The organism is Terriglobus roseus, assembly GCF_900102185.1.
In the GTDB taxonomy this organism is placed as follows: Bacteria; Acidobacteriota; Terriglobia; order Terriglobales; family Acidobacteriaceae; genus Terriglobus; species Terriglobus roseus_A.
The window spans coordinates 4374074-4489416 of sequence record NZ_LT629690.1; the positions used below are offsets into that span (position 1 = coordinate 4374074).

At 57.4% G+C, this 115343-nt stretch carries 89 protein-coding genes (2 of these 89 running past the window's edge); 38 read left to right on the forward strand and 51 right to left on the reverse strand.

What is annotated here, in order from left to right:
• On the forward strand, positions 1-483 hold the final stretch of the coding sequence (locus BLT38_RS18250; protein ID WP_083346466.1) for a carboxypeptidase-like regulatory domain-containing protein. Its footprint begins 2853 nt before the window's first position; 483 of the gene's 3336 nt are visible here — the last part of the coding sequence; its start codon lies beyond the left edge, outside the window; it ends in the stop codon at positions 481-483.
• A gap of 83 nt (positions 484-566) precedes the next feature.
• Here BLT38_RS18250 and BLT38_RS18255 read toward each other — a convergent pair whose 3' ends face one another.
• Positions 567-1763, reverse strand: a complete 1197-nt coding sequence (locus BLT38_RS18255) for a glycoside hydrolase family 27 protein (RefSeq protein ID WP_083346467.1) — start codon at positions 1761-1763, stop codon at positions 567-569.
• 107 nt (positions 1764-1870) lie between these two features.
• On the opposite strand from BLT38_RS18255, the gene galK reads away from it, so the two are divergent.
• From galK to BLT38_RS18270, 3 genes are read left to right on the forward strand one after another with little or no spacing between them, the layout of a single operon-like run.
• Positions 1871-2989: a galactokinase gene (galK, locus tag BLT38_RS18260; protein WP_231966612.1), complete on the forward strand. Its 1119-nt coding sequence runs from the start codon at positions 1871-1873 to the stop codon at positions 2987-2989.
• On the forward strand, positions 2989-4011 hold the full coding sequence (locus BLT38_RS18265; RefSeq protein WP_083346469.1) for a UDP-glucose--hexose-1-phosphate uridylyltransferase: 1023 nt from the start codon (positions 2989-2991) through the stop codon (positions 4009-4011). The genes galK and BLT38_RS18265 overlap by 1 nt, the downstream gene beginning before the upstream one ends.
• Positions 4012-4041: 30 nt before the next feature.
• Positions 4042-5004: a type I phosphomannose isomerase catalytic subunit gene (locus BLT38_RS18270; protein WP_083346470.1), complete on the forward strand. Its 963-nt coding sequence runs from the start codon at positions 4042-4044 to the stop codon at positions 5002-5004.
• A gap of 9 nt (positions 5005-5013) precedes the next feature.
• On the opposite strand, the gene BLT38_RS18275 is transcribed toward BLT38_RS18270, so the two are convergent.
• From BLT38_RS18275 to BLT38_RS18285, 3 genes are all read right to left on the reverse strand, one after another.
• The gene (locus BLT38_RS18275) at positions 5014-5400 is read right to left on the reverse strand and encodes a hypothetical protein (protein ID WP_083346471.1); all 387 of its coding nucleotides are present in this window, start codon (positions 5398-5400) and stop codon (positions 5014-5016) included.
• Positions 5401-5425: 25 nt separating this feature from the next.
• A complete protein-coding gene (locus tag BLT38_RS18280) occupies positions 5426-7417 on the reverse strand; it encodes an alpha-glucuronidase family glycosyl hydrolase (RefSeq protein WP_172838345.1) in 1992 nt (663 codons plus the stop codon).
• A 94-nt stretch (positions 7418-7511) separates the two neighbouring features.
• Complete coding sequence (locus tag BLT38_RS18285; protein WP_172838346.1) at positions 7512-8129, reverse strand: HAD family hydrolase; 618 nt, start codon at positions 8127-8129, stop codon at positions 7512-7514.
• Between the two features lie 226 nt (positions 8130-8355).
• Here BLT38_RS18285 and BLT38_RS18290 point away from each other — a divergent pair, with 226 nt between their 5' ends.
• The 5 genes from BLT38_RS18290 to BLT38_RS18310 all read left to right on the forward strand — a co-directional run bounded on the left by BLT38_RS18290 (position 8356) and on the right by BLT38_RS18310 (position 14038).
• A complete protein-coding gene (locus BLT38_RS18290; protein WP_083346474.1) occupies positions 8356-9588 on the forward strand; it encodes a hypothetical protein in 1233 nt (410 codons plus the stop codon).
• A 78-nt stretch (positions 9589-9666) separates the two neighbouring features.
• Positions 9667-10710, forward strand: a complete 1044-nt coding sequence (locus BLT38_RS18295; RefSeq protein WP_083346475.1) for a TIM barrel protein — start codon at positions 9667-9669, stop codon at positions 10708-10710.
• A 51-nt stretch (positions 10711-10761) separates the two neighbouring features.
• The gene (locus tag BLT38_RS18300; protein WP_083346476.1) at positions 10762-11907 is read left to right on the forward strand and encodes a Gfo/Idh/MocA family protein; all 1146 of its coding nucleotides are present in this window, start codon (positions 10762-10764) and stop codon (positions 11905-11907) included.
• Between the two features lie 107 nt (positions 11908-12014).
• Positions 12015-12920, forward strand: a complete 906-nt coding sequence (locus BLT38_RS18305; protein ID WP_083346477.1) for a 3-keto-disaccharide hydrolase — start codon at positions 12015-12017, stop codon at positions 12918-12920.
• Between the two features lie 80 nt (positions 12921-13000).
• Positions 13001-14038 (forward strand): hypothetical protein, encoded by a 1038-nt coding sequence (locus BLT38_RS18310; RefSeq protein ID WP_156785203.1) that lies wholly within the window; start codon positions 13001-13003, stop codon positions 14036-14038.
• On the opposite strand, the gene BLT38_RS18315 is transcribed toward BLT38_RS18310, so the two are convergent.
• Positions 14028-14618 carry a sugar O-acetyltransferase gene (locus tag BLT38_RS18315; protein ID WP_083346479.1) on the reverse strand — a complete coding sequence of 197 codons (591 nt, stop codon included), beginning with the start codon at positions 14616-14618 and terminating at the stop codon, positions 14028-14030. The two genes, BLT38_RS18310 and BLT38_RS18315, sit on opposite strands and share 11 nt — an antisense overlap.
• Positions 14619-14740: 122 nt before the next feature.
• Complete coding sequence (locus tag BLT38_RS18320; RefSeq protein ID WP_083346480.1) at positions 14741-17938, reverse strand: TonB-dependent receptor; 3198 nt, start codon at positions 17936-17938, stop codon at positions 14741-14743.
• A 351-nt stretch (positions 17939-18289) separates the two neighbouring features.
• On the opposite strand from BLT38_RS18320, the gene BLT38_RS18325 reads away from it, so the two are divergent.
• Positions 18290-19849, forward strand: a complete 1560-nt coding sequence (locus tag BLT38_RS18325; protein ID WP_231966613.1) for a tannase/feruloyl esterase family alpha/beta hydrolase — start codon at positions 18290-18292, stop codon at positions 19847-19849.
• A 4-nt stretch (positions 19850-19853) separates the two neighbouring features.
• Here the strand turns inward: BLT38_RS18325 and BLT38_RS18330 are convergent, their stop codons facing one another.
• Entirely contained in the window at positions 19854-20363 is a 510-nt protein-coding gene (locus BLT38_RS18330; RefSeq protein ID WP_083346481.1) for a GNAT family N-acetyltransferase, read from the reverse strand.
• Positions 20347-21960, reverse strand: coding sequence for a murein biosynthesis integral membrane protein MurJ (gene murJ, locus BLT38_RS18335; protein ID WP_083346482.1), 1614 nt, complete (start codon positions 21958-21960; stop codon positions 20347-20349). Before murJ ends, BLT38_RS18330 begins: the two co-directional genes overlap by 17 nt.
• 119 nt (positions 21961-22079) lie before the next feature.
• On the opposite strand from murJ, the gene BLT38_RS18340 reads away from it, so the two are divergent.
• Complete coding sequence (locus tag BLT38_RS18340) at positions 22080-23642, forward strand: glycoside hydrolase 43 family protein (protein WP_083346483.1); 1563 nt, start codon at positions 22080-22082, stop codon at positions 23640-23642.
• Positions 23643-23647: 5 nt separating this feature from the next.
• On the opposite strand, the gene BLT38_RS18345 is transcribed toward BLT38_RS18340, so the two are convergent.
• Positions 23648-24406, reverse strand: a complete 759-nt coding sequence (locus BLT38_RS18345) for an SDR family NAD(P)-dependent oxidoreductase (protein ID WP_419865722.1) — start codon at positions 24404-24406, stop codon at positions 23648-23650.
• A 125-nt stretch (positions 24407-24531) separates the two neighbouring features.
• Between BLT38_RS18345 and BLT38_RS18350 the strand changes: the two genes are divergently transcribed.
• Positions 24532-25749, forward strand: coding sequence for an SGNH/GDSL hydrolase family protein (locus BLT38_RS18350; RefSeq protein WP_083346484.1), 1218 nt, complete (start codon positions 24532-24534; stop codon positions 25747-25749).
• Between the two features lie 6 nt (positions 25750-25755).
• On the opposite strand, the gene BLT38_RS18355 is transcribed toward BLT38_RS18350, so the two are convergent.
• The 4 genes from BLT38_RS18355 to BLT38_RS18370 all read right to left on the reverse strand — a co-directional run bounded on the left by BLT38_RS18355 (position 25756) and on the right by BLT38_RS18370 (position 32570).
• Positions 25756-26223: a hypothetical protein gene (locus BLT38_RS18355; RefSeq protein WP_083346485.1), complete on the reverse strand. Its 468-nt coding sequence runs from the start codon at positions 26221-26223 to the stop codon at positions 25756-25758.
• Positions 26183-26383, reverse strand: coding sequence for a KTSC domain-containing protein (locus tag BLT38_RS18360; RefSeq protein WP_083346486.1), 201 nt, complete (start codon positions 26381-26383; stop codon positions 26183-26185). Before BLT38_RS18360 ends, BLT38_RS18355 begins: the two co-directional genes overlap by 41 nt.
• 167 nt (positions 26384-26550) lie before the next feature.
• The gene (locus BLT38_RS18365; protein ID WP_083346487.1) at positions 26551-27087 is read right to left on the reverse strand and encodes an outer membrane beta-barrel protein; all 537 of its coding nucleotides are present in this window, start codon (positions 27085-27087) and stop codon (positions 26551-26553) included.
• A gap of 8 nt (positions 27088-27095) precedes the next feature.
• Positions 27096-32570 carry an Ig-like domain repeat protein gene (locus tag BLT38_RS18370; RefSeq protein ID WP_083346488.1) on the reverse strand — a complete coding sequence of 1825 codons (5475 nt, stop codon included), beginning with the start codon at positions 32568-32570 and terminating at the stop codon, positions 27096-27098.
• Positions 32571-32975: 405 nt separating this feature from the next.
• Between BLT38_RS18370 and BLT38_RS18375 the strand changes: the two genes are divergently transcribed.
• Positions 32976-33164 (forward strand): hypothetical protein, encoded by a 189-nt coding sequence (locus BLT38_RS18375; protein WP_083346489.1) that lies wholly within the window; start codon positions 32976-32978, stop codon positions 33162-33164.
• A gap of 180 nt (positions 33165-33344) precedes the next feature.
• Here the strand turns inward: BLT38_RS18375 and mnmE are convergent, their stop codons facing one another.
• From mnmE to yidC, 4 genes are all read right to left on the reverse strand, one after another.
• Entirely contained in the window at positions 33345-34733 is a 1389-nt protein-coding gene (mnmE, locus tag BLT38_RS18380) for a tRNA uridine-5-carboxymethylaminomethyl(34) synthesis GTPase MnmE (RefSeq protein ID WP_083346490.1), read from the reverse strand.
• Positions 34734-34847: 114 nt separating this feature from the next.
• Complete coding sequence (locus BLT38_RS18385; RefSeq protein WP_083346491.1) at positions 34848-36593, reverse strand: DUF885 domain-containing protein; 1746 nt, start codon at positions 36591-36593, stop codon at positions 34848-34850.
• An 88-nt stretch (positions 36594-36681) separates the two neighbouring features.
• Positions 36682-37272 carry a protein jag gene (locus BLT38_RS18390; RefSeq protein ID WP_231966614.1) on the reverse strand — a complete coding sequence of 197 codons (591 nt, stop codon included), beginning with the start codon at positions 37270-37272 and terminating at the stop codon, positions 36682-36684.
• A 99-nt stretch (positions 37273-37371) separates the two neighbouring features.
• A complete protein-coding gene (gene yidC, locus BLT38_RS18395; RefSeq protein ID WP_083347188.1) occupies positions 37372-39159 on the reverse strand; it encodes a membrane protein insertase YidC in 1788 nt (595 codons plus the stop codon).
• Positions 39160-39282: 123 nt separating this feature from the next.
• Between yidC and rbsK the strand changes: the two genes are divergently transcribed.
• Positions 39283-40200, forward strand: a complete 918-nt coding sequence (rbsK, locus tag BLT38_RS18400; RefSeq protein WP_083346493.1) for a ribokinase — start codon at positions 39283-39285, stop codon at positions 40198-40200.
• A gap of 9 nt (positions 40201-40209) precedes the next feature.
• Here rbsK and BLT38_RS18405 read toward each other — a convergent pair whose 3' ends face one another.
• The 7 genes from BLT38_RS18405 to BLT38_RS18435 form a co-directional block, all read right to left on the reverse strand.
• Positions 40210-41460 (reverse strand): MFS transporter, encoded by a 1251-nt coding sequence (locus tag BLT38_RS18405; RefSeq protein ID WP_083346494.1) that lies wholly within the window; start codon positions 41458-41460, stop codon positions 40210-40212.
• Between the two features lie 36 nt (positions 41461-41496).
• The gene (gene larB / locus BLT38_RS18410) at positions 41497-42249 is read right to left on the reverse strand and encodes a nickel pincer cofactor biosynthesis protein LarB (protein WP_083346495.1); all 753 of its coding nucleotides are present in this window, start codon (positions 42247-42249) and stop codon (positions 41497-41499) included.
• The gene (gene larE, locus BLT38_RS18415; RefSeq protein ID WP_083346496.1) at positions 42239-43084 is read right to left on the reverse strand and encodes an ATP-dependent sacrificial sulfur transferase LarE; all 846 of its coding nucleotides are present in this window, start codon (positions 43082-43084) and stop codon (positions 42239-42241) included. The genes larB and larE overlap by 11 nt, the downstream gene beginning before the upstream one ends.
• A 2-nt stretch (positions 43085-43086) precedes the next feature.
• Positions 43087-44412, reverse strand: coding sequence for a lactate racemase domain-containing protein (locus BLT38_RS18420; protein ID WP_083347189.1), 1326 nt, complete (start codon positions 44410-44412; stop codon positions 43087-43089).
• Positions 44413-44499: 87 nt separating this feature from the next.
• Positions 44500-45747, reverse strand: a complete 1248-nt coding sequence (locus tag BLT38_RS18425) for a tagaturonate epimerase family protein (RefSeq protein ID WP_083346497.1) — start codon at positions 45745-45747, stop codon at positions 44500-44502.
• A 95-nt stretch (positions 45748-45842) separates the two neighbouring features.
• The gene (locus tag BLT38_RS18430) at positions 45843-46616 is read right to left on the reverse strand and encodes an SDR family NAD(P)-dependent oxidoreductase (RefSeq protein ID WP_083346498.1); all 774 of its coding nucleotides are present in this window, start codon (positions 46614-46616) and stop codon (positions 45843-45845) included.
• Positions 46613-47938 carry an MFS transporter gene (locus BLT38_RS18435; RefSeq protein ID WP_231966615.1) on the reverse strand — a complete coding sequence of 442 codons (1326 nt, stop codon included), beginning with the start codon at positions 47936-47938 and terminating at the stop codon, positions 46613-46615. Before BLT38_RS18435 ends, BLT38_RS18430 begins: the two co-directional genes overlap by 4 nt.
• Before the next feature lie 218 nt (positions 47939-48156).
• Here BLT38_RS18435 and BLT38_RS18440 point away from each other — a divergent pair, with 218 nt between their 5' ends.
• Positions 48157-48915 carry a FadR/GntR family transcriptional regulator gene (locus BLT38_RS18440; protein ID WP_083346499.1) on the forward strand — a complete coding sequence of 253 codons (759 nt, stop codon included), beginning with the start codon at positions 48157-48159 and terminating at the stop codon, positions 48913-48915.
• A gap of 65 nt (positions 48916-48980) precedes the next feature.
• Here the strand turns inward: BLT38_RS18440 and uxaC are convergent, their stop codons facing one another.
• The gene (gene uxaC / locus BLT38_RS18445) at positions 48981-50375 is read right to left on the reverse strand and encodes a glucuronate isomerase (protein WP_083346500.1); all 1395 of its coding nucleotides are present in this window, start codon (positions 50373-50375) and stop codon (positions 48981-48983) included.
• A 129-nt stretch (positions 50376-50504) separates the two neighbouring features.
• Here uxaC and BLT38_RS18450 point away from each other — a divergent pair, with 129 nt between their 5' ends.
• The 4 genes from BLT38_RS18450 (at position 50505) to BLT38_RS18465 (ending at position 57390) form a co-directional block, all read left to right on the forward strand.
• On the forward strand, positions 50505-51773 hold the full coding sequence (locus tag BLT38_RS18450; RefSeq protein WP_083347191.1) for a glycerate kinase type-2 family protein: 1269 nt from the start codon (positions 50505-50507) through the stop codon (positions 51771-51773).
• A 421-nt stretch (positions 51774-52194) separates the two neighbouring features.
• A complete protein-coding gene (locus BLT38_RS18455) occupies positions 52195-55731 on the forward strand; it encodes a TonB-dependent receptor (protein ID WP_231966616.1) in 3537 nt (1178 codons plus the stop codon).
• 288 nt (positions 55732-56019) lie between these two features.
• Positions 56020-56886, forward strand: a complete 867-nt coding sequence (locus tag BLT38_RS18460; protein ID WP_083346502.1) for a 3-keto-disaccharide hydrolase — start codon at positions 56020-56022, stop codon at positions 56884-56886.
• A gap of 51 nt (positions 56887-56937) precedes the next feature.
• The gene (locus tag BLT38_RS18465; RefSeq protein ID WP_083346503.1) at positions 56938-57390 is read left to right on the forward strand and encodes a cupin domain-containing protein; all 453 of its coding nucleotides are present in this window, start codon (positions 56938-56940) and stop codon (positions 57388-57390) included.
• Positions 57391-57424: 34 nt separating this feature from the next.
• Here BLT38_RS18465 and BLT38_RS18470 read toward each other — a convergent pair whose 3' ends face one another.
• Both BLT38_RS18470 and BLT38_RS18475 read right to left on the reverse strand, forming a co-directional pair.
• Complete coding sequence (locus tag BLT38_RS18470; RefSeq protein ID WP_083346504.1) at positions 57425-58057, reverse strand: DUF2306 domain-containing protein; 633 nt, start codon at positions 58055-58057, stop codon at positions 57425-57427.
• Between the two features lie 100 nt (positions 58058-58157).
• The gene (locus tag BLT38_RS18475) at positions 58158-59246 is read right to left on the reverse strand and encodes a YeiH family protein (RefSeq protein WP_083346505.1); all 1089 of its coding nucleotides are present in this window, start codon (positions 59244-59246) and stop codon (positions 58158-58160) included.
• A 252-nt stretch (positions 59247-59498) separates the two neighbouring features.
• On the opposite strand from BLT38_RS18475, the gene BLT38_RS18480 reads away from it, so the two are divergent.
• Positions 59499-61217: a GH39 family glycosyl hydrolase gene (locus BLT38_RS18480; RefSeq protein ID WP_231966617.1), complete on the forward strand. Its 1719-nt coding sequence runs from the start codon at positions 59499-59501 to the stop codon at positions 61215-61217.
• Here the strand turns inward: BLT38_RS18480 and BLT38_RS18485 are convergent, their stop codons facing one another.
• The 4 genes from BLT38_RS18485 to BLT38_RS18500 are packed head-to-tail and all read right to left on the reverse strand — an operon-like array spanning position 61218 to position 64998.
• Positions 61218-62069 (reverse strand): TIGR03435 family protein, encoded by an 852-nt coding sequence (locus tag BLT38_RS18485; protein ID WP_172838347.1) that lies wholly within the window; start codon positions 62067-62069, stop codon positions 61218-61220.
• Positions 62070-62079: 10 nt separating this feature from the next.
• Positions 62080-62739 carry a LutC/YkgG family protein gene (locus BLT38_RS18490; protein ID WP_172838348.1) on the reverse strand — a complete coding sequence of 220 codons (660 nt, stop codon included), beginning with the start codon at positions 62737-62739 and terminating at the stop codon, positions 62080-62082.
• Entirely contained in the window at positions 62732-64216 is a 1485-nt protein-coding gene (locus BLT38_RS18495) for a LutB/LldF family L-lactate oxidation iron-sulfur protein (RefSeq protein WP_083346509.1), read from the reverse strand. The genes BLT38_RS18490 and BLT38_RS18495 overlap by 8 nt, the downstream gene beginning before the upstream one ends.
• The gene (locus BLT38_RS18500; protein WP_083346510.1) at positions 64213-64998 is read right to left on the reverse strand and encodes a (Fe-S)-binding protein; all 786 of its coding nucleotides are present in this window, start codon (positions 64996-64998) and stop codon (positions 64213-64215) included. The genes BLT38_RS18495 and BLT38_RS18500 overlap by 4 nt, the downstream gene beginning before the upstream one ends.
• A gap of 180 nt (positions 64999-65178) precedes the next feature.
• Here BLT38_RS18500 and BLT38_RS18505 point away from each other — a divergent pair, with 180 nt between their 5' ends.
• A complete protein-coding gene (locus BLT38_RS18505) occupies positions 65179-66681 on the forward strand; it encodes a glycosyl hydrolase family 39 (protein WP_083346511.1) in 1503 nt (500 codons plus the stop codon).
• A gap of 29 nt (positions 66682-66710) precedes the next feature.
• The gene (locus BLT38_RS18510; protein WP_083346512.1) at positions 66711-67484 is read left to right on the forward strand and encodes an SDR family NAD(P)-dependent oxidoreductase; all 774 of its coding nucleotides are present in this window, start codon (positions 66711-66713) and stop codon (positions 67482-67484) included.
• Between the two features lie 37 nt (positions 67485-67521).
• Here the strand turns inward: BLT38_RS18510 and BLT38_RS18515 are convergent, their stop codons facing one another.
• Together BLT38_RS18515 and BLT38_RS18520 are read right to left on the reverse strand one after the other, a co-directional pair.
• On the reverse strand, positions 67522-68571 hold the full coding sequence (locus tag BLT38_RS18515; RefSeq protein WP_231966618.1) for a thioredoxin family protein: 1050 nt from the start codon (positions 68569-68571) through the stop codon (positions 67522-67524).
• 171 nt (positions 68572-68742) lie between these two features.
• Positions 68743-69156, reverse strand: a complete 414-nt coding sequence (locus BLT38_RS18520; protein WP_083346514.1) for a nuclear transport factor 2 family protein — start codon at positions 69154-69156, stop codon at positions 68743-68745.
• A gap of 143 nt (positions 69157-69299) precedes the next feature.
• On the opposite strand from BLT38_RS18520, the gene BLT38_RS18525 reads away from it, so the two are divergent.
• Both BLT38_RS18525 and BLT38_RS18530 read left to right on the forward strand, forming a co-directional pair.
• Positions 69300-69800: an SRPBCC domain-containing protein gene (locus BLT38_RS18525; RefSeq protein WP_083346515.1), complete on the forward strand. Its 501-nt coding sequence runs from the start codon at positions 69300-69302 to the stop codon at positions 69798-69800.
• Positions 69801-70124, forward strand: coding sequence for an ArsR/SmtB family transcription factor (locus tag BLT38_RS18530; RefSeq protein WP_047491052.1), 324 nt, complete (start codon positions 69801-69803; stop codon positions 70122-70124). It begins immediately after the preceding gene.
• Positions 70125-70213: 89 nt separating this feature from the next.
• Here the strand turns inward: BLT38_RS18530 and BLT38_RS18535 are convergent, their stop codons facing one another.
• Positions 70214-71062, reverse strand: a complete 849-nt coding sequence (locus tag BLT38_RS18535; RefSeq protein ID WP_083346516.1) for a fumarylacetoacetate hydrolase family protein — start codon at positions 71060-71062, stop codon at positions 70214-70216.
• Between the two features lie 269 nt (positions 71063-71331).
• Here BLT38_RS18535 and BLT38_RS18545 point away from each other — a divergent pair, with 269 nt between their 5' ends.
• From BLT38_RS18545 to BLT38_RS18560, 4 genes are all read left to right on the forward strand, one after another.
• Positions 71332-73545 (forward strand): bifunctional rhamnulose-1-phosphate aldolase/short-chain dehydrogenase, encoded by a 2214-nt coding sequence (locus BLT38_RS18545; protein ID WP_083346518.1) that lies wholly within the window; start codon positions 71332-71334, stop codon positions 73543-73545.
• 78 nt (positions 73546-73623) lie between these two features.
• Positions 73624-75042: a rhamnulokinase gene (locus tag BLT38_RS18550; protein WP_083346519.1), complete on the forward strand. Its 1419-nt coding sequence runs from the start codon at positions 73624-73626 to the stop codon at positions 75040-75042.
• A gap of 94 nt (positions 75043-75136) precedes the next feature.
• Positions 75137-76201, forward strand: coding sequence for a LacI family DNA-binding transcriptional regulator (locus BLT38_RS18555; protein WP_083346520.1), 1065 nt, complete (start codon positions 75137-75139; stop codon positions 76199-76201).
• A gap of 172 nt (positions 76202-76373) precedes the next feature.
• Positions 76374-76907: a helix-hairpin-helix domain-containing protein gene (locus BLT38_RS18560; RefSeq protein WP_083346521.1), complete on the forward strand. Its 534-nt coding sequence runs from the start codon at positions 76374-76376 to the stop codon at positions 76905-76907.
• A gap of 68 nt (positions 76908-76975) precedes the next feature.
• On the opposite strand, the gene BLT38_RS18565 is transcribed toward BLT38_RS18560, so the two are convergent.
• On the reverse strand, positions 76976-78052 hold the full coding sequence (locus BLT38_RS18565; protein WP_083347192.1) for a SurA N-terminal domain-containing protein: 1077 nt from the start codon (positions 78050-78052) through the stop codon (positions 76976-76978).
• Between the two features lie 71 nt (positions 78053-78123).
• On the reverse strand, positions 78124-79131 hold the full coding sequence (locus tag BLT38_RS18570; RefSeq protein WP_231966619.1) for a DsbA family protein: 1008 nt from the start codon (positions 79129-79131) through the stop codon (positions 78124-78126).
• Between the two features lie 104 nt (positions 79132-79235).
• Between BLT38_RS18570 and BLT38_RS18575 the strand changes: the two genes are divergently transcribed.
• The 3 genes from BLT38_RS18575 to BLT38_RS18585 are packed head-to-tail and all read left to right on the forward strand — an operon-like array spanning position 79236 to position 83274.
• Positions 79236-80276, forward strand: coding sequence for a UbiA prenyltransferase family protein (locus BLT38_RS18575; RefSeq protein WP_083346523.1), 1041 nt, complete (start codon positions 79236-79238; stop codon positions 80274-80276).
• On the forward strand, positions 80273-81811 hold the full coding sequence (locus tag BLT38_RS18580) for a glycosyltransferase family 39 protein (protein WP_083346524.1): 1539 nt from the start codon (positions 80273-80275) through the stop codon (positions 81809-81811). The genes BLT38_RS18575 and BLT38_RS18580 overlap by 4 nt, the downstream gene beginning before the upstream one ends.
• Positions 81808-83274 carry a glycosyltransferase family 39 protein gene (locus tag BLT38_RS18585; RefSeq protein ID WP_172838349.1) on the forward strand — a complete coding sequence of 489 codons (1467 nt, stop codon included), beginning with the start codon at positions 81808-81810 and terminating at the stop codon, positions 83272-83274. The genes BLT38_RS18580 and BLT38_RS18585 overlap by 4 nt, the downstream gene beginning before the upstream one ends.
• 88 nt (positions 83275-83362) lie before the next feature.
• Here the strand turns inward: BLT38_RS18585 and clpB are convergent, their stop codons facing one another.
• The 10 genes from clpB to BLT38_RS18635 all read right to left on the reverse strand — a co-directional run bounded on the left by clpB (position 83363) and on the right by BLT38_RS18635 (position 96944).
• Positions 83363-86008, reverse strand: a complete 2646-nt coding sequence (gene clpB / locus BLT38_RS18590; protein ID WP_083346526.1) for an ATP-dependent chaperone ClpB — start codon at positions 86006-86008, stop codon at positions 83363-83365.
• Positions 86009-86144: 136 nt separating this feature from the next.
• The gene (locus BLT38_RS18595) at positions 86145-86651 is read right to left on the reverse strand and encodes an Hsp20/alpha crystallin family protein (protein WP_083346527.1); all 507 of its coding nucleotides are present in this window, start codon (positions 86649-86651) and stop codon (positions 86145-86147) included.
• 201 nt (positions 86652-86852) lie between these two features.
• The gene (locus BLT38_RS18600; protein WP_083346528.1) at positions 86853-87059 is read right to left on the reverse strand and encodes a hypothetical protein; all 207 of its coding nucleotides are present in this window, start codon (positions 87057-87059) and stop codon (positions 86853-86855) included.
• A gap of 221 nt (positions 87060-87280) precedes the next feature.
• Positions 87281-88837 carry a sialidase family protein gene (locus tag BLT38_RS18605; RefSeq protein ID WP_197674908.1) on the reverse strand — a complete coding sequence of 519 codons (1557 nt, stop codon included), beginning with the start codon at positions 88835-88837 and terminating at the stop codon, positions 87281-87283.
• A gap of 145 nt (positions 88838-88982) precedes the next feature.
• Positions 88983-90572 (reverse strand): ATP-dependent protease ATPase subunit HslU, encoded by a 1590-nt coding sequence (gene hslU / locus BLT38_RS18610; RefSeq protein WP_083346529.1) that lies wholly within the window; start codon positions 90570-90572, stop codon positions 88983-88985.
• Entirely contained in the window at positions 90573-91142 is a 570-nt protein-coding gene (hslV, locus tag BLT38_RS18615; RefSeq protein ID WP_156785314.1) for an ATP-dependent protease subunit HslV, read from the reverse strand.
• Between the two features lie 112 nt (positions 91143-91254).
• Positions 91255-92547 (reverse strand): glycosyltransferase family 87 protein, encoded by a 1293-nt coding sequence (locus BLT38_RS18620; protein ID WP_172838350.1) that lies wholly within the window; start codon positions 92545-92547, stop codon positions 91255-91257.
• A 459-nt stretch (positions 92548-93006) separates the two neighbouring features.
• Positions 93007-94047 (reverse strand): aldo/keto reductase, encoded by a 1041-nt coding sequence (locus BLT38_RS18625; protein ID WP_083347193.1) that lies wholly within the window; start codon positions 94045-94047, stop codon positions 93007-93009.
• Positions 94048-94149: 102 nt separating this feature from the next.
• On the reverse strand, positions 94150-95070 hold the full coding sequence (gene miaA / locus BLT38_RS18630; protein WP_231966620.1) for a tRNA (adenosine(37)-N6)-dimethylallyltransferase MiaA: 921 nt from the start codon (positions 95068-95070) through the stop codon (positions 94150-94152).
• A 164-nt stretch (positions 95071-95234) separates the two neighbouring features.
• Positions 95235-96944 carry a glycoside hydrolase family 28 protein gene (locus BLT38_RS18635; protein WP_083346533.1) on the reverse strand — a complete coding sequence of 570 codons (1710 nt, stop codon included), beginning with the start codon at positions 96942-96944 and terminating at the stop codon, positions 95235-95237.
• Positions 96945-97223: 279 nt separating this feature from the next.
• On the opposite strand from BLT38_RS18635, the gene sthA reads away from it, so the two are divergent.
• Positions 97224-98636 carry a Si-specific NAD(P)(+) transhydrogenase gene (sthA, locus tag BLT38_RS18640; RefSeq protein ID WP_083346534.1) on the forward strand — a complete coding sequence of 471 codons (1413 nt, stop codon included), beginning with the start codon at positions 97224-97226 and terminating at the stop codon, positions 98634-98636.
• A gap of 66 nt (positions 98637-98702) precedes the next feature.
• Here sthA and BLT38_RS18645 read toward each other — a convergent pair whose 3' ends face one another.
• From BLT38_RS18645 to BLT38_RS18655, 3 genes are all read right to left on the reverse strand, one after another.
• Positions 98703-100184 carry a hypothetical protein gene (locus BLT38_RS18645; protein WP_083346535.1) on the reverse strand — a complete coding sequence of 494 codons (1482 nt, stop codon included), beginning with the start codon at positions 100182-100184 and terminating at the stop codon, positions 98703-98705.
• The gene (locus tag BLT38_RS18650) at positions 100185-101393 is read right to left on the reverse strand and encodes a hypothetical protein (protein WP_083346536.1); all 1209 of its coding nucleotides are present in this window, start codon (positions 101391-101393) and stop codon (positions 100185-100187) included.
• 123 nt (positions 101394-101516) lie between these two features.
• Positions 101517-104240, reverse strand: a complete 2724-nt coding sequence (locus BLT38_RS18655; RefSeq protein WP_083346537.1) for a M16 family metallopeptidase — start codon at positions 104238-104240, stop codon at positions 101517-101519.
• Positions 104241-104317: 77 nt separating this feature from the next.
• Between BLT38_RS18655 and rlmN the strand changes: the two genes are divergently transcribed.
• Positions 104318-105487 carry a 23S rRNA (adenine(2503)-C(2))-methyltransferase RlmN gene (gene rlmN, locus BLT38_RS18660; RefSeq protein WP_083346538.1) on the forward strand — a complete coding sequence of 390 codons (1170 nt, stop codon included), beginning with the start codon at positions 104318-104320 and terminating at the stop codon, positions 105485-105487.
• A gap of 52 nt (positions 105488-105539) precedes the next feature.
• Here rlmN and BLT38_RS18665 read toward each other — a convergent pair whose 3' ends face one another.
• Together BLT38_RS18665 and BLT38_RS18670 are read right to left on the reverse strand one after the other, a co-directional pair.
• On the reverse strand, positions 105540-106556 hold the full coding sequence (locus BLT38_RS18665) for an energy transducer TonB (RefSeq protein ID WP_156785205.1): 1017 nt from the start codon (positions 106554-106556) through the stop codon (positions 105540-105542).
• A 49-nt stretch (positions 106557-106605) separates the two neighbouring features.
• Entirely contained in the window at positions 106606-109524 is a 2919-nt protein-coding gene (locus tag BLT38_RS18670) for an FAD-binding and (Fe-S)-binding domain-containing protein (RefSeq protein WP_083346540.1), read from the reverse strand.
• 122 nt (positions 109525-109646) lie between these two features.
• On the opposite strand from BLT38_RS18670, the gene BLT38_RS18675 reads away from it, so the two are divergent.
• The 5 genes in view from BLT38_RS18675 to garD are tightly spaced (at most 27 nt apart) and all read left to right on the forward strand, a layout consistent with a single transcriptional unit that may run on beyond the window.
• Positions 109647-110981, forward strand: coding sequence for an MFS transporter (locus BLT38_RS18675; protein WP_083346541.1), 1335 nt, complete (start codon positions 109647-109649; stop codon positions 110979-110981).
• Complete coding sequence (gene gudD, locus BLT38_RS18680; RefSeq protein ID WP_083346542.1) at positions 110978-112315, forward strand: glucarate dehydratase; 1338 nt, start codon at positions 110978-110980, stop codon at positions 112313-112315. The genes BLT38_RS18675 and gudD overlap by 4 nt, the downstream gene beginning before the upstream one ends.
• 27 nt (positions 112316-112342) lie before the next feature.
• Positions 112343-113254 (forward strand): 5-dehydro-4-deoxyglucarate dehydratase, encoded by a 912-nt coding sequence (gene kdgD / locus BLT38_RS18685; RefSeq protein ID WP_172838351.1) that lies wholly within the window; start codon positions 112343-112345, stop codon positions 113252-113254.
• 20 nt (positions 113255-113274) lie between these two features.
• A complete protein-coding gene (locus BLT38_RS18690) occupies positions 113275-114855 on the forward strand; it encodes an aldehyde dehydrogenase (NADP(+)) (protein WP_083346543.1) in 1581 nt (526 codons plus the stop codon).
• On the forward strand, positions 114852-115343 hold the start of the coding sequence (garD, locus tag BLT38_RS18695) for a galactarate dehydratase (RefSeq protein WP_083346544.1). 1044 nt of this gene lie beyond the right edge of the window; only the first 492 of its 1536 coding nucleotides appear in the window; its start codon is at positions 114852-114854; its stop codon lies off the right edge, out of view. Before BLT38_RS18690 ends, garD begins: the two co-directional genes overlap by 4 nt.

Sequence of the window (115343 nt, forward strand, 5' to 3'; positions counted from 1 at the left end):
GTGTTACGGCATGTTGCGAACGGATGGTCAGTCTCACCTGTGCTTCTGTTCCAGAGCGGACGACCCTACAGTTACAACCTCTCCGGCGGCTCATCGTTGCCAGGCGGTCGTGAGAGTTTGAACAGCTCCGGCGGTGCGAATTACCTGCCCAGTGTGGGCCGTAATACGTTGCGACTACCGTGGACCGAGAATGTCGATCTCAGTCTGTCGCGTGCCTTTGCGATGATGCATGATCGTGCGCACCTGCAACTGATGATGCAGGCGTACAACCTGATGAATCACGTGAACGTGACCACCGTGGAGCAGCGCGCATTCCTTGTCGGATCAGCAGGCGTGGATGGCGTGGTGCCGCTTACATTTCAGGATGCCGCAACGATTGCAGCAGAGGGTGTAACAGGCAAGCCCTTCGGCATGGCGAGCCAGTCAGCAAACTCTCCCACGCGCGAACGTCGCCTGCAGGCCGGTTTGCGATTTGAGTGGTAGAGCGCAATGGTGAAGGCCCGTCATCCAGAGCGAAGCATGTCGCTTCGTTGTGGATGACGGGCCAATATTGAATCAGCTTGAAACTACTTCGAGAAGCGAAGCAGCAACATCTGGTGACGCTTCAGCGAGTACTTGTAGTCGTCCTTGATTGCGCCAAGATCCTTTGCATTCCAGATATCGTGCGCCTTCATGCCCGGCTTCACGCCTGCTTCCTTGAGGTGGAGGCCAATGCCGCGTACAAAGTTTTCATCCTCGCCAAAGTTGATGACCGCCAGCGCCACACCACCGTCTGCCAGCGGCCGCGACCAGATTTCGATTGGTCCTTCCTGGTAAACACGCTCGGCCTGCTTGCCCAGCTTGTCCTGGTTGATTGCAACGACTTCGCGATTGGTCAGGATGCCAGTGACCTCTGGCGTCAGCTGCGTCAGGTTGTTGCCTGCCAACAGAGGTGCAGCCAGCATGGCCCACATACCCATGTGCGCGCGGTTCTCATCTGGCGTCAGCTTGCCATTGCCGACTTCGAGCATGTCGGGGTCGTTCCAGTGGCCGGGGCCAGCGTACTTGCCCAATCCAATCTGCGTCTTTGCAATGAGCGCGATTGAGGCCCAGTTTGCCTGCACATCGCCCGTGGTGCGCCACAGGTTCGCGCCCACGGACGGTCCCCACTGCCACACGGAATCAAATCCGTACTGGCACAGGCTGTAGACGATGGGACGGCCAGTCTTCAGCAGCGCCTGGTGCATTTTCTCGTAGGCTTCCTGCATCATCTGGTTCTGCTTCAGCTTGTCATCCGGAGCCTTGCTTTTCATCTCCTTGCCGAAGCCGCAGAGATCGTACTTGAGGTAATCGATACCCCAAGACGCATAGAGGTCAGCATCCTGCTGCTCATGGCCCAGGCTGCCTTCGTACTTAGCGCAGGTCTGGTCGCCAGGGCTGGAGTAAATGCCCAGCTTCAGGCCCTTGCTGTGCACGTAGTCGGCCAGCGCCTTCATGTCCGGGAACTTCTCGTTGGTGTGTAGAACGCCGCTCGCGTCGCGCTTACCTTCCCACGTATCGTCAATGTTCACGTACACATAGCCCGCATCGCGCATGCCGCTGGAGACGATGAGATCTGCTGCGGCCTTAACGTCATCCTGAGTCACCTTGCCGGCGAACCAGTTCCACGAGTTCCATCCCATAGGCGGTGTGGCCGCCAGCGTGGTCTGTGCTGCGGGTTTGGTCTGCGCCACCGCAGACAGAGAAAGTGCAGAAGCAAGCAAGGCAAAGGCAATACGTCGCATAGAATTTTTTTGAGACCTCAGAATCAGGTGGTCGAGCTGCGCAGAAAAGCATACATCGGTTTGCATTACAGAATCGCCAAGCTATGCTGCGGAGAGAGGTTTAGCGTTTGACATCTGCAATGTTTACGTATGCTCCAGGCCGTGTAAATCTGCTGGGCGAACACACCGATTACACCGGCGGACTGGTGTTGCCCATGGCGATTCCCTTTGCAACGAAGGCCACCGTGACCGCTGCCGCAGACGGCTACGTGTTTACCTCGACAGCGTTTCCCGGAGAGCACGCGAGCTCGCGCGATGAGAAGGCTACCGGCGCATGGAGCGACTATCCCGCAGGCGTGTTGCATGAGCTGTGGGCTCTGGGCATTGATGTACCACCATTCCGCATGGAGCTGGATGGCAACGTGCCGCTGGGTGCGGGGCTAAGCTCGTCCGCGTCGATTGAAGTAGCCACCGCCGTTGCACTGCTGCGCCATGCGGGCACGGTGCTTGAGGCAAAGGAGATTGCGTTGCTGTGCCAGCGCGCGGAGAACCGCTTTGTCGGTTCGCCCTGCGGCATCATGGACCAGTTTGTTGTGACTGCCGCAACGGAAGGGCACGCGTTGCTGCTGAACACGCGCACACTCACCTACGAGCTGCTGCCGATGAATACCGGCTTCCTGGCACAGTGCAGCATTGTGATTGCCAACAGCATGGTGCGGCACTCCGTGGCTACGGGCGATTACGGTGTGCGACGCCGCGAACTGGAGGAAGGTCAGGCTGTTATCCGTGCTCGCTTCCCTGAAGCGGAAGATCTCGGTCGCGCGACGACAGAGCAGTTAGAAGCTGTACGTGCCAGCCTGAGCGACAACGTGTACAAGCGTTGCAAACACGTCATCACCGAGAATGCACGCGTGCGGCAAGCAGAGGTCGCCATGAAAGCAGGCGACGCCGTGAAGCTTGGCGAGTTGATGAACGGTTCCCACGCCAGCCAGCGCGACGACTTTGAAGACAGCGTCCCGGAAATTGATTTCCTTGCAGCCACAGCCGTCACGCTGCCGGGTTGCTATGGCGCACGTCTCACTGGCGGCGGTTTTGGTGGATGCACGGTAAGCCTTGTCGCATCGGAGGACGTTCCGCAATTCACAGCGCAGCTTGCCGTGGCATACAAAGGGCACTTCAATATCGAAGCTGAAATCTACGTCTGCACACCGGCCGATGGCGCGCTGGCGCAACTGGAGCGTGCGTAATGAATCCGCTGTTGCTGACCACCCCGCATCGTCGCTGGAATCCGCTCCGTGGAGAATGGGTTCTCGTATCGCCGCATCGCACGCAGCGCCCATGGCAGGGGCAGACAGAAGACGCTGCTGTCCCGCAATCGCCGCAGTACGATCCGTCGTGCTACCTATGTCCCGGCAATCCGCGCGCTGGTGGCGAGCAGACGCCCCATTACACCGGCACCTACGTTTTCACCAATGATTACGCGGCTCTGAAGCCCGACGCGGAAACCATCACGGAAGACGATGGCCTGCTGCATGCCGAGACGGAGCGTGGCATCTGCCGTGTGTTGTGCTTCAGTCCGCGGCATGACCTGACGCTGGCAACGATGGACGTGCCATCCATCCGCGGCGTGGTGGATGTGTGGGCTGGGCAGGAGGCAGAACTGGCGGCAAACCCCGGCATTCGCTACGTGCAGATCTTTGAAAATCGTGGCGCCATGATGGGTGCAAGCAATCCGCATCCGCACGGCCAGATATGGGCCACAGAACACATCCCCAACGAACCTGCCACCGAGCTGCGCACGCAAAAGGAATACTTCGCGAAGCACGGCGAAACCATGTTGCACGCCTATCTGCAGAAGGAACTGGAGAAGGGCGAACGCGTGGTCGCGCAGAACGACACGTGGGTTGTGGTGATTCCGTTCTGGGCAGTGTGGCCGTTTGAAACCCTGGTGTTGCCGCGCGATCCTGTTGCCTCCATGCGAGCGCTGAGTGAGGCCCAACGCGATGGTCTCGCGGACATCCTCAAGACACTCACCGCTGGCTACAACCGGGTTTTCGATGCGCCGTTCCCATATTCCATGGGCTTTCATCCCGCCCCATGCGATGGCGAAGAGCATCCGGAATGGCAGTTGCATGCGCACTTCTATCCGCCGTTATTGCGGTCGGCCACGGTGCGCAAGTTCATGGTGGGATTTGAACTTCTCGGATGTCCGCAGCGCGACATCACACCAGAAAGCGCCGCAGCCACTCTACGCAATGTAATGCGCTAAACAGCCGCAATGGAGGACAATGGGAGTGCCATGAGCACTCTCAATCCATTTCGCCTGCATCCGTCCTTTTCCGAACGCACATGGGGTCGCCGAGACCTGAAGCCTTGGTATCCCGACTGGGTTGAGCGCGACGCCAAGTACAAGGATCCGATTGGCGAAGCCTGGCTGACCGGGCCGCAGTCCCTAGTGAACGACGGCGATTATGCAGGCGAAACGCTTGCATCACTGGCGGGGAAAGAGCCGGTTCGGCTGCTGGGAATATTGGCAAAAGAGAAAGAGTTCCCGCTTCTGATGAAGCTGTTGTTTCCGGATGACAAGCTTTCCGTGCAGGTTCATCCCAACGACGAAGAAGCCGCCGCGCTGAACATTGGCCGTGGCAAGACAGAGTGCTGGTACATCCTGGATGCTGAACCGGGTGCCACGGTGGCATGCGGTCTCAAGCAGGGCACCACGCTCGACGGTCTGCGTGATGCCATCGCAAACGGCACTGCCGAAAATCTGTTGGAACACATCCCCGTGGTCGCTGGCGACATGGTGTTTGTGGACGCAGGTACGGTCCACGCCATCGGGCCGGGCGTCACAATCCTCGAAACGCAGCAGACCTCTGACACCACCTATCGCTTGTACGACTATGGCCGTCCGCGCGAACTGCATGTCGACAAGGGATTGGCCGTCAGCAAGGTGACCACGCGTGCGGGCAAGGTTGAGGCAAAACCGATCTCCGTGGATGGACGCGAAGGCAAGCGGTTGATCCAGGAAAAGTACTTCACCGTGGACAGCTTCTCGTTGAAGATTGGCGACACCATCGAGTTTGAGAATCCCGGTGACAAGCCCTACTGCCTGACGGCCATCGGTGGCGATGCGCAGGTGATTGTCGTGGGTGAGGCCCTAACAGAGCTTCCGGCCAGCACTTCCGTGATTGTGCCTGCGGATGTAGCTCGCGTGACGGTGCGGGCTGACAGCGCGCTGGAACTGGTGCGCGCGACACCGTAAGTCGTGCGCTCAGGAAGCAGTCTTTGCAGGCGTCGCAGCACGGCCAAGGAACAGCAATACAAGAATGAGCAGCGTCGCCAGCACCAGAATGCCGGCGCTGCTCATCAGCACCAGATGTTCTGTAAGCAGCAGGCATCCCGCCGACCACAGCGTAATGGCCCAGCCAAATGTGCGGAAGTGCGACGAGTGAAACACTCCGGCCAACGGCAGTAGGTGCAGTCCCAGGATGATGCCGAATGCAGCCGGAAAATACGGCAGCAAATGAAGCACGGCAAGGATGCTGAACGCAGTAACCTCCGCCACGCCGCCAATGATGTACACGGCTGCAAGCATTTTGCGGCGGCGCAGGCCGTGGAGGTCAGGTGTTGGCTCGTCAATCATCGCGTTCAAGCTCACACTATCATTTCATTCACGCACGTCATCAGTTCCAGCGCGGATCGCGGGTGATTTCCACGAAGTCCATCGCACCGGTGCTGTGAATTTCAATGCGGTCGCCCGGTTTTAGACGCACACCGTTGCGAACAAATCGTTCGGCAGAAATGCCTCCGGGCTCTGCGCCGCGCACAGCCGATGTCCATGTATCCACCACCGCGCCATTGATGCGCAGCACGAATCGCTGCGGTGCCTGCGGCGCGTCGAAGTAGCCCACCTCAATGCGGTAGACATTCTCTTCGCCACGGAACTCGGTGCTGGCAGAGCAGTCGGATAGCGAGCAGGCAATGTAAGCGCCGCCAGACGAGCCTTCCTTGTCTTCGGTAAAGATCGTGCGGTAACCCTTCAACGTCATCGTTTCGGCTTCGATGCGGCCCGCGTGCTTACCCGCAAAGCCCAGCGTGTCGGGCTGGCCAGTCACGCGCAAGAGCCAGTCGACGACCGCTTCGCGCCATATCTCTGCGCGGCGTGCGTTGTCCTGCAACAGCAGATGCGTGGGTGTCCATCGCTCTGGTTCCACCAGTTCGCGCGTCTCGTCCCACGCGTCGTCCGCATTGGCGGCTGCGGATGCGCCAGTAAAGGCGGCGTCATACACTGCCTGCGTCACAGTCTGGCCGTCGCGTACGCGGAAGCTGAGAGGTACACGGTGCAGCAGCAACAGCCACTCCGGCGGTGTCGACGAAGGGTTCTCATATTCCCTGCGGAAGGCTTCTGGAAATTCTGCAGATTGCAGCCTCGCTGCGCCGATACTCTGGCGGTCCGCCAGCGGATGTCCCGTTTCGGAAGTCATGGGATCGGGTCCATGTTCCGTTCCCAGGCGCGGCAGCCCCAGCGGCGACGTGATGCCGGCGTAACTGGCTTCGCTGTCGAGAACGATCTTCTTCGCCACATCAAAGATGCGCGCGTCATCGCCCCACGTTTGGCGAGCCCACTGGTCAACGATGCTGTCCCGCGATTCTTCCGGATTCCACGCGAACCGGCCAAAGGCATACAGGCTGGCTTGCAGCATGGGCTGCTCCAGCAGCGGCAGTACGGCTTCCTGTGAAAGCACGCCTAGGCCGCCGCTGAGGTTCGCAGCTACCGGAGTCCGCAAAGTCATCTGCCACGCACGCAACGGCGTAACGGGCTGGCGGAGGCCACCGGGAAGCAAAAGAAAACGCGCTGCACGGTGTTCCTTCCCAGCGCTCTCTGGGGCAAGGCCACTCATGGGCGCATCGGCAAAGCTGCTGTCCTGAAGATGAATGTTTCGTTCAGCCTCCATGTCAGCCGCGCTGGACCACACGCGGATGCCAAACGGACGGAAGAGTCGCGCTGCTTCAGCCTTCTGTTGCGCATTGCAGTTCAGGACGACGCCGTTGATACCAACCGAGGCAAGAAGCCGTCCGTACTGACGCAGCACACCGTCTTCCGGAACGGAACCTTCGATCTGAACAGCCCGGAGAGGGAAACGCGGCGATTCGGCAAGTTCGTTCGGCAGTTGGCGGTCTTCCGTGACCATGGCTGCGAAACGGAAGGCTGCATAAAGTTCCGCGCTGGGCGATCCTCCCTCCAGAACCCACCACTGCCGGATACCGTTGCGCAGATGAACGATGCGGAAACCTTCTTCCGGCACCGGCTTGTCCACCCAACCGGGTGCAATGCGGGCTAAACCGGAGCGACGCAGTGCCTCGGGTGTACCAAGAATGATGGCGTCGTTGCGCGGGTCAATGCGATGCAGCAGGATGTCCGTTCCGGCAACCATGTGGCCCAGCCCGCGATCCAGCTCCTCCGCGGCGGCTTCTTCTTCCGGTGCAGGACGCCCGTTGGCGTCGCCTAGAAGCGCAACGGCATGGGGCATGTCGTGGTAGCGCGGCGGGTCTGGCGGAATGACGTAACGCAACCAGCCAACGGCAGAGGGGGCAGGCGTCTGCGCCAGGGAAACGACTGCAAACGACAGGCCTGCAATCGTTCCAAGTGCCAGTCTTTGCAGCGTTCGCAACATTCCCCCATTGGACTCCGCCCAGACCGTTTTGGTGGGTCTGGGGACGGGCATCCGAAGCACAGTTGATGATATCGAGTCTGGGCGGGATTGTGTTCTAGCGTGTCTCGCTGGCCACAGGAACGCGATCCGCACTGGCGTCGATGCGGATCACCCGCATTCCGGCTGCTTCAGCCGCTTCCACGCCTTCACGGGAATCCTCAAAAACCAAGCAGTCCTGCGGTTCCATTTGCATGCGGCGGGCTGCTTCCAGAAACAGATCGGGTGCGGGTTTGCCCTTGGCCACATCCTCACCTGAAACGATCCATCCAAAGACCCCATCCATGCCCACCGCACGGAGTGTGGCCTCAATATTGGCGCGCTGGTTATTTGAGGCTACGGCCATGGGAACTTTGCCCTGAAAGTGGAGAGCAACATCGCAGACCGAGACGATGCGTTGCAGCAGATGCAGGCTTTTTGCGTAATTCATCACCCACTGCTTCAGTACGTCAGCATGCGGCACAGGAATGGGGCCGTAGGTCTTCTCAATGGCCAGCAGAACCTGCGGTGGCGTGGTGCCGTACAGCGTCCGGGCCCACTCTGCCGTGGGCAAAATGCCCATGGGGCCCAACGTGGCCTGTAGCGCGGCAATGTGGGCGGGCAGCGTCTCCACCAGTGTTCCGTCGCAGTCGAAGATCAGGGCGCGAAAGCTGGCGGGGTCAAGGAGGAATTCCATGCACGCCATGCTATCAACCCCGCGTGACACACGAGTGAGCCGAAGAGAACCTGCAATCACCGGGAATCGAACAGCGCACAAGCGATGGAAACACGGTTGACACGGTTGCGTTGTGGGGCTTACGCTCTCGGAACTGAGACGTCTCATATCCGCCGCAACGCCGCAAACGAACGCCGCCTTGCGCACAGGCTGTACCTACAGAACACTTTTTCCTCGAGGATCGACCATGGCAGTGGAACGCAGCACAGTCCAGCAGGCAGTAGAAGCTGGCAAAGGTATTTTGAAGCTTGCCCCTTCGTGGGTTCCCCGCTCGTTCATGATTCCCGGACGGCGGCTGAAGCTCCACCCCGATGACATTTACGCCTTTGGCGGACATCGCGGTGGCATTAACGAGCGTTGGTTCTCTTCCACCACCAAGGCCGCAAACGGCCCGGACACCACGGAGTTTGAAGGACTTTCCTTCGTGGTGACGAAGAACGGCGACAAGTTTCTGTTGAAGGACGCCGTCGAAGTCGCAGGAGAACTGCTGCTGGGTGATGACGTTTTCAAGCGCGAAGGCGGCTGGAACCTGCTGTGCAAGTTCTTCGATAACGAAGGCCCCATTCCGCACCACATGCACCAGAATGAGGAGCATGCCAGCGCCGTCGGTTTCAAGGGCAAGCCTGAGGCGTATTACTTCCCGCCACAGTACAACCAGACCTTCAACAACTTCCCCTTCACTTTCATGGGCCTGGAGCCGGGCACCACGAAGGACCAGATTCGCGAATGCCTGAAGAAGTGGCAGCAGGGCGACAACGGCATCACGTTCCTGTCGCGCGCCTATCGTCTGGAGCCGGGTGCTGGATGGCAGATTGATCCGGGCATCCTGCACGCGCCGGGCTCGCTCTGCACTTATGAGCCGCAGGTGAACTCTGACGTTTTCGGCATGTTCCAGAGCGAAGTGGAAGGCCGCATCGTTCCATGGGATCTGCTGGTGAAGGATGTTCCGGAAGACAAGAAGCAAGACATCGAATACATCATCAGCATGCTGGACTGGGACGCAAACACGGACCCGAACTTCGGCGCGAACAAGAAGGTCTTCCCCAAGGTGCAGCGTGAGGAAGCGGGCAAGTTCGTGGAGAAGTGGGTGGTGTACGGCACCAAGTTCTACTCGGCAAAGGAATTGACCATTCTGCCGGGAGCGACCGTGACGATCACCGATCCAGAGGCGTATGGTCTCATCGTGACGCAGGGCTACGGCGACTTCGGCGGCACGCCCGTCAGCACGCCGTCGCAGATTCGCTTTGGCGATCTGACAGAAGACGAACTCTTCGTCACCGCACCGGCCGCGCGCAAGGGCGTGACCATCACGAACGCAAGCGGCACCGATCCGCTGGTGATCCTGAAGCACTTCGGACCGGGCAATCCCGATGCCGCGGAACTGATCCGCGACTTCGGGCCGTCAAGCTGGAAGAAGTAAGTACATTTCGCGTAGAGTGGGCCGGCTAAATCAAGCGGCCCATCTTTACGCCGCAAAATGCTCGAACGAGGGACTGTCATGTCAGCAACACACAGCAAACCGCGCCTGCACAACGCCATGTGGCCCGGAATCGTTGGTAAGGGACCGGATTCCACCGAGCCGTTTATTGATCTTGACACCATGCTGGACCTGACCGCGCAAGCTGAAGTGAACGGCCAGCAATTTGATGGTGTGGATCTGTTCATGTCCGCACCGCACACGTCGATTGATTCCACCGATGACGACCTGAAGGTACTTGCGCACAAGCTGCAATCTCGCGGTCTTGTCTGCGGATCGTTTGTTGCTCCGGTGTGGGCGCCCACGGGCGGCGGTTCAGCGATGGGTAACGAGATGGAAGTCCGTAAGTTCCTGGAACAGGTCCGCAAGGCATGCGTGATCGGCCGCAAGATGACCGCGCTCGGCGTGCGTCCCAGCGGCGTCATCCGTATTGATTCCGCAACAGGAACCGGCGACTGGTACAAGGACCCGAAGGGTAATACGGACAAGATCGCCAAGACCTTTTGTGAAGCCGCGAACATTGCAGAAGCAGAAGGTCAGCGTCTGGCAGCAGAGGGTGAAATCTGCTGGGCAGGTATGCATGGCTGGGATCACATGCTGCGTCTGCTTGAAAAAGTGAATAAGCCGAAGACCGTGGGCTTCCAGGCAGACATGGCGCACACCATGCTGTACACCCTGGGCTATAACTCGCCAGAGAGCCGCATCGTGGCTGAGGGCTGCGCCACTCCTGAAGAGATCATGACCGCGCTCAAGAAGGTCACCAAGGCTCTGCGTCCGTGGACGTTTGATTTCCACGTTGCACAAAACGACGGCACGGTGAAGGGCCAGGGCTCGCACGATAAGACTGGTCGCCACTGTCCTCCAGATGATCCGAATGGATTGATGGACATCGTGAAGGTGGCAGGACTTTGGATGCGCGATGACAACGGCGTTCCCACGCGTGCGTTTGAGCACATCTGCTGGGACGGCTGCATGTTCCCGAACGATGTCATGACTGATCCGCAGACGTGGAACAAGGTGTTGAAGGTGATGATCGACGTGCGCGATGCGCATGGTTGGAACTAACGATTCAAAGCGCCTCATGTGCATGGGGCGCTTTCATTTTCGGAGAAGACAGTGAGCAAGAAGACACTCAACATTGGTCTGGTGGGCTATGGCTTTATGGGCCGCACGCATTCCAACGCGTTTCGCCAGGCGCCAAAGTTTTTCGATCTGCCGTATGAGCCGGTGCTGAAAGCTGTCTCCGCACGCAACCCGGATCGTGTGAAAAAGTTTGCGGATAACTGGGGATGGCAGTCCGTTGAAAGCGATTGGAAGAAACTCGTCGAGCGCGACGACATTGACCTGATCGACATCGCCAGCCCGAACGACACACATGCAGAGATCGCGATTGCAGCCGCTAAGGCAGGCAAGATCGTAATGTGCGAAAAGCCGCTGGGCCGCACCGCAGAAGAAGCGAAGACCATGGTGAAGGCCGTGGAAGATGCAGGCGTGGCCAACATGGTTTGGTACAACTATCGCCGCGTGCCCGCTGTGGTGATGTTGAAGGACCTGCTGGATGAAGGCCGCTTCGGTCGCATCTTCCATTACCGCACGCAGTTCCTGCAGGACTGGACCATCTCGCAGGACTTGCCGATGGGCGGCGAAGGCCTGTGGCGTCTGGATGCTTCCGTCTCCGGCAGCGGCGTCACTGGCGACTTGCTCGCGCACAACATCGATATGGCCATGTGGCTGAACGGGCCCATCAAAGAAGTCAGCGCCGCGACGGAAACCTTCATCAAGGAACGCAAGAACACGCTCACCGGTGAAGTCGTCCCGGTGAAGATTGATGACGCTTCCGCATTCATCGCGCGTTTCGAAAACGGATCACTCGCACTGTTTGAAGCGACCCGCTATGCACGCGGTCACAAGGCGCTGTTCACGCTTGAAATCAACGGTGAGAAGGCGTCCGCATCGTGGGATCTGCATGACCTTCACCATCTGCAGTACTTCGATTACAAGAACGACGGCAAGCTGCGCGGTTGGACAGACATTCACATCACCGATGGCGATCACCCGTACATGAAGAACTGGTGGGTACCCGGATTGCAGATTGGTTATGAACACACGTTCACTCACCAGGTAGCAGACTTCGTAGCTTCGCTCGACAGTGGCAAGCCCGTGGGCCCAACCTTCCGCGATGGCTTGATGACGGAATATGTGACGGACGCGGTATTAAAGTCCGCACAGACAAAGAAGTGGGAGACGGTGGCGACGGAGTAAGTCGAGCTTACTTCTCATCCACTGTCGCGTTGATATTTCTTCATGCCGCAGGCTGCGGCTAAGTAGGTCCAGAAATTTTGTAACTGAATTACCGGAGGCTGTATCCGATGAAGTATCGCAACTTAATCGCCGCTGCGGGAGCACTTACACTCTCCGCGACACTTGTGGCGCAGGCACCAGCGGGCGCGCCGCCTGCTAATCCGCTGCGCGCCGGATTCCAACGCATTCAGCAGCCGCCGCCGATGGTCGACTTCGCCGACAACACCGGCTTCACATCGCTCTTTGACGGAACGCTGAAGGGCTGGAGCTACGACCCGAACCTGTGGGACATCAAGGATGGTTCGATTCATATCGTTGCCACCTGCGAGAAGCCCACAGGCACGGTGTATGCCGTCTCCACCGCGGGCGAGTTTGGTGACTTCGTGCTGAAGTATGAAATGAAGGGCACGGGCAACATTAACGGCGGCATGCAATTCCGCAGCTACATCACGGGCGATCCGAATTCAACCGGCACAAAGTTCCCGCCGGTAGTACGCCCCACGCCACCGCCGCGTCCCGCAGGATCCAATGCACCGGCACGTCCTCCACGCCCCGCAGCATGCGCTAACCCTGGTACGCCTCCCACGCGTGAGTTTGAGTCCAAGTGGGACCTGGCTGGTCCGCAGGCTGACTTTGATGAAGGTAACAAGTACAGCGGCATGTTCTATGAACAGAGCGGTCGCGCCGTCATCGCCACGCCCGGATTCTCCATGTATGGTGACGCCAGCGGCAGCTATGCCATGGCCAAGATCGTGGACAAGGCACAGCACGACGAATGGTTCCACAAGGACGATTGGAACCAGTTCATCGTCGTGGCGATTGGTCACTCCACGTCGATTTACATGAATGGCCACTTGATTACGCAGTTTGTAGATACCGATCCCACTTACTTCCGCCCCAGCGGCAAGATTGGTGTGGAGTCGGAATCCACTGGCGACCTTTGGGTGCGTAACATTTCCATTAAGAAGCTGTAACTACAGATTAAGAAACCAATGCAGCGGTCGCCGCGAAAATGCAGCGACCGCTGCATTCTGTTTCGGGAGAGAATAACGGCATGCCGAAGACGAACTATCTGGGACGCCGCACAGTTTCGATTGAAAACGAATTTCTTCGCCTCACCGTGACGGAAGAAGGTGGCCATATTGCTGAGGTGTACAGCAAGCGGGCTGATGTGAATCCGATGTGGACACCGCCTTGGCCGACCATGGAGCCAAGCGCGCTGAAGCCGGAGCAGGAAGTGCTTTACGGTGGCGATGCAGAAGCCAAGTTGCTGTCAGGCATTCTAGGGCACAACCTTTGCCTGGATATTTTCGGTGGACCAAGCGAAGCGGAAGCGGCCCTAGGGCTGACTGTGCATGGCGAGAGTTCCATCTTGCCGTACACGATTGAGGAGTCCGGTAACACGCTCACTTGCACAGCACACTTCCCGTTAGCGCAGATTGATTTCGTTCGCACGCTCACGCTTGAGGGTGAAGGCATCCGTATCGAAGAGCGGGTTACGAATAAGGTTGGGTTCGATCGTCCCATTGCATGGACGCAGCATGTAACGCTGTCGCCTCCATTCCTCGATCCAGCAACAACAGAATTCCGCATGAGCGCCGCAGGCCCTGCGATGACGCATCCAGAGAGCTTAGGCGAGGCTGCTTATCTGAAGCAGGGCGCACCTTTTGGCTGGCCCAATGCCCCAACAGTGAATGGCAGCGGTGTAGTGAACGTCACAGACATGAAGCCCGATGCACCAGCCAGCAGCTACATCGCTGTTCTGATGAAGCCGCAGTCGTACTTCAGCGCGTGGTCGCCGAAGTATCGTTTCGCCATTGCGTACGTCTGGGATGGCGCAGACTTCCCCTGGCTTGGCATCTGGGAAGAGAATCGCAGCCGTAGCCACGCTCCGTGGAAAAACGCCGGTGTAACACGCGGCATGGAGTTTGGTGTGAGCCCGTTCCCTGAATCGCGTCAGTCCATGGTGGAGCGCGGACACACGCTGAACACACCGGGTTTCAAGTGGCTGCCTGCGAATGGCACATTGAGCGCAACATATTTCATCCGTACGTTTGTCACGAACGAGCCGCCGGTGGATGTTACGGCTTAGCTGTCTTCGCGCGATCTTCCGATGTGATGGGCCGAAGCACGCGGCATGGATTGCCAACGGCCAACACATCGGAAGGAATGTCGCGTGTGACCACGCTGCCTGCGCCAATGACTGTACGATCACCAATGGTGACGCCGGGAAGAATCAGTGCACCCGCACCAATCCATACGTCGTTGCCAATGGTGACCGGCGCGCCGTATTCCTGTTGACGACGCAGTGATGCCTCCAACGGATGCAGCGGTGTAAGAATCTGCACGCCGCTTCCGATCTGCGTGTAATCACCAATGATGACAGGGCAGACATCCAGCACAATACAGTTGAAGTTGAAGAACACGCGTTCACCCAACTCAATGTTTGCGCCATAGTCACAAAAGAAGGGCGGCTGCATCCACACGGTGTCGCCGCCTTTGCCAAAGAGCTGATGCATCAGTGAGCGGCGCTCATCCGCATCGCGGTCGCGCGTGTTGTTCAACGAGTGGCAAAGGTCGCGTGCACGTTCCCTGCCCTCCATCAGTTCCGGGTCGAAGGGATCGTAGAGCTCGCCTGCGAGCATCTTTTCGCGTTCGGTAAGGTTCGACATCTTTGGTTGGATTGGGTTGTAGGCGATATGCGTTGTTCACGCGTGCAAGAAGAAATTCCCGTTGCCATCCTGGGCAATGCGCAGGACAACAACGGGAAATCAGGCAATAGAACAACGTCCGTTTAGAAGCTCAATTTCAGGCTCAATTGCAATTGCCGTGACGTAGCGGCCGCTGTGATGACACCAGCCGTGGGGCTCGCGACAATTGCTGCGGTTTGATTCGCCGTCGTACCTTGCGATGGGCCGGAAGAATAGATCACTGCATTCGGACTAAGCAGGTTCGTGTGGTTCAACAGATTGAAGCTCTCCACGCGGAACTGCGCCAACACGCGTTCGCCGATGGAAGTGGTCTTCTGCAACGACAGGTCCCAATCCGCATAGCCGGGGGCATTCAACGTATCGCGTCCCAGATTGCCCACCGTGCCATACGCAGGCGCGCTGAACGCCGCAGGATTGAAGTACTGCGCCACACGCTGTGCAGTAGTGCCCTTGTTAATCAGCTTGCCGTTGAAGCTGCTGTTTACATTCGGGCGAACCGGATTACGCGTATCGCCGGAACCCGTGGGGTTGTAACCAAGCTGCGGTGAGAACGGCAGACCACTCTGCAGCGTGAGAATGGTGCTCACCGTCCATCCACTCACCAGTTGATTCGTCAACGCACCGGTGTTCGAAGCAAGAGCATGGCCGTGACCGAACGGCAGATTGTACGTTCCATTGAACGCCGCAAGATGACGAACATCCGTGGCAGCCGGACCATAATCCAACGCAGGGTTCTTCGGATAAGAAACGAATGCAGGCGTATTCGCAGAGACGCTCGTGTTCCACGCCGAGCCGTTATCCAGATTCTTGCTGAAGGTATAAACCGCGCGGAACTGCAGACCGCTGGAGAAGTTTCGTTTCAAGTCCAACAACAGGCCGTTGTAATTGCTGATGCCCTGCGACACCCACGATGTGGTGTTCGCCACGGCAGGATTCGCGCGCGTGGTGTTCGGGTAGTACAGCGTGCCGTTGGGCACACCCGTGGGGCAGTTGTTGTTGCAGGTGATGGATGCCGGTTCGTTCTGATTCTCACTCAAAATCTGGTGATAACCGTGCGATCCAATGTAGCCCGCAGTCAACGAAAGATTCGGTGCAAGCTGACGTTCAATGCGCAGTGTGTACGACGCAACGGTTGGTGTAGCAATATCGGTCTGCACATTCGAAGGCGAGATCAAACCTGCCGCACCGGATGTTGGATTCGCAACAGTAGTACCGCTGTAAGACAGCGTCGTATTAAACGGCGCAGCCTGATCGAAACGATAGTCCAGGTTATCCAGCAGCGAATGATGCAAACCAAAGCTGGCGCGTACTGCAGTCTTGCCATCGCCGCTAACATTCCATGCAAGTCCCACACGCGGCTGCGGCAGGAACTTAGCATGGTTATTCAACAGGCCATTGCTGCCCACGGTGGGATTAGTACTGATGACGCCATTGGTCAGCGTGTACACACCAGCGCGGCCCTGCGCTTCATTGAAGCCATTGCTGCTCTCAAAACGCAGACCATAGCTCAGCTCCAGATTGCGATGTGCTTTCCACGTGTCTTCCACATAGGCGGCACCAAACCAGCTGCGCCATGCCAGTTCCGTTGGCGAAGGCACAACAGTAAAGGTCTTGATGTTGCCCGCGAGAAACGTCGACAGCGATGCAAAGCTGGCCTGACCGTACTGGTTCTGCGCCAGGTTGTCGTTCGATTGCAGACGCTGCAACCACCCGCCCGCTTCAAGCGTGTGATTGCCCAGCGTGATGTACACGTGGTCGTCAAACGTAAACAGGTTGCGCGTAATCGCATTGTTCGATCCAACGTTCGCACCCGCACCGGTGATCTGCGAAGAGCCGTTCGAAGCCGTCGATCCCGCAATCACAATCGCGCCCACAGGCTTACCGGGAACAAACGTTCCAGATACAGCGGCAATATCCGAAGGCACCGAACCCATGAAGTAAAAGCTTGCGCGCGAGAAACCGAAGCGAGCCGTGTTCAACACACGCGGTGAAAACACATGCTGTTCCTGCACGCTGAACACCTGTTCGCGCAGCGCTTCATCAATCAGTGAAAGCGGATTCTGCGTGGGTGTGTGCGCCGTCGAATCGTCCACGGTATACACGCCAAACAACAGATCGTTCGCAGTCAGATTCGCATCGGCACGCGCGGTGCCAAAGTCTTCGCGGATATGCTGCGTCGGTGTCGAATACGCAATGGCAATGCCCGAGCCAAGATCTGGCCCATTGGCGATGGGCCAAAGATTCAACAATGGCTTCACGGATGCAACCGCCGAAGCACGTGATGCCGCATTCGGAACCAGCGTAACGTCGCTCAAGCCAAGGTTCTGGCGATAGCCTTCGTAGTTACCGAACAGGAAGATCTTGTCCGTACGAATAGGGCCACCCAACGCTGCACCAAAGTTATTGCGTTGGAAGTTCGGCTTCTTTGCCTGATCGAAGTAGTTGCGTGCATCCAGTGCGGAGTTCCGCAAAAACTCATACGCCGAACCGTGTACGCGATTCGTTCCTGACGCGGTAACAATGCTGATCTGCGCACCCTGCCGCTTACCGTAGCTCGCGCCATACGTGTCTGAGACCACGTTGAATTCGCGCACAGCCTCCACACCCAGCAACTGACCACTGGTGCCACCGGGAGTTACGTTGATCAGCGATGCACCTGTGTATTCCACACCGTTGAGAAGGTAAAGATTGTCCTGCGGACGCCGCCCAGAAACCGAAAACATATTGCCCACGGACGAGTTCGACGTCCCCACCGAACCAGATCGTTGCGAGGTGTAATTCACCGTCGCAGGATTCAGCGTGATGAGCTGGTCGTAGCTGCGTCCGTTCAGCGGCAGGTCTTTCACCTGGCGTTCATTCACCAGTCCAGAGACCTGCTCGTTCGACAGATTCACAGTAGGGGCGCTGTCAGTCACGCTGACTTGCTGCGCATCGGAAGCCACACGCAGATGCAGATCAAACGCAACAGCCTGCCCGACGGTAAGGCTTATGCCGCTATGCTTCTCCGCTGCGAAGCCTGCTGCCTGCACCGAGATGGTGTATGTACCAACGGCGACAGACGGAGCGGCGTAGCGCCCCGCCGCATCGGTAGTCAGGCGGCGTTCCGTTCCAGTGTCTTCGTCGCGTACAACGACAGCTGCGCCAGAAACAGCAGCGCCAGACGAGTCCGTAACAACGCCATGGATGGTGCTGCCAACAACCTGCGCAACCAGCGACGGTTCAGCAGAGGTAGCAATAAGAGCGAGTGCAATAGATGCAAGACGATAGCGACGCAAAAACATGCGCGAGGGTCCTTTTGTGTGTCGATCTGTATAGGAAGAAATGCGCGGCGATGCGCCGCAATTACGAGCGGGGTGTCAGCGACAACAACAACACGGATTCGCGAAACCGGAATACACGGGTAGCAAGCTCGCTGCCTGAAGGGATCAGGCTGGAAGGAGTTCAGAAAAGAAGGGAAACGTGGAGGGGCGAACGCTCAGAACTTAGCGGCAACAACAGAAACGGGTTGCGAAGGAGCGGAACGCCATAGTGCGATTATCGCTTTGCAGAGGCGAAATTGCAAAGCGTCCGCGGTTTCTCACCCCATAAATTTCACGGGTTTGCTGTCAGAACAGGTATAGAGTGGTCGCGTCATGATTCGCTCATCTCTACTCGCGCTGAGTCTCATTTCCCTCCCCGCCTCCGCCTTCGCTGCGCAGGATTGTGCGTCATTGAAGAAGGTTGCAGTGCCAGATGCCACCATTCTTTCCGCTACCGAAGTCCCTTCACAGCCCTTTGCCGCACCCATATCCACGCCCGGACTGATGCTGCCACCACTGTGCGTCGTGAAAGGCATTCTGCATCCCACGACCGATTCCAAGATCCGCTTTGAAGTATGGCTGCCGCAGACGGGATGGAACGGCAAGATCGTAGACGTGGGCAACGGCGGTTTCGCCGGTTCCATCGGCTACCAGCAGATGGGCGCAAACGTGTTGGCTGGTTACGCCACCGGTGATTCCGACGCAGGACACCAGGCCGATTCCGAAGACGCAAGCTGGGCCTTCGGACATCCCGAGAAGATCAAAGACTTCGCTTGGCGCGCGGTTCATCTCACCGCAGGCGTGTCGAAGATCATGGTCAAGGCTTACTACGGCAAGCCGCAGGAGAAAGCCTACTTTGACTCATGCAGCGACGGCGGGCGTGAAGCGCTGATGGAAGCACAGCGTTTCCCGCAGGATTATGACGGCATTCTCGCCGGCGCTCCGGCCAACAACTGGACGCATATGCTGACCAACGGTCTCGCAATGGCGCAGGCCATGGGCGACGATCCAACGGCGTTCTTCTCCAGCATGAAGTTGCCGGCGATCCACGCCGCATCGCTCGCCGCATGCGATGCACAAGACGGCGTGAAGGACGGCATCCTCACTGATCCGGAACACTGCCGCTTTGATCCCGCAGTGCTTACCTGCAAAGGCGCTGAAGACACCAGTTGCCTAACGCCAAAACAGGTGCAGACATTGCACGCGCTGTATGGTGGCAGCAAAGACGCCAAAGGACAAACCATCTTCCCCGGCTATGTTCCCGGCGATGAAGGCGCGGGTTGGAAGAGCTGGATTCTGGGCACCGCTCCAACAACCGGCAGCGGCGGCGCTTACGTAACCAACTACTTCCGTTACATGGTCTACAACGATCCGAAGTGGAACCCGCTCGCAGCCAACACGGAAGACGCTCTGCGACGTGGCATGGAAAGCGCAGCCAAAGAGGTCGATGCCACCAACGCTGATCTTTCCGCATTCGCAGCGCACGGCGGCAAGCTGATTCTGTATCACGGCTGGAACGATCCCGGCATCTCGCCATGGAACACGGTGAATTACTTCAACGATGTGAAGAAGACCATGGGCGAAGCGAAGGCAGCGCAGACCGTGCGACTGTTCATGGCGCCCGGTGTGGAACATTGCCTCGGCGGCCCCGGACCAAGCCTCTTTGGTCAGCTTGGATTTCCCGCAGCAAACGGCAAGGGTACCGGCGCTATGGACCTGCTGCAGGTGTGGGTAGAGAAGGGCACAGCGCCAGAGATAATTCTGGCCACCACGCCGAAAGATCCGCGAGTGCCGCAGATTGTGCGTCCGTTGTGTGCCTATCCGAAACGCGCTGTGTACAACGGCAAAGGCGATCCGAATCAGCCCGACAGCTTCACCTGCAAAGCAAATTAAGCAGCTACAGAGGCCGGTCCAACCGATAGTACGGATGCATGCGTTGATGCGGTCCCCAGGGTTCGTGGTGGGTATACACGAACCCCAGCCGCTCAATCAGCGCCTGCGAATTTGCGTTATCCGGACCATGCCCTGCAACAAGCGATGAGGTAGATGTGTGAGCCCAGGCGTGCGCCATTACAGCGCGTGCGGCTTCTTCACCATAGCGTCCGCTCCAGAATGGCCGTGCAATGTGCACACCAATTTCAAGTTCACCCAGTGAGCCGTGAAAGGGACGAAGTCCTGCACATCCTGCATGTTCGCCCGTCTCCAACGAAAAGATTGGCCAGTATTGAAAGCCATACTTCTGTTGGTTAGCACACTCATCGCGAAAGCGCTCCTCAGCCTGTGCCACGGAACGAGCACCGCCCATGTGACGCATCACATCACCGTCTGTCCAGAGAGCAATCGCCAACGGCAGATCCTCAGCGCGCCATGTACGAAAACGCAGACGCGCGCTATCGGTCGGGTGCATCGGATGCCTCAATCAACGGCGCAGCGGCAGAAGCCGGCTTCGTCTTTCTACGCAGAACAACTGCAGGCAGTGCGGAACGCGTAAGCAGCAGCACGACAACCACTACAACAAACCACGCCGCTGTCCCCGTGGCCAGTCGCAGCAGCGCCGTAACAAATGTCGTTCCCTGCGGCAGATAACGCAGCGAAAACGCAGCGGCGCATCCACCAAGAATGGCAGCCAGCGAAGACTTGCCGAGCTCGCTCCATTCCAGGTCGGCAACACGCACCATGCCTTTACGATTCAGCAGGACAGCCAGCGCAATCATGTGCGCAGCAATGCCAATGTCTGATGCAATGACCAATCCCGGAATGCCATGCGTACGGAAGAGCAATGCATACACCGGCAGCGAAAGCACCGTAACAACCGTGCCAGAGATCATTGGCGTAAGCGTGTTGCCAACAGCATAAAACGCACGCGCATACAGGTTCTGTGATGCCCAGAAGACTAGCGAATAGCAAAACAAAACAAACAGAGAAGCTGCTGCCGAAGCATCGGCACCGTGGAACTTTCCACCACGCAATGCAACATCAATGATGGGCTGCGCCAGCGCGATCATCACAGATGTAAGCAACAGACTTACAGCCAGCAATCGCGAAACAGAACGATTCACCGCAGAGTTGAACGCAGACTTATCCTTCAACCAAAGCGAGGCAAAGAATGGCAGGGAAGCCGCGCCCGCTGCAGGTCCAATGATGTTCATCGGCGCATTGAACAACTGGCGCGAATAACTCATCAGCGAAATCGCGCCTTCTGTGTGGCCCGCAAAATGGTTCCGTATCCAAGGATCAAGCGTCACCAGCGATTGCCCCAGCATCAGCGGCAGGCTCAGCTTTACCCACTCGCGCAATGCCGGATCACGGAGATTGAATATCGGCGACCACCGCATTCCAATGGAATAGGCGCCAATGACATAGGTGAGAAAGAACCCAAAGAACGCTCCCACCACTGCACCGTACGCAAGCGAATGAACTCCGAACCGCGCATGCAGCAGTACGGCTCCTGCAATGATGCCGCCGTTGTACAGCAGCGGTTGCACAGCCTGATAGATGAAGATCTTTCGCACCAGCAGGCGCGAACCAAAGATGCCGCCTGCAAAGCCCAGCAACTGGTTCACCAGCAGGATCCGCGTCAACTGTACGCAGAGATGCGCGGTCTCCGGATTGCGCAATTCCAATACGTAACGCACATATTGCGGCGCAAAAATACCGGCGAGAACCAGCCCCGCGCTCAACACGAGCGTCATCACGTTGAGCACATTGGAAAGCGCAAGATCGCCTTCCGTCTGTCGCCCTTCGTTTTCATATTGCGTCAGCAGCTTGACAAAAGTTGTGGACGCAACGCCGCCAATCAACAGATATGAAATGGTGTCCGGTAGCTGAAACGCGCCCGTGTACGCATCCACCGCGCCGCTCACACCAAAGAAGTGTGCGATGAGTTTGCCGCGCACCAGTCCAAGCACACCGCTCAACAGCGCGGAGACCATGAGCAGCAGCGATGCAGAGAACGCAGACGAAGCGCGTCCGCGCGTGTTCTGGGATGAGGTCGTGTCCGCCAAGCAACCTCTATTTTAGGGGCTTAGCCACCTTCTACAGGATTTTCTATCTGGATGCGGGTTGCGCTTTCTGATGCTTCCGTGGCTCACTGAAAGGAATAAGTAGTGGACGTGGAGGAAATATGCAGCGTTGGATTGCAGGTTTGTTAGGAGCCAGTTCGCTGTTGCTGGGCAGTGCTTCTGCACAGAAAAAAGAAGCGACCGTTCCCTTCCACAACCCCATCCTCTTCGCCGATTATTCCGACCCCGACGTGATCGCCGATGGCGGAAAGTATTACCTCGTCGCATCCACCTTTCAATACGTGCCAGGCATCCCCATCCTTGAATCGACGGATCTGGTGCATTGGACGATTCTTGGTCACGCCGTCGATCGCGTAACACTGGCGCCGCAGTATGGCCTTATCGATGGCAATCGTTACGGCGCTGGCATCTGGGCGCCTGCCATCCGCAAGCACAACGGCACATACTTCATTTACTTCCCCACGCCGGATGAAGGCATCTTCGTAACCACGGCGAAGTCGATTCGCGGACCCTGGTCAAAGCCCGTTGCGGTCATTGCGCAGGCAAAGCTGGAAGATCCGTGCCCCTTCTGGGATGACGATGGCAATGCGTACCTCATCCATTCGCGCAAAGGCGCAGGCCCGCTGATCCTGCATCGCATGTCGCCGGATGGATTGCATGTTCTGGACGAAGGCAAGGTCATCGTGGACGATCCCAAGAACCTGCACACGCTCGAAGGCCCCAAGATGTACAAGCGGAATGGCTGGTACTACATCTTCGCGCCGTACGGCGGTGTGGGCACCGGAGCGCAAGTCGTAATGCGTTCAAAGAACGTATGGGGACCATACGACTATCGCACCGTACTGGCGCAGGGCAACACGGACATCAACGGGCCACATCAAGGCGGCTACATTGAAACGCCTGATGGCAAAGGCTGGTTCATCCACTTCCAGAAGCGCGAATCACACGGCCGCATCCTTCATCTGCAGCCAGTGCGATGGGAAGATGACTGGCCCATCATGGGCAATGCTCCCGCAGGCGCAACGCAGGGAACGCCTGTAGCCTCTGGCGAAGTGGCGGTTCCCGTTGCATCCGTCGGCGAAGGATCGCCGCAAACATCGGACGAATTCACCGCGAAAACACTGGCGCCGCAGTGGGAGTGGAACCACAATCCTGACAATGCATTGTGGTCGTTAACGAAGCGCAGCGGTTATCTAAGCCTGACGCCATCCGTCGCAACAGACCTATTCGCCGCACACAACACACTGACGCAACAGATGCAGGACAACGATTTCGAAGCGACTGTGAGGCTGGATGTGACCAAGCTTCCGACAAGTGGCCATGCAGGCTTGAGCATGTTTGAAAAGGCTGCAGGCGGCGTGGAGATCACCACCAACGCGCAAGGCAAACGCCAGCTGTTCTTCTTCCACGGAAGCGATCGCGCCGCAGGCCCTGAAATAACGCGCAACGTTGTGGATCTTCGCATCATGGTACATGGCGACGTGGCCGCCTATTCTTACAGCACAGATGGCACAACCTTCCAGCCGCTCGGTGCAGAGACAAAGATGACCTTCTCATGGTGGAAGGGCGCACGCCCAGCCATCTTCGTGTATCGCACATCAACCAACGGCGATGCAGGCCGCGTAGATGTGGACTGGTTCCGCTACAAGACGATCAGCCAGTAACAACGCTACTGGTTCACACCACTGGCAAGGAATCCGCCATCCACTGCAATGATCTGTCCCGTGGTGAAGCTGGTGGCATCGCTCGCAAGATAAATCGCGGTGCTCACCAGCTCATCCGTTGTGCCAAAGCGATCCATCGGTGTGCGCAACTTCAGTTCCTGCCCGCGTGGGCTATCGATGATTTTGCTGTTCAGCGCAGTGGGAAAGATACCCGGCGCAATCGCGTTGACCAACACGCCATGCTTTGACCACTCCACCGCAAGCGAACGTGTAAGCGACGCTACAGCAGCTTTACTGGCGCAGTACGCAGAGACTTCCATGAATGCCACAAAGCTTGAGAGCGACGCGATGTTGATGATGCGGCCACGCTTCTGTTGAATCATGTGGCGACCAAACACCTGGCAACTACGCAGTGTGCCTGTGAGGTTCACATCCAGAATGTTGTTCCACGTGTCGTCCAGTACATCCAGCGTGGGCTCGCGTTTCGTAATGCCGGCGGCGTTCACAAGAATGTCCACGGAAGGGAAGTCCGCCAGCACGCGGATGCACAGGTCTTCCAGCGACACGCGCGATTGCACATCGGAGGTCGCTTCCGTGGTCTTGCGGCCAAGCGCGCGAATCTCCGCTGCCGTTTGTGCGACACCTTCGACAGAACGTGAAGACGCGACAACATCCGCACCCGCCTTCGCAAAACCAAGCGCGATGGCCCTGCCGATGCCGGATGTTCCGCCAATCACAACCGCTGTGCGTCCGTTAAGATCCATTCTGTTTCCCATCTCCATGTCGCGTGTTCACGCCGCGAGTCAATCCAAGCCAAGATACATGCAGGTAAGCAAATTCGTTGACAGCGCAGTCGAGGCGTTCGTATAGTTCGCGTCACAAACTATATATGAAAACCCTCCGTGTCCTGCCCATTCTCTTCGGCGTCTGTCTGTCACTCCCTGCGCAGACATGGGTGGGGAGTTGGGCTGCGTCGCAACAGGTTCCTACCGGCGCCAATGCCTTGGCGGCGAATGAGTTACAGTCCGCCACGCTCCGACAGATCGTGCATCTTTCGTTAGGCGGCGAGCAGCTTCGCATCCGCATCGCCAATACGTTTGGCACCGTGCCGCTGCATCTCGCCGCAGTACACATCGCAAAGCCGAAATCCGCAGTCGACGCCGCGATTGATCCTGGCACCGATCGCGCCTTGAGTTTTGACGGCAAGCCAGATGTCGTCATTCCAGCAGGCGCGGAATACCTATCTGATCCGATTGCATTTCACGCAACAACATCCTCTGACCTTGCCATCACGATTCGCTACACGGATGCGCCAGACGTCCAAACCAGCCATCCCGGATCGCGCGCAACGTCGTATCTTTCACACACCGCAGCGGTCGACGCCGCAACGATGCCGGATGCGAAAAAGTTTGAACACTGGTTCCAGATCAGCGGCGTGGATGTTCCTGCTTCGAAAGACACGGCAACGGTCGTCACCCTGGGCGATTCCATCACCGACGGTCACGGAGCTACAGACAACGGCAACGATCGCTGGCCCGATGATCTCGCAGCACGTTTGCTGGCCGATGCCAAAACGCGTTCGCGCGGTGTGTTGAATCATGGACTCGGCGGCAATCGCGTGCTGCTCGACGGACAAGGACCAAATGCACTGGCACGCTTCAGCCGCGATGTTCTCGCACAGCCCGGCGTGAAGTACGTCATCGTCTTCGAAGGCGTGAACGACCTCGGCATGTCCACAAAAGACGCGGAGATTTCACCAGAAGACCACGCCGCACTCGTAGCGCACATCCTTGGTGCCTATGAACAGATGATCGACCGCGCACACACGGCAGGCTTAAAGATTTACGGAGCGACCATCACGCCCTATCAGGGGTTCATCTTCTATCACCCCACCGCAACGAACGAAGCAGACCGCCAGAAGATCAACGCATGGATACGCGCATCCGGGCACTTCGATGCTGTTCTGGATTTCGACAAAATCGTCGCTGATCCTGCAGATCCCGCGCGCCTGTTGCCCAAATTCGATTCCGGCGATCACATCCATCCAAATCAATCGGCGTACCACGCCATTGCAGAAAGCATTCCGCTGTCGCTGTTTGCGAAGTGAAGCTAATTAGGGAATCGACGCTTCTGCTCGCTTCAACAACACTGGCAGATCTAACTCATCGCGAGTCATGTTGCCCTGCAACTGCTGCGCGTGAGGAAGGTCTTTCACTCCGACACCTGCTGCATCTTGCAAATGCAGATGAAAGATGTTGCCGTCTTCATCGGCCAGCACCAGCGTTGTACCCATCAAATGCGCCTGCGAGAAGGTAGTCGTAGCAGTCTCGCGATCGTAGCGATAACTGGCATCGGTCACATCATCGCCGCTCACGTTGAGCGTGATCGTAGCGGTACGCTGTCCGATGGTGCCGCGGTAACGCAGTGTCTCTGCACTCGCGACAAGCGTGATTGCCAGCAGAACCCCGACGATGAACAGCGACCGTAGCTTCACGCACGCAAGCGTATCAAAGCGCAAGTGCCATGCGCTGTCCGAGTGTTTAGGCAGCCAGTAGAGCTTCGGAGCGATGTTTGTGTGCAATCACATTCTGCAGGTATGCAGCCTTTGCAAAGACCGCCTGCAGTTGCGCCCATTCGCTGGGAGGCACATCGAAATACCGCTTAGTTCCGCCCCAGTTGCGGAAATCCACCGTCAGCACCTGGCTTACTTCGTCATAGCGCATTGCCCGGATTGAAACCATTGCGTGTTCCCTCCCTGCACAGCAGTGTCGCGCGCTCTGTGTGATGGGAGTGTGAACTCTCTACTTCCGTTGCACGATTTTTGCAACATATTTGTTTTGTGCCGCTGTTGATTCATGCGGCACATACGCAATAGAAGAAGGAACCTACCCCAGCAACAGCACCGCGTTTACCACACGCGGAAGCTGATGCCGGTGCTGATGCCGTAAGGCTTCATGGTCCCGAAGGTGAACTGTGGCCACACCTGGTATTCCACATCCACCACGCGGATGTGGATGTTGTCATTGGAGATCCACTTCTCCAACCCCGCGCCCGGCGCCATCACAAAGTACTGCCCATTGCCGTAGCCATAGGGAAAACGCATGGTGCCCAGCCCGACCGGCATCTTCACATAAGGCACCCATCCCTCCGGCTTGAAGCTGACGCGTGGGCCAATGAGATAGGTGTTCTGCTGGATACCTTGTTTGCCACCCCATCTTAGAAAGCGCGCTTCCCCTTCCAACCCCACATAGCGGTGAAAGTGGGCGTCCACATAGATGGTGGGGCCGTAAAGATTCGAGTTACCGTAGTCGCTCCTGTACCAGGAGCCGGCAATACCCACCGTCGTGTACATGCCCGGACCCGAGGCCGTTGCCTTCGTCGCCTGGGCCGGAGCCGCTGCTGCGTACAGCAGCAGCCCCAGCAGAGTGAGGATGCTTTTTTTCATCGTTCCCCTCACTGAGTAACCGTCAGGCTGACGGGCAGCGACAGGGTGACGCCAGACTTACTGGATGCGCTCACACTGAAGGTGTACGAACCCACTGGAGTGCTGCTCTGGTTAAGCGTGCCGCAGCCCGTTACCGGGATCAGCATGGTCAACAGAACCAGCATCAGCAGAGCCGGAACTCGGCGCTTGCCACGCAGCAACCACACAAACAGTGGGCCTACGGGCAGCATGGCCAGTAACGGACCTTTGCCCATGGGCGCGCTGCTGCTTGCGCTCTCACCGCCTGACGTCAAAGGCGATCCCGTGTCGATGACCACCTTAACCTTCACCTGGCCATCAGCGGGGAGACCCACGCTTACCTTCTCAAAGGTGCAGGTTGCTGCATAAGGCAGGCCAAGGCAGCCCAGCGACAGCGTGTCACTGAATCCACCCAATGACTGGATCACCAGGTACGTCTCGGCATACTTCTTCGACTGCACGCTGAGCGTTGCAGGTGTCAGGCTCAGGGTGAAGTTCGTTGCATTGGTTGGAGGAAGCTGAACCTGCGAAGAGTTGGATGCGGCATAGTTTGCATCACCGCTGTAGCCCGCCGTCAGTGAAGCTCCATCCACAACCGTGTTTTGCACGCTCAGCGTAGCCACACCAGTTGCGTCCAGACGACCGGATCCGATCGACTTGCCACCGGAGTAGAAAGTAACGATGCCCGTCGGTGAAACAAGACCGGTTCCCTTCACCACGGCAACTAGAGATTGAACTCCGTTGGTAGCCGTCGAAGCAGCCGTGGAAGTCAGCAACGTCTGCGTGGCACGCAGATTTACTACTTCCGTCAGCGCGGGAGAAGTAGCGGCGTCTGTGGCCACATCGCCCGCATACTGCGCGGTGATCACATGACTACCCGCAGCAAACGCAGCTGCCGTGATGGTCGCAGTACCGTTCGCATCCAAAGCGCCCGTGCCAAGCAGTGTCGTGCCTTCCAGGAATCGGATGCTACCAGTGGGTACAGGTGCAACGGCTGTCTTGATGGTTGCGGTCAGTACCGGTGTATCCAGCGTAAGAGCCGGGTTAATGCTGCTTACCAACGCAATCTGCGGTATCTGCGTTACCTGCTCTGACACTGCGCTGGAGACAGAGGGCGAGTTGTTGCTATCCCCTGCATAAGACGCGGTGATGGAGTGCATGCCCGGTGACAACGTTGTCAACGCGAGCGTCGCAGTGCCATGGTTCAAAGTAACCTGTCCCAGCGCGGCTGAACCATCCATGAACCTCACGTTGCCCGTGGGCGTTACGCTTTCACCCGTCACGTTCGCCGTGAAGGTGACAGCGTTGCCGTAGTGGCTGGATGAACCGCTGGTGGTCAACACGGTCTGCGTCGACGCGTTACGAATCCCCTGCGTCAACACAGCAGAAGTGCTGCCCTGAAATGTACCGTCGCCGCGATACACAGAAGTCAGGCTGTGTGTTCCCACAGAAAGCGATGATAGCGTCAACGTCGCCGTACCATCCGCGTTCAGGGTGCCCGTTCCAATGGTGGAGGCACCATCCAGGAACGTAACGGTACCTGTGGGATGTGCGGTAAGGCCATTGACTGTTACCGAAGCAGAAACTCCGGCCATCAACGTCAACGCAGATCCTCCAACGGCAGGGTTCGCGCTGGATGTGATGGAAGCATGCGTCTGCACGAACACGGATTGCGTCACCGTGTTCGAGTTGCTACTAGCGTGCGTTCCATCGCCGGAGTAAACCGCAACAATGTTGTGTTGGCCCACCGAGAGCGTGTTAGTGTTGTACGCCGCCACGCCAGTAGGATCCACAGACACAACGCCAAGTACGTTTGCACCATCCTGGAAGGTGACCGTACCGGTTGGGTTACTTACACCGCTTGCCACCGCTGCACGCAGCGTCACTGTATCGGCATAACCGGCAGATGCGTTGCTCGTGGTCAGAACGGTATTGCTTGTGGCGCCGTCAATGATGATGGTCACGATCGCCTGCGCGGCAGAGTTGTTCTGGTCACCCGCAAATTGTGCAGTGATGGTGTGTGTACCTACAGTAAGCGTCTGTGTCGTGAAGCTCGCACTACCTGACCCGTTCACTGTCATGGTGTTCAACACCGCGCTGTTGTTCAGCAACTTCACTTGCGGGTTTGATGGAAGAACACCATCGCTGATGAGATTCACGTTCAGTGTGACGGGCGTGTTGTAGGTGGTGTGCATCGTAGAGCTGCCCAGCGTGAGCGTGGGCGTTCCCAGGGACACCATCACAGTAGAAGGAGCAGAGGTAAAGCCTGCATAGTTACCGTCACCACTGTAGGTCGCGGTAATGCTGTGTTGGCCTACCGCCAAGGTGCTCAGTGTGATGGCCGCCGTACCCTGTCCATTGATCGAAACGGTGTTCAGCGTCGTCGCGCCATCCATGAAGGTGATCTGACCAGTCGGTTTAACAACGCCCACGGCCGAGACCGTAGCCGTCATCGTCACAGACTTACCAGCGAGCACGTTGTTCGTGCTTAGCTGCAGAGCCACGCTGGAACTGGTGGACTGTACCACCTGCGTGAATACGGGAGAGGTGCTCACCTCATAGTTTGTGCTTCCATTGAATTTCGCGGTCAGCGAATGCGTGCCCACTGTCAGCACCGTGGTGGAAAGCGTCGCTACACCATTCGTCAGTTGTGTGGTCCGTAACGCGTTGGCACCGTCATAGAAGGTTACGTTGCCAGTGATGGCACCAACTGCCGTTTGGCCGGGAGTCATCGTCACGGTTGCGGTCAGCGTTACAGCAGAACCGCCATCAGATGGTGTTCCGTCGCTGGCGAGTGTGGTGACAGTGGTCAGCTGATTTACCGTAACCACGGTGTTAGCTCTGCCGCCCGCCGTGTAATCGTCTCCGCTGTAGGTCGCAGTGACGGTATCGGTCCCCGTCGTCAGTCCTGTGGTGGCCAGCGAGAACGTGCCATTGCCGTCAATAGGACCGCTTCCAAGAACAGTGACACCATTCGCAAATGTGATGGTGCCGGTCGGCGCAGGGCCATTGGGGCTGGCGACTGTCGCTGTCAGCATCGTGCTCTGGCCCACGGTGATTGTCGTTGGATTGGCCCCAGCTGAAATAGTGGGGTCAGCCTTGGTAATCACCTGCTGGATCGCCGCAGAAGTACTGGTGTTGTTGTTGGTATCACCTGCGAACTTCGCCGTGATGTTGTGTGTTCCACCGGTCAGCGTAGAGATGGTGAAGGTGGCCTTGCTGTTGGCCCCCACACTACCTGCGCCGATGGCTGTTGAGCCATCGTAGAAGGTCACAGTACCGCTGGTGACCGGCGTGGTGGCGCTGATGGTCGCCGTAAACGTCACAGGCTGATTGACTGCAGCTGTATACGACGAAGAGACCACAGCAATCGACGTGTTCTGCAGGACGTTCTGCGTTACAGAATCGGTGCTCGACGCGTTGTTGTTATCGCCGCCGTAGGTCGCGTTGATGGTATGCGACCCCAGCGATAGCGAACTCGTGCTGAAGGTGGCAATGCCGTTGCTGTTCATCGTGACATCGCCGCTGATGGCGGTTGTGCCGTCGTAGAAGGTCACCGTTCCGGTAGGCACACCGGATGCCTGTGTTTCGCTGACAACTGCGGTGAAGGTTACCTGATCGCCCAGTCCTGCCGGGTTCTTGTTTGAAGATAGGGTCACCTTTGTCGGTTCTACGGAGAGCACGATGCCGGTCATGCTGACGACATCCGGAGAGTTCGAACCGTCCGATTGCACGGTGAGCGTACCCACTGGATTCACATTATTTACATCCGTAATGGTGGTCGGTGCAAACTGCACTCCCAGCGCACATGTCCTACCCACGGTCACTGCAGTGGAGGTGTAGCAGGTGGTGGTGGCAGCGTCCAGAGCGCTCTGATTGAACAGAATATTCGAGGGCGTCAGTGTGTCGGTGCCGTCATTTTCAATCTGCAGTATCTGCGGTACGGCGGCCTTCTTGCCCACCTTCATGCTGTCGAAATACAGCATCGACTTGTTGCTATGGATCAGCAGTATGCGTTTGTTGAAGTCGTCGGTAATGTACAGATTGTTCTGGTCATCTAGCGCAATCGAATAGGGGGTGGACAGCTCAACCGTGTCAGCGTTCACCAATGTCGTGGCATCAATGGGCCGGTTATAGCTGACGATGGATTCCATATTGCCCGTTGTGACATTGGCACGGCGAATGCGGTTGTTCTGCGAGTCGGCGATGTAGATATTGCCCAAAGCATCCACAGCAACCGCAGTGGGGAAGTTCAAGGAAGCTGAAAGCGACGGACCACCATCCCCATAAAGACGGGGCGGGCCGTTCAGGACGCCTGCCACTGTGACCAGCTTGCCATCGGAACCCAACTTACGAATCGCCTGATTAAACTTGTCCGCGATGTAGAGAGCCCCACTGGGATCAAACGCCAGCCCAAAGGGTTGATTGAGTTGTGCCATGGTGGCTAGCTGACCATCGTTTGCATATCCGGCAATGCCGGTGCCGGCAACAATGGTCATCATGCCCGTGGATGCGTCCACACGGCGCACCATGTTGTTGCCCGTGTCAGCAATGTAGATGTTGCCGTCAGCGTCGAGTGCCACGCCGTACGGAGACAACAGAAGTCCTGACGTAGCTGGCGTGTTGTCCGGTGATGATCCAGATGTAGCCAACGTGCCTGCGACCGTCGTGATGATGTGTGTCACCGCGTCTACACGACGAATGGCATTATTGCCCGTGTCGGCAAAATACAGATTGCCCGCGCCATCCATCGCAAGCTGTGCAGGCAGGTTCACGCCAGCCGTCTTTGCTGCAGCACCATCGTTCTCACTGGATGCATAACCAATGCCAGCGTAGGTATAGATATTGCCAGCGGTGCTCACGTGCCGGATGCGGTTGTTCAACGTATCGGAAATGTAGAAATCGCCCGCAGGAGTGCCGATAACGCCGCGTGGCAAATAAACGTGGGCATACGTTGCAACCCCGCCATCCTCGCCGCTCGTATACTCCGGCTGCTGGCCATTGCCGGCGACCAACTCCGCCTTGCCAGGATGAATAACAGCAAGCGAACCAGTGCCCACGCCGTCTATCAACTGCTGCGCCACCACCTGGCTGCCGTTAACCAGCACCACGGCACCCGGACGATGTCCCGGTGTCGTTGGCTTAAACAGAACATTCACAGTGCAGGAGGGTTGGGCCGGTCCCGCAACGCACGTGCCGCCGCCTGCATCGGTGAAGTCTTTGCTCGCAATTCCCTGTGTGAGGACGCGCACTTCCGTCACCGTGCCCGCTGTTGGATGCAGCGTCACCGTAAGGTTCGCGCTTCCAGTCAACGACGTGGTGCCGGGAATGTGTTGGACGGTTTGTGCGGCAGAAATTCCTGCGGTGCTCAGGCAGGAAAACAAAGCTCCCATAACGGGCAGCAGAACGGAGCGCAGACGCGCGGACACGCAAGGCCGCGAGGTCTTCGACGAACCAGCAAACATTGGTTTGTAACTTCCTTACAAGGGTTCCTGGGAAATGGAAAAGAGAGAGAACGAGAACCAAGTCGTCCATCAACGGACGTGAGCGATACAGGTTGCAGATCGATTGAGTAGTTAGCCTACGCAACGTCTGTTGTTATTTCTATGAATAATTCTTCCACCGGTATCCGAGTATGAACATCACCCACACGTGGAAGAACTGCTTCACCCTGTTAGGGGTAACCAAGCCCATCTTCGCGTTATCTATCGTGGGGGCGACATAGCCGTAACTGGAGTGTGTGAACAGATAGCCGCAGATTTTTAACAGAGCTAAAAAACCGTGCCTAGGAAGGCGGGTGTATGCTGAATTGCTCTGTATTCGGGGTACCCGACAGAGCCCACCACGCACAGGAATCAAAGGAGAAGCCCATGGGACTGTTGGACGAAGTGGAAAAGATCGCAGGCGCAGTAGTCGCTGTCGAAGGTCTGAAAAAGGTAGACTCCGACCCCTCCATCCTCACCGAAGCTGCGGCTGCCTTTGCCGGCTATGAAGGCACTGGCGCGCTCAAGGATTTCGTCAATAAGGAAGAAGGCGAAGGCGAGAAGAAAGAAGGCTAATCACCTGCCCCCTGCAATCCGACACAAACATAAAGGCCCTTCCGCGAGCCATGGAAGGGCTTTGCGTCTACTGCTTTTATCTCTCGGGAAAATTAGCGCCCCATACTACGCTGCCTTATCCGCTTGCCAGAGGGAGTAGATGCGGTGCCGGAGTATTTGGCGGGACGCGTAAGCGCTTATCTACTTACCAATGCAAAAGCTGGAGAAGATACGGTTCAGCACATCGTCTGCCGTGGTCTGCCCGGTGAGCGAATCCAACGCACGCAGGCATTCGTAAAGGTCCAGCAACACCATCTCGTGCGGTATGCCAGTGCGGGCCGCTGCCACAGCGCGTTCCAACGCCTCCAACGCACTCTGTACCGCATCGCGCTGACGCAGGTTGGTTAACGTAGCGCCTGCTGCAGAAGGCTGCGATCCCGCCATGCGCAGAATCTCTCCACGAAGCTCTGCAATACCTTCGCCTGTTGCGGCAGAAGTGACCACGCCTTTTGTGTTCGCAGGAAGAGACTTCGAACCTTGGCGAAGATCCGCCTTGTTCCATGCAATCAGCAACGGGCGATTCTGCAGCGCTTCTGCGAGCGGCGCTTCAAGGTAAGCCTCAAGAGCATCCGCTTGTGAATCACTCGCCTCTGTTGCGTCGACGACGAGCAACACAGCGTCAGCATCCGCAATGGCACGGCGTGAACGTTCCACGCCCATACGTTCCGCTTCATCTGCCGTTTCGCGAATGCCCGCAGTATCCAGCAACTCCACTGGAATACCGTTTAGGTTCACTCGCTCCGCAATCACATCGCGTGTGGTGCCAGGCGAAGCCGTAACAATCGCGCGCTCCTGTTCTACCAACCGATTAAACAGCGAACTCTTTCCCGCATTCGGCTTGCCCACAATAGCAAGCTGAAGACCCTCCCGCATCAACCGGCCATGCGTAAAGCTGGCCAGCAATGTCTGCAATGGCTGCTGCACATCGCGAACACTCGCAACGATCTCATCCGCCGCCATCGTTGGTGTGTCGTCTTCCGCAAAATCAATGCCCGCCTCAAGCGTCGCGATGAGAACAAGCAACGCATCTTTCGCAGGACGGATCTCCGTAGCAATGCTGCCACTCATTTGTTCTGCAGCCAGCTTCGCCTGCTCCAGCGTTTGCGCATCAATCAGATCGCGCACAGCCTCGGCCTCTGTCAGATCAAGCCGTCCGCGCAGAAACGCACGTTCCGTAAACTCACCCGCACGCGCAGGCGTTGCGCCCAATGCGACGCATCGCCGCAACAGCCAGTCCAGCACCACAGGCGAACCATGCGTGGCAATCTCCACCACATCTTCACCGGTATAACTTTGCGGAGCCTTGTAATACGTGGCGATGGCGTCGTCGATGCGCGTTCCGTCCACGTCGCGCAGAATGCCATAGACAGCATGACGCGGCGTGGCCCACGAAATCTTTGCGAATAACTGCTGAGCCACAGCGAGCGCGTTGCTACCAGACAAACGAACCACACCAATGCCGCCTCGCCCCGCAGGCGTCGCAATGGCAACAATGGTGGTCTCCTCCAGAAGATCGTGCGCTGCGCTCATGAACTTATCTTAGTGACTCTCCAACGAAACCACTCAAACGCAAAATCACAAAGGCTGCACCTGTACACACTGTGTACCGGATGCAACCCTTGCAAACTTGTTGTTCTGACGAAGCTACTTAGCCTGCTCGTCGATCCACTTCGACACACGTGCATCCAGCACGGTCAACGGCAGTGCGCCACCGTTCAGCACCTCATCATGGAACGCCTTGATGTCGAACTTCGCGCCCAGCTTCGCCTTTGCCTTCTCACGCAGCTTGCGAATCTCAAGCTGACCCATCTTGTAGCTCAGCGCCTGTCCCGGCCATGCAATGTAGCGGTCGGTTTCCGTCTGCGCCAGCGCGTCGTTCACATCATTGGCGTGCATGTAATCAATCACCTGCTGCCGCGTCCATCCCTTGTCATGAATGCCAGTGTCCACAACCAGACGCACCGCACGAAACAGCTCGCTGTTCAGTCGGCCGTAGTCGCTAACAGGGTCCTGATAGAAACCGACTTCCTTACCCAGCTCCTCCGCATATAGCGCCCAGCCTTCGCTAAACGCTGAGTAGCCGCCACGGAGGCGGAACTTCGGCAATCCCTTCAACTGCTGCGCCATACTGATCTGCATATGATGTCCCGGCACGCCCTCGTGATACGCAACCGCTTCATCCAGCACCAGCGTGCGTGTCGTCGGATTCGCAACCGCAACCACAACGCGTCCTGGACGCTTCCCATCCGGCGTACCTGCGTTGTAGTGCGTAGCCTCCGCTGCGGCGAAGTCAGGGATGGGTTCCACAGTCACAGGCGACTTCGGCAACAGGCCGAACAGCTCCGGCAACTTCGGCTCCATCTGCGCAATGTACTTGCGGAAGTCTTCCACGATCTGTTCTTCGCTCTTCGGCTTCCACTTCGGATCGGCATTGATCACAGCGCGCCACGTCGCCAGGTCCTTGTATCCCGCTTTCTTCGACAGCACCGTCATCTCTGCAGTGATGCGCTTCACCTCATCCAGGCCAAGCTGATGAACCGCTGCAGGCGTAATGTCCAGCGTGGTCATCTGCTTCACAGCTTCCGCATAACGGCGCTTGCCATCCGGCAGCGATTCAATCGAAAGCGCCTCGCGTCCCTTCGGCGCGTAATCATTGCGCAGAAACGCAGAGAACTTTGCGTACGCAGGGAACACATCGTTGTTTACAGCATCCGTGATCTCCTGCGTCAGCCGCGTCTTGTCAGCTTCGCTGAAGCTGGCCGGAAACTTCTTCGTAGGCAACAGAAATGGATTAGCCTTCACCACGCCGTCGCACTGTCCTGCGAGCTTCTCCGTGATGACCTTCGGCGGCATCAGCCCATCCTTCAGTCCAATGCGCATTACGTCCGTGGTCTCGCTCAGCACGCGCGGAATCTGCTTCAAACGTGCAACGTAATCCTCGTAGTGCTTTACCGAATCGAACGGCATGCTCAGCGCCAGATCAGCCAACCCGGTGTGAATACCGTTCTGCTGATTGATGGGCATCTCATAGTTCTTCAGTTCATAGCTCACATCACCGCGCTCCAGTCGATCCTGCAGCAGCGCATGCGAAGTAATGTCTGTGTCGCTCATGCCATCCGTAGAGATGGCCTTCAGCCGCTTCAGAAAATCATCGTTCTCGGCGTGGTCACGCTGAATCGAGGCAAGCGAATAGTCGCCTAACTGATCGTTGTAGCGATAGTCGCCGAACGAAGTCGCGCCAGTAGGATTGCGCTTCAGCCCGTTCTGGAAGTACTCCTCAAACAGCGCATTCTGCGCGGCCGTGCGGTCCGCAACGGAAGTCTGAGCAGGAAGTGACACGCACACAGAAACAGCTGTGCAGGCAAGCAACAGGGCAGGCGTAATTCGCATGCAGATGAGCCTAGCAGACCGCAAACCCCCGCAAAAGAAAAGAACGCAGCGAAAACGCTGCGTTCGTATCAATGAGATGTCCTTTGGCCTACCGGCGGCGGAAGCGTTCGCGAATCTTCGCGGCGCGGTCATCGCGTTCGCGTGCCTGCCAGCCTTCGGGATACAGAACCACAAACCGATTCGGTCCTTCGCCGCTGGACTCCGTACGCAGCCCCTCAGCCTTCTTCAGCGCTAGGTGGAGCATACGGCGTTCGCGGCTGCTCATGGGTTCAAAGCGATAGGGCTTACGGCTGTTCTTTACGGCCTCAATCCCCTCTTCCGCCAGGTCCAGAATCTCGCGATTGCGTTCTGCCTTGTAGCCGCACGCATCGAAGCTGATGCGATCATGCTCTTCCGGCTCCAGCCGCAGAATCTTCGCGCACACATGCTCCAGCGAGCGCAGCAGTTCCCCGTCCCGGTGGATCAGCATCTGCTCATCCGGGCCACTCAACTCCACATAGATCAGGCGGTCCTCCAACCCATCCGGGTCAGCGGCGCCTGCGCCAGCCACAATGCGGAAGCGGAGTTTGAATCCGCCGGTTGTGGTCAGCATCTTCAGAAAATCGTGGGTCTGCTGGGCTGCGGTCTTCAGATCCTGCATGTGAATGCGTTCTTCCTTCTTTCGGGATCGTCGCCGCATAGCGGTTGCCGTCCCGTGAGATTAAAAATTTTAGGGTGTCTCTGACAGGTACGCATGAGAGGCAATCTCAGTTGCACATTTCATGCGTACCTGTCCGGATTACCGTTTGCCCTGGATGGTCCGTGGCTGACCCGCCTTACGGCGGGCACGCTTCGCAGCCAGCTCGCGCATCTCGCGGCCTTCCTTCGTCTGGTTCATGGCGAACTGCGCCAGGATCATGATGATGTTACCCACACACCAGTACAACGCCAGACCCGACGAGTAGTTCCACGTAATGAATCCGGAGAACAGCGGCATCGTGAACGCCATCATCTTCTGCTGCTGCGGATCCATACCCGGAGCCGGCATATAGAACTGCGTCAGGAACTGCGTCAGCACCATCACGATGGGCAGGATGTGGTACGGATCGGCCACCGTCAGGTCATGCAGCCAGAACCAATGTGCCTCACGCAACTCCACCACCTTGGGCAGCATGCCCAGCATGGCAAACAGCAGCGGGAACGTCAGCAGCGTGGGTACGCAACCGCCAAACATGTTCACGCCGTTGTCCTTCTGCAGCGCCATGATCTCGGCGTTCATATCTGCACGCTTCGGATCAGTCACCTTGTACTTGGCATACTTCGCCTTGATGGCGTCCATCTGCGGCTGGATGCGCTGCATCTTCAAACCGCTCTTCATGGTCTGGTAGCGGAACGGCAGGATCACAATGTTCACAACGATCGTGAGCACCACAATCGCCCATCCCCAGTTGCTCGCAACGTGATCGTGAATCCAGTTCAGCAGCAGGAACAGCGCCTTCGCGAACGGTCCCCAGAAACCAAAGTCGACAACAGGCTCCAGCGTTTCGCTCGATCCCGAAACCTTGATGCCCTTCAGGACATCCACGGACTTCGGTCCAACGTACACACGCATGCTGCTGGTGTTTTCCGTGCTGCCTGCAGCAATGCCCACAACTGGAACGTCCACAGCCTTTTCAGAAACTGTGCCATCGCGGTGCAGCTTGTTCACGTCGATGGTGTTGTGCAGCATAACTGCCGTTGCCGAACCAGCGTTGTCCGGCAGGAAGACGGCAGCAAAATAGCCATCCGCCGTGCCCGCATACTGCAGGGGAGCGTTCAGCGTTTCGCCGCCAGAAACCTTCTTGAACTCGATGTGTTCGGCCTTGCCGTCCTTCATCGTCTCAATGCGCGAACCGTTGTAATCCAGCACCTGCTCCTGGTCGCCAAAGCCAGCAGGCCATGCCAGCAGAGCGCGCACCGGCGATCCATTCACACTCACGCTGACCGTCGCCTTCAGCACGTACGTGCTGTCAAAGCTGAAGGTCTTGGTCACATCCACGTTGCCCTGTGTGTAGTGGTACGTCAGGGTCTGCGGAGCGGTCAGGTTGCCCGTCGCGGAAGGAACGAAGAGAGCCTGCTTCAGGCCAGCCGTGGTGCCCGCGTCATAGGTATGCAGCGACATCGGGAAGCCAAACTCGTGGCTCGCCTTCGCATTCACCAGGTCCAGCGGAGCGCCGTAGCGGCTCTTGAACTTCTTCAGAACCCACGAGCGAACTTCCGCACCGCGGTTGCTGAAGGTGATCTTGTATAGCTCGTTCTCAACGGTCGTGGTCTGTTCGGCCGCGGCAGAAACGGTGTTGCTGGCGCCACTGGCTGCAGGAGCCTGCACGGCGTTTGCATTGAAGTCAGCTTTGCTGCCGGTGGGCGCGCTTACCGGCGCGCTCTGGCTCTGTGTCTGCGCCGTAGGCGGCTGCAGTGGCTGCTTCTGTTTCGACTTATAGAACTGAAGCCCGGCAAACACGCCGAACATGACGACCAACATTACGAGGAAGGTGGTGTTGCTCTGCGAGCCGCCGCCTCCCTGATTAGGGTTCTTGATCTCTGCCACGTTTTCCTGTCTGGTTGGCGCGCCGGGTTCCGCGCCAAAGTATCCATTTCTCATTCTAAATCGGGAATAATCCCCACGCTTTTCGCCGTCTAAATCATTGCCGCGTGCTATGAAAGAGGCAGCATGAGCGTCATCCTTGTCGTCGGAAGCATCAATCTGGACCTGGTCAGCACCGTGGACCGTATCCCAACACCGGGTGAAACGCTGTTGGGAAGCAGTTTTGCCACCATTCCCGGGGGCAAGGGCGCCAATCAAGCCGTAGCCGCCGCCCGACTCGGGGCCGCCGTCCATATGATCGGCCGGGTCGGAGCCGACAGCTTCGGTGAAGTGCTGCGAAACGCCCTCATCGTGGAAGGAATTGACACCTCCACCGTCGTCACCGTGGAAGGCCCCAGCGGCGTGGCCGCCATCACCGTGGCGGCAGACGGCACCAACAGTATCGTCGTCACGCCCGCGGCCAACGCCACGTTGCAACCCGCGGACATCGCTGCTGCCCGCAACCAAATCCGCAAAGCCTCCATCGTGCTGGCGCAGTTGGAAACGCCGCTGGAGACCATCACCGCGCTGGCGCAAGAGTGCCGAGAGGCGAAAATCCCCCTCATTCTGGACCCCGCACCCGCTCAGCCGCTTCCGCTGGAACTGCTGCGCTCCGTAACCTGGCTCACGCCAAACGAATCAGAGACACGCACCTTGCTGGGCCGCACTACAGTCATGACAGAAGCCAAAGCCGCCGAGCGACTACTGGCTCTGGGCGCGCGAAACGTCATCCTGAAACTCGGCCCACGCGGTGTGTACCTGGCGGGTGCAGACGTGCCAACCCCGGCGTTCGTTCCCTCACCCGACCTTCGCGCCGTGGACACCACCGCCGCGGGCGACTGCTTCAACGGAGCCTTCGCCGTCGCTCTCACCGAAGGCCGCTCGCCGGTAGAAGCTGCGGGCTTCGCTTGCGCCGCCGCGGCACTCTCCATCACACGAACCGGGGCGCAGACAGGCATGCCCTATCGCTCTGATGTGAACAAGCTGCTGCGCTCGCTTACTTAGTTCGAACGGCTATTCTTCAATCTTCATGCCGCTGGGCGAACCCAGCGTGGCATAGCTCAACGCACCCAGCAGCGTCACCGCAGAGCAAACCGCAAACGCCAGCGTAAAGCTGTGCGTGCGATCCACGATCATCCCGGTGACAACGGGCGCGACCGACGCAATCAGGAAGCTGGCAAAGTTCTGCAAAGCACCCAACGCAGAAACCAGATGCGACGGACTAACCGCCTGCACATAGCCCCATCCGCTGGTGCCGCCAAACTGAATAAACCCAAACGCAACGCTGATGCTGATCACCGCAGCGGGCAACGAATACGCATGCGACGCGAAGAACGACGCGGCTGCACTCAGCACCATGCCGACAATGATCTGCGTGCGATGAATGGACGTCAGCTTGTAACCGCGTGCAGCAAATGCATCCGCAAGAAAGCCGCTGGCCAACATGCCAAACGCACCAGCAAGAAACGGAATCGCCGCAAGCCATCCACTCTGCGATAACGACAGATGTCGCTCCGTTTGCAGATATCCCGGCAGCCACGCAATGTAGAGCCACGCGGTGTAATTCACACCGCCAAAGCCCAGCATCATGCCCCACACCGTGCGTTGCGTCAGCAATTCACGATAGACACTGCCTGTCGGAATCACGGTCAGCGTTTCATCGCTGTACATCGTCGCCGCACGTGGGCGATGCAGCAGCAGCCAGAGCAGTGCAACGACCAGTCCCACACCGCCCAGCACCTCAAACATGCCACGCCAACCGATGCGCAGCATCAACAGCGTGAGCAAAGGAGGCGCAGCAGCAAGCCCAAATGTCTGTGAAGAACTCATTAGCGCTGTAGCGCGTCCGCGCGTCCCGCGGCTGAACCACTCCCGCACACTACGAATGCCACTGGGATAAAACGGAGCTTCACCTGCTCCCAACAAGATGCGCAGAATGATGAACACGGGGAACGACGTAACGAACCCAGTCAGCAGTTGCGCCAGGCTCCAAACCGCCAGCCCAACGCCCAGCATCACACGCGTTCCCAGCCGATCCAGCCACGCCACCAACCCAAGCTGCGCAAACCCATACGACAACGAGAAGGCAGACAGCAGCCAACCCATCTGCGCATTGTTCAGGTGCAGCTCACCCCGCACAACAGTATTCGCAACAGACAGTGAGGAGCGGTCAAAGAAGTTCACGATGCCTGCGGTAAACAGCAAAGCAAGCGTAATGCCCTGATGCGCGCGAAGGCTGCGCTCCTTGGTTGCAAATGCGTTCAAAACGGCAGCCTCGTGTGCGGAAGAGTCGAATCAACCCTAACGCACGGCGCGGTTTGCGTACAACGTAGCCACGTAACCAGCGCCGAAACCGTTGTCGATATTGGTCACCGTGATGTTGGGCGAACAACTATTCAACATGCCCAGCAGCGCCGCCACACCACCAAAGGCCGCACCATAACCAACGCTCGTAGGCACCGCAATCACTGGCACGGCAACAAGCCCGCCAACAACAGAAGGCAACGCGCCTTCCATACCCGCACAGCAGATCACCGCATCCGCTTCACGAATCGCATTCAAATGCGCAAGCAGACGATGCAATCCCGCCACACCAACATCCGTGAATCGTGAAACCGTCGCACCAAAGAAGTCCGCAGTAATGGCGGCTTCTTCCGCAACATTCAGATCGCTTGTGCCTGCGCAGACAACGGCAACGCGTCCGCCACTCTTCTTCGCACCGTCGCCGCAGGTAATGCAGCGTGCGCGTGCGTGATACTTCGCATCGGGAACCAGCTTCTGTGTCGCTTCAAACGCAGCGGCATCCGCGCGAGTAGCCAACGCGGGCGTCCCGCTGGCATGAATACGCGCAAGAATAGCGGCGGTCTCTTCAGACGTCTTTCCCGCAGCAAACACCACTTCCGGCAGACCACTGCGAAGCGAACGATGATGATCCACCTTCGCAAACTCAAGGTCTTCAAAAGGCAGCGAAGCCAGCTTGTCCGCAGTCTGTTCCGCGGTTAGCTTGCCTGCTTCCAGTTCACGCAGCAGATGAAGAAGTGCATCACGCTGCATGATTAGCCTTCAACAGCGAATCAATGGAAAGCAGGGCATTCATACTGCCGCTGCGATAGCCTTCCGTGTCCAGCGTGACGTACGTGAATCCCGCAGCCTTCACCGCTGCAGTGATCTGCGAAAGCATATCCAGCGACAAAGCCTTCGCAAGCTCTCCACGTTCAATCTCAACACGTGCCAATTCGCCATGATGCCGCACACGAAGCTGCCGGAACCCAAGCGCAAGCAAAGCCTCTTCCGCCTCTTCCACCTGTCGCAAAGCTTCCGCCGTCACAGGGCGACCATACTCCAGCCGCGAAGACAAACACGCGGACGCAGGACGATCCCAAACTTCCAATCCAAAATGCTGCGCGAGCGCGCGAATCTCCTGCTTGCCCAGCGAAGCATCGGCAAGCGGAGCCACCGCATGATGATTCGCAGCCGCACGCTGCCCCGGACGAAAATCACCACTGTCATCGCGGTTACGACCATAAGCAATCGTCGTAATGCCGGTCTCGCTCAGCATGCGTTCCATCGTGAGAAACAATTCGTCCTTGCAATGGAAGCAGCGCGCACCATCGTTACGCACATATTCCGCGCGATCCATCTCGCTGGTCTGCACCACCCGCAAGGGAATGTTGTTGTCTTCTGCAAACTTCATCGCAAAAGCAAGATGCGTACGCGGCAATGAAGGCGAATCAGCAATCACGGCAACCATCTTGTCGCCAAGAACCTGGTACGCCTCCCATGCGAGATACGCGGAGTCCACACCGCCGCTGTATGCCACGGCCATACGTTCATACCGGCGCAACTCCGTATGCAACTGTTCACGAAGCTGCGCCAGTGCAGTATCCATCGTTACTTGGCCTCAGGCAGATCGCGCGAAAGATCCTTGCGCGACGGGTTATCCAGCTTTTCCTTCGTGGCCCACAGACCGGCGGAAGGCGTGCTGATGTAGAACACTTCCTCGCCATCCGGCATCGTGTTCCAGCCTTCCTTCATCACAGCGGGGTCATAGCGCTTCTGCATCTCTTCGCAGTTCGCGTAACCATAACCCACCTGCTCAATCTCTTCCTTCGTGAGATGACCCGGTGCATACGTGATGTGGAAACGACCTTCGCTGCTGCCGTGGATCAGGTGAGCCACACCATGCGGAATCTCCTGCATGTCAGCTTCCGTCTTGTACAGAGCCAGCGTGCGCGGCGTTCCCTTGTAGCCATACTTGCGGATCAGCGCATCCACTTCCGGCTGCTCACCAAAGCGCTCCACACCTGGCGCAATAATCAGCAACTCGCCACCATCGGCAATCGCCATACGCGTACGATAAACAGCCTTGTTCGCCACCCACGTCGCGCGGAACTCATCCGCCTGCATCACGGCAACAACCTTATTGATCGGCTTATCGAACAGCGTAATGTTCTGTTCGCGGCTCTGCTTTGCAGCTTGCAGATACGTGTCCAGATCGTCGCCCACAAAGATGCCGCTGGTCACCAGCTTGTTGTCCGCATCGCGCTGCATCACAATCTGCAGGTAAACATCCGGCAGGTTCTGCAGATGTTCGACTTCGCTCCAGTTGTAGCAGGCGCGCAGCGGCGTAATCAGGCAGCCAAGGTTGTTCTCAATGCCATACACCGCGGCCGCAATGTGCGATGCGCAGATGGTGTCCTTGCCGCCCAGACCAATGTAGTAGTTCTTGTTGTGGTTCGCAAAACCAAGCACTTCATGCGGAACAACATGGCCCACGTTGATGATCAGGTCCCACTGCTCATCAATGAGCTTGCTATTCAGATCAACCGGGATATCCCAGTCCGCAGCGCCATCGGTGGTGTCCTTCACCATCGCAGCAGGAATGTTCGCAACTTTGGTAACGCCGTTGCGCCAGTCATGCGGGAAGATACGATCGTTCGGAATCGAGCCGAACATCCACTTGTTCTCCGCCTCAGTGTGCGGCACATGCTGGCCCAGCGTGGGGATAACTTCCACATGCGCGTCAGGCAGCGCGTTGTAAAGATACTCGGTGATCCAGCCAGCTCCAGAGTGTGCGCGAGTAAGATCCGGCGGCAACAAAAGAACGCGCTTCAGATCCTTGTTGATGCGTGTGCGCGCTTCACTCAAAAGACGGTCGCAAGCTTCCTTAATCTGTGCGTCCGATACGTGCGGTGCTTGTACGGTAAACCAGGCCACGATGACTTCCCTCAGCGGCGAACGCCGCGCTTCCAAAACTTATTGATCTTTCTCGGCAATACGAAACGCCGGAGAAAGAGGTTCCATCTATCCCAGGAACAAGTGCTTGATATGACGGTCAAAAAGATTCGTCGTTACATTACGCGCCACAACTTCTTCATTCGCTTCCAGCGCATCAATGTAGCGATTGCCCATCTTCGCCGCCACCTTAAAGCCAACATGCAATAGCTGGCGCAGGTCCGGGTTGTACTGCGGATCGCCTTCAACGTGACGCAACGCACGAACATACTGCTCGCTCGTCCATCCGTTCACCGTCTCCGGCGTGGGCAGGTTTTCCGTCTTGATGTCGATCACAGTGGAATACGGAGCGCAAAGCTCTTCCGCATGCGCAAATGCTTCTGCGTACACTTCCTTCGCAAGCGCCAACGCATCGCCACCGGCTTCCGCAAGGCCAATCAACTCTTCCAGCCACGTCGTGCCAGCCGTCTTCACATGTACGCCCGCGCCCGTGTCTTTCAACGACTTGCGAATCGGCTCGTAAATGCTGAACTTATCCGATCCCGAATGCACACTCAGCTTTAGATTCGCAGGCAGACCATACGTCTTCACTGCGTAAGCAATGGTCGCAATGTCCTCGCGGAATTCCTTCTCAAACTGTGCGACATTCCCTACGTAATCCACACCCTTGTTGAAACGGCCTGTGAACTTCGGAGCAATTGTCTGGATCGGCAACTTCTCATCCGCAATTGCCGCAAGAATAATCAACAGCTCCGGCGGCGTCTGTGGATTGTCGGTCTCATCCATTGAGATCTCCGCAACGAAATCCTCAGATCCCTTCTTCGCCACCACTGCCTTGTAGATCGCAGCAGCTTCCTGCACAGCAGCCAGGAAGGTCTTCGCAGTCTTCTCAACGAACGCCTTGTCCAGCGAGAATGGCTTCTCAATCCCCGGAATGGTGATCTCACCCATCAGTTCCGGATGACGCTCCACAAACTGCGCAATCTCGTTCTCATCACTCTTCTGACCAATGTTGTCTGCGACATCCAGCGTGAAGAAATCGCACGGTGCAACAAAGCGCTCATAGGTCTTCAGATTGATGTGATCCGCATCAGCGAAGTATGGCTTCGTCCAACCCAGCTCCTTCACGGCAACATCAATCGCAGCGCGCGTCTGGCTTGGCTCAGAACCAATAATCAAATGTTCGCGGTTCGACTTGTTCCACACCGGCGTAATATCCGCACCGGCCTCAGCGGCCATGATGCATGCCTGCAACTGCGCCTTTGCCTGATGTGCGAAACGATCGCCCATACCGAGCGAAAATTTAGGTAGCTGCATGTTTCCTCTCCCGGCTATTCAGCTCTTAGCCTTTAGCTCTTGTTGTCAGCGCTGATGCATCCGGCGCAATGATTGAACACGTTCTTACGTAACGATTACTGATTCACACCACTTGCAAGAAATCCACCGTCCACCACAATCGTGTGTCCGTTGGTAAAGCTGGCCGAGTCGCTTGCCAAATAAATCGCTGCACCCACAAGCTCTTCCGTCTTACCAAAGCGATCCATCGGGCAGCGCATACGCAGTTCCTGTCCCCGCGGCGAACCATCCAGCAGAGCCGCATTCAACTCAGTGCGGAACACACCCGGCGCAATACCGTTCACCGTCACGCCATGCTTTGACCATTCAACAGCGAGTGAGCGTGTCAGCGAAAGCACAGCAGCCTTACTGGCTGCATAGCCCGCCACTTCGCTCAACGCAACAAAGCTGTTCAGAGAAGCAATGTTGATGATGCGACCATACTTCTGCTCAATCATCTGCTTGCCAAACACCTGGCAGCTACGCAGCATGCCGGTCAGGTTAGTGTCCATGATCTGGTTCCACTCCGCTTCCGGATACGTCAGCGTAGGCTGGCGCTTGATAATGCCTGCCGAGTTGATCAGAATATCGACCTTGCCAAACTCCTTCAGCACGGCAGCCAGCAGGGCTTCAATCTGTGCGCGGTCTGTCTGGTCACAAGTCTGGCGAATGGTCTTGCGGCCCACTGCTTCAATCTCTGCAGCAACGTCATTCACCTGCTCAGCGCGGCGACCGGTGCTCACCACATCGGCACCAGCCTGTGCCAGGCCAATTGCCATCGCACGGCCAATACCACTGGTTCCACCAATTACGACCGCAACACGGCCTTCAAGACTCAAAGGATGTTTCATGCTCCCAACCTCTCCGGGTTAACAGGTACGTCCGCTCGGCGCAGGCCGGGCGCAAAAATCTGCAGGCACACAAACGCCACCATGTAGATGGAACCCGCAAGGATAAACAGTGTGTTGTAGCTGCCGGTCAATTGCAGAATGCGTCCTGCCTCAACCGATAGCAGCGTGCCAAGAATGGAACCCACCATGCCAGCCAGACCCACCACAGAACCAACAACGCTGTTCGGGAAAACGTCAGAAGCGCACGTGTACACATTCGCGCTCCAACCCTGATGTCCAGCGGTTGCCAGGCTCAGCAGCGCTACTGCCGTCCACATGTCGTTCACGTGGCTGATGTACAGCATGGGCAACGAGAACAGTGCGCAGAAGAACATCGCACCATAGCGTGCCTTCGCACCATGCAGTCCAAGCTTCTCAAACAGCGCAGGTAGCCAGCCGCCCAGAATGCCACCCACAGTTGAAGTCAGATAGACAACGATGATGGGCAATCCAAGATTCTTCAGATCAACATGAAAGCGCGAATCCAGATAGCCCGGAATCCAGAACAGATAGAACCACCAGATGGGATCGGTCAGGCCCTTGCCCAGCACAATGCCCCACGTCTGGCGATACGTCAGCAGCTTCAGCCACGGAATATTCGCGGCATCCATCTGCTCCGCGTTTTCTTCATAGATGTGGCGAAGCTCTTCGCCCGTAAGCGTCGGGTGTTCCTTCGGCTTGCGATAGTAGAACCACCACCAGATGATCCACGGCAAACCAATCAATCCCGTGAAAAGAAACGCGGCATGCCAGCCGTAATGAATGGTGATCCACGGAATCGTGAGCGGGCAGATGATCGCGCCTGCAGTCGCACCGGCATTAAAGATGCCCGTAGCCAGCGAACGTTCACTGCGCGGAAACCAGTCGGCAACCGTCTTGATTGCAGCAGGGAAGTTACCAGACTCGCCAAGACCAAGTGCAATACGCGCAACACCAAAACCCGTCACCGTGCTGACAAAAGCATGCGCCAGCGCGGCCATACTCCATACAGCCATCACCAGGCTGTAGCCCAGGCGCGTGCCCACCTTATCGATAAGGCGTCCAACGCCCAGCAGGCCAACGGCATAGGCTACTTGGAACATCGCAATGATGTTGCCGTAACCTTCTTCGCTCAGGCCAATGCTGTGTTGCAGCGTGGGCTTCAACAGGCTAAGGACCTGGCGGTCCATATAGTTGATCGTGGTTGCCACAAACAGCATGGCGCAGATTGTCCAGCGGACATTCCCCACGTGCGTCCGGCGTTGGCCGGGCGACAGGTCTGCAGTCGGTTCCAAGGGGCTCACTCGCGCTCCGAAAAAGGGCGTTCAGATATGCCGGACAAGCTTACAGTGATTTGCGCGCTGTTGGCACGCCCTTTATAAAAACGCTTCGATAAAGATATCAGGCTGCAAGTGGTCAGACCACTCTGTATGTGTACGCCTGCTCTTCAGCCACTGTCAAACGTTTTTGACCACATTCAGCTTCCCAATGCCTCGTTCTGTGTGCAGAATGGGTGCTGACCATGACGAACGTCAATACCCGTCTACCAGCCGCCGACCGCCAGATCGCCATGCGCGTGGTGGAACGCATTCGCGAGGCGCTAGAGGATGGCACCTGGAAGCCCGGTGACAAACTGCCGCCCGAACGCGAGTTCGCGGCGACACTCGGCATCAGCCGTTCCAGCTTGCGCTCTGGCCTGGGTTATCTCGCAGCCATGGGATTGCTGCAGGTGCGTCATGGTGTAGGCGCGTTTATTTCCGAGGCTCCAACGCAGTTCGGTGCGGCATCACTGCCGTTTCTCGATGCCCTTCACGGCTACGACATCCATCAGCTATTTGAAGCACGACGCATCCTCGAAGGCCACATCGCATCGCTTGCGGCAGAGCGCACCACGGAGCGCCACCTGCAGCAGATGGCCGAAGAACTGGAAGAGATGGAAGCTTCCGTTGACCAGCCACAGGAGTACCTCATTCACGATGTACGTTTCCATCGCATCGTGGCCCAGGCCGCAGGCAATTCCATTCTGGCAGCCATCATGGAAAGCCTGACCGGAGCGCTCTACGAGGTGCGGCATTCCGCTACGGAACAGATCGCCGATCTGCACGTAACAACAAAATTCCATCGCGACATCTACCGAGCCATCCGCAGCGGCAACTCGCGCACCAGCCGCGCAGCCATGGAAAAACATCTCACCAACGCAGAAGCCGACGACGACCTGCCTCCTAAGAGAAAGCGCCAGCCAGCAAAGTCCAAGGCCCGCACTGCAGCCTCCCGCAGCTAATCCGACGAGCGAACAAAAAGACAGCCCGGCCTTAGCCGGGCTGTTTTGCATTGCGAAAGACAAATCTACAAACGGTAAGCCTTCTTCACCAGGTTCACCGTCAGGTCCTGCGCCAGCTCAAACGCCTCATCCTCTTCAATGCGATGTTCCGCTACCAGCCGTGCCAGGAAAGCGCAATCGATGCGACGAGCCACGTCGTGCCGTGCCGGAATGCTCAGGAACGCACGCGTGTCATCGTTGAAGCCAACCGTGTTGTAGAAGCCTGCGGTCTCCGTAGCTGTCTCGCGGAAACGCATCATGCCTTCCGGGCTATCGTGGAACCACCACGGCGGTCCCAAACGCAGCGCAGGATAGTGTCCGGCCAGCGGTGCAAGCTCACGGCTGAAAGCGGTCTCATCCAGCGTGAACAGGATCACCGTCAGGTTCGCCTCATTGCCAAACAGGTCCAGCATCGGCTGCAGCGCATGCACGTAGTCGGTGGCAGTCGGGATGTCCGCACCCATGTCGCGACCAAATTTCTCAAAGAGAATCTGGTTGTGATTGCGCATGCTGCCTGGGTGAATCTGCATGACGAGCCCGTCTTCGACAGACATGCGCGCCATCTCCGTCAGCATCTGCGCACGGAAGACTTCTTCATCATCCTCATCCGCTTCGCCGCTCAAAATCACGTCGAAAAGCTGCGCACACTCTTCCGGATCAAGGTCCGCAGTACGTGCCGTCGGATGCCCATGATCGGTAGCCGTCGCTCCCAACGATTTAAAGAACGCACGACGATTGCGTAGTGCATTCAAATAGCCTTCCCACGTCTCCGTATTCTCGCCAGTGATCTCGCCCAGCTTGGCAATGTTCTCGCGGAAGCCAGCAAACTCAGGATCCACAACCGAATCTGGTCGGAACGTAGGAACAATGCGTCTCTTCCAATCACCCTTGCGCAGCGTCTGAATATCCGTCAGGGGATCAATGGCAGAGTCAGTGGTCGCCAGCACATCAATCTTGAAGCTCTCAAACAAAGCGCGCGGACGAAACTCGGGCGTCTGCAGCTTCTCAGCAATGGTGTCGTAATACAGATCCGCAGTCTTTGAAGACAGGCGCTCCGTCAGACCAAACTGCTCCTGGAACGCATAGTCCAACCACAGGCGTGAAGGTGTTCCGCGAAACAGATAGTAGTGGTCCGCGAAAATCTTCCAAACCTTGCGCGGATTCTCAATGACCGCCTTGCCAATCTCCAGGTCTTCCAGCTTCACGCCCTGGCTGTACAGCATGCGGTGAACATAATGATCCGGCTGGATGAACAGCTTCGAAGGATCAGGGAAGGCGTCGTTCGTGGCGAACCAGCCGGCCTGTGTGTGTCCATGCGGGCTTACGATCGGCAGATCGCGCACCGTTGCAAACAAACGTTGCGCAATGGAACGAGTGGTCGGGTCTGCCGGAAAAAGGCGGTCGTCGTGCAGCAGGGGCATCGTGGTGGTCCTCCTGGAATATTCGCGGCGGCAAGCTCGCCGTCACGCGGGCCATACCATCATCCTCCCAAAAACGTTTCGATACAAACACAACAGATTTTTGTGAAAACTATGGTGGATCATGGAACCATGCCTGCCCATGAGGAAGCCGTCGTCCGCCAGCAACTCCGTTCCCTGTTTGACACTGCAGTAGCGGCCGCCAATCCTCACGTCGTCCTCGCATCCTCTCTGCCCGAACCGCCCAAAGGCCGGTGCATCGTCGTGGGAGCAGGCAAAGCCTCGGCCGCCATGGCAGCTGCCGTAGAAGAGGCATGGCCGCAGGTTCCCATGGAAGGCGTAGTGGTCACCCGCTACGGCCACGCCGTTCCCACGCGCCACATCCGCATCGTGGAAGCATCGCACCCCGTACCCGACGCAGCCGGGATGCAGGCCGCCGAAGACATCCTCGCCGCCGTCCAAAATCTGTCGCCCGACGACCTCGTCCTGGCGCTCATTTCCGGAGGGGGATCAGCCTTGTTAACACTCCCCGTAGAAGGCATCACCCTCGCAGACAAGCAAGCAGTCAACGCAGCACTCCTCGCATCCGGAGCCCCCATCCATGCCATGAACACCGTGCGCAAAGCGCTCTCCCGCATCAAGGGCGGCAAGCTGGCGCAGGCCGCCGCACCCGCCCGCGTGGTCACACTCGTCATCAGCGACGTCCCCGGCGACGACCCGGCGATCATCGCCTCCGGTCCCACCGTCCCCTCCGCCACCACTGCCGCCGACGCGCTACGCATCATCCGTGAATTCAACATGGAAGTCCCGGCAAGTGTCCTTCGCGTGCTCGAATCGCAAAGCGAAGAAGTCCCCAAAAGTTTCGAGGCAGACGTCCGCATGATCGCCTCCCCGCTCCAGGCCCTCCAGGCCGCAGCCGCTAAAGCAAAGGAGTTCGGCTGGAACCCATTGATCCTGGGCGACGCCATCGAAGGAGAAAGCGCGCAGCTCGGCACCGTAATGGCAGGCATCGCCGCGTCCGTGCGCCACTACGGACACCCCATCGCCAAACCCGCTGTGCTGCTCTCCGGCGGCGAAACCACGGTAACGCTGGGCCGCGAGAAACCCGGCCGAGGCGGCAGAAACACCGAGTTCCTGCTCTCCTTGGCCATCGCCCTTAAGGGAGCACCGGGCACCTACGCCATCGCAGGCGACACCGACGGCATCGACGGCTCAGACGATGCCGCTGGCGCCATCGTCACCCCCGAAACCCTCGTCCGTGCAAAGGACGCATCCGCCATCGCGGCAGATTTTTTACGTCGTCACGACAGCTATTCGTTCTTCGCCACGATCGATGATCTGGTCATCACCGGCCCTACGTTGACCAACGTGAACGACGTCCGCGCGGTGCTGATCCTTTGAAATTGGCTGGTCCGACCTCTGGACAGATTTGATTCGATTCAGGTCTTTTGTCGACAAAACGGCCACATGCTTTCCGTGCTTCCCCTACGAAAGGTTTCGCTCGGAAGAACCCCTCTAAAAAACGTGTAAAAAGCATGTTTCTTTTCTTCATTTCGGTGTGATATAAGTCCCGCCGTCGAAGAGAGCTCTGTTTATTTGCACTGAAAGCCTCCTGAGCTAATGGGGGACAGGTGCATCGGGCGGCGCTCCAGCGGCAAAAAAATATCGCGGATTTTGAAACGTCTCAGGACTGATCGAACCATCCGCGTAAACGTTGTCATAGTGCTGTACACGGAGAGGCCACATCACCATGCATGGACCACACAAGAACATAGGACCCTGCGTCCCCGCACCGGACTCCGGAACGACGAAAGAGTCCACCTTGAATCCGATCTCCCATAACGCCATCCTGCGTACGTTCCGGCGCAGTGCGTTCGCCCTTATGCTGGCGGCCGCTCCCGTCGCCGTGCTTTCCGTAGGCGCACCTTCCGCATGGGGCCAGGCATCTGCATCCACAGACGCTGCTGGTACCGTTACGGACGCAACCGGCGCAAAGGTTCCGGGAGCCACGATCCATCTCATTAACAACGGCACTAAGGCCGAACGTACCACCAAGTCCAACGGCTCTGGCGACTGGTCCATTCCCAATCTGCCTCCGGCCAACTACAGCATCCGCGTGGAAAAGGACGGCTTCAAGACTTCCGTCATCCCGTCCCTGGATGTTCAGATCGGCCAAACTGCCAATGGTTCCGTAACGCTCGCCGTCGGTGGCACCAACGAAACGGTTGAGGTCAGCACCCTTCCGCCACAGCTCCAGACACAGGAAGCCACAGTTGGCCAGGTCATCGACCAGAAGCAGATCAACGACCTCCCACTGAACGGCCGTAACGTGTTGCAGCTCGCCACACTGGCCCCGGGCGTTTCGCCGCCGCAGAGCGGCCAGCAGGGTGGTTCAGCCGCGCAGACCGGTACCGCCTCGTCATCCCGTAACTTGTACATCACGGTAGACGGTGGTCGCGGTAACTCGACCAACTACGTGCTCGACGGCACGTATGTGCGTTCCGTTCGCTTCAACAACATGTCGCTGCTGCCGAACACGGATACCCTGCAGGAGTTCAACCTCCTCCGCTCAACCTTCTCCACGGAGTATGGTCAGGGCCAGGCAGTCGTCTCCATGGTCACCAAGTCTGGTACCAACAGCATTCACGGATCGGGCTACCTGTTTGCACGTAACGGTATCTTCGACGCGCGTAACTACTTCCAGCCAGCGTCTACCGGGCCTAAGCCAGACTTCCATCGTTGGCAGTTTGGTGGCACCTTTGGTGGCCCAATCATCAAGGACCATCTCTTCGTCTTTGGCGGTTATGAAGGTCAGCGCTCGTCGAAACAGAACCTTTACACGGCCTTGTTCCCAACGCAGAACGAGTTGAACGGTACATGGGAAGCTAATAGCAGCCAGGCCCTTCCCGGAAACAATGGCGGCTTTGCCTATAACAAGGCCAATCCGGCCGGTTTCACCGTAACCAACAAGGTCGCGCAAGTCCTGAACCCAACCTATCCAGTACTGAACTCGGATGCGTTGACGATCAACGGTAGTTCAAACTACGGTCTCACGTTGCCGTTCACTGACAACTATGATTCGTACACGGTTCGCGGCGACTGGAACGTCACCTCAAAGAACTCGCTCTTCGGACGTTACGCAAACTACAACGCCAGCCAGATCACCCCGACGGCTACCGGCAGCTCGACCTCGAATCCTCTGCTCGGCCGTAACGCAGTACTCGGTGACACGTACCTCATCACAAACAAGATCGTGAACGAAGTCCGTATCGGTTGGAATGAGTTCTACAACATCACTCTTGGTGTGTTGCAGAGCGCTGGTCCCAACGGTAACTGGGCGTCAGCGGAAGGTCTGACTAACGTCACAGCTCTCACGTCTCCACGTCAGAATGGTCGTGCTAGTTTCGGCATCGCCAGCTTCGGCAACGTAGGTGACGGATCGGGCGATCAGGGTGGTCACGAAAATGTGCTGAGCATCGGTGACTCGATTTCGGATGTACTCGGTAAGCACACGCTCAAAGCCGGCTTCCAGTTCCAGAACCGCCGTCTGTGGCAGATTGCCGATAACAACTCTCGCGGCGCTGCAACCTTCGACAACTGCACCACGGCAACCTATAACGCTGGCTATACGCCCACCAGCCCGAACGACACTGGCGGCGGCGCAACCGGCGGCAACTGCGCCGTAGGCAACAAGGGCTATCAGTTGAATGGTGTCTGGTACCTCTATAACAAATTCCAGAACTACGCTCGCGGCATGTGTACTTCGGGTTGCAACGGTAACGCTGGCACCACGCTCGGCCACTATCGCGACAACACCTACGGCGTCTTTGTCAGCGATATCTGGACGATCACTCCCAAGTTGACCGCAAACCTCGGTTTCCGTTGGGAATACAACCAGCCCTTCCACGAGCAGAATGGTTTGGAAGGATCACTCGATCCAACCACTCACTTGGTTACCTTTAGCAAGCTCCCGGCAAACATTCCTCAGGCGTATTTGAATGCCGGCATCATCGACACACAGCACACGTATCAGCCTGGCATCATCCAGCCCTTCAAAAAGGGTTTCATGCCTCGCGTCGGTCTCGCGTATGAAATGCATCCCGGAACTGTCGTCCGCGCCGGTTACGGTATCTACTTCGACAACCTGAACACCAACGAACTGCAGTTCACACGGTATGCAGCTCCGCTGTACTTCCAGCAGGCGTTCAGCAACGTAACTACCAATCAGCTCTATCCGGATCCGCTCACAACGACGCAGATTCCTTCGCCGTTCTCGATCTTCCCATTCAACAAGCAGCCGCTCACCCAGGAATGGAACGCCAGTCTGCAGCAGGATCTCGGCCATGGACTCTTGATGGAATTGGCCTACACCGGCAGCAACTCGCACCACATGTGGAAGCGGTATGACCAGAACATGTGTCAGCAGTATCCGTTCGTCGTCCCGGCGAATATCTCCGTTTGTACCCGCGCCAACCCGAAGTTCGGCAACGGAATCCTGACCAGCTCCACTCTGGGTGCAGCCAACTTCAACGGTGGTTCCATCAAGGTGGAAAAGCGCCAGAGCAATGGCCTCTACTACCTCGGCAGCTACCAGTGGTCCAAGAACCTCGACAACATCTCGGGTGAGGCTGGTGCAAACGACTCGTCGTACGCCACCACCACCGCATTCGATCACTCCTACTCGAACTTCGACGTTCGCAACCGCGCTGTAATTTCGGGCGGATACGAACTTCCGTTCGGCAAGGGTAAGGAATTCCTTCAGGGTAAGGTTGCTACTGCCGTCCTTGGCGGATGGAGCTTCCAGCCCGCTATTCAGCTCCGTACGGGCTACCCGTTCAACATCACGGGTTCGGGCTGCAGCTTCGCCTCCTACAACACCTGCCGCGCTTTCCTCGCGCCAGGCCGCACGATCGCCAGCTCCTTCAAAGGCTCAAACCGCGGCATCAGCAGCTGGTTTGATCCGACTGCGTACTCGCAGGATCCCAATACAGCCACAGTTTGCGCGCCCGGCGCAAACTGCACCGGCACCGCTTCCAACGGACAGGCTGTAGCGGTGAACTGCACCACCAGCACCAGCTATTGCTCTGCAACTCGTCCTCAGCCATTCCTTCAGGGCTGGGTCACCCGTAACACCGGCCGCGGTCCCGGCACGGTGTCCTTCGACCTCTCGGCGATCAAGAACTTCAAGGTCTATGAGCGGTTCAACATGCAGTTCCGCGTCGAAGCTTATAACGTAATCAACCACGGCATCTTCTCCAACCCTTCGGGTGCAATTGCCACCGGTACCTCGGTTGGCAAGATTACCGGCACCTCGATGGATAACCGCAGCCTGCAGTTCGCCATCAAGGGAACGTTCTAACCATTCACGTCGTAACTCCTCGGGGGCTTGGCAGAAATCTGTCAAGCCCCTTCTTTTGCAACTCTTTCTGAATCAATCAATTAGACGTGGCATGTTTTCCGTCTGAGGTGTACGTACCATAGAAGAAGACCCTCCTGAAACTCCCAAGCTGGGTCCCACTCATGCGCGTAACTCCAATGGAATGAAGATTTTGCCCGTAACCCCAATGGGAAGACGATTTTACGCCCGCCCTCCGGCGTAAATCGTTTAGAAAGACGATTTTAGAAAAACAGGGGGGAGGGGGTACCCATGCGCACTGCCATCGCCATTCTGTTTCTCGCAACTTCCGTTTCCATCGCCGCGCAATCTGTACCGAAGGAACTGGAATCGCAACCAACGCGTCCGCCCGTCACCGGCCCACACGGCGAAACCCTGATCGGCATGCCGAAGTTCCATGAGCCGTTGCCCTACGACATCGACGCGCACACCGGTTACACCCAGATCTTCGACGGCGCCTCACTCAAGGGATGGGATGGAGACCCCACCATCTGGCGCGTGGAAGACGGCATCATGATCGGCGAGACGCTGCAGGACAAGCCGCGCGGCAACAGCTACATCGTTTACACCGACAAGAAGACCAAAGACTTCGACCTGAAGCTCCAGATGAAGATAGAGAAGGGCGGCGGAGGCGGCATCCAGTACCGCTCCCACGCCGGAACCCCATGGACACGCCCGCAACCAGCCGCCGCAGGCCCCAACGGCACACCCACCAAGTGGCTACTTACCGGCCCGCAGGCCGACTTCTGGTTCCCTGTGGGGAGAGCCGCGCAGCAGCACACCGGCCAGTGGTACTCCGAGAACACCATGCAGGGCATCCTGGCCTACCGGGGCCAGGTAACCCAGGCACTCCCCGGCGACGGAAACCGCCTTGTAGCCAACATCGGCGACCGCCAGGGCCTGGGTGGGTACGTGCGCACCAACGAGTGGAACGATTATGAAATCATTGCGCGCGGCGGCGTGATGATGCACATCATGAACGGCCAGTTGATGGCCATCTTCATCGACGACAACCCGAACGACGCCAACAATCAGATCGGTAACATCGGCTTCGAGATCGAGTCCCAACCCTGCAAGATCAGCGTCCGAGACATCTGGTTGCGCACCTTCGACAAGTAGCGTCGTATGCTGGTGCTCGTGTAACGAACCCAATTGTCGTCAGGAGAGGGAATGAACAGGAGAGACTTTCTGGGAGCGGCTGGCGTGTTGCCCTCTGCTCTCGTTCAGCATTCACAGGGCATTACGCACGTAGATACAGTGCGCACTGGTCCAGCGCTCAAGAGTTCCGTGGTGAAATCCTCTAGTCTGCAAGCCACTGGCGATAGTCCTGGCGCGAAGGCGAAGACACACTTCAACGGCCCGACGAAACAGCTCGCAGCTCTGGCATCGGGATTGGTCACACTGGAACCGGGTGCACGCCCGCATCCGCCACACCGTCACCCCGAAGAAGAACTGGTGATCATTGCGGAAGGCACTGGCGAGATCGTGGTGGATGGTGTCACCACCCACGTTGGCCCCGGCGACATGATGTACGCCGAAGCCAACGTGCTGCATGGGATCGTCAACACGGGCAAAACGCACATGACCTTCTACTTCACGAAGATGCTCGCCAAGAACGCCTGAGTGATCTCAAGCATTCGCTGGTTTCAGCGACTCATCAAACAGCTGCTTTACGCCTTGTCGTGAGTTCACGCCAGTTGAAGTAGATGTCCGGGAAGAATAGATAAGCCGCAAAGAGGCTTATGAGGATCAGGAAGAATCGCTCATCGCTAAGGTGCACCCACGCGGGTATCGGATTGGCCACGCGCGTAAAGATGAAGTTCAGCGTAAACAGGTAAGACCGCACCATCCATTGCCGGTGCGCCTGTATCTGTCGGTTGCGCGCAGTTTGGTATGCAGCAAACGTGCATGCTGCCCACAGTAATCCGCCCACACCATTCGCAATGTTCGGTTCCAGAAGATATGCCGTGGGTGCCGCGACTGCGATGCAGATTACATACACACGACCCATTACTCGATGGCGCAATAAATGGCGCTGTCGAAAACGCGTGGAGAAAAGAAACGGACCTAACACTGTTGCTGTTACACCGCACACGGCATGCGGGATTAGGATCGCAAGTTCTTTCAGAAAACGTGCACGTGCATGAAGCGGATCCGAACCGAGGAAGGTTGGATAGTCGGTGTAAGCCAGAACGCTGAGTCCCATCAACCCCAACACTATCCAGAGATAATGATGCGGTCGCAGACGGCGGGCAGGTGTTCCAGGCGCGATGGCGGGAAGCGTTGCCATAGCGGCAACCTCAGTCTGAAATGTTGGAATCTGCGCGAAGTGTAGCGCAGATTCAAAACATTCCGCGCAGATTTTCAACCGAGTGGAAGATGAATTTTCGCTAGAGATGAAAGGCGCGATCCGCGCCCCACACCAACGCCAGAGTCATCACTGCAATCACTACTTCGCCAATAACACCCACCATCAGTGGGCGAACACCTTGCTTGCTCAGATCGCGGAAGCTGGTGCGTAATCCCACTCCAGCGAACGTAAGTAGAAATGCCCACCGCGAAAGATTGCCAAGTGCCAGAAGGTTTGTCTTGGAAAAGAAGTTCACACTGGCCAACGTGGAAATCAGTAGAAATCCAAGGACGAACTTCGGGAACTTCTTCCATAGAAACGCAGCTTTGTTTTCTACGCCTGAAGCCTGTCCCTTTGACGCCCAGTAGATGGCGTAGCCAAGCACAACAAAACCGATCATGGCATTGCGGCATGTCTTCACAAGAACAGCGACCTTACCAGCGGCATCGGAATACAGCGCACCTGCTGCGGCGGTTTCTGCAGTGTTGTCGACGGCAAGTCCGGTCCATACGCCATATGCCTGATCGCTCAGGTGCAGCGCGTGGCCAATGAGAGGGAACAGAAATAACGACACCGCACCCAGTGCGAGAATCGCGGCAATGGCGTACGACGAGTCTTCCTCATCCGCATCAATCGCACCTTGCGTGGCAATGATGGCGGAGACGCCACATACGGAAGCACCTACGGACAGCAGTGAAATCAGCTTGGGAGCAAGCCGGAAACGTTTGCCTAGCCATGTCATAAAAGCAAGCGCGAGGATAATCTCCACGAACACCAGAGCGAGCGCGATACCGCCAAGCTTCAGAATGTCGCCCATCAGAAAGCGCGCACCCAACAGCACGATGCCGAGCTTCAGCCAGAACTCATACGTGGCCACACCGCTGCGGAAGATCTTTGGCACGCCAACAGTGTTGGAAATCAACAGACCGATCAGGATCGCCCACAACACATACTCAATGTTCGGCAGTACAAGATGATGCGCTTTGCCGTAGCGAGCAATGAACTGCTCCAGAAACTTTCCTGCATAGCCCACAACAAACAGCAACAGAACGCCGGGTAACGTGCGCAGCAGGTCTACGAGCGCACCAGAGGAAGCAGAGGTATCAGGAACCGTACGAGTATTGGACATGAGTGGTCTCCTGAACCTTTACCAGGGCACAACGTTGAGAAGGCCGAAGCGCACCAGTAGAGCCAGAACCAGCGCAAGCAGCACGGCCCAGGTATCAGCAGAAATGCGTTGTGAAGGGGTTGTCATGGGTTCTATGAAGATAAGGCTGCCACCTAACGTTATGCAAACGTCTTCGCTGAGGGGACGTTCATACACAACCGATTCACGCAGTAGTAGGCTTGCTGTCTAAGTCTTCACTCCGGGAGTGGTGTCGTGAATCGCAAGTGTGTGAGCTGGGCTTTGTGCGTCGTAGCTGGATTGTTTGCTGTTGCACCTTCTGCTGTTGCGCAGCACGCGTTGCCTGCAGACACCGCGCAGCAGGTAAACATCACGGTGAATCTCGACAAGCCCTTAGGTACGTACAAGCCGATTTACGCGTGGTTCGGGTACGACGAAGCGAACTTCACCACGATGCACGACGGTCGCGCTTTGATGAAGGAGCTTCACGATCTCAGCCCTGTGCCAGTTACGATCCGCGCTCATCACCTGCTGACAAGCGGAAACGGTGTCCCGGAACTGAAGTGGAGTTCCACTGGCGTCTATAGCGAAGATGCGCAGGGAAAGCCGGTGTACAACTTCACATTGCTCGACGGTATCTTCGACGCGTATCGCGACGCGGGTGTGCGGCCCATGGTGGAGCTTGGCTTCATGCCGAAGGACCTTGCAGCAGATGTGCCGGGACGCCCCGAAGCCTACCAGGTGCACTATCCGGCCAGCACCATCAGCGGTCGCAGCAATAATCCTCCGAAGGATTATGTGAAGTGGGGTGAGTTGTGTCGCACCGTCACCGAGCATCTTGTGCAGCGCTATGGCCGTGACACCGTGCAGCAATGGTACTTCGAGGTATGGAACGAACCAGACATTGATTACTGGCACGGAACACCGCAGGACTATTTCAAGTTGTATGACTATGCCGTGGCCGGCGTGCGTGCTGCTCTTCCGAATGCGATTGTTGGTGGCCCCGCGACGACTGGTCCGCGCTCCGATAAAGCTTACGCATTTCTCAAGGGATTTCTCGATCACGTGCGCGATGATCGTAGCGCAGCCGATGGTAAGGTAATCCCGCTGCAGTTCATCAGCTTTCACGCAAAGGGACAGCCGGTTATTCAGAATGGTGAAGTCACCATGGGCATTCGCAGCGAACTACGCGATGTGGACCGCGGCTTCTCACTGATCGCAAGTTATCCGCAGTTCAAGCCATTGCCCATCATTCTTTCGGAGGCTGATCCGGAGGGTTGTGCGGCGTGTTCCAGCAAGGTGAATCCTGCGAATAACTATCGCAATGGCACGCTATACCCTGCCTATACAGCAGCGGCGTACAAGCGGCTCTTCGACCTTGCAGATAAGCATGGCGTCAACCTCATCAGTATGTTGAGTTGGTCGTTCGAGTTTGAGAACCGCGACTCGTTTGAAGGCTTCCGCGATCTTTCTACTAACGGTGTCGATAAACCGATCCTGAACTTCTTCCGCATGGCTGCGAAGATGAACGGCACACGTGTGACAGCAACCAGCAGCGCTGAAGTTGCGCTGGATAAAGCTCTTGCCGATGGAGTCCGTGGCAATTCCGACATTGCAGCCATGGCTACCCGAGATTCTCACAGCGCTGCCACCATGCTGTGGAATTACAACGACGCTGCGGCATCTACAACGACAGCATCAGTCCAACTCACGATCGCGCAATTGTCCAGCGCAGTACATGCCGTGCGCGTAACGGAATATCGCATTGACAGCATGCACAGCAACGCCTACACCGTGTGGCAGCAGCTTGGCTCTCCTGCTCATCCCACACCGGATCAGCTCCGCAAGCTGAAGTCTGTCGATGGTCTTCAATCGATGGGCCCCCCGCATCGTGTCACGGTAAAGAATGCAAAGCTAACCATGGCCGTTGCACTGCCTGCGCAAAGTGTGTCGTTGTTTCTCTTCGATTGGTAGCTAGTTGTCGGAAGGCTTTTCGATGTGGTCAATCACGACTACCGGAACCTGTGCTTTACCGCGCGTTAGTTTCAGTCCAAGCTGCTCCTGAATAGCGGTAAAGAAATCCGGATCGTTGCTGGCGCCGGCAGCTGCTGTATCCATATTCTGCGGAGCGAAATGCAGTTCAAAATCGTATTGTCCGACATCGCCTGACTGATCCACCACTATGCCGCCCGCAGGCATGCTCAGTATGTTGCCTATAAACGAGACCGGGATACCTTTTCCGGAGATATGGCCAATGCCTCTCCCGGAGGTATGGCCAGCATCAAAGATCGCAGAACCATGGGCTGGGTCCGCGGCTGCTTTCATCTTTATGCCGCCCTTTGCCACCGTCAGCAAGAACACATTGCGTTCCCGCAGTTCGGTGTGCATCTTTATATGAAAGCGGTCTTCTAGTAGCGCCTGGTCCATCAGCATTTCGCCGGTGTACTGCTGCGTGGCAAATGCCCTAGCGGTATCTGGAATGGAGAGGCTCGTAAGCTTCTTGTATGCCGCCGCATCCTCCGGGGCCACGCGCGCTTCCACGTCATACTTCGTATCCTTCGCCCAGTCAGGAAGCCCCTCAATCAGGTCTTTCGTGGGAAAGATTGTGAAGGTATATGCCGCCGCAATGAAGAAGTTTATGGTCATGGCATGTTGCGATAAACCATTCGCCACGTTGTGTTCGAAGCCATTGTCAGCATGTGCCGGGTCTGTGACATGGATGGAGATGGTCTCCCACGGCACGGGCGCACCGCCTGGCGGTGTAGCCGGTTGTTGCGCAGGAAGTGCTACGGCGAACAGCAACGGCAGCAGGCGGCGGAATCTCATGCCCATTGTTTTACAGGATGATGGCCGTCAATCGCCGCGGGCCGTGTACGCCGCGGATGCGTGTCATCTCAATGTCGCTCGTGGCGGATGGCCCTGCGATGGTGGTGATGGGCGAGGTGCGATGCGTGATGCGTTGCAGCGCTTCTGCAATCGTCTCCACCACCTGGTCGCGCCACAGCACGCAGATGTGATGGTCAGGTAGCAGCGTTGCAGCGCGACGGCCCTGTTCCTCGCCATGTTCCAGGATGATGGTGCCGCTCATTGCAATGGCCACTGTGCAAGGCGTAAGTACAACGCGAGGTTCTTCCAGCGGCTGCAAAGGCAGATCGAAATCGCGGCGGACTTCCACATCGTTCTGCGGCAGCCACTCTTCAGGAACCCCCGCAGGTACAAGAAGAAGTGTTTCGTTCGCCTCGCGCATGGCGTGGGCAACAGCGTTTGCGATACCTGCTTCGTCGGTGAAGACAAGTTCCGAATCGTAATCGCGCAGCCGGTCGTAGAAAAGCTCCAACGTCTCTTCACGATTCAGCTTCGAGGTGCGCTGATATGTGCGTGGAATGCGTGCGTACGCTTCTTCCGGAGAATCGTCGATCAGCGTCTCCACATCAGGATCAGCGGCGAGCTGGCGGCGAATCGTATCCAGTACGGTAAAACGTGCGTCATCACTCATCGCCCACTCCATTGCTACCATCTCCGCTGGTATGGCTGCGCTTCCACCACTCGCGGAAGCTCTGCTTCGGTAATGCGCGCAGGTCGCGATACTGCGTCCATCCTGCAGCCATGCCGGGCAGGTTCACCAGCTTGCCATCTTTCTCAAACAGACCTTGTCCTGTACGTGCAAGGCGCTGGGCAGCTTCGTATTGTTTCGGATGTTCGAAGAGATGCGCGGCCATCTTCATGCCCATACTCTCCTGCGAGAGCTTACCGGTGAGTGTGTTCTGATCCTGCGCAACGATCTTGCCACGCAGATGAATCAGCGTCTCCGGGATATTGATCTTCACCGGGCATACTTCATAGCACGCGCCGCATAGTGACGAAGCGTATGGCAGTGAACGCGAATACTTCATGCCATTCAACTGAGGCGAAAGAATTGCGCCAATGGGGCCTGAGTATATCGAGCCATACGCATGGCCACCTGTCTCGCGATACACCGGGCACTGGTTCAAACATGCGCCACAGCGGATGCAGTTCAGCGTCTCGCGTTCACGCACGTTAGCCATCATCCGTGTGCGGCCGTTGTCCAGCAGGATTACGTGAAACTGCTGCGGTCCATCACCCTGCGTTACGCCCGTCCAGATGCTGTTGTACGGATTCATGCGCTCGCCCGTCGCAGAGCGCGGTAACAGTTGCAGGAACACTTCCAGGTCATCGAACTTAGGGATCACCTTCTCAATGCCGATAAGTGTGATCAGCGTCTTCGGCATGGTGACGCACATGCGTCCATTGCCTTCGCTCTCAACGACGCAGACGCCGCCAGTCTCTGCAATCGCAAAGTTCGCGCCGCTGATGCCAATGCCTACTTCTAAAAACTTCTTGCGCAGATAATGACGCGCTGCTCCTGTTAAATCTTCAGCCTCAGTGCCAAGTTCCGTGAGCCCCATGTTCTGCAGGAACAGTTCACGCACCTGATGGCGATTCTTGTGCAGCGCAGGAACAACGATGTGCGATGGCTCATCCTTGCCCATCTGCACAATCATGTCGGCTAGATCGGTCTCCCACGGCGTGATGCCTTCGCGTTCCAGCGCGCGATTCATCCCGATCTCGTCGGAGGTCATGGTCTTCACCTTGATGACCTCAGGATGCTCCACAGCCAGTCGCTCCGCTGCTTTGCGAATCAGGCGGATGGCGATGGTGTTCGCTTCATCGGCATCGCGCGCCCAGTGCACCTGCCCACCCGCACGAACGCAGTTGCGCTCAAACTCTTCCAGATAGTGCGGCAGGTGCAACAGTGTATGTGTCTTGATCGCATGCGCGGATGTGCGCAGATCCTGCCAGTCCGGCATCTCTTCCACGCGCAACGCACGTTTGTTGCGGATGACGTTGGTGGCATGGCGTACGTTGCGCCGTGTCTGGTCGTCCTGCAGCAACTCATGCGCAAGGATAGGGAATGCGGGTTTCTCCGCCGTGTGTCCTACGCGAACGCTCATGCGGTGGCTCCTTCCCATGCCAGTGCTTCAGCGGTCAACGGATTCTTGCGTGTGCTGTTCAAAATCTCTGCGAGATGGACTGGACGAATGCGGTCGTGCGAGTCCATCTCGCGATGTAGGCCACCGTCAATCTGCATCAGGCACGAGTTATCCAGCGCTGCGACAAACTCTGCATTCGATTTCTTCACGCAGCCGATCTTGTCCGCTAGCATGGCTGAAGACACTTCCGCATTCTTCACAGCGAAGGTGCCGCCAAAACCGCAGCACTGATCGCTGCCTTCCATCGGCGTGTACTCAAGGCCTTCCACACCTTGCAATAAACGAATGGGACGATCTCCTACGTTGAGCAATCGCAGAGAGTGGCAGCTTGGGTGATAGGTCACACGATGCGGAAAATACGCGCCCACATCAGTCAGTCCCAGCTTGTCCGTAATCAGTTCACTGAACTCAAACACACGCGGCAGAAAGCTCTTCACGTCGCCCATCATGTGCAGGTCGTTCGCATCGTGCGCCATCAGTTCATAGTGGTCGCGCATCATGGCCACGCAGCTTGCGCTGGGAACAACGATGGTCTCCGCATCCAGAAACTCATGCAGCAGCTTTCGCACAATGGGCAACGCCTCAGCGTGGTAGCCGGTGTTGTAGTGCATCTGGCCGCAGCAGGTCTGGCTGGTGGGAAAAACCACCTCGTGGCCCAGGCGCTCCAGCAGGTTGACCACGGCCATGCCCGTGCGTGGGAACAGCGTGTCGTTGTAGCAGGCAATGAACAAATGAATGCGCAAGGCAGTTTTTCCCTGATATGAAACGATTCAGTCCGAACAGAATCTTTCACCAGCCATGCTACTACCGGAGTGTGTCAGGCGGCTACGGCCTCCCGTTTGCAACTTGCGCACACCTGAGAGGCACGTTAGGCTCATGGCGTTTCATGGACACGGTATTTGCTTGCAGCGAAGGAGAGATGGATGCGTATCCACCACTGGATTTCTGTTTTGGCCGTCAGCCTTGGAGCCATTCCTTTGCTTGCAAACGCGCAACAACTGCCTGCAGCCCCGGCAGTACGTGTGGATTGGGCGAAGACAGTTTCCGTGTCGCGCGCCACGCCAACACTGCAAGTGGTTGTGAATCCACAACTGCTACGCGGCGCAAAGCTGCACGATGGCTCCTTTGCCGCATTGAAGCTGCTCGGCGCGGATTACGTGCGTTATGTTCCGTGGCTTCCTTATCCCAGGCAGGCGGTGGCCGAGCTTGATCCGCCTACGAAGGAACGGACAAGCTGGGATTTTCAGTACATTGACCCCACGCTGGATGACTTTATGCAGGCCACCGCAGGGCATAGCGTCATGCTGAACTTCAGCACCATGCCTGCATGGATGTGGAAGACGGACAAACCCGTGACGTACCCGGCTGATCCCAACCAGGTTTTCTGGGGCTACACGCAGGGAACGGAGATCGTTGACCCCACCTACAAACAGGCTGCGGATTACTACGTGCGCCTTTTGAGCTGGTACACCAAAGGTGGCCTTACCGACGAGAACGGTAAATGGCACGCCAGCGGCCACCACTACAAAGTGGCCTATTGGGAGCTGCTGAACGAAGTTGAATCCGAACACCACTGGACACCCGAGGAATACACCAAGTTCTTCGATGTTGTGACAGAGGCCATGCGCAAGGTGCAGCCCGACCTCAAATTCGTGGCGATTGCAGCTTCCGCGCCTCGCGAAGACGGCCCTATGTGGGAGTACTTTCTGAATCCCAAGAACCACAAGCCCGGCTCAACGGTGGACTTCATTAGCTACCACTTTTACGCCACACCACCCAAGGGCGAGCCGATTGCGGCCATGCAATATACATTCTTCGATCAAGCCGATGGTTTTCTAACTGGTGTGCGGTTCATTGAGCAGATCAAGCATCGCATGATGCCCGATACCAAGAGCGATCTGAACGAACTCGGCGTGATCCTGCCCACGGACGACGATAGCAATCAGGGGCGTGGCAGTGTTCCGGAGCCCGAAGGCTACTGGAACCTTGCATCCGCGCTCTATGCGCATCTCTACATAAAACTGGCGCAGCTGGGCATTGATGTTGTGGGCGAATCGCAACTTGTGGGATACCCCACGCAATATCCCTCGGTCAGCATGATGGACTACAACACGGCGCAGCCAAACGCGCGGTTCTGGACGCTGAAGCTGTTGCATGACAACTTTGGCCCAGGTGACAAACTTGTTGCTAATACCAGCCCAGGTAACAACATGACTGCGCAGGCATTCGTGACTCCACGCGGTAAGAAGATTCTGGTGCTGAACAGACGCGCTGTTGCTCAGACCTTCAAGCTCGGCACGAATACTGCAAAATCCGTCACATACGTTGCACCCAGCACAGGCGACAATCCACCTGCGACGAAGGCTGTTGGCGGCAAAGAAATTGAACTAGAACCATTTGAAGTAGCCGTTATCGATGTGCAGTAATAACATTCGCTTCCTTAGAATGGACGGCAATGGAAACTGCTACGCTCGCCATCTATCCAAGTCTTCGTAACCGCTCTGTCATTGTGTCCGGTGGTGCCAGCGGCATTGGTGAAAGCATTGTGGAGGCATTCGCTGCACAAGGAGCACGTGTAGCGTTCCTGGATATTCAGGATGAGGCGGGGCACGCACTCATCGAACGTATTGTTTCCGCAGGTCACGCGAAGCCCACGTACTATCACTGCGATCTCTCAGACATCGCAGCACTACGCAGCGTCGCCACGCAGATTGAGCAAGCACACGGCACCGTAGATGTGCTGGTGAACAACGCAGGAAACGATACTCGCCACCGCATTGAAGACGTCACCCCTGAGATGTGGGACGCAGCCATGCAGGTGAACCTGCGGCACCAGTTCTTCCTGTCGCAGGCAGTGTTGCCGTCCATGCAGCATCAGAAGCGCGGATCGATCATCAATCTCAGTTCCATCTCATGGATGATTCCATCCACTGGCCTGCCCGCGTACGTTACGGCAAAGGCTGCGATCGTTGGCTTAACGCGGACTCTGGCGCATGAGGTGGGCAAGGACAACATCCGCGTGAATGCCGTGCTGCCCGGAGCGATCCTTACGGAACGACAGAAGCGCCTGTGGATGACACCGGAATACACAGCAGAAGTCATGTCACGACAGGCTCTGAAACGTCATCTTTACGCGGATGACGTGGCGCGCACGGTGTTGTTCCTTGCGGCTGATGACAGCTCGGCCATCACCAACCAAAGCCTCGTTGTCGATGGTGGCTGGGTATAGCTAGACTCCCAGCTATACCTCGCAACCGAGGCTGCCTTCATCCAAAGGTGAATGAGAACGCCTGTACGCCAGGGTCAAGAAACTCAATCGCAAAGGTGTGATCAGACAGCGCCCCAGTTTGGCGGATGAGTTGGTACAGCCGGTGTTCCGTCACCATTCCGTTACCTTGAGCGTCCGTATCCACACCATGGTTTGCACCCAAAGGCTTGCCATCCATCGTTACGCGATAGCGAACAGGCTTGCCATTAGCACCAGGGCCAAGAACAAGATGCAGATCGCGCGCATGGAAACGGAAGACAATCTTCCCGCCTGCCGCGTTTAGCGATGCCTGCTGGCCATGATCGGTCCACGAGCCCACCAAACCCCAATCATTCAATTGCAACTTGCCGGGTTCGGCATACAGATGGTCAGTGTCGTGCTTGATGCCGCCGGGTGACACAAAATGAGCAGCGCGGGCATATCCAACGTAGGTCTCAGGCGATCCGATGTCACCCATGTTCGCAGCGGCTTGCACGCCCTGCCCATGCACATTCGCAATGCCAGAGGGCATTGACTTCGCATTTGCTTCTTTCAGCAGTTGTTGTATCCAGCGTTCTGACTGGTCGTACTCGCCTTCGCCAAAGTGTTCGAAGCGAACCTTGCCCTTCGCATCAATGAAGTAATGCGCCGGCCAATATTGGTTGTGGAACGCGGTCCAGATGGCGTAGTTGCTATCGACGGCAACGGGATAGGTAATGCCGAACTTCTGCACTGCCTTTTCAACATTGGGCTGCAGCTTCTCCACGTCGAACTCTGGGCTGTGCACGCCGATCACAACCAGGCCGCTGTCTTTATATTTGTCTGCCCAGGCGCGGATGTACGGCACGGCACGGATGCAGTTGATGCAGGAGTAGTCCCAGAAATCGACAAGGACGACTTTGCCTTTAAGGTCATTCGCGGTCAGTGGCTTAGAGTTGATCCATCCTGTGGATTTCGCAAGCGAAGGAAGCGGCATGCTGCCCACAATGCTGGGAGCGTCCAGCTCCTGCGCATGTGCCGTTGTGAACGCGGGAAATGTACTCGCCATCAACATAAGGGCAGCACTCACAACTCCAAGGCGTAACTTGCTCCGCAGCGAAGAACTTAACATTGGCCTTCATCCTTCCATCGGACACGCTAATCCCGGCGAGGTCCTGGGTGTCCGATCCATCTAGTAGACAGCTTTGGGCAGCAAAAAGTTACAGAGTTCCTCGCAGCGCAGCAAAAGCCGAGCGGCTCTTTACCGAAGTGTGCGGTCGGCTTCTCGAATCGGCATGTCGTTGATGCTGGCTTCACGCCGCTGCATGAGCCCTGATGGTGCAAACTCCCACAACTCATTTCCGTAGCTACGAAACCATTGCCCGCTATCGTCGTGCCACTCGTAGTGAAACTTCACGGCCATCCGATTGTTCCGAAATCCCCAAAGCTCTTTCTTGAGTTTGTATCCAAGCTCGCGGTTCCACTTGCGCCGCAGAAACTCCACCACCGCCTGACGCCCGGTCAGAAATTCCGTGCGGTTTCTCCACTGCGTGTCCTCGGTGTAGGCGGCAGCAACTCTTTCAGGATCGCGAGTATTCCAGAGATCTTCTGCAATCTGCACCTTCTGTGCAGCCAGGTCTGGATCTGTGAACGGCGGAACGATCAGTGTGCTCATACTCTCTCCTGCGAAATGAGATGTCAGAGCAAGACAGAAGACGCATAAACGGTCGCGTTAATGCTTAAGTAGAAACTTGACAATTCATTTCTCGTGTCGCGTAATAGTAAAGCAGTGACTTTACTAATGCAGGAGGGTTTGAAATGAATGATCGGACAATCACGCTTGGCACGTTCACCATTGAGAGGCACTATCCACATCTGCCGGAAAAGGTATTCGATGCATTTCGAGATCCAATAAAGAAGCGGCGTTGGATGGGAGGCGAGGGCGATCCGAATTCCGCGGCTCGCAAACATCACGGACAGGACTTTGAAATCGTCAGCTTTGAGATGAATTTCAAAGTGGATGAGTTCGAGCGGTGGACCTTCCGCGTTCCTGGCGGCGAGTTGATGCGCAACGACACCCGCTATCACCGGATCATTCCCAATCACAGCATCGTCTTCGTCTACACGATGGATTGTGGCGAACATCGCATGTCATCTTCGCAGAACACCGTCGAATTTATTCGAGAAGGACAGGGCACAAAGCTTGTATTCACTGAGCAGGGTGTTTATTTCGACGACCCAGAAGCTGGTCGCGGACGCGAAATAGGCACAAACGACATTCTCAACAAACTAGGTGAAGAATTGGATAGGAACGGCTAAATGGGAACCGCACACGACTATGCTCGCGTCTTCAACGCGCTTGGCGATCCGACCCGGCGGGTCATCGTCGAACGCGTGAGTGAGGGGCCTGTTTCGGTCTCTGATCTTGCGAAGCCACTCAAGATGACCCTTGCGGCGGTCGTTCAACACATTCAGGTGCTTGAGGCCAGCGGTCTTGTCCGCACCAGAAAAGTCGGTCGTGTGCGAACCTGCTCGCTCCGAGCGAAAGGATTTGCTCCAGCGACTGACTGGATGGCTGCACGTAAGTCTCTCTGGGAGAAGAAGCTCGATCGATTGGGAGCACTTCTTGATGAAGAGGAATAAAGAAAAGGCGCATCGAGCCACATGCGAAATCGCGGTTGTGGCTCGATGCGCCTTCTCTGTGTCCTCAAGCGCTGTCGGTCTCGAATCGACTACGCGCTGTAAGCCGAGACCTTCTGGGTCTGCGTTCCCAGACCTTCAATGCCCAGCTTCACCACTTGTCCGGGCTTCAGATACACCGGCGGCTTCTGCCCCAGGCCTACTCCAGGAGGCGTGCCGGTGGAGATGATGTCGCCGGGCTGCAGGCTCATGAACTTGCTCAGGTAGCTGACGAGATGGGCAACACCGTAGACCATCGTCTTCGTTGATCCATCCTGATAGCGGTGGCCGTCCACTTCGAGCCACATCTTCAGGTTTTGCGGATCGGGCACTTCGTCCTTCGTCACTAGCCATGGACCGATAGGGCCAAAAGTATCGGCGCTCTTGCCCTTTACCCACTGGCCGGTGCCTTCAAGTTGGAAAGCGCGCTCGGAAAGATCGTTGATCACGCAGTAGCCGGCGACGTAGTCCAGAGCATCTGCTTCCGAGACGTAGCGGGCTTCGCGGCCAATGACCACACCCAGCTCTACTTCCCAGTCGGTTTTCTCCGAATCCTTCGGGATGACGATGCCGTCGTTGGGGCCGCAGATGGACGATGTGGCCTTCATGAACAGCACGGGCTCCTTGGGCACTTCCATGCCCGATTCGGCGGCGTGGTCGGCGTAATTCAGGCCGATGCACAGGAACTTGCCCACGCGCCCCACACAGGCACCCATGCGGGTTCCAGCCGCAACGGCGGGCAGACGATTCAGATCCAGCGAGGCCAGCTCCGCCAACGCCTCAGGGCGCAGCGTATCGCCAGCAATATCCGGCACAATGCCGGTCAGATCACGCACGGTTCCATCCGGAGCCACAATGCCGGGATGCTCATGTCCCGGACGGCCATAACGAACAAGTTTCATGGTCGGTCAGCTTTCCTCTGCCAACCAATGTACTTTGCGACGGCATGGCCTTGCTCACTGGCACCATGAAAGCGCAGGGAATTTGTCCGGCCACTCGGACGCGCGGCAGAATTTTGCGCGTAGAATTGAGACGATTCAAAATTCACACCGCGACCGTGGCCAACTCCACTTTCGCTGTGCGATGATGCGGCGTCCGCGGACTTTTGGGTAAAGACGGCGTGGCCTTCTTTGCCGGTCTGACGGCGCATGGAATGTTGAGAAGGGACCTCATGGAAAGCACTGCAAAGCTGAAGTTTCTGGAAGACCGCTGGGACGACGCCGTTGCGTCAAAGCTCGATCCTGCGGAACTGCTCCGTTATCGCTCGAACCTGCTCGGCTCGGACCTGCGCCTGACCAACTTTGGCGGCGGCAACACCTCCTCGAAGCTCGACGAGATCGATCCGCTCACCGGCGATACGGTGAAGGTGTTGTGGGTCAAAGGTTCAGGCGGCGACTTGGGTTCCATCAAGCGCGCGGGCTTTGCCACGCTGTACCTCGACAAGCTGCTGGCGCTGGTCAAGCGCTACCGCGGCGTGGAGCTTGAGGACGAGATGGTGGCCATGTACCCCCTCTGCACCTTCAACAACAATCCCACGCCTGCGTCCATTGACACTCCTCTGCACGGCTATCTGCCCTTCCCGCACGTTGACCATTTGCATCCTGACTGGGGTATTGCGCTGGCAGCATCCGCCAACGGCAAGGAAAAGATGGAGCAGTTCAACGCAGAGTTCGGCCACAAGATCGTATGGGTGCCATGGCAGCGCCCAGGCTTTGAACTGGGCATGATGCTGGTCAAGGCAGTCGCGGACAATCCCGGTTGTGACGGCATCGTTCTTGGCGGCCACGGTTTGTTCACGTGGGGCGAAACGCAGCGTGAAAGCTATCTGAACACGGTCACGATCATCGATCAGATCGGCCAGTTCATTGAAGCGCACAACCTGAAGAAGGGCGCACCGGCTTTCGGTGGAGCGAAGCACACGAACCATGCGGAACGTGAGGCTCTGGCAGCGCAGTTGATGCCGATTATCCGTGGTGGTGTCTCGCAAAAGCAGCGCCTCATCGGCACCTTCAGCGACAAGGAAGACGTGCTGGAGTTTGTGAACTCCGAATTCGCAAAGAAGCTGGCGCACCTGGGTACCTCCTGCCCGGACCACTTCATCCGCACCAAGATTCGCCCCATGTACGTGGAGTGGGACGTGAAGGGTGGCGATGTGGAAGGTCTGAAGAAGGCCATCGCTTCCACGTTGGAAACGTATCGCAAGGAGTATGCGCAGTATTACTCCAACCACGCTCTGCCTGAGTCGCCCAAGATGCGCGACCCCAACCCGACGGTAGTCCTGGTCCCCGGCGTTGGCATGTTCAGCTTCGGCAAGAACAAGGCAGAGAGCCGCATTACGGGCGAGTTCTACACCAACGCCATTCACGTGATGGGCGGCGCCGGTCAACTGGGTGAAGGCAAGTGCCCGCCGGTGTTGCCGCAGTCCGGTCCTGCCGCGGACACGTCAGCCTTTGCCACGGAAGAGAACTATGTTGCTCTGCCGCCCAGCGAGGCTTTCCGTATTGAATACTGGGCTCTCGAAGAGGCCAAGATTCAGCGTCAGCCACCTGAGAAGGAGCTGAGCCGTCGCATCGTGATGGTTGTCGGTGGAGCTTCGGGTATCGGTCGCGAAACGGTTCTGCTCGCAGCACAACGTGGAGCACACATCGTCGTTGCCGACCTGACTCAGGAAGGCGCGGACAAGGTCGCAGCAGAGGCGCAGGCCATCGGTGGCAAGGAAGCGGCCATCGGTGTCACCATCGACATCCGCAACCGCGAAAAGATCCGCGAGGCGCTGAATAAGGCGGTTGCAGCTTTCGGTGGTCTCGACATCCTGGTGAACACCGCGGCCATCTTCCCGTCGTCTCCTACGGGCGCCATCAGCGACGCGCAGTGGGGCACCACGTTGGAGATCAACGTGACAGCCAACTGGCTGTTGGGCGACGAAGCCAACAAGGTCTTCAAGGCGCAGGGCCTGCAAGGTTCGTCCATTGTGCTCACCAGCTCGGCCAACGCTGTGGTACCGAAGAAGGGAAGCGAGGTTTACGACATCTCCAAGGCGGCACTCAGCCATCTGGTGCGTGAACTGGCCATCACCTTCTCGCCCGATGTTCGCGTGAACGGCATCAGCCCGGCAACGGTTGTGAAGGGATCGACGATGTTCCCACGTGATCGTGTGAAGGCTTCGCTTGCCAAGTACAACATCGCGTTTGAAGAGAACGATAGCGATGATGACCTGCGTGACAAGCTGGCCGAGTTCTACGCACGCCGTACGCTGACGCATGTGCCCATTGATCCGAAGGACAACGCAGAAGCTATCCTCTTCATCGGTGGCCCCAAGGCTCCGGTGACCAGCGGCCATCTCATCCCTGTGGATGGGGGCCTGCCGGAAGCCTTCCTTCGTTAGTTCGGAAACCTAACCAATGCGAGGAGCGTGGCAAATGGCCACGCTCCTCGCGTCTGTCCCCTTATGGAGAAGCACCCAGTGACACCTACCGACACACGCGCACTCGTTGCCATTGATCTTGGAGCGGAAAGCTGCCGCGTCTCGCTGCTGCGCTGGACGGCGAATGGCCCGCAGAGCACACTGGTGCATCGTTTCCTCAACAACGCTATGGAAACATCGGAAGGGCTTCGCTGGAACCTCACACAGATTGAAGCAGGCCTGGATGAAGGCCTGAAGAAGTGCGCGGAGATTGCCACGGAAGGCATTCGTTCTATCGCCGTCGATGGCTGGGCCGTGGACTATGCACGTCTTGATGAAAGTGGCGCGGCCATTGGCGATCCGTACTGCTACCGCGATGTCCGCAACATTGCCAGCGAAGGTGCTGTTCACGAGATTCTTCCCGCATCGCAGATGCGCGTCCTTACTGCCATCGGCATCATGCGCATCAACACGCTTTACCAGCTTTACGCGGATAAGATGGCGGGTCTGCCGCAGACGCGTTGGCTGCATCTGCCCGAGTACATACTCCATCGTCTGGGCGGCCGGGCGGTAAGCGAGTACACCAACGCTACGCACACTCAGCTCATCGACCTGCATCGCGGCGAATGGGCCACGGGCATTTTTGAAAAGCTTGACCTCGATCCTGAGATGGCTTCGCCCATCGTGCCGCCGGGAACCATCGTAGGCAAACTTGCAGGGCCGCTCGCATTGGTGCCTGCATTCCGAGATACGCAACTCATTGCGCCCTGCTGCCACGACACTGCATCTGCCATCGCCGGCATTCCCGATGCGGCAGAGGATTGGGCTTACATCTCAAGCGGCACGTGGTCTCTCGTTGGAACGCTGCTGCATGAGCCAAATAACTCTCAGCCCGCGCGCGACGAGAACCTGACCAACTTTGGTGGCGCTGGTGGCCGCATTCTCTTCCACAAAAATGTCAATGGCATGTGGCTTCTACGCAACTGCCTGGACGCGTGGCGCGAGGCGGGCCGCGATTGGACATTCGAAGAACTCCTACCGCTAGCCGAAGCATTGGGGCGTCCGCAATACCTGATCAATGTCGATGCGCCAGATCTTCTGCTGCCTGGCGACATGCCTGCGCGCATCAATCGCCAGCTTGAAGAGAACGGCCGCCCCACGCTTTCGCCTTATCCCGAAGATGCACCGGGTATGACCGCGCTGATCCTGCACAGCCTCGCCTTCCGTTATGCAGAGGTGCTGGACGCCATCGCATCCATCACCGGCAAGAAGCTGAAGAAGGTCTACATTGTGGGCGGCGGCAGCCGCAACGAGGTGCTGAATCGGCTCACGGCACAGGCAACCGGATTGGAAGTTGTCCGCGGTGCTGTGGAGTCGTCCACACTGGGCAATTTCGCAGTGCAGATGGCCGCGTTGGAAAACTCCGCTGACGCACAGAGCATTGCGGAATGGGCTGCGACGCTGAGGACAGCCTTCTAAAAGCGAAACAAATGAGGGGCGAACGCTATGTTCGCTCTTCTTTCGAGCAGCAAATGTGGCTTTCGTGCTCTAAGACGCTACAATTCCCTTTTGAATGGCACCTACGCAAAAAGAGCTGGCCAAGCTGGCAGGCGTCTCCGCCGGAACGGTTTCGAATGTTGTCAACGGTGTCCCCGGTGTCAGTGAAGCAGCGCGCCAACGCGTGCTTGCAGCCATCCGCGAGCTCAACTACCAGCCGAACCTGATCGCACGCAGCCTCCGCACCAATCGCACGCATACCCTCGGCATTGTTGTGCCGGACATCACCGTGCCGTTCTATCCGCACATCATTCGCGGTGCCGAATCCGCCGCGCGTGAAGCGGGCTACTTCCTGATGGTGCTCGATAGCGAAAACGATCACGAGCGCGAAAGCGCCATGCTGGAGTTGCTGCGCTCACAGCGCAGTGAAGGAACGTTGCTTGTGGCTGCGGGTGGACATGGATGGTCAAAGGAACAGGCAGCGTCTGTCACCGCACAGGCGCCGCTCGTCTGCCTTGATCGTCTCCCCGAAGGTCTGGCTGTGGACTCGGTCTGCGTGGACGACGCACGCGCGGCCGCCATGGCTGTCTCACATCTGGTGGAACGCGGCCATCGCGAGATCGCCGTCATCACCGGCCCGCCGACACTGCGCAACGAACAGGCGCGCCTTCGCGGCTACCGTACCGCCATGCAGCACCACGGTCTGCAGGTGCGCGAACGTCTCGTTTGGCAGGCGGGTTTCCAGCAAGGGGAAATTGCACGCGTCTGCCAGGAGGGGCTTCTTGGATCGCGCGAACGTCCCACGGCGATCTTCGCCACCAACGGCGTCACCGGGCTGGGCATGTTGAAGGCGCTGTATGCGCTTGGCCTGGAAACTCCGCGTGATGTGGCAGTGGTTTGTTTTGATGAGCTCAACGGCGAAGACTTTTTCCGTCCGGGCATCACGACGGTTGTTCAGCCTGCGGCAGATATCGGCGCGCGAGCTGTACAGGTTCTTTTACGCCGTATTCGCAACAGCGGCGAGACGCCACTGCCGCTTGAGACGGTCCGCCTGCCTGCAACGCTTGTGGTGCGAGAATCCAGCAGTGAACCGCATGCAGCGCGCGGAACGGCGCGTCCCCGCATCAAAAAGCGCGGATAAAACGCGATACACTGGACGCGTCGGAATAACCGCTGCAATTCAACTGTGAGTTTTCCGCCTGCTATCAGGCGGAAGCATAGGTGCATTGCCGCTTGGCCCGCTGACCGCAACGCACGACCGCGCCCCGGGTCTTCATTGTTTGTAATTTCTTTTTACGGGTGACAGAGAACACATGAAGCATGTAAAGCCGGTACTTCTTAGCTTGACGTTTGGCCTTCCGCTGCTGGTCTGGGGCGTTTCCCTGGGCAGCGCCGTCTCCGCTCAGTCGGCTGCGGACCAGATGCCCGCCGGCCCCGGCAAAGACATCACCGTGGCCACCTGCACCAAGTGTCACTCCATCACCAACATCACTGGCCAGCACAAGGACCGTGATGGATGGACGGCGACCATCACCAAGATGGTGGGTTATGGCGCTACTGGCTCCGATGAAGATTTCCAGGCCATTCTGGACTACGTCACGAAGAACTACGGTCTGGACAGCGCTGGCGCAGCCGCACCTGCTGCCGCTGCAGCACACAAGATTGCAGTGAACACAGAACCTGCAGCCCAGCTCGTTACGGATCTGGGACTGACCGACGACGAGTCGAAGGCACTGGTGGCCTACCGCGATAAGAACGGCAACTTCAAGACCATCGATGACCTTAAGAAAGTACCGGGCATTGATGCCACGAAGTTCGACGCACACGCTGCCGATCTGCAGTTCTAATCAAGACAAGCGAGTAAAAAAGGCTCGGCATATGCCGAGCCTTTTTATATGGATTGAAACCGCAATCTCTAAGCGCCTGAACCCGCCTTGAAGATGTCTTCCGCGTAGTAGTTTTCCACCTTGGCCTGATCACGCAGCATTTCAATGTAAGCGCTGCGCAGGAGCTGGCTGCGAGTGTTACGAATCTGATCGCGGATGCTCTGCTGAACTGCCGGATTATTCAGATCGCGCTGTCCTGCGGCCTCGCGGCTTACCAGGTGGATGATCGAGTAGCCAACAGGCTGCTTTGATCCCGGAGGCGTGATCGTGATGATGGCCGTGTTCTCGCCCGCTTTCAGCTTGCTCACCGCATCCCACACCTGCGTGTCCTGTCGCAGTTGCGATTCAGAGATAAAGCCCATGTCGCCGCCGTTGGAAGCGGTCTGAGGATCTTCGGAGTAGTTCGCGGCCAGCGCGCTGAAATCTGCGCCGCTGTCTAACTGTGCCTTCAGCGTGGCGATCTTTTTGCGAGCATCGGTGTCGTTGCCCGCCTTGCTGCCCTGCAGATTCGTTCCGCCCGCCTGCTGCGATGGCTGGTTCGTCACCACAATCTGGGCAAGGTGGATCTTGTTCTCAATCAGGTTGAAATCAGCCTTGTGCGCGTTGTAGAAGTTGGAGACTTCGCCATCGGTCACGTTGATTTTGCTGTTGATCTCTTTGTTAAACAGCTTTTCCAGCGTAATGGACTTGCGCAGGTCACGACGTACTTCGTCCAGCGACCGTCCACTTTCCTTGAGCATCTGGTTGAACTGCTCTTCGGTGTAGTGGCTCTTCATCTCCGTCAACTTGGCGTCCACTTCTTCATTGGTGGCCGTCAGGTTCATCTTGGCAGCGCGCTGCTCAGTAATCTCCGCGTCGATGAGCGTGCGGAGAATGGTCAGCTTGTCGCTCTTGGCCTGTTCTTCCGTGATGGGCTGTTGATCCTGCTTGCCGCGCTCCTGATCGTCGTAGGTGCGGTCCAGCTCAGAACGCATGATGGCGTGGCCATTCACGCTGGCGACCACGTCCGCTCCGTGTTCCTTCTTGCACCCTACGGTGGCGACAACGGTGAAAAGACTGAGGGCAGAAAACACCCAGGTGGCGCGATGTGCGGTCTTTAGAAGCATCCGGTGCAATGGTAACGCCTTCGCGCCCGGAGCGCACGGTTGCGGCAGAAGCTGTGCAGATTCACGAAACATTATTTAGCCGCCGGAGTTTCGGTGGAAGCCGCGGGAGCGTCCAGCGAGGGCAGCGGAACTGCGGGTGGAGGTGTGACTCCCTGTGCCAGCAGGGCGTCATCAACGGCACGATAAACAAACTCGATCGGCACGGCGCCGGTAATCATTTCGCCATTGATGAACAGCGCGGGAACACCGTTAACGTTCAGCCCCTCGCCTTCTTTCATATAGGCCTTGACGCCGGTTTCATCCTGCTTGTCCACGCAGGCATTCAGGCGCTTCATGTCCAGCTTCTGCTTCGTGCCTTCATCCAGCGCAGCGCGGTCCAGCTGCTTCAACGCCACGGGCAGGGTCTTATTGTTGTCCTTGTCTTTCGCGTCTGGATCAATGCCTACGGTATCCAGGTGGCTGTGCATGTAATCCACGTAGTTCCAGTAGGCCTTGGGACTCTGGTCTGCCAGACAGTCGGCGTTTACCGCTGCGTGCAGTCCCCAGGGATGAATCTGGGTCAGAGGGAAGTCCTTGTACACAATGCGGACATTGTCGCCATATCGGTTCGTGATCGCCGGGAACATCTGCGCATGCATACGGGCGCAGTATGGGCATTCCAGGTCGTCATACACCACGATTTTGACGGGAGCCTTCTCGCTGCCGCCGCGCGAGGGGCGTCCCGCATCGCTGGTGATAGTCGAAGGATCCTTGGACAGATCGAAGGTGTTCATCTGCGCCAGCGACTGGTTGTCCTTGCTGATGAGGAAGGCCATCGGCTTCAGGGGCTTGCCATATTCGCCAATCGAGACGGTGATCTGGTCATAGCCCGTAACGGGGCTGGGGCGGCGGTCACCCACCTTCACGTCATAAGTGAACGGCAACTGGGCCTTCGTGCGGATCAGTAGTGCGACGCGGCGCGTTAGTTCCGGCGACATCTTCATAGCGTCCGCGCCAGCCTGGGCACGGCAACCGCTGCTAAGGATAGTGCTGGCAGCCAGCAGAAGAAGTGCAGAAAAACGCGCGGTGCGAGGGAACATCGACATCCTTTGATTATCTCAGGCTTGTTAGACGGCTCACTTTTCACAAGGGCACAACCACAGGATGGTAGCCTAAGGCGAAAGATTGGAGTCCCCACGCCATCATGAATGACGCCTTGAAACCGACTGTGTCTCTGGGAGAGCGCGTTCGCGCTCACATCGCCATTGCGCGGTTAGATCACTCCATCAAAAACCTGTTTGTCCTGCCGGGCGTGATCGTCCCACTCAGTGCTTACCCCGCGCTGCTGGATCGCTCCCTAATTGTTCGGCTAATTCTGGCGTTCTTTTCCATCACATTGGTGGCGTGCAGCAACTATGTCATCAATGAAGTGCTGGACGCGCCTTTCGATCGTTTGCACCCAACTAAGAAGAACCGTCCGGCAGCGCGCGGCCTGGTGAACATCCCCGTGGCCTATATACAGTGGCTCTGCATGATGCTTGTAGGCTTGGCCATTGGCTGGTTCTTCATCGGGAAAATGTTCACTCTTGTAGCCCTGATCCTCTGGATCATGGGCTGCCTGTACAACTTCCCGCCGGTTCGCACCAAAGACAAGCCTTACGTGGACGTGCTGACTGAGTCGGTCAACAACCCGTTGCGCATGTTGTTGGGTTGGTATGCCGTAACGGCAGTGCTGGTGCCGCCGGTTTCCCTGCTCGTTGCGTATTGGATGATCGGCTGCTACTTCATGGCGCTGAAGCGCTTCAGTGAGCTGAATGAGATTGGCGACCGCGCCGTCGCGGGCTCGTATCGTAAGAGCTTCCAGCACTACACCCCGGAACGCTTGCTGGTGTCGGTCCTGTTCTACGCTTCCACGGCCATGCTCTTTTTGGGCGCATTCATCATCCGTTACCGCATGGAATTGATTCTCGGCTTCCCGCTGGTGGCCTTCACCATGGCCATCTATCTGCAGATTGCGTTCAAACCGCAATCCGCTGTGCAGAATCCGGAAAAGCTTTATCGTGAACCGCTGCTGATGGCTTCGTTCGTTGCCACGTCGCTGGTAATGGCGATTCTGCTCTTCATCCGCCTGCCGCGGCTTGAGGAATTCTTCAATCCCACGCTTCCCTCTTCGCCTGCGGTGACCGCACCCGTTCCTCAGGCGCAGTTGCGAAATGATATGGGCTTCATCGGCGAGGTGGCATGACAGCAGCGTCTGAGAGCCGATTCAGCCGCACCCTGCTTATTGTCGTTCTTATTCTCACGGCAGCCAGCGCGCTTGCCTGGGGCCACTATCGTCCGCTTGATCAGGACGAATGGTTCGTCTTCCAGACGGACACAGTATCTTCCATCAGCAAGCTGGTAGAGGTTCAGCGACATTACCCCATCTCGCTGGACCCGCTCTTCTATCATCTGCTCGGACACGCCTCTACATCGCTCTTCGGTGCAACGGCATTTGCTATCCGCTTACCCTCGTTGCTTGGTTTTCTATTGATGCAGGTTTGCCTGTACTTTGTGGCGAAACGCATTGCAGGAAACTTCGCGGGATTTATTGCTGCCATTATCCCTGCTCTTACAGCAACGCTTTTTTACGCGCAGCAGGCGCGGCCTTACGGTGTTCTCCTGGGGCTCGGAGCGCTGTTATTGCTCGCCTATCAACATGGCACGCGCGATCCGCAGCGTACCGGATGGTTGATTGCTCTTGCTGCATCACTGGCGCTTGCGTTGAACACGCACTACTTTGCGATTCTGCTACTGCTGCCGTTGTATACGGCGGAGCTGGTGCGCATCGTGCAGCGTCGTCGCATCGATTGGCCCATGTTCTTCGCCATTGCGATCGGGTCAGCAGGAGCGTTGCTCACGTTGCCGTTCCAAAAAGGCGCAGGAGAATTTCGTAAGCACTATTACAACGTGGGCAAGATCGGACTGCATGCCGTCACGCAGTCTTATCGCGCACTCTTTCTGAATTACACGCAGTATTCGTTGCGGGCGCAGCACATCCTCATCGTGCTTCTTGTGGTGGCGGCATTGGTTCTCGTCGGTGCAATCCTCGTTCGTTTTCGCGCGAACGATCCGACTGTACCGCTGGCTGAGAAGGCGTTCCTTTTGGTACTTGCGATACTTCCCTTCTTCGGCTTTCTGCTGGCGCGCTTCGTCACGCATTCCATCGAGGTGCGTTACATCCTGCCGGCAATTCTGGGGCTTTCCGTTCTCATTGCAATTGCCATTACGCCAATTGAGCGCAACGCATTTCGTGCACGTGCCCTGGTCGGAATTGTGCTGCTGCTACTTGTCGGCGCGGGCTTCTCACGTGCAGCAAATGCCCGACTGCAAAGACCATCGCTACAGATGTTGACGATTGCGCACGCAGCGGCGCTCTCGGGTCCTATCTATATCCAGAACATGGGCCACTTCGATGAGTTAGGAAACGCGATTGCAGATCCTGCCGTGCGTAGCCGCATCGCGCTGGTTTACTCCGCACCGTTGGAGATTGCCCTCGCGCATCATGACACCCAGTCGCTCACAGCAGAACACATGCAACATTTCACGGGCTACCGTATCGAACAATACGAAGATCTCCGCAGCCAACCCGGCCCGCATTTAATGATCGTTTATCCCGGTAGCGGATGGGACTGGCTGGATTCAGCATTGGAACAAGACCACGCCACAATTACACCTCTAGGCCTCGCATTGGGTGGGGAATTCGTTTCCGTGGCGTTTTCGGCCAAGGAGAATCGTTGAAGAAAATTCAAGCTCTGTTAGTACTGCTCATCGCAAGCGTCTATGCGCTCTACTTCGTTCATCTCGGGGCGGACTTTCCCGCGTTTGTGCGTTGGAACGATTGGGCGCGCTACACCGATGAAGGATGGTATACATCCGCGGCAATTCAGCATGTGCTAACAGGGCGTTGGTATTTCCCAAGCGGATTTAACCCCGTTGTAGCACTTCCGGTGTGGCCCGCTCTCATGCGCTTGTGGTTTGCGATTGTTGGTTGCAGCATGGTTTCCGAGCGAGTTCTTGCCGTGCTTCTTATGGGGGGCTCGCTTTTGATGCTGTACTCCCTGCTGCGCCGAACGGTGTCCGAAACTACGTGCATGATCGCAATCTTGCTCTTCCTGCTTTGTCCTTATAACTATGCATTCGCACGTATGGCCTTCCTTGAGCCTCTGGTGATCTTCCTGTTTTTCCTGGGCCTTTTTATTTGCACCCTGCGCTTATCTTCCTGGGTACGTGCAGCGGCCGTAGGAGTCGTTCTCTGCGCCATGCTGCTTACGAAGACCACAGCTCTCACTCTGGCGCCAGCCATGTTACTTTTCCTGATGGACTCGTGCAATCCTGGAGTCCCTCTTCGAACAACAGTTCGTAATCCTTGTACACTTGCGATTCCGGGGCTAGCCATCGCGATAGCATCGCTGCTAATGGGAGCGTATTTCCTCTTGCTCGTTCGGCCGCACTATATCGCTGACTTCCGCAACATCTTCCACATCAATGCGTATCACGCTAATCTCCGTATTCTTCCGGAAAAACTAGCGATCGCATTAGCCGATCTTCGTGTTGTCGATCCGTATGTAGCGGTGCTTGTACTCGTACTGCTGCTGATGTCACTATGGTGGTTTCGCGACCTGTGGTCTCAGCCGTTGTTTCGTGCCTCTGCACTCGCTGTTGCATGCTACGTCTTCTACATTGGCTGGCATGGGTGGCTCTCACAGCGTTATTACGCTCCGTGCGCATTCCTGCTCACGTGCATGCTAGCTATTGGAGTGCAGCGGATGCAGCACTCCCGAGTTTGTTTTCCCATCTTCACGGTGGTGCTTGCTCTTGCGGCTATCATCATGACGATTTCCACCCTCCGCTGGATCGCGCACCCCACATACACCTTTCGCGATGCGTCCCTTTCTATCGCTCGACACATGAAGGCGGATACCGGTGTGCCCACTGTTCTCGCGTCGCCTTCCAGTGACGACCTTGCTCTTTACTCCGGTATTCACACCTGGAATCCCACGTGGCCCACACAGAATTTAGATGTGCTTCTGCAGCAGAACCCTCTCGGATGGTATGCGGCATGGGTACCGCAAGAGGCGTCTCTTTCACCTGCTATCACGAACCGTTACGATGCTCGAGAGATTGAGCGATGGACTGCGATGCCGGATGAGATTCACCAGTATCTGGTGCTCTATCGTCTTACTCCACGCACAAGCAACTAAAAGTGCCGTAAGATTTGCGTGAACAACGCTGTCTGACCAAATTACAAAAGCCCCGGCGATTTGCCGGGGCTTTTTGCTTCCGTTGAGTTCAGGCTGTAGTTGGTAGATCCGCGGGTTCCGATGTGTGCCCCGTGACGTTGAAGGCGAGATTCTGCCCTGCGGCTTCCACGCGAACGTGATCGCCATGACGAACTTCGCCGTTCAGGATCTTGATCGCCAATGGATCTTGCACAAGCCGCTGAATTGCACGCTTCAACGGTCGCGCACCATAGGCTCGGTCGTATCCCGTTGCGAAGACCAGATGCCGTGCTTCCGGCGTCAGTTCCAGCGTGATCTTACGATCCTTCAGCAGGTTCTCCAGCTCATGCAAACGCAGATCAATGATGTGTGTCAGTTGATCCTCGCCCAGCGCATGGAAGACAACAATGTCGTCCACACGGTTCAGGAACTCCGGACGGAAGTGCTTTTTCAACTCGTCCAGCACACGTTGCTTCGCATCGTCAAAGCCCTGCGGACCTTCAGCCCACGCGGTCGTCAGAGCATTCGCACCAATGTTGCTCGTCAGAATCAGCACAGTGTTTTTGAAGTCCACCGTACGTCCTTTGCTGTCGGTCAGACGGCCGTCATCCAATACCTGCAGCAGCACGTTGAACACATCCGGATGTGCTTTTTCGATTTCATCGAACAACACAACCGAATAAGGCCGACGGCGCACTGCTTCGGTGAGTTGACCGCCTTCATCAAAGCCCACATATCCCGGAGGCGCGCCAATTAAGCGTGCCACGGCGTGCTTCTCCATGTACTCGCTCATGTCGATGCGCACCATCGCCTGATCGTCATCGAACAGGAACTCAGCAAGTGCACGCGCCGTCTCTGTCTTGCCTACGCCTGTGGGCCCAAGGAAGATGAACGAACCAATCGGCCGCTTCGGATCGCTGAGACCTGCGCGCGAACGACGAATAGCATTTGCAACCACGACCAATGCTTCGTCTTGGCCAATGACGCGCTCTTGCAGACGCTTCTCCATCTGCACCAGCTTCTGCACTTCGCCTTCGAGCATCTTGCTGACGGGGATGCCGGTCCACCGCGAAACAATCTCCGCAATGTCCTCTTCATCCACTTCTTCCTTCAGCATGCGCGCAGACGCACCGGCCTTGATGGCATCCTGCTCGCCTTCCAGCGACTTCAGTTCTGCTTCAGCCTTTGGCAGATCGCCATACTGAATCGCAGCAGCACGTTCGTAGTTGCCGCGACGCGTCTGATCCTCTGCTTCGAACCGCAGGTTCTCTACCTGTTTCTTTAGATCGGTGATGCGACCGATAGCATCGCGCTCATGCTGCCACTTCGCACGCAGGCCACTTGCCTTCTCGTTAAGTTCGGCGAGTTCGCGCTCCACATCTTCGAGGCGAGCCCTGCTGTTGTCATCTGTCTCGCGCGCAAGAGCCGTCTTCTCAATCTGAAGACTCATCACGCGACGATCAATCGCATCGATCTCTTCAGGAACTGAGCCGATTTGGATTGCCAGCGAAGCCGCGGCCTCGTCCACAAGGTCAATTGCCTTGTCCGGCAGAAAGCGATCGCTGATGTAGCGATGCGAAAGCTCTGCCGCAGCAATAATGGCGGAGTCCTTGATGCGCACATTGTGATGCGCCTCATACTTCTCTTTCAATCCCCGCAGGATGGCGATGGTGTCCTCAACATTCGGCTCGCCCACATACACCTGCTGGAAGCGACGTTCCAGGGCCGCATCTTTTTCGATGTACTTGCGGAACTCATTTAGCGTGGTCGCACCAATCGCACGCAGCTCACCGCGGGCCAGCGCAGGCTTCAGCATGTTGCTTGCGTCGACAGCACCTTCGCTCGCACCCGCACCAACAAGAGTATGAAGCTCGTCAATGAACAGAATGATCTGTCCATGCGACTCCTCAATCTCCTTTAGCATGGCCTTCAAACGCTCTTCAAACTCACCGCGATACTTAGCACCGGCAAGCATGCTCGCCAGATCGAGCGACACAACGCGCTTATCCTTCAACGATTCAGGAACGTCACCGCTCACGATCCGGCGAGCCAGTCCTTCCACAATCGCAGTCTTACCCACGCCTGGTTCGCCGATAAGAACGGGGTTGTTCTTCGTACGACGCGAAAGCACCTGCACCACACGACGAATCTCTTCATCGCGGCCAATGACGGGGTCCAAACGGCCTTCGCGTGCCTGCTTGGTTACATCTTTGCCGTACTTCTCCAGCGCCTGGAACTTGCCCTCAGGATTCTGGTCCGTCACACGCTGTGTTCCACGTACGCTGGTCAGCGCCTTCAGAATTGCGTCATGCGTCGCGCCTAGCGCGCTCAATGCGTCACGCGTCGGGTCGCCCTTTTGCTGCGCCAATGCCAACAGAAGATGTTCGGTTGAAACAAACTCATCCTTAAAGTTGTCGGCTTCCTTAAATGCCTGCTCCAGCACCTTCGACAGTGCCGCTCCAGCATTGGGATTTTGCTGCGCGCCCTGAATCTTCGGCAACCGCTCAATCGCGGCATTCACACTCGTCAACAACTGCTGCGCCGGCACGCCGATTTTTTCTAACACCGGCAGCACAATACCTTCACGGTCTTCCAGCAGAGCCGCCAACAGGTGCAGCGGCATCACCTCTGGATTGCCATACTCCGCGGCCATCTGCCCGGCGGCTTGCACTGCCTCCTGGCTCTTGACCGTCATCTTGTCCCACTTGATTGCCATCCCCTGACTCCTGTTACTCGAAATACTAGTGCGTTACCTTCTCCTGAAAAACGGGGTTGCCGGGACAATTCACGGCAACCCCACAGCACTCAACGCGACCTGCTCACCTCCGCGGAGTGCAAACTGCATCGCCGTCTTACGCGGCCTTCTGTTCGGCTGAGGCAGGCTGGTTTTCCTTTGCCTCAATCTGATTTGCAACGACGGCAACCTTGATCTGTTTTGGCTGTGAGGCTGCCTTTTTCGGCAGCTCAATCACCAACACGCCGTTGTCGCTCTGCGCAGTCACCTGCTCCGTGTCCACCGATTGGGGCAGGGTAAAGCTGCGAGTGAACGATCCAAACCGGCGTTCGATGCGACGGAAGTTCTCTTCCTTCTGCTCGCCAGCCAAGGCGCGTTCGCCCTTCACGGTCAGCACGTTGTTTTCCACGCGCACATCCACATCCTCCGGCTTAATGCCGGGGATCTCGAAGGTCAGCGCCAGTTTCTGCGCGTCCTCATAGATGTCTACCGCCGGAACGAAAGAGCCAGACTGCAGGCTCTCGCCCTCCGTCGCTTGTGGGCGGGAGAAGTCATGAAAGATGGAATTCAGCCGGTTCTGCAGTGCGGCTACATCCGAAAACGGTGTGAAACGGGTGATCGTCATTCTCTATCTCCTTGAACCTGCATATCTTATGAGGCCATACCCGTTAGGAGGGCAGCCCAGCCTCTGTACTATCTGATGCAGATAGTAGCATGAAGATGCAGATTATATGAGCGCGATACGCTCACATATAGAGAAAATTTTAACGGCTGGCAGTCCTGAATTACTGCCAGCCGCCACATCCCCGGGGAAGGTTCTCGTTTACTACAGCTTGAAGATGGAGTTGGAAAACGGGGTTGCCGGTGGGGGGGTGTCCTTGTCGTACTGGATGGGGGCAAAAGGACGCTCGCCCTGCGTGTGATCGCCCTCTTCATGTTTGGTGGCGGTCACGGTGTGCAGAGAGTTATGTTTTTTGCCGATCTTGCGCGACAGATGGTTGTGGTTGGAAGAGCCGTGCGAGAGAAAGCTCATGGGGATACCTCCTAACGTCCTCGAACTACGTCAGAGGTGCTCGTCTGGAGCGGGTCCAAGAGGGTGCGGTCGAGAGCGGCAATACCAACCGGGGTCGGCCAGGCCCAGAGGGGCGGGCTGAAGGCGAATGACACCTCCCTGCCGCGCAGCATACGCCTGCCGCGCGATAATCGGCAAGCTGCCGTCTGCTATTTTCAGACTTTTGCAGGGTGTTGATATCACTACTTCGGGCTGGTCAGGGAATCCTTCTTCACCTTCACGACGAAATACGTAAAGGTCCCACCGTCAGGGATGATCAGCTGGTGGGCAATCTCCGGATCAATGTGGGCTACCGCTCCTGCCTTCATCACCTTGGAAACACCGCCAACTACGGCGGTACCCTTCTGCTCGCCGGGAGCGGTGGTTCTCGCGTTCTCCAGGTGCCCTCCGCTTACCAGCGTTGCTTCACCTGCAACAGCAACGAACACATCCACCCAATCGCGGTGCTGTTCTGCTTCGCCTGTCTTCACGCGTGTCGTGATGCCTAGGCTGTGATTTCCATAACCGCCGAGCGGTTGTGGATATACGCCCATCTCGGCCTTTGCAGCGTCTGCGGTGGTGGCTTTGGTCCAGTTCTGCATCTGCTGATCGGTGAATACTTCCGCGGCGGTGAAGGGTTCGCCAGCCAGCTTGATCGTGTCTTTCTTTCGAAAGCCTGCGATGCGATGAAACGTCAGGTAGTTTGCATCGTGAAAACTGTGCGCTGCACCCTGGTCATCGTCGAAAGCCGTGCGCGAGGCCACGATGATGTCGCTGCCATCGAACTGCCAATCGACGTATTGAAAGCCGTGCACACGCGACTCGGGGTGGTGCAGCACAATCTCACGTGGTGTCCAGTGCGTCAGGTCTGGCGAACTCATCAGGGCTAGTGTGTTTCGCACACTCGCAGGCGAGCTCACGGCCATGGGCTCTCCTGGCAGCGCGGGGTTTGACAGGGTCCAGTACAGCTTCGACACAGGATCGAAGCGAATGGAAAACTTCGTTGCGCCGCCGGGAAAGGCCATGAAGCGATCCAGCTTCATGCTGTGTTCCGCCAACTTCAGCACGGCAGCCCGCGACGCGTTGTTCACGCGCAGAATGTCCAGCATCGAGCCATCACGATCGACCACGGCGTTGCCTTCCAGCCACGTATCACCGAAGTCGCCTACTGGGAATGACAGCCGATCTGCCATCGTCCAGCTCGTGGGCTTCGTAAGGTCACTGTCTACCGATGCCCACATCAGGAACGCCTGGAAGGAACCCCACGGACCTTTGGGGTGGTATTCAAATGCCCGGTAGATCTTGCCGTCATGAACTACGACTGGCACTGGCGCTGTGTGGTATCCCGTGTCTTCCGTGAGGAAGTGGGGGTCGCTCCAGGTTTTGCCATTGTCGTCTGACTCACGGATGACGATCCGACCGTACTCGTAGCTGGTTCCCATCAGGTAGATGTGGTTTTTCAGCACAAATAGGTTCGACCAAAACTGATCGTTTACTTCGGCGACCTTCGTCCAGGTCGCACCACGGTCATGGGAAAGAAAGATTCGCGATACGGCGGATACCGTGCTGGTGGACCCGGGGCCGAACAGGTCATGCGAAGCGACGTAGTCACCATTCGGCGCAATGACGATCGAAGGGGAGCCGATATATTCGCGACTTGCAGGCGGTTGGTGGTCAATGACCACGCCCGGTACCTTTTGGCCAAAGAGGTTGGCGCTCAGGGAAAGAAAGGCAAGCAGGGCGCAGGTACGGAATCGCATGACCGCTCCTCAACAAATAAGCGGCTCTCTTTTTTGAAGAGAGCCGCCGCATGCAGACATTAGAAGAAGGGTATCGTTCCACCTGAGCTAGAGCCAGCGTTAGCGGTACAAAGCTGTACTAACTGGTTTCTGTAAGCTCCGACGGCTACAAGATATAGCGGCTCAGATCCTGATTCTTCACAATACCTGCCACCTGCTGTCGAACGTATTCGCGGTCGATGAGGACCACGCGCTCCACACCGCCTTCCACCTGGCGTTCCAGCACTGGCAGAGGATGCGCGTTTTCCGGCTGTGCCGCGCCGCGAGGTTGTTGCACCGTGCTTGGCTCCACCTGTGCCACAACACCATTGACGGCGGGTTGAGCGTTCTTGATCAGGTCTGGCGCCTGGAAGCTGATCTCGTCCAGCACGCGTTCCATGATGGTGTGCAGACGACGCGCGCCTATGTTTTCGGTGGTTTCGTTCACGTTGAACGCAAACGACGCCATCTCTTCCAGCGCATCGGGCTGGAACTCCAGCTTCAAGCCTTCGGTCTCCAGCAGAGCAATGGATTGCTTCACCAGTGACGACTTCGGCTCCGTCAGGATGCGGATGAAGTCTTCCACGGTGAGCGACTGCAGCTCCACTCGGATAGGGAAGCGGCCCTGCAGCTCGGGGATTAGATCGCTGGGCTTCGAAACGTGGAACGCGCCAGCGGCGATAAACAGAATGTGGTCCGTGGAGACGAATCCGTACTTCGTGTTGACGGTGGTGCCTTCCACAATGGGCAGAATGTCGCGTTGCACGCCTTCGCGGCTGATGTCGGGGCCGTGGCCACCTTCGCGTCCTGCAATCTTGTCGATCTCGTCCAGGAAGACGATGCCCGAATCTTCCACGCGCTCAATCGCGGTGCGTGTCACCAGATCCATGTCGATCAGGCGGCCTTCTTCCTCGCTGATGAGGTATTCGAAGGCTTCGCTGACCTTCATCTTCTTCTTGCTCTTTCGCGGTCCGAAAAGGCCGGGAAGGATGTCTTTCAGGTTGACGTCAGCATCTTCTGCGCCGCCCACGCCCACAATCTCAAACTGCGGCTGATTGCGGTCGCGCGCATCCAGCTCCACGGTGCGGTCGTCCAGCTTGCCTTCACGGAACTGCTGGCGCAGCTTTTCGCGTGTGCGCTCCTGGGTATGGGGTTCCTCCGGCTTCGCTTCAGCCGAAGCATCGAAGTCAATCGCAACCGCAGGTGTTGCCGCAAGATCAGCGGGTTTTTCCTGCGCAGCTTTCAGCGTCTCGGGAGCAGGTGGCAACAGCAGATCCAGCAAACGCTCTTCGGCGTTACGCTCCGCCTTGTCCTCAATCTCTTCCAGCTTCTCTTCGCGCACCATCTCAATGCCGGTTTCCACTAGGTCGCGAACGATGGATTCCACATCGCGGCCCACGTAACCGACTTCGGTAAACTTGCTGGCTTCCACTTTTAGGAATGGAGAATTGGTTAACTTGGCTAACCGTCGCGCAATCTCTGTTTTACCCACGCCAGTCGCGCCGATCATGATGATGTTCTTCGGCATGATCTCGTCGGCAAGCTCGGGTGCCAGCTTCTGCCGGCGTTGACGATTGCGCAGCGCAATAGCGACTGCACGCTTCGCTGCGTACTGGCCAACGACGTACTTATCCAGCTCCGCAACGATCTCGCGCGGCGTCATCTCTTCCAGCGCAACGGCCTGGTCTTCTGCTACTCCGGGAAGGTAAATGGCCATTTAGAGCTCCTCCACGGCGATATTGCTGTTTGTGTAGATGCAGATCTCTGCGGCAATCTTCATACCTTTTTCGACGATCTCGCGAGCCGAAAGGTCTGTATTTTCCAGCAATGCCTGCGCCGCAGCCTGCGCGAACGATCCGCCAGAGCCGATGGTCATGATGGCGCCATCGCCGGTCATGTCCGGTTCAATGACGTCGCCATTGCCACCCAGCAAGTACATGTGTTCCTTGTCGGCGACCAGCAGCAGCGCCTCAAGTTGGCGCAGCATCTTGTCGGTGCGCCAATCCTTGGCGAGCTCTACCGCGGCGCGCGGCAGGTTTCCGGCAAACTGCTCCAGCTTGCCCTCGAAGCGCGAGAACAGCGAGAACGCATCCGCCGTCGATCCCGCGAATCCGGCCAGCACCTTGTCCTGATACAGCCGACGTATTTTCTTGGCGCCAGATTTCATCACGGCTGAGCCCAGAGTCACCTGGCCATCGGCGGCCATCACCACCTTGCCGTTACGACGCACGCACAGAACGGTAGTGGACCGAATGCGGCGTCCATCTGCCGTGTCGTACGGGTGCATCGCGGGCTGTGCGGAGTGCGTGGTATCTGCCATGGAATCGCTGCGTAAAGACAGCTCAGAACGAGTGCCAGAGGAAGTGTGCATCACTCACCAGTATACGCCCGCGACTGCCCTAAATCACTGGCTCCGCCTCGCCGCGAGTGACCTTCCGCGCCAGCACCATCAGCACCACCACCAACAACAGCGCGCTGAAATACATGTAGCTCTGGATGATATTCCATCCGTGATACGGCGCGGCCTTGTTGAATGCCAGCCACGCATTCATGGTGAACAGCGAGGCGATGCCCAGTACCCACGGGCGTTTATGCTGCCAGCATCCATAGGCGAACCAGACCCACGCAAACACGCCGCAGACGATGCCGTAGTGATGTTCCCATGCCATCGGCGATGCGGCTACGGACGCAATGCCCATCGCCGCGAGATCAGCCGCGGATGCACGCAGCTTGCCCCACGGAAACAACAGTACCGCACCCATGAGCACCAGCGCCGTCGACACCGTCGTCAGATACACCCAGCGGATGTACGGCGTGTAGAGCAGGGGAGTGTAGGAGATGTTTTCGCCATTGCCAATGGCGCGGTTCAGCGTACCGAACATGCTCTGGTTGCCGTAGTGCGACTGCGCCTTCTTGCTCAATCCAGCTAGCACATGCAGAAAATCCAGGTTGTTATGAACTCCGAAAACGATCACGGAGAACAGCAGCAGCACGGCGGATGTGGCCAGAAATGCGATCGTGGCGTTCCAACGCTTTCGCACGGCCATCCAGATCAGCAGCAGCGCATATTGTGGCTTCACGAAAGCCAGCAGAGCGCCGACAACGCCTCCAGCGGCTTCTTTGCCTTCCGACCACAGCAGAAGCAGCAATGCGAATTCAAACGACAGGTACGTCTGTGCATTGCCCAGCGAGTAGCCCTTCAGCAGTGGATAGCAGAACAGAACAGCCGCCAGCACGGCAACGATGGTTTCCCACGTCATGCGTACGCCGCGCGCTTTTAGAAACTTGTGCCCCATGGCCAGCGCGACACCCGCAATGCCCACCAGTGCAAGCCACGATGTCACAGCGAGAAAACGCAGCATAGCCACATCGCCCATGCCTAGTTTCTTCAATGCCCACAGGGGCAGAATGCTAGCCAGTGAATAGATCAGTGTGTCGTACAGCGGCGCGTAGTAGATGGGGAGTGTGGGGTGTTGCAGGAAATAATCCACGGACCGCATCATGGGCAGCCAGGAATCCGTCCACGTGCGAAAGGTCCAGAAGTCGTGCACCATTCCGCCAATCGAGCCGGGGTTGCCCCATCCGAACAGCTTGAAAAGAACGCGAGGAACGAAGTTCGACAATACAAGACTGCTCAACACAAACAGCAGCAGACGACGGCCATGCGCAGGATCGCTGTGACGTGGACTCATTCCACTCCAGTACAGCACGGACGCAGCGGCTTTGCCACGTCCATAGGTCCTCATGCGTTGTCGGCCTGAAAGGTGATCCTATTCGTCAGAACGTTCGTATTCGCGCTTCGTTCCACGCTCTGACAGGCGCACACGCATGCGGCAAAAATTGCATCGCCATGGATATTGGCCGAAGAGTGGCCAGAAATACCGCTCTAATAAGCCGCGGCGCTTGCTGCGCTTCAGCCTGCCGCGCTGACACATCGTGCAACTACGATCGTTCATGAATCACCGGAAAAGAAAGAAACGGACTCCAAGCAGCAGAAAAGTGGTGCGGGGCGCAGCAAGAATAAGGACTCTTTTAGGTCGAGATGATTCTAATGATCGTTACACACGCTTGGTTGGGAAATATCATGCCAATGACAAAGAAAAGACTTCGGTTTCCCGAAGCCTCCTCTTTGACTGATACTGCCGCTGGTATTACGAACGATAGGCAGGTGGTTGCGGGTTGCGATGGTAGAACTGCACCTGATGCCAGTAGGGATAGGGCTTCGGTAGCTCGCTGGCTTGGTCCAGCTTCGCTACCTGCTCTTCCGTCAACACAAAGCTGGCGGCTTCCAGATTGCCCTTCAACTGCTCAGCGTTTCGCGCGCCGATAACCAGGCTGCTTACCGTTGGCTTGCGCAGCAACCAGTTCAGAGCTACCTGCGGTACAGTCTTGCCTGTTTCAGCGGCAACGGCATCCAGAGCGTCCACCACTTTGTAGAGATATTCATCGTCTACCACCGGGCCACCGGCGGTGCCTTCTTTGGCGCGAGTGCCAGCAGCGGGCGGATGTCCACGGCGAATCTTCCCGGTCAGGCGTCCCCATCCCAACGGACTCCAGATCAGTGCGCCGACACCTTCCTTATCGCCCACCTGCATCAGTTCCCACTCATAGTCGCGGCCAATCAGTGAGTAATACACCTGGTGCGCGGCGTACTTTGCCCATCCATACTTTTCGCTGATGTCCACAGACTTCTGCAGCGCCCAGCCGGAGAAGTTGGAGCAGGCGATGTAGCGGATCTTGCCCTCACGCACGAACTTGTCGAGTGTGTTTAGCGTCTCTTCAATCGGTGTCAGACCATCGAATGCATGCATGTGGTAGACGTCGATGTAGTCCGTCTGAAGGCGCTTCAGGCTGCCATGAAGCTGCTTCGTGATGTTGTAACGGCTTGATCCACTCTCGTTCGGCCCGGGGCCAAAGCCGAAGGTGGACTTTGTGCTGATCAGCACGCTTTCACGAGGCAGATGCTTGATGGCAGCACCCAGAATCTCCTCCGACCGGCCTTCGGAATACACATCGGCTGTGTCAAAGAAGTTCACGCCAGCGTCCATGCACTGGTCAATCAGTTGCCGCGCTTCTTCAACGTCCGTGGAACCCCACGTTTTGAAGAACTCGTTCGAACCACCAAAGGTGCCAGTGCCATAGCAGAGCACGGGAACCATAAGACCACTGTTGCCAAGCTGTCGAAATTCCATATTTCCCTCAGATGCCTCATCCATCTCGAAGTCGCAGAAGACGCCTCTCAATGTATCGCCATGGCGCGCCAGCGTTGATAAAAAATCGCGCAGAGTCAGGTTTTAGATCGCAAGCAAGCGCAATGCTTCGTCCACCGCATCGCCACCAAAGCTGTGTAGCCATTGCACGCGCGCGTCGCGACGGAACCACGTGCCCTGGCGTTTGCTGTAATTGCGATGGCCAGTCTGCGCCTTCGCGATGGCTTCGGCTTCGGTCATTTCGCCACGCAAGACTGCCTGAGCTTCTGCGTATCCCAACGAACCTAACGCACGGCAGTCCGTTCCGTACTTCGCCACAAGTCCGCGTGTTTCTTCCACTAACCCATCGGTAAACATGGCTGCACAACGCGCGTTGATGCGTTCGTACAAAGCGGCCCGATCTGGAGCCAACCCCATCTGCACCACGCGAAACCCTTCGAGCGGGGAAGGAGAACGTGCTTGCCACGCATCACTCATCGGCCTGCCTTCGAGTACGGAGACCTCAATCGCACGAATCAGTTTCGGATGGTCGTTCTCATGAATCCGCGAAGCTGCGGCGGGGTCCAGCCTTCGCAACACACGCATCAGCACGGCGGGGCCGCGACGTTCCATCGCTGCACGCAGCCTGTCGCGAAGAGATTCATCGCGCTGCGGAACAGGGCTGAAACCATCCAATAGAGCTCGCAGATAGAGACCCGTTCCACCGGCCACGATGGGGACTTTGCCGCGACTGGCAATGTCCTGCACAGCCGCGCGTGCGGCTCGGCCATACTCGCCTGCGGTGTATTCCACGTTGGGTGGCACCACGTCGATCATGTGGTGCCGCACCCGCGCGCGTTCTTCTCGCGATGGCTTCGCTGTGCCCAGCTCCATTTCCTGATACACCGCTACGGAATCGCAGGAGACGATTTCGCCATCCAGCTTTTCTGCAAGCGCAAGGGAGAGTGCGGTCTTACCGCTGGCAGTAGGGCCAACGATGACTGGCAAAAGGGGAAGCGCGCTCACGGCAGCATCCCTCCGCGCCAAGCGCGCAGCACGACAACAATCAGCATGATGGCGCCAATTGCTATGGCTGCAGCCAGTTGCAGTCGTTGTAGGCGCGCCTGTTCCTTCGTATGCATCCTTCACCAACATAAAGCCGGTGAAGGATTTGCGTGTGTGAGTAGGCCTTACACGGTCTGATCTCTCGCGTGGTCCACTTTCTCGTCGCGATAAAACTGGCAGCCAAAGAGCCGAAAATCCTGCACGTTGTGCAGGCGGAACTGCTTCTCCTGCAGACGACGTGGCAGACGCAGCCGGAACAGGTCCACGCCGTCCGCATCAGCCAGCAGCATCGCAGGCCGCGTATCACTGGTGGATTGGTTGGCAAACTCCACGTTCGTCAGTTCCAGGTTGCGAATGTGGCGTGCGTACAGACCGCTGGCTGGGACATCGCCGAACATATTCGGTTCCGGATAGCCGGTGGGAAGCTCCTGCGGAATGCCATCAGGACCCAGTGGTGCAGGTCCGGCCTGCCCATAGCCAGACGAGGCGTGACCCTTATCGATGGCGCTCATCTGCACATTCGAGGCTGCGGAAACACTCTCAATTGGCGTGTGATGGAAGTAGCTGTCGGAGAGCTTTACATCTTCAATCGCGTGGTCGGGAATGCCCGCGAAGATGCTTGGCATTGGGTCAGCATCGTGGCTGGTAACGTTGCTCATCAACACGCGTTTCAGCGTGCCAATGGGAATTTCTTTCGGTCCGCGCATGCGTGATTGCAGGCGCAGGAATAGTGGCGCGCCACGCACACCGCGCATGGTGATGCCGGTGAAGGTGATGTCCTCCAGATTCGCACCATCGGCAGTTTCCAGCGCGAAGCCGCGGCAGGTGTCGAAGGTGCAGTCGGAGATGGTGATGTTGCGGAATCCGCCGTTGGATTCCGTGCCACACTTGATGCGGCCATGACCGTAGAAGCGGACGGGGTTCACGTGCGGCTTCCATGTGCCGTCCAGCACTGTGCCCACCTGGTATCCGCCGGTGACGTAGCAACCGGTGATGGTCACGTTGATGGTGTCGCGGCGGTAGCCCAGCGCATAGCTGCTCTTGGGGCAGATGCCGTCATCCTGCGGCGAGTTCACGGTGCAGTTGCTGATGCGCACATTGCGGCAGCAATCCACGTCAATGCCATCGCGGCTGGTGTCGATCTTCAGGTTGTCGATGGTCAGATTGTCCACGCCGGTAGCAAGAACGCAGAACCATCCGCCGCGCAGAACGGAAAAGTCGCTCAGGATGACGTTGCGGCAGTTCTTCAAAGCAATGGCTTTATTTCCCACACCGGGCGACGTGCTGGCGGGGAGATCGACTTCCGCTTTCTCGCCGCGAGCCAACCCCTTACCCCAGATCAATCCCGGGCCAAAGATGCCAATGTCGTGCAGATCCTCGCCCCAGATCAGCGAGTTGTGCCAGTGATTGTGGCCGTAGTCCTGAAACTTCTCGATGGCGGGATTCTGCGGTTCAGCAGCGTCGTATCCGCCGGTTTTCAGGCCGTCCATGGGAACGGTGGCGGCAAGAATGGTCGCGCCCTGCGAGAGATAGAGGGCAACATTGCTCTTCAGGCGAATGGAGTAGCTGGCGTAAACGCCTGCCGGGAAGACCACCGTGCCGCCGCCCGCGTTGGCCGCCGCTTCAATGGCTCGGTTGATGGCGGGAGAGTCGATGGTTTGGCCGTCGCCTGTAGCGCCAAAGCGGCGGACATCATAGTAGACCTCGCGCGTCGAAGTGGCGGCTCCCCGACGGGGCTGGGCCTCCATCGATCCCGCAAGTGTGACCGCGCCACCGGCCATACCCAGCCCGGCCATCTTCAAAAATTCACGACGAAACTCCTGCACGTTTTTCATCCCCAAAACTCGTCTGTGTGGAAAGCAGCACTAGTTTAGGCGAGACCAATGACGCGGACATGATGGAAATGCCGAAACCTGTAAACGGTAACCTTTCGACTGCCGCCAGCCGATAGAGGGATATGGGTGCGCGGACGCGGCTCCCGTGCTGTGGTAGCCTGAAAACCGAAACAGGGGTGAGCGGAGCCGCACAACGGCGGCACATTTCCGTCCACTAGAAAGCGTTAACGAACCGCCAGAGCGCGCAGCGTCCTGCCAACCAGAGGAAAGCGCCATCGCATGAGCAGTGCATCGTCGGCCAGTGTGTATGACCTGATCGTGATCGGCTCCGGCCCCGCCGGACAACGCGCTGCCATTTATGGCGCAAAACTCGGTAAGAGGGTCGCCCTCGTCGAGATGCGCGAAGTGGTTGGCGGAGCCTGTATCAATACCGGAACCATCCCCAGCAAAACCATGCGCGAGGCGGTGCTGCACCTCTCGGGCTATAACTACCGCTCTATCTACGGTATGAACTACCGTGTGAAAGAGCGCATCACGATGGCCGACCTCGCCTTCCGTGTGCAGCACGTCATCAAGACCGAAATTGACGTTACTGAAGCTCAGCTTTCCCGTAACAACATCGAGATGTTCACCGGCGTCGCCTCCTTTGAGGACCCGACCCACCTCCGCGTGACCAATAGCCGCGGATCGAACGTCTACGAAGCGAAGAACATCATCATCGCCACAGGCACGAAGCCGGCCAGCAGCGATAAGGTGCCGATCAACGGCAACACGATCATCAACAGCGATCTGGTGCTGGATCTGAAGCAGTTGCCCAAGACCATGATCGTTGTGGGCGGCGGCGTGATCGGTGTGGAATACACCTGCATGTTCGCCGCGCTGGGTGTGCGCGTCACGCTGATTGAGCGTCGTCCACGTCTGCTGGAGTTTGCAGATCAGGAAATTGTGGAAGCGCTGAGCTACCACCTGCGCGACAGCCGCGTGACCATGCGCCTCAACGAAGAGGTGGAGTCCGTCGAAGAGAACGAAGACGGCACCGTGACGGCGAACCTGGAATCGCGCAAGAAGGTACAAGGCGACGCGCTGCTGTATGCCGTTGGTCGTCAGGGCAACGTGGATGAGTTGATGCTGCAGAACATCGGCGTGGACTCCGATGAGCGCGGCCGCATTCCAGTCGACAAGGATTACCGCACGAAGTGCGCCACCGTGTTTGCCGTGGGCGACGTGATCGGGTTCCCGTCGCTGGCGTCGGTATCCATGGAGCAGGGCCGCATCGCAGGCGCTCGCGCGTTCGGTGACGAGACGATCCTGTCTAACCCCAGCTTCTACCCGTACGGCATCTGGACCATTCCGGAGATCAGCTTCCTTGGCAAGACGGAGGAGCAGCTCACGGAAGAGGACGTGCCTTACGAAGTGGGTGTGGCGTACTACCGTGAGATTGCCCGTGGACAGATTCGTGGCGATACGACGGGACGTCTGAAGCTCATCTTCCATCGTGAGAACAAATCGATTCTGGGTGTGCACATCATTGGCGAAGGTGCCAGCGAACTGTTGCACATCGGGCAGGCTGTGATGGCGCTGGGCGGCAACGTGGACTACTTCGTAGAGACGGTCTTCAACTATCCGACTCTGGCCGAGTGCTACAAGGTGGCAGCGTTCAACGGCCTCAACCGCCTGCGTCGCGGCGACTAGTTCGATCTTGTAAGAGATAGAAAAGGCATGGCTTACGCCATGCCTTTTGTTTTGCTGGCGAGTTGGTTACTGTACGTCGGCGTCGAAGACTCCGGTTTCCACGGTGCTGCCGTGCTTCATCTGAACGAAGATCCGATAGCGTCCGGGCTTGGGGAAACCGTAGGGAAATTCCACGGCCGGCGCGATGTGCGCTTCCGGCATGTTCATGCCGGGCATGCCTGCCATGGAATCCATGTTCTGCATGGCCATGTCGCTTTGACCGTTGGCAATCTCCATCGACTGCATCGGCGCGGAACCTTCAGGATGCGTATGCGCGAAGGTGGAGAAGTCGTCACGCACGAAGGCTGCGTGACCAGCCATGCCAAGGTAGGGAACCACGTCGGTAGCGGGTTTGCCGTTGGCGTCCTGCAGGTGGAAGCGGAAGGTGGCTGCCTCGCCCGACTTCAGTGACGCAGGCTTGTCCCAGACCATCGTGTAGCCGTCGGGAAGGTGAAATTGCTGCCCAAGTTCGCCTGCGGATATCGGAGCAGGTGCTGCGGAAGCGTCTTCCGTGGCAAGTGCGCCTCCATGGAAGTCTGTCGGAATATCCAGCGTCGAAGTGAGCGTTTCAGGCAGTCCACTGCGATGGACGATGTCCGCAAACAGGCGATAGTGGCCTGCGGGCACGGCGGGAAGCGCCATCTTCAACTCGCCATTCCCGGCAGGAGCTGGGTGCAGATGGAAGACGGCATCCATACCGGGTTCGCGGATGGCGTACAGATGCATCAGGTGGCCGTGGTCGGGCACCAGATCAGTGTTTTTGCGCCGCCAATGCTGATCGGTTGTGGCATCCGTGCCAATGGCCAAGTCAAGATTGTCGCCCTGAAGTGTTGGTGTCAGCGACAGCGGATGGTAGACGCCTTCGGCGTAATCCGCAGCTTCCACGTTCCACCACTTCGCCCCAAGCCAAACGGCCATCACCGCAATCGTAAGCGTTGCGCCACCCGCCATCCATGCGCGGCGATTGTTGTTGGAAGACGGCTCCTCTCCTGGGACAAGGCGCGATTCACGCGCTGCCGCGGCAACGATCGCAGCCACACCCACCACCAACAGGAATCCCAAACAGCCAAGCAGAATCCCAATCGACCGGTTCATGCGCAACATCTGCAGCGCCACGGCTGGAACCGGAACACCAGCACTGCCGGAACCGGCATGGCCATCGGCTTGAAGTGACACCTTCCACGACCCAGGAGCCATCAGCCAGACGGACCCAGTGAAGAACTTCGCGTCAGCGGTGGAAACCTTCAAGGTGTCGGGGGCTGGGGGATGCTTGCTCGCGTCGCCTGTCATGGGAACGGGCGTTACGCGGAGCGTGTCGGGCACGGCATCGCCTGAGACACGAACCTCCACCACAGCCACACCAGGGATAACGTCGGGCGGTCGCACGGTCACGTAAAGCTTGTACGGTCCAGCCTGTACTTGCTCAAAGACATCCTTGGAACCAACGTGTGCGCGTGCGGGCAGGGCGAAGCCCACGCAAATGAAAAGAAGCAGAATGATACGACGCATTTACCGACGCACTCCACGCATCCATTTGCCGAAAGCAAGACCGCACCACGCTGAAAGCGAAGCGTAGATCGACGCCTTCAGCAGACCCATCCATAGCGTGACGCCGCTGTCCGGCGAGAAGAACTGACGCCGGACATCAAAGCTGTTCGGATTCTGGAAAAAGCTGAAATAGGTTGTGCCGAAGAAGCGGTTTGCGGCCGCAGGTGTCATCAGGAAGTGCGTAAAAGGCCACTCCACCGCGACAAGCACCGCGATGAACAGGAAGCCCGAGGCAATCGCAACCTGCCAGCGCTTCCACGATTGCGTGCGCTGCCACAGCAGATCCAGCGCGAAAGCCGGAATCAGGATCAACACCGGAAACTTGGTGGGAATCAGGTGCGTAACGGGGAAGTAGACGGGGCCAAGCTTGGGTTCGGCCTTCACGAGCGGGAAGATCAGAATCTCCGCGATCAGCAACACGGTGTAGATGCTGGTGGCGGTTGTTGCGGCCCATTTGAAGCGCGATGCCTGCGATACCATGGCCAACGCAACTGGCACCACAATGGCCAGCGCGAGGTAAGCGAGCACCCGATGCATCGCCACTTCTGTGGTGTACTCCTGCAGAAAGAACATCTGCCCGCAGACGGTAAGTCCGCCCATGTAAAGCAGAAGCCGCTGTAGCGGCGCGAAGTCTTCAGAACCCGCATCCGCCGCGCGATTCATCGTGGCAAGGATCAGGAAGAAGACACCCAGTGACACACCACGCATACCCAGGATCAGAAGGGTGTGCGGTGGCGAGATGATCTTCACATCGAGGCCGTAGGCGTCGTGCCACCAGTTGTCGAAGGGCGCGGAGGTGATCATGGCCACGCCACCCCATGCAGCGACGAACACACCCAGCGGGGCCCGCAGTCCGAAGACACTGACGGAGGAGGCGGCAAGCTCCGATTCACTGCGGAAGGTGCACTGATAGACCAGGTACAGTCCCACCACGGCGGCGATTACACCGCAGAGTTGGATCATCAGGTGGGCGGGTGTCCAGAAGGTGTCGCGGCCAATGGAGCGATGCCAGGAGACATCCCACTGGCCACCGATGAACGCAGAGGTGACCCCAGCGACGCATGTCCAGATGTACCAGGGAACGGTAGCGGATTCCGCCGCGCGCACCGTGGTGTGAATCTCCGTTTCCGGCAGACCAATGAGAGAAGAGGGATGTGCGGCTGAGGACATGATTCTGTTTCCTTCGCAGGAATGTTGATTCAGCCTATAGCGACGCGATCAAACATGGAAAGCTCAAAAGCAAAGAAGGGAGCGGTAATTGCACGGGGTACGGTGCAATTACCGCTTCTAGTCTTACTGCGGCGCTGGCCCGCGTACCACCTGCACCATGTCTTCCACGCGCAGGTTTCTTGCGAAGGATGCCTGTACTTCTTCTGCGGTCAGGCCCAGGTAGGTCTTTGCGGCGTTGTCACTTTCATTCAACGGCAGACCCATCTGCGCACGCGCCAGAAGCGCGGAGGCAACTGAGGCCTGGCTGGATTCGCTGAGCTGAAGCTGACGCAGGATCAGGCTCTTGGCCAGTGTTAGTTCACCGGGTGTAACAGGCGTGGTCTTCATCGATTGCAGATCGCGTTCGACGAGGGCACGCGCCTTGGAAACGTTCACCGGCTCACATCCATAGTCAACCGTGTATGTGGCGCGCGTTCTGGTGGCACGAAGGTTCACGTCCACCGTGTAGACATAGCCCGCGACCTGGCGGAGATCGTGATACAGACGGCTGGCGTAGAAGCCTCCGCCCAGCACGTAGGTGCCAAGCTGCATGGGATAGTAGTCGGGGCTGAAGCGGTTCATCTGCAGTCCGTGCGCCAGCGTGACGGAATCCTGTACAGCCTCCGGATCGCCGACGATTGCGGCTGTTGGTTTGTTCGGCGGAACGGGCGGCAGATCAACCTGCGGCTTCGGCCCGGTTGCTGTCCATGCGCCGAAGGCCTTTTCCACCTGCGCACGCGCCTCTGCAGGAGTAATGTCACCCACGACGACGATGGTCGTCAGGTCAGGGCGCATGGCGGACTTCATGTAGTTCTTCACGTCGTCCAGCTTCAGCGCGGTGATGGTCTGCGGCGTCTGTTCGCGGAGAGAAGGATCGTTCTTCGGTAGCAGAGCTTCACTCAGTGCACGGCGCGTGCGGTAGCCGGGCGAGGTGAGATTGCCAGCGGTCAACTCCGCTGTCTGCTTCTGCACTACGGGGAATGCTTCGGCGGGCAATGCGGGATGTAGCTGGTTGTCCGCGAGTAACTCGACGCCGCGCGCGAAGTTCTCTTTCAGCACCTTCAGGCCAAAGCTGAAGCCCGCATCTTCCGTGGCGCCAATGTCGTCGAGTTCTTTCTGGAAGGCAATGCGATCCAGCGATGTGGTGCCGTAGCCGTAAAGCTCTTCCAGAACATCGGCAACGCCTTCTTTGCCCTTCGGCGTGTCCAGATCTTCGTTGTGCTGCACAGAGCCAGTCAGTGTCACGGTGGGACTAGTGTGATCGGTGCGTACGATCAGGCGCAGGCCGTTGGGCAGCTTCTCATCACTGGGCAGCGTCATGGGATGCGGCAGGCGAAGCTCTGCCAACGGCTTTGCGGCCCAGTCAGGCAGCGCCACTTCCTTCGTCGGGGTGGAGGTAAGTTTCTCGCCACCGCCAAAGCCTTTGCCCGCAGTGGGCGCGCCGCTGGCAACGGGCTTTAGCGTCGCGGTCATGGTGTTCACATGCAGCAGATACTGTTTTGCCACGCGGTTCACATCAGCCACGGTCACGCGCTTAATGGCTTCCGTTGCCTCTGCGGGAGAGTTCTTGCGATCCGCGCCCAGAGCCTGCGACCACTGCTGCGCCAAGCCAGGAATGGAGTTCGCACCGAAAGCATCCTCGGTAATTTCGCTGCGCTTTGCGGCGTCCACCAGGTCAGCGGGCACGCCGTTCTGTGCGTAGCGATTCAGGATCGTGCGCATCTCGTCCAGCGCAGGTTTCGCGTCGGCTTCACTGGCAACGGCCACCATGCCGAAACCAAGGCTGGCCTTGGGATAACTGCCTGCCATGCCAAACTGCGTTCCCAAAGCCTTGCCTGCGGGCACCATAGCGTACAGATCACCACGCTGGCTGCTAAGAACGTCTGCCAATACCTGTGCGGCGGCGTAATCCTTGCTCTCCGTACCGGGTAGCCGATAGCCGATGACTGCCAGCGTGTAAGGGAGATTGCTGTCCAGCGTGAAGGTCTCGGTCTTCACCGGGCTCAGCGTGAATGCGGTTTCTTTAGGCACTTCGCGACGCTTCACAGGACCGAAGAACTCGCGGACTTGCGTCATGGTCTGTGCGGGATCGACATCGCCCACAATGACCAGCACGGCGTTCGACGGCGCGTACCACTTGTCATAAAACGCGCGTAGATCGGCGCCAGTGGTCTTTTCAAAGCTTTCTTTGGTTCCAAGAGCATCGTGCGCGTAAGGCGTTCCGGCGAACATGCCTTCGTTCAGCCGCGAGATCAGCTTGTACGTAGGCGACGAAAGGTCGCGCTGCACTTCTTGTGTAATCGCGCCGCGTTCCTGCTCCCACTCGTGATCGGCGTTGTCGACGCCAACCATGCAGGCGGCTTCGGCACGTAGCGCAACTTCCACGTCTGTCGACGGAACGGTCGCGTAAAACTGGGTGACATTGCCCTGTGTGTCAGCGTTGTTATCACCGCCCAGACGCGCGTAAATGGCAGCCGTCTGGTCGGCAGTCATGCCGGTGCAGCCGCGAAATGCCATGTGTTCCAGCGCATGCGCTGTGCCGGGGAAGCCCACGGGCGTCTGATTGCCGCCGGCAAGGATGTTCAACTCCACCGTCGCCACAGGGGCCAGTCGGTTCTTCACAATCACCACACGCATACCGTTAGGCAGCGTTTCGCGCGTCACATTAGGGCCGTCCGCCAGCGTTTTCGCGGTGGCGCGCTTGGCAACGGCGGGCTTCTTCTGCGCGCTGGTAAATAGCGGAGAAGAAACGGCAACGGACAGAACGGCGGCTAGGACGAGCGGCGTGCGTGCTTTCAAAACGAACATGTACCTCGCTGCTTTAGACTCTACCGCTCCGCACGGGTCAACCGGCGCACGGTATGAAGGATTTATCCTAGAAGACGATGTCTGCGCTATTTGGTAAGTCGCTCCCGGAACTGACTGAACTGGCCGCCACGCTGGGCCAGAAGCCGTACCGTGCGCGGCAGATCTTCGACGCGCTGTATAAGCAACGCGTGACGGACTTTGACGCCATCACGCCGCTTTCGCAGGAACTGCGCTCCTCGCTGGCTGCGGAGCACACGGTGGGTCTGCCCGAAATTGTGCAGACTGCGGTTTCCGTCGACGGAACCGAACGCTACTTGATGCGCATGGAAGACGGCGAAACCGTAGAAACCGTCTGGATGCCGGATGGCGATGGCGTGGAGAATACCGACGACGCCGAAGAGGCCGCCGACAATCGCGCCGACGCGAAGTTCGTAGATAAGCGAAATTGGGGCGCGCTCGCTCCGCTGGGCTATCGGCGTTCCACCATCTGCATTTCGTCGCAGGTGGGCTGCGCGGTGAACTGCCAGTTCTGCCTGACGGCAAAGCTCGGCATCAAGCGTGATCTGACGGCAGGCGAAATTGCAGGGCAGGTGGCGGCCGTGCTCAATCGTCACAAGATTCAGATGGGCAAGGACCGTATCAACCTTGTCTTTATGGGCATGGGCGAGCCATTCCTGAACTACGACAACTTTATGAAGTCGGTGCTGCTGCTGGTGGAAGGCATTGGCATTCCTGCATCACGCATGACGGTGAGCACCAGCGGCATTGAGCCGGCGATCCGCCGCTTTGCACAGGAGACGGTCCGGCCCAACCTGGCTCTGTCACTCAACGGATCGAACGACAAGGTGCGTGAACAGGTCATGCCCATCACGCGCAAGTGGAATATTGAAAAGCTGCTCGACGCGGTGAATACCATTCCGCTCAGCAAGCGCGACTGGGTCACTTTCGAATACGTGATGCTGGGCGGCATCAACGACCAGCTTTCAAACGCCCACGAGGTTCTCGCATTACTCAAGGGCATGCACGCGAAGGTAAATCTGATCGTGTGGAATCCAGGGCCGGACATGCCGTATACACAACCCACCGCAGAAGATGTGGATGTGTTTCAGCAAACGCTGATACAGAACGGCCTACCCTGCTACATCCGCCGCCCACGCGGCCGCGACATCTACGCAGCCTGCGGCCAGTTGAAGCGCACCGTAGAACCAGAGAAGCCTGCTGATGCGTTGGTGCAGCTTACGGCTTAGCACGCGGACAATCCGCGGGAGGCAGCGAACACGAGTACAAGTCTTTTAAAGGTCACCGACCAATTGCGTAATTGACCGATACGCTAGCCTCAACCTCGATGGGCTCACTGTCAACCAGGTAGGGTTCGTAACGCCATTGGCGCACTGCCTCCGAAGCGGAGTCCGCTAGAAGAGCGGATGGCGAGGACACCACATTCACGTCCTTAACCAAGCCATCCGTACCGATAATTGCCTTCATGGCTACGGTTCCCCTCTGGCTACTCCAAACCGCAGATGGCGGGTAAGTTGGCTGTGTTTTCTCTAAAACGGTATCCGTGTCCACGATGATTCGAGAGGTATCGGCTTTGCCATTCGTACGGGCTAGCTCGAAATCCGCTACTGTCAATGTTGGGTCAGTCGCAAAGTGGTTCACGGTCAACCCAGCGCGTTTCACACCATCCTGAGTTATTTGCACATCACCGGGGACATATGCGGACCCCAGCTTGCGAAAGCGGTTCAAGACTAATCCTCCACCTTGCACCACGACCATACGCAACATGCCGTTCGTTGCATCCATGCAGAACTCATGCCTTTGTGTTGCTGAATGTTTCTTACCCTCATCATGTGGCGGAATTGAAACCACGGCGCAATCCATTTTGAGGCCGCTATTCTCCGTGCCTATCTGGACATTTCTCTTGAGCAACTCTGCCTGGGACGGCAAAGTGTTGGTCAGAGCATTCAACATGGAACGCAGCACAAGTGTTTCCTCATACTCCTTATCCGCTACGCGGTGTACCGTGTTGAACCACATCGAATCCAGCGTCCTACCGCGGTACGTTACAGTTTGTCGCCGATGCCCATCTGGCAACGCGGTTTGCACAAGTGTGCCAACCCCATCCGAAACGCCCTTCTCATCGAATGTCTCAAACGATGCTTCCAGTTTGTAAGCGGGCAAACCTTTGGCAGTTGCCAACGTCATCTGGCGGGCGTGTTCAAGGAGTTCCAGCGCCTTGGGGTCCTGCTTCTGAGCCGCCAAGAAAGACGGCGAGAAAAGAGCAAGAGGCAGTGCAAGCAGCAAACAATGGCGCAAGGCAAGAATCTCCAAAAGAGTTGGGTGTGCCAGCCATCCTATCACCGTGTCAACGGCGCAGTGCCTCCGCCAAGTGCACTGCGCGGCGTGGGCCGTTCTGGGCTACCTGTTCGCGGCAACTGAATCCGTTGCTCACGATGATGTCCTGTTCTGATGCGGCACGTACCGCAGGCATCAGAACTCGTTCGGCGAGCGTCTGCGAGACTTCATACTTATCCTTTTCAAATCCGAATGGACCGGCCATGCCACAACAACCGGAATCGAGCAGTTCTACCTGCGCTCCCGTCGCGCGGAGGAGCGCCATGTCGTCCTTCATGGTGAGCTGTGTCTTCTGGTGGCAGTGGCCGTGAACCACTATGCGCCGATCGGGCATTTGTGGTGGCTGCCATTGTTTGCGCGCGAGCGCTTCGCTCAGCAGGATGGTTTGTTTTGCTAACTTCTTTGCGCGTTCGTCATTCGGGTAGAAATTCAGCAATTCATCGCGGAAGACGGTGGCGCAGCTTGGTTCCAGCATGATGACGGGGATTCCTGCATCAATCTCATGGGCAAAGGTATCCAGCACGCGGCGGAGGTACTTCTTCGCTTCATCCAAAAAACCGAAATCGTATAGCGGGCGTCCGCAGCAGATGTGGCGTTTCTGCGTGGTGATGGTGTAACCGGCATCGTTCAGCAGATCGGCAGCAGCGTGCAATGCGGACGGATGGAAGTAGTTGTTCCACGTGTCGGCCCACAGAATCGCGTCGGCTTGCTGTGGCTTCCATGCGTGTGTGCGATTGAAGTCGTCGCGGAAGTTGCTCTTTGCGAACTGCGGCAGTTCACGTTGCGGTGCTATGTGAAGCATCCGCTTTGCAAGCGATGCCAATGGTGCAATCTTCATCGGCAGATTCGCCAGTGTGGGCGCAACGGATGCGAGTGATGCCCACTTATCCATGTAGCCGAAACCGTAGTGAGCCAGAGGGTGATGCTTGCCTTCGTAGTAGTGCGCCAGGAACTCCGACTTCCACGTGGCCATATCCACGTTCACCGGGCATTCTGTCTTGCAGGCCTTGCATGACAGGCAGAGATCCAGCGCATCGTGAATCTCTTCGCTCTTCCAGCCTTCACTGATTGTGTTGCCGTGCAGCATCTCCCATAGCAGGTGCGCACGACCGCGTGTGGAATGCTTCTCCTCTTGCGTGGCCATATAGCTGGGGCACATGGTGCCGTGATCGTGACGACGACATGCGCCGACGCCGACACAGCGTTCCGTGGCTGCAGCAAAGCCTTCGTCGTTCGGATAGGTGAACCACGTCTTTGTTGTTGCTGCTTCGTAGCCAGGGCCAATGCGCAGATTGTCGATAGCGTCATAGACCGCGACTGGATCAATGAGTTTGCCCGGATTCATATGATTGGTGGGGTCCCATAGCCGCTTGAATTCGCGGAAGGCCTCCATCAATTCTGCGCCAAACATCTTTGGCAGCAGACACGCGCGCGCTTGTCCGTCGCCGTGTTCACCTGAGAACGAGCCACCATACTTCAACACAATGTCTGCAGCGCGATCGATGAAGGACCGATACTTCTCCGCGCCTTCCTGCGTACGCAGATCAAAGGAGATGCGCAGATGCACGCATCCCTGGCCGAAGTGGCCGTACATAGGTGTGCGGTAGTCATATTCGTGCAGTAGATGGAAGAGATCGCGTAGGTAATTGCCAAGGTGTTCAGGCGGAACAGCAGAGTCTTCCCAGCCTTCCCATCCGCTCTTTTCGCCGGGAACAAACACGCTGGCGCCAAGGCCCGATTCACGCACCTTCCACACGCACGCAGCCTCGCTTTCGCTATAACGGCCAATGGTCGGCTTTATGGGAAACGTCTGCACATCTTCCAGGAAGCGCTCTACGATGGCGTCAACTTCTGCGTCGTCGTTCGTACCAAATTCACAGAGTAGAAAACCGCGTCCTTCCGGTAGAAGCTTCACGTCATCCACGGCAAGATTCTTGCGCAACATGAAGTCGACCAGCAGGCCATCAAAGCCTTCCAGTCCAATGGGATTGTGCTTCAGCACGTTCGGGACGTGATCGGCTGCAATGTATGGATCAGGAAATCCAAGTGCGACGAGACGACGCTTCTGTGGACTTTGTTTCAGTTCGCACTTGGCGCCCAGAATTGTGACGCAAGTGCCTTCTGTGCCGACGAGAGCGCGCGCTACGTTGAAGCCATTTTCCGGCAGTAGCTGATCCAGGTTGTAGCCAGAGACTCGGCGCGGAATATCCGGGAAGCGTTCGCGCACCAGATTGCTGTAGGTATCGCGAAGGCGCTTCAAGCCTGCGTAAATCTCGCCCTTGCGCCCGCCTGCGGAAATGATCTGTTCCAGCTCTTCTTCGCTGGTGCGGCCAACGGTCATCCGCGTGCCGTCGTAAAGAAGAATGTCCAACTCTTCAATGTTGTCGACGGTTTTGCCGCCCATCAGCGCATGCACGCCGCAGGAGTTATTGCCGATCATGCCGCCCAGCGTGCAGCGCGAGTGTGTTGCTGGATCCGGTGCGAAGGTGAGTTCGTGTTTCTCTGCTTCATCGCGCAGTGCATCCAGCACAATGCCGGGCTGCACCTGTGCCATGCGTCCGTCGGGATCAAGCGAGACGATGTGGTTCAGGTATTTGGAGAAATCCATGACCACGGCCACGTTGCAACATTGGCCGGCAAGGCTGGTCCCCCCACCGCGTGACAGGACCGGCGCGCCAAAGGCTCTGCAAGCAGCAACCGTTGCGATCACATCTTCAATTGTCTTAGGAATGACGAGGCCGATGGGCACTTGGCGATAGTTCGAAGCATCCGTGGCGTACAGCGCACGCGAGGCTTCGTCAAACCGCACCTCACCTTGTACCGTCGCGCGCAGACGTTGTTCTAATCGCGCGGCATCAGAGAATCGCTCATGGGGATGAGGGACAGAGGGCGTTTGTTGAAGGATGGGAAATGGCGAGGTGGTGCTCATGATGTCGGCAGCGAACTCCCTGCTGCCATCCTACCGCTCGCACCGTGCATGGCCAATTGTCCGTGCCACCCGCTATAGTTCTGATGCCTGCACGCAGTCCACCCGGAGGAACTCCAGCCAGCATGATCACATCGCGACAGACGCGGATCCGTTACCTGATTGTGTTGATGCTCTTCCTCGCCAGTTCGTTTAGTTACGGCGACCGTGTGGTGCTGTCGATTGTGGGCGTGGCACTGAGTAAGGATCTCCACCTGAATGCACTGAAGCTGGGTTATCTGCTGTCTGCGTTCAGTTGGGCGTATGTGGTGATGCAGTTGCCGGCGGGCAGCCTGCTGGATCGCTATGGGTCGAAGCGCGTATATGGCTACAGCATCGTGGGCTGGTCCATCTGCGCGCTCGCAGCGGGCTTTGTGGGATATCTTCCAGTTGCGATTGCGTTTGGCGCGTTGTTCTTTCTGCGGCTGTTCTCGGGAGCAGTGCAGTCGCCCATTTTCCCCGGCAATGGACGTATCGTGGCCGCCTGGTTTCCTGCCGCGGAACGGGGCCGTGCTTCGGCGATTTTTAATTCGTCACAGTATTTTGCGTTGGTGTTTTTTGGGCCGCTGATGGGATGGCTGGTGACCAAGCGCAACTGGGAGGCGTGCTTCTGGCTCGGCGGTGTGATGAGCCTGCTGCTGAGTGCCCTGTGGTTTCGCGCGGTGTACAGCGTGAAAGAGCATCCGCGCATCAGTCAGGCTGAGATTGAGCACATCGAAGTGGGTGGCGGATTGGCGTCCATGGATTCCGGCACAGCGAAGCGTGCGTCCACGCTGACGTGGTCGGGTGTGAAGCTGCTGCTGAGTCATCGAATGTTGGTTGGCATTTACATAGGCCAGTACTGCATTACGGCGTTGACGTGGTTCTTCCTTACATGGTTCCCCATCTATCTGAGCCAGGCACGGCACATGTCTATGCAGAAGGTTGGGTTTCTAGCAGCACTGCCAGCAATGTGTGGCGTGGTAGGCGGCATTCTTGGCGGCGTGGTCAGCGACATTTTGTTGCGCAAAACGAAGAGTGCAACCATTGCGCGCAAGACGCCGATTGTGGCGGGCATGCTGTGTTCGCTTACCATGATCGGTTGCAATTACACGGATAGCAGCACTGTCGTGGTGGCGCTGATGGCGCTTGCATTCTTTGGCAAGGGCTTTGGTGCGCTGGGCTGGACGGTGATTTCAGACGTCTCACCAAAGAACATGATTGGATTGAACGGTGGACTATTCAATCTGATTGGCAATACCGCAGGCATTACGACGCCGATCATTATTGGTTACATCCGCGAAAAGACCGGCTCGTTTGAGATGGCGCTGGTCTATGTAGGGTTCATGGCGTTGACGGCCATCATTAGTTATCTACTGATTGTGGGTGAGATTCGCCGCGTGGAATTCACGCCGGAACAGTTGCAGGGGAGAGCAGGATGAGTGAGGTAAAAAACTCGCCAGTAATCACAGAGATGCGCGTTGTCCCTGTGGCGGGGCAGGACAGCATGTTGCTGAATCTAAGCGGAGCGCATGCTCCGTTCTTCACGCGCAACCTGGTTCTGCTGACGGATAGCGCGGGCAATACCGGCGTGGGTGAAGTGCCTGGCGGCGAAGCAATCCGCGAAGTGCTGGAGCAGTCACGCGAAATTGTTGTTGGCAGCAGCATTGCGGCGTATCGGACTACGCTGCAACGTGTGCATGCGGCGTTCGCAGATCGCGATGCAGGTGGACGCGGATTGCAGACGTTCGATCTGCGCGTTGCGATTCATGCTGTGACGGCGGTGGAAGCAGCGCTGTTGGATCTAATGGGTAAGTTTGTGAACCTTCCTGTGGCGGACTTGCTGGGTGAAGGCCGTCAGCGTTCGCAGGTAGAGGTACTGGGGTATCTGTTCTATATCGGCGATCGTGCGAAGACCGATCTTCCTTATCGCAATGAAGATCAGGCTGAAGAAGAATGGTTCCGCCTGCGCAATGAAGAAGCACTGACACCCGAAAGCATTGTGCGTCTGGCAGAGGCCACGTATGCCCGTTATGGCTTTCGCGACTTTAAGCTGAAGGGCGGCGTTCTTGCCGGTGATGATGAAATCGAAGCGGTCACAGCGCTGTCAGATCGTTTCCCGGAAGCGCGCATCACGCTGGACCCGAACGGGGCTTGGTCGTTGAAAGAAGCTGTGCGACTGTGTGGTGGCAAGCATGATGTACTTGCGTATGCCGAAGACCCATGCGGCGCCGAGGAAGGTTTCAGTGGCCGCGAGATCATGGCGGAGTTCCGTAAGGAAACCGGTTTGCCCACCGCCACGAACATGATTGCAACCGACTGGCGCCAGCTTCAACATGCGTTGCAATTGCATTCAGTCGATATTCCGCTCGCCGATCCGCACTTCTGGACGATGGAAGGCTCCGTGCGCGTCGCGCAGACGTGCCGCATGCATGGGCTCACATGGGGCTCGCACTCGAACAATCATTTCGATGTTTCGTTGGCGATGTTCACGCATGTGGCTGCCGCCGCGCCGGGCGATACTACGGCGATTGATACACACTGGATCTGGCAGGACGGGCAACGTCTGACGAAAGAACCACTGCGCATTCAGGATGGTTTACTGACTGTGCCAGAGAAGCCGGGACTAGGTGTCGAAGTGGATATGGAGCAGATAGAACAGGCGCATGCTGCGTATAACCGTTTGCCTGCGGGTGCGCGAAACGATGCGGCCGCAATGCAATACCTGATCCCGAATTGGAAGTTTGACCCGAAGAAGGCGTGCCTTGTTCGTTGATGTTTCAACGTTATAGTGAGAATCGAAATGACCATGGATCCCAAAGCACTTGCGCAAACAGTTGGCTCCGGCCTTCTCTCTTTTCCTGTAACGCACTTCACCGCAGACGGTGATTTCAACGAAGATTCGTATCGCAAACACCTTGCGTGGCTCGGTGAGACGCCGCTGGCTGCACTGTTTGCTGCTGGCGGAACGGGCGAGTATTTCTCGTTAACTCTGGAAGAGTACAGCCGCGTTGTGAGTGCGGCAGTCAGTGAAGTTGCAGGTCACATGCCCATCCTGAGTGGCTGCGGTTACGGCACGCGTACAGCGATCGAGTATGCAAAAGCCGCAGAGAAAGCAGGCGCGCAGGGATTGCTGTTGTTCCCCCCGTATCTCGTTAACGCGGATCAGGATGGTTTGTTTCGCCATGTAAAAGCGATGTGCGACTCCACATCGTTGGGCGTGATCGTCTACAACCGCGACAATGCAATCGCTACAGATGTAACGCTGGCGCGGATGTGCGATGCGTGCCCGAACCTTGTCGGGTTTAAGGATGGCGTGGGCGATCTTGAGTTGATGATGAAGATTTATCTGCGTATGGGCGACCGGCTTACTTACATTGGCGGTTTGCCCACGGCAGAGACGTTTGCGCTGAGCTATCTGGAGATGGGCGTAACAACATATTCATCCGCCATCTTTAACTTCCTGCCCAAGTGGGCTACTACGTTCTATGCGGCGATACGTCGGCGCGATCATGCGTATGTTGCGAAGGAGATGCGCGAATTTGTTGTGCCGTATCTTGCCATTCGGGATCGTCGCAAAGGCTACGCGGTGTCCATTGTGAAGGCGGGTGTGCGTTTGAAGGGGCATGATTGCGGCCCGGTGCGTACGCCGTTAAGTGATCTGACAGAAGAAGAGATGGCAATGCTGGCGAAGCTGCTGGAAGGCCGTTCATAACGTTGCTGCGGGAGAGAAAGATGGCGATCACAGGTTCGATACTTATTGGCAATGAAGAAATCGTCGGCACCGCGGGAACGCAGCGTGCGGTGAATCCAGCAACAAACGCAGAGATGGAGCCTGTGTTTGGCGGCGGCACGTTGGAAGATGTCGACCGCGCCTGCACGCTGGCCGCGCGGGATTTCGACGCATTTCGGAATGCGCCACTGGAAACGCGTGCTCGTTTGCTGGAAACGATTGCCGACAACCTGATGGCGCTTGGCGATGAGTTGATCGAGCGCGCGATGGCAGAGAGTGGATTGCCTCGTCCGCGTCTTGAAGGTGAACGCGGACGCACCTGTGGCCAGCTTCGTTTGTTCGCTTCGTTGGTACGTGAGGGGCGTTTCCTGAATGTCACGGTCGATACGGCTTTGCCTGATCGCCAGCCGTTGCCACGCGCCGATCTGCGCTCGCGCAAAATTCCGGTAGGTCCCGTCGCGGTATTTGGCGCGAGTAATTTTCCGCTGGCGTTTTCTGTTGCTGGCGGCGATACGGCTGCGGCACTCGCTGCGGGATGTCCCGTGATTGCGAAGTCGCATCCATCACACCTTGGAACTTCGGAGCTTGCGGGACGTGCGATTCAGCAGGCGGTAGCAACACTCGGCTTACCTGAAGGTGTGTTCTCGTTGCTCGTAGGCGTGGGCAATGAAGTTGGCGCGGCGTTGGTGCAGCATCCCGCGGTGCAGTCTGTTGCTTTTACCGGATCACGCAGAGGCGGACAGGCGCTGATGGCGCTTGCCGCGGCGCGTCCGCAGCCGGTTCCTGTATTCGCAGAGATGAGCAGCATCAATCCTCTGTTCCTCTTGCCCGCTGCGTTAGAAATACGTGGTGCTGCAATTGCGGCGGGGCTGGTGTCATCTGCAACGTTGGGCGTTGGACAATTCTGCACCAAGCCTGGCTTGATCTTCGGCATAGCAGGACCTGCGTTTGATGCGTTCAAGATCGCGGCGACAGACTGGATCTCTGCGGCCGCTTCCGCAACCATGCTGAACAGTGGCATTCAGCAGGCGTTTGCACATGGCGTAGGGGCACTAGGTAAAGCGAGCGGTGTGAAGAAGCTGGGCGAAGGAGCAGAGGCAACTCACTCCACGGCTGCGCAGCCCACGCTGTTCGAGACAACGGCCTTGGAATTTATTGCGAACCCGAAGTTGTCGGAAGAAGTCTTCGGGCCTGCCGCGCTTGTCATTGAATGCCGCAATGCGGACGAAATGGTTAAGCTTGCGAACCAGTTCGAAGGGCAGCTTACCGCGACGATGCATCTGGAAGCCGAAGACCACGCACTTGCTGCGCGACTGTTGCCGGTGTTGGAGCGCAAGGCGGGGCGCATCGTCGTCAATGGCTTCCCCACAGGCGTTGAGGTGAGTTACGCCATGGTGCATGGTGGCCCGTTCCCATCGACGTCAGACGCGCGTGCAACCAGCGTGGGAGCCATGGCGATTGAGCGTTTCCTGCGGCCCGTCTGCTATCAGGATTTCCCTGCGGAGTTGTTGCCTACGGAGTTGCAGGATGAGCATCTTGCGGAACACGCTCGGCTTGTAGATGGAAAGTTGTACACCGCATGAAACCGTTACGAATACAGCTTCAGCCGGAAGACAACGTAGCCATCGTCGTGAACGAGGGCGGCCTGCCCACGGGCACTGTCTTTGACGATGGACTGACGCTGGTGGAGCATGTCCCGGAAGCGCACAAGGTCGCGCTTGTCGATCTGCCGAAGGGTTCTCCGGTGACTCGTTATGGTGTCACCATAGGCACGACGAATGCTGATGTTCCGCGCGGCGCGTGGGTACATGAAGGATTGATGGAAGAACCTGCTGCGCCTTCGTTACAGGACGCTCCGTTTGGTGGCGCGCCAGTTCCGGATATGTCTCCGCTTGAAGGCATTACCTTTCAGGGTTATCGCAACGCCGATGGCACGGTGGGCACGCGCAACATCCTTGCCATTAGCACTACTGTGCAATGTGTCTCGGCCACTGTGGATTATGCGGTGAAACGCATTAAGCAGGACCTGCTGCCAAAGTATCCCAATGTGGACGACGTCATTGCCATCACG

Excerpts from the sequence above, each read along its gene's own strand:
- BLT38_RS18545 (WP_083346518.1), top strand. The coding sequence starts at position 71,332 with ATGGAAAGCACTGCAAAGCTGAAGTTTCTGGAAGACCGCTGGGACGAC.
- BLT38_RS18320 (WP_083346480.1), bottom strand. The coding sequence starts at position 17,938 with ATGTTTTTGCGTCGCTATCGTCTTGCATCTATTGCACTCGCTCTTATT.
- BLT38_RS18375 (WP_083346489.1), top strand. The coding sequence starts at position 32,976 with ATGGGACTGTTGGACGAAGTGGAAAAGATCGCAGGCGCAGTAGTCGCT.
- BLT38_RS18670 (WP_083346540.1), bottom strand. The coding sequence starts at position 109,524 with ATGAGCACCACCTCGCCATTTCCCATCCTTCAACAAACGCCCTCTGTC.
- sthA (WP_083346534.1), top strand. The coding sequence starts at position 97,224 with ATGAGCAGTGCATCGTCGGCCAGTGTGTATGACCTGATCGTGATCGGC.
- BLT38_RS18495 (WP_083346509.1), bottom strand. The coding sequence starts at position 64,216 with ATGAGCGTTCGCGTAGGACACACGGCGGAGAAACCCGCATTCCCTATC.
- BLT38_RS18465 (WP_083346503.1), top strand. The coding sequence starts at position 56,938 with ATGAACAGGAGAGACTTTCTGGGAGCGGCTGGCGTGTTGCCCTCTGCT.
- clpB (WP_083346526.1), bottom strand. The coding sequence starts at position 86,008 with ATGGCAATCAAGTGGGACAAGATGACGGTCAAGAGCCAGGAGGCAGTG.
- BLT38_RS18450 (WP_083347191.1), top strand. The coding sequence starts at position 50,505 with ATGCCTGCCCATGAGGAAGCCGTCGTCCGCCAGCAACTCCGTTCCCTG.
- BLT38_RS18430 (WP_083346498.1), bottom strand. The coding sequence starts at position 46,616 with ATGAAACATCCTTTGAGTCTTGAAGGCCGTGTTGCGGTCGTAATTGGT.
- BLT38_RS18565 (WP_083347192.1), bottom strand. The coding sequence starts at position 78,052 with ATGCTTCTAAAGACCGCACATCGCGCCACCTGGGTGTTTTCTGCCCTC.
- larB (WP_083346495.1), bottom strand. The coding sequence starts at position 42,249 with ATGCAGCGTGATGCACTTCTTCATCTGCTGCGTGAACTGGAAGCAGGC.
- BLT38_RS18305 (WP_083346477.1), top strand. The coding sequence starts at position 12,015 with ATGAAGTATCGCAACTTAATCGCCGCTGCGGGAGCACTTACACTCTCC.
- BLT38_RS18605 (WP_197674908.1), bottom strand. The coding sequence starts at position 88,837 with ATGCGATTCCGTACCTGCGCCCTGCTTGCCTTTCTTTCCCTGAGCGCC.
- BLT38_RS18475 (WP_083346505.1), bottom strand. The coding sequence starts at position 59,246 with ATGTCCAATACTCGTACGGTTCCTGATACCTCTGCTTCCTCTGGTGCG.
- BLT38_RS18520 (WP_083346514.1), bottom strand. The coding sequence starts at position 69,156 with ATGAGCACACTGATCGTTCCGCCGTTCACAGATCCAGACCTGGCTGCA.
- BLT38_RS18280 (WP_172838345.1), bottom strand. The coding sequence starts at position 7,417 with ATGTTGCGAACGCTGCAAAGACTGGCACTTGGAACGATTGCAGGCCTG.
- BLT38_RS18655 (WP_083346537.1), bottom strand. The coding sequence starts at position 104,240 with ATGTTCGTTTTGAAAGCACGCACGCCGCTCGTCCTAGCCGCCGTTCTG.
- BLT38_RS18490 (WP_172838348.1), bottom strand. The coding sequence starts at position 62,739 with ATGAGTGATGACGCACGTTTTACCGTACTGGATACGATTCGCCGCCAG.
- BLT38_RS18625 (WP_083347193.1), bottom strand. The coding sequence starts at position 94,047 with ATGGAATTTCGACAGCTTGGCAACAGTGGTCTTATGGTTCCCGTGCTC.
- BLT38_RS18440 (WP_083346499.1), top strand. The coding sequence starts at position 48,157 with ATGACGAACGTCAATACCCGTCTACCAGCCGCCGACCGCCAGATCGCC.
- BLT38_RS18690 (WP_083346543.1), top strand. The coding sequence starts at position 113,275 with ATGGCGATCACAGGTTCGATACTTATTGGCAATGAAGAAATCGTCGGC.
- BLT38_RS18620 (WP_172838350.1), bottom strand. The coding sequence starts at position 92,547 with ATGAGTCCACGTCACAGCGATCCTGCGCATGGCCGTCGTCTGCTGCTG.
- BLT38_RS18330 (WP_083346481.1), bottom strand. The coding sequence starts at position 20,363 with ATGCACCCGACCGATAGCGCGCGTCTGCGTTTTCGTACATGGCGCGCT.
- BLT38_RS18645 (WP_083346535.1), bottom strand. The coding sequence starts at position 100,184 with ATGCGTCGTATCATTCTGCTTCTTTTCATTTGCGTGGGCTTCGCCCTG.
- BLT38_RS18290 (WP_083346474.1), top strand. The coding sequence starts at position 8,356 with ATGGCAGTGGAACGCAGCACAGTCCAGCAGGCAGTAGAAGCTGGCAAA.
- BLT38_RS18530 (WP_047491052.1), top strand. The coding sequence starts at position 69,801 with ATGGGAACCGCACACGACTATGCTCGCGTCTTCAACGCGCTTGGCGAT.
- BLT38_RS18575 (WP_083346523.1), top strand. The coding sequence starts at position 79,236 with ATGAATGACGCCTTGAAACCGACTGTGTCTCTGGGAGAGCGCGTTCGC.
- BLT38_RS18325 (WP_231966613.1), top strand. The coding sequence starts at position 18,290 with ATGATTCGCTCATCTCTACTCGCGCTGAGTCTCATTTCCCTCCCCGCC.
- gudD (WP_083346542.1), top strand. The coding sequence starts at position 110,978 with ATGAGTGAGGTAAAAAACTCGCCAGTAATCACAGAGATGCGCGTTGTC.
- mnmE (WP_083346490.1), bottom strand. The coding sequence starts at position 34,733 with ATGAGCGCAGCGCACGATCTTCTGGAGGAGACCACCATTGTTGCCATT.
- BLT38_RS18385 (WP_083346491.1), bottom strand. The coding sequence starts at position 36,593 with ATGCGAATTACGCCTGCCCTGTTGCTTGCCTGCACAGCTGTTTCTGTG.
- BLT38_RS18505 (WP_083346511.1), top strand. The coding sequence starts at position 65,179 with ATGCGTATCCACCACTGGATTTCTGTTTTGGCCGTCAGCCTTGGAGCC.
- uxaC (WP_083346500.1), bottom strand. The coding sequence starts at position 50,375 with ATGCCCCTGCTGCACGACGACCGCCTTTTTCCGGCAGACCCGACCACT.
- BLT38_RS18535 (WP_083346516.1), bottom strand. The coding sequence starts at position 71,062 with ATGAAACTTGTTCGTTATGGCCGTCCGGGACATGAGCATCCCGGCATT.
- BLT38_RS18255 (WP_083346467.1), bottom strand. The coding sequence starts at position 1,763 with ATGCGACGTATTGCCTTTGCCTTGCTTGCTTCTGCACTTTCTCTGTCT.
- BLT38_RS18525 (WP_083346515.1), top strand. The coding sequence starts at position 69,300 with ATGAATGATCGGACAATCACGCTTGGCACGTTCACCATTGAGAGGCAC.
- BLT38_RS18315 (WP_083346479.1), bottom strand. The coding sequence starts at position 14,618 with ATGTCGAACCTTACCGAACGCGAAAAGATGCTCGCAGGCGAGCTCTAC.
- larE (WP_083346496.1), bottom strand. The coding sequence starts at position 43,084 with ATGGATACTGCACTGGCGCAGCTTCGTGAACAGTTGCATACGGAGTTG.
- BLT38_RS18675 (WP_083346541.1), top strand. The coding sequence starts at position 109,647 with ATGATCACATCGCGACAGACGCGGATCCGTTACCTGATTGTGTTGATG.
- BLT38_RS18270 (WP_083346470.1), top strand. The coding sequence starts at position 4,042 with ATGAGCACTCTCAATCCATTTCGCCTGCATCCGTCCTTTTCCGAACGC.
- hslV (WP_156785314.1), bottom strand. The coding sequence starts at position 91,142 with ATGCACCCGTACGACACGGCAGATGGACGCCGCATTCGGTCCACTACC.
- BLT38_RS18360 (WP_083346486.1), bottom strand. The coding sequence starts at position 26,383 with ATGGTTTCAATCCGGGCAATGCGCTATGACGAAGTAAGCCAGGTGCTG.
- hslU (WP_083346529.1), bottom strand. The coding sequence starts at position 90,572 with ATGGCCATTTACCTTCCCGGAGTAGCAGAAGACCAGGCCGTTGCGCTG.
- kdgD (WP_172838351.1), top strand. The coding sequence starts at position 112,343 with ATGACCATGGATCCCAAAGCACTTGCGCAAACAGTTGGCTCCGGCCTT.
- BLT38_RS18425 (WP_083346497.1), bottom strand. The coding sequence starts at position 45,747 with ATGCAGCTACCTAAATTTTCGCTCGGTATGGGCGATCGTTTCGCACAT.
- BLT38_RS18560 (WP_083346521.1), top strand. The coding sequence starts at position 76,374 with ATGAAGCATGTAAAGCCGGTACTTCTTAGCTTGACGTTTGGCCTTCCG.
- BLT38_RS18570 (WP_231966619.1), bottom strand. The coding sequence starts at position 79,131 with ATGTTCCCTCGCACCGCGCGTTTTTCTGCACTTCTTCTGCTGGCTGCC.
- rlmN (WP_083346538.1), top strand. The coding sequence starts at position 104,318 with ATGTCTGCGCTATTTGGTAAGTCGCTCCCGGAACTGACTGAACTGGCC.
- BLT38_RS18370 (WP_083346488.1), bottom strand. The coding sequence starts at position 32,570 with ATGTTTGCTGGTTCGTCGAAGACCTCGCGGCCTTGCGTGTCCGCGCGT.
- BLT38_RS18470 (WP_083346504.1), bottom strand. The coding sequence starts at position 58,057 with ATGGCAACGCTTCCCGCCATCGCGCCTGGAACACCTGCCCGCCGTCTG.
- BLT38_RS18310 (WP_156785203.1), top strand. The coding sequence starts at position 13,001 with ATGCCGAAGACGAACTATCTGGGACGCCGCACAGTTTCGATTGAAAAC.
- BLT38_RS18265 (WP_083346469.1), top strand. The coding sequence starts at position 2,989 with ATGAATCCGCTGTTGCTGACCACCCCGCATCGTCGCTGGAATCCGCTC.
- BLT38_RS18365 (WP_083346487.1), bottom strand. The coding sequence starts at position 27,087 with ATGAAAAAAAGCATCCTCACTCTGCTGGGGCTGCTGCTGTACGCAGCA.
- BLT38_RS18635 (WP_083346533.1), bottom strand. The coding sequence starts at position 96,944 with ATGAAAAACGTGCAGGAGTTTCGTCGTGAATTTTTGAAGATGGCCGGG.
- BLT38_RS18345 (WP_419865722.1), bottom strand. The coding sequence starts at position 24,406 with ATGGATCTTAACGGACGCACAGCGGTTGTGATTGGCGGAACATCCGGC.
- BLT38_RS18650 (WP_083346536.1), bottom strand. The coding sequence starts at position 101,393 with ATGTCCTCAGCCGCACATCCCTCTTCTCTCATTGGTCTGCCGGAAACG.
- rbsK (WP_083346493.1), top strand. The coding sequence starts at position 39,283 with ATGAGCGTCATCCTTGTCGTCGGAAGCATCAATCTGGACCTGGTCAGC.
- BLT38_RS18595 (WP_083346527.1), bottom strand. The coding sequence starts at position 86,651 with ATGACGATCACCCGTTTCACACCGTTTTCGGATGTAGCCGCACTGCAG.
- BLT38_RS18510 (WP_083346512.1), top strand. The coding sequence starts at position 66,711 with ATGGAAACTGCTACGCTCGCCATCTATCCAAGTCTTCGTAACCGCTCT.
- BLT38_RS18295 (WP_083346475.1), top strand. The coding sequence starts at position 9,667 with ATGTCAGCAACACACAGCAAACCGCGCCTGCACAACGCCATGTGGCCC.
- BLT38_RS18460 (WP_083346502.1), top strand. The coding sequence starts at position 56,020 with ATGCGCACTGCCATCGCCATTCTGTTTCTCGCAACTTCCGTTTCCATC.
- BLT38_RS18285 (WP_172838346.1), bottom strand. The coding sequence starts at position 8,129 with ATGGAATTCCTCCTTGACCCCGCCAGCTTTCGCGCCCTGATCTTCGAC.
- BLT38_RS18350 (WP_083346484.1), top strand. The coding sequence starts at position 24,532 with ATGAAAACCCTCCGTGTCCTGCCCATTCTCTTCGGCGTCTGTCTGTCA.
- BLT38_RS18390 (WP_231966614.1), bottom strand. The coding sequence starts at position 37,272 with ATGCGGCGACGATCCCGAAAGAAGGAAGAACGCATTCACATGCAGGAT.
- BLT38_RS18340 (WP_083346483.1), top strand. The coding sequence starts at position 22,080 with ATGCAGCGTTGGATTGCAGGTTTGTTAGGAGCCAGTTCGCTGTTGCTG.
- BLT38_RS18485 (WP_172838347.1), bottom strand. The coding sequence starts at position 62,069 with ATGAGATTCCGCCGCCTGCTGCCGTTGCTGTTCGCCGTAGCACTTCCT.
- BLT38_RS18555 (WP_083346520.1), top strand. The coding sequence starts at position 75,137 with ATGGCACCTACGCAAAAAGAGCTGGCCAAGCTGGCAGGCGTCTCCGCC.
- BLT38_RS18580 (WP_083346524.1), top strand. The coding sequence starts at position 80,273 with ATGACAGCAGCGTCTGAGAGCCGATTCAGCCGCACCCTGCTTATTGTC.
- BLT38_RS18600 (WP_083346528.1), bottom strand. The coding sequence starts at position 87,059 with ATGAGCTTTCTCTCGCACGGCTCTTCCAACCACAACCATCTGTCGCGC.